Source organism: Sulfurimonas sp. (assembly GCF_028714975.1).
Lineage (GTDB): Bacteria > Campylobacterota > Campylobacteria > Campylobacterales > Sulfurimonadaceae > Sulfurimonas.
On the sequence record NZ_JAQTLH010000003.1, the window covers coordinates 114,719 to 230,061 of the forward strand.

The following is a 115,343-nucleotide window of genomic DNA, read 5'->3' on the forward strand; positions in this document are numbered from 1 at the left end:
GCGATTGATGATTTTGGAGTCGGTTACTCAGGCTATAAACTTCTCTATGAGTGCAAACCAAATGTCATAAAAATAGATAGATTTTTTCTAAGCGGCATACAAAACGATATCAAAAAAAAGATTATGACAAGAAGCATAACCCACTTAGCCATTCAACTCGGCATCAAAGTAATAGCCGAGGGTGTTGAGAGCAAAGAGGAACTTTTGGCTTGTAGAGATATCGGCTGTCATTTTATTCAGGGTTATCTGGTTCAAAAACCGACTACAAAAACGGCAGAAATTTTAACCGAATATCCGCATATCTTAGATATTTTAAACATTGAAAAAAGAGTTATAAACAGCAACTATCAAATAGAGACATATTTAGATAAAAAAGCTCCTATTTGTGTTGATACCGATATGAATCTGGTTCTTGAGTATTTCCGAAAAAATCCACAGACAGATTTAATTCCCGTAGTAAATTCAGACAACGAACCTCTTGGCATCTTGTATGAGAGCAAAATAAAAGAATTTGTATATTCACCTTACGGCAGATCTCTAATCATAAACAACGGTACAAAAAATTCAAAACTCAAAAATCTCATACTTCCTTGCGGCATTACGGAGATAAACTGCAATATATCAACCATAATAGAGCTTTTTTCAAACAACCCTGAATCTAGCGGAATCATAATGACTAACAACTCGAAATATTACGGTTTTTTATCCGTCAGAGCCATCATATCCATCATAAATGAGCAAAATCTACTATACGCAAGAGAGCAAAATCCGCTAACCAAACTCCCCGGAAACGCTATGATAGAGAGGTATCTCTCCGATGTTAGCCAAAACAAAAATTCCTATATTTTATGCTACTTTGATTTAGACAACTTTAAAGCGTTTAACGATGTATACGGATTTAGAAACGGGGATAGAGCCATTATACTTTTTGCGGATATTTTGAGAAAAAATTTGCCCCAAGAGTTTTTCAAAGCTCACATCGGCGGAGATGATTTTTTTGTCGGAGTAGAGTTAAATGAAGATAGCGAACTGGCATATATAAAAAATATATCCGATATCGTCTCAAAATTTAAAGATGACGCAAGAGAGCTATACTCCAAAGAGGACAAAGAAAACGGCTACATACTCTCAACGGATAGAGACGGCAACAAAAAAAAGTTCGCCCTCTTAACCACCAGCGCTTCGCTAGTCATCATCCTCAATACGACAAACAAAAGAAATATTGAAAATATCAATGAGATACTATCAATTCAAAAAAAAGTCGCAAAACAAGATAGCAATCATATCTCGATGAGTACGATACTATAAAATTTTTATAAAAAAGATTTTCAATACAAAAACCCAAACATCCAAAGGGGAATTTTATTTTTAAATCCCACCTCTATATCATCAGCTACTACAAAACTATTTGGCATATCTTTTATTTGCTCAAATGATTTATTTTTACCGCCTATTTCAAAAACATAAAAATCATCCACGACAAAATCACCTTTTTGAGCATATTTAACGGCATGATTTATTTTAAGTTGAGATACAAAAAAACTCTCTCTTAGGCTTCCGATATTTTGGCTTGAACACAAAATATTATAAAGATTTATATTTTCAAGATATATCTTATCGGGCTTGTTAAGAAGTTTTTTATGGGCAAAGTTTCCGCCTATAATTTCGATAAGATTTGCTTTTTTAAGATAGTAAAGATATGAATAAAGTGTATTTCTACTAACGCCTGCGCTTTGTGCTATATTTTGGATATTAAGCTCCATGGGAACACTGCTACAAAGTAAATGTAAAAGTTTTCTAATAGTACTTATCTTATCACTATCTACATTGTAAATAGTAGCTACTTCGCTATCAAGAATGATGTTGATTATCTCACTCAGTCTTAGTTTATACCCAATTTCACCTTCCGTAAAAAACGGATAAGTGCCAAACTCTTTATAAAGAGCAAAATACTCCAATGGCTTAAACTCTTTTGTAATTTTTGTAGCTATATCATAGTGGTTTTGCAAAATATCGGCAAGTGAGTATGTCGGCAGCTTCATATCAAACTTGATGGATAAAAACTCTCTAAAAGATAAAGAGTGCAACTCATAAAAAAGAACTCTTCTGCTCAAATCTACTTTGGAGTTTTCTATCTCTAGTGCGGATGAGCCTGAAAATATCACTTTTATATCCAAAAAATCATAGATAGTTTTAAGCTCATGGGCAAAATTATCAGCTTTGTGTATTTCATCAATGATAAGCAATTTTCCGCCATAAGCACTAAACTCTTTGGCTATATCGGTTAAACTATTTACTATGTTGTCAGCACTGATATAGAGCATCTTCGAAGAGGGCAAATCATAATTTTGGGCTAGTTGCCTTATGAGTGTAGTTTTTCCAACTCCTCTTTGTCCTAAAATTCCTATCATCTTTGATGCAAAATCTACTCTATTATAAAGATATCTTTTAAAAGCAGGTGTCGGTAGCGAGAAATAAAGATTTGAAAACTCATAAAGTTTTTCTAGTGATATAGTAGTTGACATACCATCCTCTTTTCAATCAATTGAAAATATTATAGCATAAAGTTTATAATGGGTTGATACTATTTGTTTTATTGAGAATATGCACCCAAAGAAATGCCATTTGGGTGCATACAACACTCATTTTTTTTATTTCATTATTCAAATCGACAAGTTTAAAATTTGTTATTAAAAAAGTAGCCCAAAGTGACGGCAGAGGGTGGTTTGCATATTATAAAGACATAAAAGGAGTAATGGGCGACGGTGAAACATCGGATGAAGCCTTAAACTCTGTTCAAGAAGCATTTAAAGCATATTTAACCGAGGCTATCGCAAATAAAGAGAATATTTTTGAACCGCATAGTCAAGAAAAATCACTTCGTATCAATATATCTATGCCTGAGCGAATTTTAAAAAAAATCGATGAATATATCGAACCGCTTCACATCTCAAGGTCTGCATTTATCCAAAAACTAGCCCTAAGAGAGATAAACGGCAATGCTATAAAGCAGTAGCTAGTCTACTGCATAAAGGGAATATTTTTACCTAGAGACAAAGTAAAATTTATAAAATAATTTCCTTTATGATGACCCGTATTTGAAAATCAGCTTGTCCCTATTATAAAGTTGCTTATGCAAAGTTTATTCAAAAAGTTGTGCGTGAGTGCCTATTCTTATGAGTTTTAGATAATTTTCCTCTATCGTATATATAACAAGCAAATCGCCGCTTATGTGAAATTTTCAACTTTAAATTATTATGATTATTTATACTACAAGAAATAATATTTAAAAACACTTAACTCGTAAAAAAATAATCATCAAATTTTAACCCTATAAATGCTAGAATTGCCGTAACTAAAAATGGAGAGTATGAGTGAGAGAGAGTTCAGAAGTTTTAGCACGAAAATATAGACCTAAAAGCTTTGACGAGCTTATCGGTCAAGAGAGTATCTCTCAAACTCTCTCGCTTGCACTTGACTCAAACAGGCTCTCTCATGCGTATCTATTTTCCGGACTTCGCGGAAGCGGTAAAACTTCTACAGCGCGCATCTTTGCAAAAGCTCTTATCTGTGAAAAGGGCTTAACGCACCAGCCGTGCCAAAGTTGCCAAAACTGTCTGCTCTCACTTGAAAATCGTCATATGGATATAGTGGAGATGGACGGTGCATCATCAAGAAAGATAGATGACATTAGAGATTTGATAGAGCAGACAAAGTATAGACCCACCACGGCTAGATTTAAGATTTTTATCATAGATGAAGTTCATATGCTTACAAAAGAGGCTTTTAATGCTCTTCTTAAAACTCTCGAAGAACCGCCCTCTTATGTGAAGTTTATACTCGCTACTACCGACCCTCTAAAACTTCCTGCTACTATTTTAAGCCGTACGCAGCACTTTAGATTTAAGTCAATCGCTACAAATAAAATAGTCGACCATTTGGCACACATCTTAAATCTTGAGGGAATCGGGTACGAATCCGAAGCACTAGACATCCTTGCAAGAAGCGGAGGCGGAAGCCTTAGAGACACGCTCACCCTGCTAGATCAAGCCATCATATACTCTAAAAACTATGTCGATGTTCGCACGGTTACAGATATGCTCGGACTTGTAGATCCAAAGTTTATAGGCGACTTGTTTAATGCCGTTTTTTCAAAAGATTATGCAACTCTCATCAAGCTTATAAAAGTACTAGAAGATTATGAAGCCGAGATGGTTGTAGATGAGCTTATAGCCTACTTAAAAGATAGAATGTACGCTGCAGATGCACTCTTTTCAACTTTAGTATTGGATAGATTTTTTAGAATTCTAAGCGATGCAAAATATCTATTTAGCATCAATGCCGAGGGCTCTTTTGTATTATCTCTTATATTTTTCAAAATGATAGAAGCTCTGCGCATAAAAGAGGTTGACCAGATGATAGAGTCTTTGCAAAAAGAGATTCATAGACCTGCTATCTCACATACCGCTCCTATCTCCAATGATAAAACAGAAACAAACTCCAATTTTACCCATTTGGAGTCTAGCATTTCTGAATTTTCAGATTACCCGAATGATGAGCAAAATATTCAAATGCAAGACGAAATAAATCCGCATACAAAAACATTTTTAGAGCTTGTTTCTAAAATCAAAGATAGAAATTTTGAACTGGGAAGCTGTTTTGAGAAGAGTATCTATTTCATCTCCTACGAGAACGCTACTCTAACTTGGGAGAGCTGTGCCGATGAAGAGTGTAAAAAAGTTCTTACACACGGTTACTCCGTCATAAAACAGTTTGTACGGGAGATATTCGGGTTTGAAACAAAAATCAAACATGAGCCATGCACAAAAGCAGTAGAAGAAAAAAAAAATGATATAAATCGGCATCAAAACCAAAACTTAGAAGAGCCGACGATGCCTTATACCGAGTCATCTTCTATGATAGAGGATGTTGAAGTAGGCTCAAGTGCCGGCTGTATAAATAGCTGTGATAACAACGACTCGGCAAAAGAGATAGACGGTGCAAAAATTTTAGACGAACCGATGGTGCAAAGGGCAACCGAGCTTTTTGAAGCAAAAAAAATGACTATTCAGTCAAAAATTTAACTCTTTAACATGCTCTTTATACTAAAGCTAAATGTCGAGCCTTTGCCAAACTCCGACTTTATCTCAAGCGAAGAGTCGAGCGCTTTTAAAATATACTTAACCATCGCCAAGCCAAGTCCCATAGAGTTATCCCAGCTATTTTTATCTACTCTGTAAAATTTGCTTGTAATTTTTTCTAAATGTTCATCTTTTATACCTATTCCGCTGTCTTTTACAGAAATTTTTTTCTCTTTAAACTCTATAATGACATTACCTCTTGAGTACTTAAGAGCATTGTCTACTAAGTTAATAAGTACCAATTCCAACATTGTTTTATCGCTAAAGAGCATCAGCTCATCCACTTGAACTACTATCTCTCTATCTTTATATTTTGATGCAAGATTTGATGCGACTTCACTGCATAGCTGTTTTAAATCAAACTTACTTTTATTGATTGTCAAATCGCCGTTTTCAAGCTTCACGGAAAGTGCGAGTCTATCTAGCATTTTTGATATTTTTTCACCGTTTGAACTGATTTTGCTTAAAAATTTGCTACGGATGCTTTGCGGCATATCACTATCTTCTTGAATAGTTTGTGCATACCCTATTATGGATGCTACGGGATTTTTAAACTCATGTGAAAGAGCAGATAAGATATCATTTCTCTGCTTGTTTACAAGCCTTAGTTTGGCCATATTTTTAATCTTTTTCTTCTCATTCTTACTCAATTTTTTTACCAGATTTTTTAAAAGCAGAGAGATTTGTAAAAACTCATAAAAATACTTTGTTTTTATAACGGCTTTATAATTTTTGTTTGACACCTCATCCAAATAGTTTGTGATTTGAGAGATATCATATACTATCCTCTGGCTCATGCTTCTGGATATAAAAGCGGCAATAATTAATATCACGAAAAACACAAAAAATAGTTTTGTCCATAATGAATAAAAATCATACATTATTTGTGCCAAGCTCATGGAGAGTCTTATATATATCTGCTCATTTTTATAAGTTACTCTTTTTGCTACATATAAAAAATCTGCTCCGACCGTATCGGAATACCTTGTTATATCCCCGTAATCTTGTACATTTGATTGCATAAGTTCAAATCTTGAAGAGTGGTTGTCCATCTCTTTTTTATCGGCACTCGACTCGGCTAAAACAGTTCCGTTTTCTGAGATAATAGTTACTCTAAGAGAGGTGCTTTTATGTACTTTTACTGCATAATCATCTAAATTTTCTATATTTTCTAAGTCTATCTTGATAAGCTCTATTGCATGCTTTAGATGATTTTTATTGTGTTCGATTATTATATTTTTTAAAGCTATATAACTAATAACGGATGTGATTAAAAGGGTAACACTAAAGAGCAGTACAAATTTGAGCATAAATATTTGATGTATTTTTAACACAGCTTATAACCTACACCGCGAACTGTTTGTATATACTCTTTTGTTTTGTCGGGATCTATCTTCTCTTTTAATCTATTTATCGCAACATTTACTGTTCTGTACTGGTACTCTTGTGAATCTTCCCAGACATTTTCTAGCAGGTAGTCACGGTCTAACACACTGTTTTTATTTAAAATAAACTCGCTTAAAAGATTAAACTCAAGTTTTGTAATATCTACATTTTCGCCCTCAACGCTAAGAGTTCTTGAATTTTTATCTAAAACTAAGTCTCTATGAATGAGAGTACCCTCTTCTATCTTTTTTGTGGTTCTGCGTAAAAGCGCTTTAACACGCAATATCAGCTCTTTCATATTAAAAGGTTTGGTTATATAGTCATCTCCGCCTCTTAAAAATCCCTCTTCAACCTCTGAATCAAGATTTTTTGCACTTAGATATATTACCGGTGTTGTAAACCCTTGCTTTCTCAGAGATTGAACAAACTCGCTTCCCTCAACACCGGGAAGATTTCTATCCATTATAAGCAGATCAACATCCTCTTCTATAAGCATCTGTTCTACTGTTTTAGTGTTTAAAAAACCCACAACCTCATAGCCCTCTTTTGAAAGGTTATACTCTAGTAATTCCAGTAAATCTTCTTCATCTTCTACTACCACGATTTTTATGTTCATAACGGTTCCAAGGCTCTTTTTTTATTATTGTATCTTAAAAATATTTCATTTTAATTACATTTAAAGTCTATTTTATTTATAATCAAAGCAAATAATTTTTAAAGAAGCGCCATGTTTGTATCATCTTTTAATACATATATAAGTACAAACAGCTCAAATAAGAGTGATAACTATAAAGATAGGGATTTTAAAAGTGATGCGGAATCTTTTAGTAGCGAACTCTCAAAATCTACTATTTTAAAGCCTTATATAAATAAAAATCTTCCGATTGATTATGTTTCAAACTATAAATCTTTTAACAATCAGCAAAAACTATATGAACAGCTGCAAAATCAAAATGGGGAAGAGCTTAAAAAATTAAACATTCTAAACAACGCAAAGGTCGCTTACGAAGAGAGCACAAAGATGTTTTCACTGCTAAAAAGACCAACCCTGACTTTGAGTCAAACACCTAAAATAGATGAGAAACTTCCTCGTGATGCTCAAGAAGCGAAAGAGAAAAGCCTGCGACACACAATGGTAAATACCTATCTGGCAAATGATAACTATTACCGTGTAACAGCTGCTTAATTCTCTATCCAAGCATCTGTTTTTAGCACAATTCCCTCATCAAATATCTTTAGCTTAAACGCACTCTCGCACTTTCCGTCCTTGAAATCCATAATCGCGATTTGAAGAATCTTTTTACACTTTTTAGGGATATCAAAATGCCCTTTTATGCCTGTTAAAAACTGTCTAAGCGGTGTAGCATTGTCCATCCCTATGACATTATCGCGACATCCTGTGAGTCCTATATCCGTTAGGTATGCAGTACCCTCGGCTATCTGAAAATCATCGGTTGAGACATGCGTATGAGTACCTATAATAGCACTTACGCTCCCTTGAAGCAGCATCATCATAGCTCGTTTTTCGCTTGTTGCTTCTGCATGAAAATCTATAAATATATTTTTTACGCCATCAGCGTGCAGAGCCTCAACCGTACTCTTTGCCGCTCTAAAAGCATTATCCGTGTATGGCATAGAGTAATGCCCCATAAGATTTAAAACTGCTAGTTTTTCTCCGGCTACTTCGTACACTTTGCAGCCTGTCCCTTTTACCCCATCCGGATAATTATGCGGTCTTAAAATCTCATGTGTATCAAAAAGCGCTTCAACATCTTTTTTATCCCATGTATGATTTCCGCCACTCATACAGTCCACGCCGTAGCCCACTATCTCGTTTGCATTTTTAGCCGTAAGCCCAAAACCGTGTGAAGCGTTTTCATAGTTTGCAACTACAAAGTCAATGGCGTGTTCTTGTCTAATTTTTTTGAGATGCACTTTTAGCATATCTCTGCCGTGACTTCCTACAATATCGCCTATAAATGCTATTCTCACTCTTATAATTCCTTTATGATTTTTTGCAAAAATAAAAACTAAGCGAACGATTCTGCAGCATAGCGAAGCCTTAGTGAGTGTGTTTTTATTTTTGCAAAAAGTCTAATACACTTCATCATGTGTTCCGATGTCGATAGGTATGATTTCATTCTCTTTGATAATAAATTCTATCACCATTCTATAACTTAAATCTATTGAGACGGAGTGATACTCACTTAGCTGCCCTTGAAGTTTGTGAAGCCTTAGAGATGGGTGGAAAGGATTATCTGCAAGCAACGACATGCTTTTTGTAAACTTAGAGTAGAGATTTGGATGTTTTTTTAAAAATTTAATAACTTTTTTATCAAAATTATCCGTAATGCTAATTTTGTATCGCATGTTCTAGCTCTTTAAAGTACGCTTCCAAATCCTCTCTTGTACTCAAAACCTCATACCTTCCCTCTTTTATATCATTCATAGCATCCTGATACGCTCTATCAAGCTCCAACGCTCTAAGCTCTCTGTACCTCTCTATATCTACAACTACAAACTTATTTTTCCCTCTGACATTGATAATAATCTCCTCTGCTTTTTCAAGAAGCGAAGCAAACAGAGAAACTCCTTTTGTCTTTACCTCATTTGCCATAATAACCATGATAGTACTCCAAATAGTATGATTGAGAGTATTATATAAAAACTTTTATTAATACTATGTAAAACTTCAAAGACACCATTCGATTGGCTTCAGTCCCCTCTCTCTTAAAAACTCATTTGTTTTTGAAAAAGGCTTTGAACCGAAAAACCCCCTATATGAGGAAAGGGGTGAGGGATGGGGCGACTTTAATATAAGATGTTTTTTTGCATCAATGAGCGAAGCTTTTGCACCTGCCGGACTTCCCCATAGTATAAAAACTAAATTCTCTTTTTGCTCACTAAGCAGTCTGATAACAGAATCCGTAAATATCTCCCAACCCCTGCTTTTATGTGAATTTGCCTCACTCGCTCTTACCGTTAAAACGGTATTTAGCAAAAACACCCCCTCTTTTGCCCAGCTTATCAAATTTCCGCTCTTTGGCATAGTACAACCAATATCATCACGAAGCTCTTTAAAAATATTTTGAAGCGACGGCGGAAATGGCACTCCGTCATTTACCGAAAATGCAAGTCCGTGTGCTTGATTTGCCCCATGATACGGGTCTTGTCCTAAAATCACAACCTTTACATTCCCAAAAGGAGTATTGTTAAATGCAGCAAAAATATTTGAACCATGAGGATATATGTTATGTTTTTGTTTCTCCTCAACCAAAAACTCTTTTAACTCGTTAAAATACGGTTTTTGGAACTCATCAAAAAGAACTTCTCTCCAACTGCTCTCTATCTTAGGGTCTATCATTTTTTCTCCATTATAACTTCAATGTTCATTTACGCCCTCAAATACAAAAGTACTGCTTTTATGATGTCGTCGTCATCTTTTGAGTCAGATTTTATGGTTGTTTTTTTATCGTCACTCTGCGTGATTGTTATGTTTTGCCCGTAGTTTGAGATGATTTTTATCTTCTTTTGCAGACATAAAAGCTTGATAACCATCAGTTCAAAGAACTGCTTGCTCGGGGTGTCAAGCTCGCCGAAACGGTCTATTACCTCTTCTTGTATCTCATATATCTCTACCACTTTTTCACAGGCAGATAAACGCCTGTAGATGTCGAGACGAAGTCTGTCCTCTTTTACTACCTCATCGGATATATAAGCGGAAATGGTGAGTTTTATGTCTACTTTGAACTTTTCTACTTGGACATGATTGCTTAGAAGTTTGATGGCATCTTCTAACATCCTCAAATAAAGTGAATAACCGATATTTTTTATATGTCCGCTTTGGGCATCTCCGACTAAGTTTCCGCCGCCTCTTATCTCTAAGTCATGGTACGCTAAAGCAGAACCGCTTCCAAGGTATGAGTTTGATTCTAACGCAAGAAGTCTTTTTTTTGCCTCGTCGGTTAAAACTTCTTTATCATTTACCACAAAGTAGGCAAATCCCTCAACGCTTCCTCTGCCGACTCTTCCGCGGAGTTGGTGTAAATCCGCCATTCCAAACCTGTCTGCACCGTCCACGATGATGGTATTTACACGAGGCATATGGATACCTGATTCGATGATGGAGGTTGCAAGCATTAGGTCATATTCGCCTGCTTCAAACTTTAAAAGCTCTTTTTCAGTATCGGTTGCAGATATTTTTGAGTGAAGCATAACGACTCTTAACTCCGGCAGTATCGCTTTTAATTCGCCGTACTTTATAGGCATATGGTCTATGGAGTTATGTACATAAAATATCTGTCCGCCACGGCGAATCTCGCGTAAAATCACCTCTTTTATGAGTTTTTCTTCATACTCTTTTACAAAAGTTCTAACCGGTTCTCTCTCGCTTGGCGGAGTAAGCAGCTGCGACATAGTTTTAATGGAGCTTAGAGCTTGATTGAGTGAACGGGGAATCGGGGTAGCACTCATGGAAAGAAGATGAACATTGTGATAAAGCTCTTTTATCTTCTCTTTTTGTTTTACCCCGAACTTATGCTCCTCATCTATGATGACGACTCCTAGATTTTTAAAGTCCAAATCAAAAAGTGCATGAGTTCCCACAACAGCATCTAAAATCCCATCTCTAAGTGCTTTTATGATGTTTGTTTTATCTTTTGCGCTTACAAATCTATCCAGCTTTGCAACTCTTATGCCAAGCGCATCAAACCTTTGCGATAAAGAGCGGTAGTGTTGTGCAGAGAGAAGAGTAGTCGGGACGATTAGAGCCGACTGAAAGCCTGATTTGTATGCTGCATAAATAGTATTCATCGCAACTTCAGTTTTACCAAATCCCACATCACCGCTTAGAAGCCTATCCATGATGTGACCTGAACTCATTTGAGCGATTATCTCATCTATGGCGGTTATCTGATCATCCGTATAAAGAAAGCCCGACAACTTTTGAAACGCTTTTAGTTCGTTCTCATCTACGCTGATTTTCGGCGCTTTTATAAGCTCTCTTGCGGCTGCAGTGTTTACAATCTGCCCTGCAATCTCCATAAGGCGTTTTCTCACACTCTCTTTGAGTTTGCCGAAACTCCCTTTGCCGAGTCTGTCTAACTCAGGAGTTGAGCCGCCTGAAGCTATGTAGCGGTCTATATAGTCGATATTTTCAACAGGGAGCAGTATCTTATCGTCACCTACATATTTTATAACGATAAAATCTTTCACACCGCCTAAAATCTCTGTCTTTTCAATCCCCTCAAAAATGCCCACACCGTAATCTTCATGCACGACATAATCACCGACTTTTAAATCATCTAAAAGTATGGAGCTTTTTCGTCTGCGTCTAAATTTATCCGGTTTGTTGAGAGAAATAACAAGCTCGTCTTTGTCTATGATGTTTAAAACATAGGGAGCATAGATAATTTTGATACCTTTTGTATCGTAAAGTCTAGCTTGTTTTACAACCGCTTCATTAGATGCGATAACGGTTATCTTTTTCTCTTTATGAACGGTTATCAGTGCCATGGCATCAGTAACCGCCAACTCTTTGCACTCATCGTTCTGCGGCAAAATATCTAAGTTAAAACATTCACGACTAAGCATCGGGTTATTAAGCGCATAGGCATCAACTAGAAGTGCATCTAAATTTCGTATGAGTTTTGCATTTTTGCCGACTAAAAAGTTCGATGCTTTTTCACCCAGATACCAAAGCCCAAGAGAAGCTATATCGTATGAGAGAGAGTTAAACTCGCTCTTTTGCACTCTCTCATTTAAAGAGTTAAAGTTATCTTCATCAAGTGAGAAAAATGCCGGATTTACCTCTACGCTCTCTAGCTCCTCACCCTGTGTTCTTTGTGACTCTAGCTCAAAATATTTTATCTGCTCTATCTCATCATCAAAAAGTGAGATGCGAAGCGGCATTTTACTTGCAGGTGGATAGATATCTATGATGTCTCCACGAAAGGAAATCTCACCCTCTACCTCTACCATATCTACAAAGCTGTATCCCCAAAAAAGCACCTGCTCTTTAAATTTTTTTAGCTCTATCTTTGAACCAAATTCTATCGTTGTACTCTTTAACAGCTCCTCGTTTGGAAGATGAAAAAGGAGTGTTTTTAACGGGGATATAATAAGTGGCTTCTTTTTTGAGGCATAGTAACGCTTAAGAGATGAAAAAAGTTCATGAAGCTCCTCTTTATAAACTCTTAAATCATCTCCAAACGATGCTCTAAAATCGGGAAAAACAACAACATCTCTGCCATAAAATTTGGCAACGCTCTGAAGCTCAACCGACTCTTTATGGTCTTGACAGATAAGAACATCAAGATTTTGACCTTTTTTAAAATAGTCAAATAGTATATTTTGCGACATCTATATGCTCCTTCAAAAACTTCTCTGCAACGCTAAAAGAGCCAAAAACCAGATAGTTTTGCTCATTCTTTATCTCTTTAAAAATCGTATGTTTTATGCTCAAATCATCAAGCGCTTTTTGGATTTTTTCTATATCTTCAACTCTTTGATTAACAACTTCTATAATTTCTACGCTTACAATAACGGGCTTTAAAATCAAGAGTATCTCATGATAGTTTTTATCTCTGTAACTGTTGTATATTAGCGTAAATTTTTGCCCCATTAACGCCTCTGCTATGCTTGAAGCGGCAAGTGCGTTATGTCCCACATCAACTATAACATTTTTGGAAACTCGGCTCAGTCGCCCAAAAAGCGTTGCATTTTTAAAGTCACTTACTTTGTAACTTACGCCTAAAAATTTCAAAGCCGAAATGCTAAGAGAAAGATTTTGCGCAAGATATGGAGCTAAAAACAGCTCTTTGCTTATCGCTAAAATATTTTTTTTGTCATCTTCTTCTAAAAGATTATCAACTCTATAAATATTTTTATCGACTAAACTTTTAGCTACTTCGTAAACCTCGCTAAATCGTTGATTTGCCATTATCGCACTGTTTTGGATAGCATTTAATTTTGTTGTTGCGATTTGCGATATGTCACTGCCTAAAAATGCCTCATGGTCATAGGCAATAGGTGTTACAAGAGTTAGTATTTTTGGGAAAACAGCCGTTGCATCATGCTCACCGCCAAGCCCTGCTTCCATAATAACAAACTCACACTCTTTAAAAATTATCATAGCAAGAAGTGTCGTGTACTCGAAATAACTAAGCTTCTTTGCATCATCTTTACTTAAAAGCTTTTGCAACTCCTCGTGAGCATTTTGCAACTCTTTATTGCTTGCATTTTCCCCGTTAATCCATATTCTCTCGTTAAACTCTAAAATATGCGGTGAAGTGTAATGTCCGACGCTGCAAGCATTTGCAAAAAGTGCGGTTGCCAAAAAGCGCCCCGTAGTACCTTTACCGTTTGTACCGATTATGTGGATGATTTTTGGAATTTTTAAAGAGTGTTTTATCTTCTCATATACTCGCGGCATTCGCGAGTAATCTATTTCATCGTAGTAGAGCGGTTTAGCGTTTAAATAATCTTGGAGGCTCACTTACTTACTACTCTATCTCTACCGTCTTTTTTAGCTTTATATAAAAACTCATCGGAGGTTTTTAGTAAATTTTGAAGTGAAAAATTTGATTTTCTATCGCTAACTCCGCAACTAACCGTAACTTCTATACGACTATCTTTGTACATAAAGCGAGCATTTTTAACTTTTTTTCTAACTTTCTCGGCAAATATTACCCCGCCGCCCACATCAGTTTCACCAAGAATCGCTATAAACTCTTCACCGCCGAATCTTCCTATTGTATCAACGCTTCTTGCTTCATTTTTCAATATGTTTGCAAAGGCAAGAAGTACGGCATCACCCGCATCATGCCCATAAGTATCATTAACTGCCTTAAAATAATCAAGATCAAAAAATACAACGACAAAATTGCGTCCATATCTCTGAAATTCTGCCTCTTTATTCTTTATAAATTCATCTATTGCCCGTTTGTTATACAACTTTGTTAAAAAATCTTCTTTAGACTCTTCTTTGGCGCGCTCAAGCTCTTGCTCTAAATATTCTATTTTTTTACTTAATGCACCGACTTCGCTATTATGTTTTTTCAAATCTCTAGTTAGTGCTTGAGTATTCTCCTCCAGTGCTACTGCTATGGTATATAATTTTTTATGTGCAATGCTAAAATTTATATCCGTACTTTCATTGTAGCTCTCAAGCTCTTTTTTTATCTTTTGTATCTCTACCGTTGAGCTATCCGAACTCTCTATCATCTCTATCAATCTAAGAGACAATTTATCTAAAACACCGTCAATTGACTCTATCATATCTTTAACACTCTGTTTATCAAGTGCTATTCTTAAAGAGATTGCCGATTTTATCTCAGACTCAATCGTCGCGCTCTCAAGAAGTGCAGGATTGTCTTTAATTTTTTGACTAATTTGCGCTATTTTATCGTTTACGCTTGAAGCGATAGAGGGAACAAACGATGAAACCAAAAGAGATGCGATGATAGAAAAATCCGCGGAGCCTGATGCTTTTTCATAACCGTCTAGCCTTAAATTTTGAATACTTTTTTTAAGATCCTTGCTATCTATATCACCGAAAGTTTTTAACTTTTGCAAAAATGTATCATCATATGTATTTGTAAAATTAATCCACAACTGTCTATATTGATCTATTTCGGCAACAGTAGCCTCTCGGCTTAAAAGCTCCGTGCTTCTTTTTGACAACTCCGCTGCTTCTTTATTATGAAGCATTTCAACAACTTGAAGCACTCTTTTTGTAAATTGAATTTGCGATTCTAAGAGGTTTGAGCAGTGTGACGGATTAGTTCTATTTAGTTTTGAAACTAAAAAGCGTGCTAACTCAGGCATACTTTTAATATGATATTTTTTTAACTCATTTTGAAACTCTTTGTTAAGAGTTGCGGTAAATTTTTCTAAATGCGTACAATCTTCCGTCGTAAAGCCCGCTTTAGAAGCCTCTTTACAAAAGGCTTCGGCATAAAAATCAGGCGTTAAAAGCTTGCCTTCTAACTCTAATCTTTTAACGGCATTTTTAATGATAGCTTGAATATTCATAGCCTCTCCTACTAATAAAATCTCATTATTTTTTAGCTCTTGCTCCCTCTGCAGAAACTTGTGCGACAAATGAATTAAGAGCTTTTTGTGCAGCAAATCCAATAGCTTCATATCTCTCTTGATCGGTCACGATTGCATTGGGTGCTACTGAGAAATCATAAAATCCTCTTGTATTATAGCTTTTTGACTCATCTTTAGTCTGTTTGGTAATATTCAAAATAACGCTCATTCTATAACCCGTTACAAAACCGTTTTTATCATAAACAATCGGCGAATAAGCCGGTGAAACAATTTTTATAACAAGATGGCTGTCTGAAACTGATTTATCTACCAATGATGCTTGAAAAACTTGTATAACAGCCCTATCAACCGCATCTTTTATAAAAACCGTATTTTCAGGATCTTGTAAAGAGATAATTACATTTGTACTTATCTTCTCCCCCATGGCATCTCGAGAAAATTTAGCACTCGGCTTGTATCCGCATCCGTTTATTGCACCTAGAATTAAAAAAAATAAAAGAAGCCTTTTGATATTTGAAACAGTTTTCAAATTAATCCTTGATTACCAAATTTACTAATTTTTTAGGAACTACTATCTCTTTAACTATGGTTTTTCCCTCTAGCCATTTTGCAGCACTCTCTTTTGCAATTTTCATGATATTTTCTTGCGACTCATCAGATGCAACTTCTATCTCTGTTCTTGCCTTTCCATTTATGGAAACTCCCAAGATTATAACATTTTCAACAAAGACCTCTTCTAAAACTCTCTGCGAAGTCAAATTTTTAAGCGAAAAATATTCACTGCTTATCTCAGAACACACATGCGGAATTACGGGTTCCATAATGGAAGTAAGTATCCAGTAGCCCTCGCTCCAAACATCACTATTGCTCTGAGCATTAAGAGCATTCATAGCTTCCATAACACCGGCTATCATTGTGTTAAAAGTATATTTTTCGCCGTAAACATCATTTGCACGAACAAGTGCTTCATAAACCTTTTTTCTCGCGAACTTTTCATCTTTGCTTAATGAGCCGTGATCTATTTGAGGAATACTATCTGTTTTTACGATATTTGAGCTTCTCTCATAAAATCTTTTTATAAACCTGTACGCTCCCTCGACGGCACTGTCATTCCACTCCAGCTCTTGCGTAGGAGGTGCTGCAAAGAGGATAAAAAGTCTAGCTGTATCCGCACCGTACTTCTCGATGATAGCATCAGGGTCAACCGTATTGCCTTTGGATTTGCTCATTTTTGCACCGTCTTTTAGCACCATCCCTTGAGTTAAAAGTTTGTTAAACGGTTCATCAAAACTGATATAGCCCAAATCGCGAAACACTTTTGTAAAAAATCTTGCGTACAAAAGATGTAAAATCGCATGTTCTATTCCGCCGATGTAATGATCTACCGACATCCAATACTCTATCTGCTCTTTTGAAAATGCCTCGTCTTGCCAATTTTTAGGCGATGCACAAAAGCGTAAAAAGTACCAGCTAGACTCGACAAATGTATCCATAGTATCTGTTTCGCGAACAGCGTCTTTGCCGCAGGAAGGACATTTGCAATGTTTCCAAGTCGGATGTTTATCAAGCGGATTTCCCTCACCCGTAATTACGATATCTTCAGGAAGTGCAATCGGGAGGTTTTCTTTCTTCTCCATAACCAAACCGCAACTATCACAATGAACAAACGGAATAGGCGCACCCCAATATCTCTGACGGGATACTCCCCAATCTTTTAGTCTGAAATTTGTCTTTTTTGTGCCGATGTTTTGAGCTTCAAAATAGTCTATGATTTTGCCCTGAGCATCTTTAGAGTTTAGTCCGTTAAACGACTCCGAGTTAAACAGCTCTCCGACTTCGGTAAATGCTTTATCATCGCTCAAGTCACCGTTAAAAGGTTTTATAACTGCATTTATCGGTAAGTTATATTTTTTTGCAAAATCAAAATCTCTATCATCATGAGCCGGAACCGCCATAACTGCACCGCTTCCATAATCCATCAAAACAAAGTTGGCAACCCAAATAGGAACCGATTTTTTAGTCAGCGGATGAGTAACATTTAGATTTAAAGAGACACCGCTCTTCTCTTTTTGTCTATCTATGGAAGATGTATTTTTCATCTCTTGGATTTTTATGATTGTATCATCATCTAAGAGTAAATTTTCAATCATGTAATTTACTATCTCATGTTCAGGTGCAAGAGCTGCGTAACTTACGCCATAAATGGTATCGGGACGAGTCGTAAATACTTCAAAACCGTCAAATTTATTGTTTAATCTCTCTCGCGAAGCTATATCAAAAGAAAATTTAAACTCCAAACCGTATGATTTGCCTATCCAGTTCTCCTGCATAGTTAAAACTTGTTTAGGCCAACCGCCCTCAAGTTTTGCCAAATCAGACAACAGTTCATCCCCATACTGTGTGATTTTAAAGTAGTACTGATTCATATCTTTTTTAACTACATTTGTGTCACATCTCCAGCAGCTTCCCTCTAAAACCTGTTCGTTTGCTAAAACGGTTTGACAACTTGGGCACCAGTTTAAAAACCCTTTTTTACGATAAAGAAGCCCTTTTTCATACATATCGATGATAAAGCCCTGCTCAAACTTCGTGTAAAGTTCATCGCTTGTTGCCAGTTCTCTCTCTTTTGAAAATGAGAAACCTAAAGATTTAAACTCGCCTTTCATGTAATCTATATTGCTATATGTCCATGTTTTAGGATGTGAGCCGTTTTTAATAGCCGCATTTTCAGCAGGCATACCAAAACTGTCAAAACCGATAGGATGAAGAACATTAAAACCTTGCTGACGGTAGTATCTCGCAAATGCATCGCTTATAGTATAGTTTCTAACATGCCCCATATGAAGTCGTCCGCTTGGAAACGGGAACATACTTAAAATATATTTTTTTGCTTTTGTAAAATCTTCGTTAGGTTCAAAACTGCCATTTTGAGCCCAGTACTCTTGCCACTTTTTCTCTAACTTTTTTGAACTATACTCCAAAATATCTCCTAATACTCAATCACGATTTTTTAACTCTTGTTCTGTAAATAAAATCTTACATAACTCCGGATTCAAACTGAGATCTCATTCTCTCTTTTTCTGCTTGAATTTTTACCTTATCAGCCATTTTTTGACGATATGCCGCTACACTAAACCCAGTCCATACGACAAGCTGAGCAGCAACAAAGATTGAACTGTATGTTCCTATGACGACACCTACTAACATCGGGAAACTAAATCCGAGCATTATGTCGCCGCCAAATAAAAAGAGAGTAAGAACAACAAAAAATACCGTCAAAGAGGTAAGAGTCGTACGAGATTGCGTTCTAGAAACCGCTTCATTAATGATATGAACAAAATCTGCCTCTTTAGACTCTTCTATATGTTCGCGGACACGGTCATAAACGATAATAGTGTCATGGATAGAGTAGCCCAAAATCATAAGCAGTGCCGCGACACTCTCTATATTAAAGTCAACTCCGAAATATGAAACAAATCCAAAAGTAATAACAATATCGTGAACAATAGCAATAATAGCAGCCAACGCAAAACGCCACTCATATCTAAATGTCACGGTTGCCATAATTGCCAATAGTGTTAATAAAAATGCGCTAAGACCTTTAACACGCAGTTCGTCTCCTACTTTTGGACCGACCATATCGACACGGCGAATCTCAAACTCACCCGTGCCTTTTAAAATCTCTTTAGTGGTATCGCCTATATCATGACTTAAACCGACTGTAGATGAGGGAGTTTTAATAACTACCTCTTGCGATGAACCAAACTCGCTTACGCTTGCATGTTCAAAAAGTTCGCTCTTTTTAAGACTTTCGCGAATCTTATCAATCGGAGCATCACCCGTATATTTTACCTGAACAACCGTTCCTCCGGTAAAATCGATACCAAACGAAAACCCTTTTATTGCAATAAGAGCAATTGAGATAAAAAATAGAACAAACGACGCAATAAAAAAGATTTTTCCTTTTCCTAAAAAATTATAAATCTTATCTTCTTTAAAAAGTTCCATAAGTTATGCTCCCTTTCTTTTTGACATACCAAACCACAGCGTGTAATTTTTATCTTTCTCTATGCGACTCATGAAAAACTGATAAATACCGTAAGTGCTGACAATTGCCGTTAATATGGATGCCAATATACCTAAACTAAGAGTAACCGCGAATCCTTTAATGGCACCCGTTCCGTATACATAAAGAATTGTACAAGCTAAAATTTGCGTTATATTTGAATCCAAAATCGCACGCATAGCTTTTTTGTATCCCTCCGAAATCGCTCTGCTTGTAGGGATTCCTGCACGAAGCCCTTCTCTAATACGCTCGTTAATAATAATATTTGCATCTACGGCGAGTCCTATATGCAACACAATCCCTGCCATACCGGGCAGAGTCAGCGTTGCGCCAAGAAGTGAAATAACACCCAAGATAATAAAAAGATTAACAACAACCGCTATATTGGCGATAACACCAGCAAGTCCATAATAAAACATCATAAAAACGATAACTAGCGCAAAACCGCTTACCAATGCAAGAAGTGACGCACGAATACTGTCAGCACCCAAACTAGGACCGACGGAGCGTTTTTCCATTACATAAATAGGTACTAAAAGCGAACCTGAGCGAAGAGCAATCGCCAAATCTTTAGCCTCTACCACAGTGTAATGACCGGAAATTTGACCGCTTCCGCCACCGATACGCTCATTGATAACAGGAGCAGAGTAAACTTTCCCGTCCAACACGACCGCCAAACGCTTTCCTACGCTTCTACCGGTAAAATCACCGAATATTCCGGCACCTTCGGCATTTAGCGTGAAGCTAATCAACGGACGATTATTTTGGTCAAAGCCGACATGAGCATCCGTTAACATAGAACCGTCTAAGATAGGAATTTCACGAACCAGATGTTTTATCTGTGGGTTGTTAGCATCTTCTAAAATTACATCTCCGTAAGACGAAGCATCGGATTCACTCATAGAGTTAACCCGCGCTGCCCTATCCTCATCTACCGCCATAAGTTCTAACTTTGCGGCACGAGAGATAAGCTCTCTAGCTCTTTGTTCTTCATCGGCAGTTTTAATCCCTGCCAACTCGACTAAAATCTGATTTTCACCTTGACGGGCAACCACCGGTTCAGCTAAACCAAACTGATCAAGCCTATTTCTAATCGTCTCGATTGCTTGAGATATCGCCTGTTCTTGAGATCTTAAAATCTCCTCTTTAGTTAAAGAGATAGAGATTTTTGCACCGTCGACGGCGACAACACTCCCCTTTATTTCAGAAATGAAATTTTTTACATTTTTTACTTCATCTTTGTCTAAAAATGTAATGGAGACGCTATCTTCATTAAAACTAAAAGAGTCGATTATAATATCTTTTTTTTCGCTAAAATTTTTAACGCTTGCAGCAATTGATTTTATACGAGCTTTTATCGCTTCGTCTGTTTTTACACCAAGAAGCATGTGGAGTCCGCCCTGCAAATCAAGCCCAAGCGTCACTTTTTTACCACTTTCTAATTGCAAAAGCGAAGGAGCTGAAAAAAACAGACCAAACGCTATTAAAAATGCAAAAATTACTAAACGAAAATTAAGCTTCATCTTCAAGCTTTCTAGCAACTGCTTCTTTTGTTATTTTTACAATGATGTCATCATTGATTTTAACACTCAAAAACTTCTCTTCAACCTTATAAATGACAGATATAATTCCACCTACTGTAACGATTTTATCGCCTTTTTTAAGAGCCTCTATCATCTCTTGATGATTTTTTGCCGCTTTTTGTTGTGGACGGATAATTACGAAATACATAATTGCGATCAAAATAACGAACGGTAATAGCTGACTTATTATTTCCATGAGTCTAGGTTTCCTTTGAATAAATTGCGGCGATTATACAAAAAGTATATTAATAAAAGACTGAAGAGTGCTATAATTCGCACCAAAAAACAGAGTAAAAAATATGATTGAAAAACTACAAAAGCTTAGAGAGAGATACAATCCTATCTTTTTTGACTTAATATGCGGAGTTATAACTTCGCTGTTATTTAGTGCATTTCTCTACTTAGAGCATTTTGGCATAACTATAAAATTTTTAAATACTATTTTCGGTCTTTTAGCTTTGGCGATGCTCTTATACATACCAAAAAGAGCTGTTTTAATAGCCGGCTTTTTTATCGGTCTATTATGGTTTTACTGGATTGGATATAGCTTTAAATATAACGGTGTAGGCTATATGGAGCCTGTTATCACCGTGCTTTTTGCGGTTGTATATATGCTCTTTTTCGGCGTTACGGCATTTACGAACAGCGTAGCGATTAGAGCTGTTTTGCTCTTTGGCTTAAGTTTTGTCGAACCTTTTGATTTTAACTGGATGCAGATCGAACTTCTCTTTGTCGATAGCTACTTAGGAGTATTTAAATACCAGCTTGCTCTTATACTTTTAGCTCTAACTTTACCGAACTATATAAAAAATCCGTATAAATTTGCTTCACTTTTACTTATATTGCTCTCTATAAATTTCAATCCTCCCGCACAAAAAGAGGCTCCTCTAAAAATAAAATTGATAGCTACCGATGTAAAACAGGATAAGAAATGGGAGAAGGAGAGCCTGCGTCCGACACTAGAACTTATCTACAAAGAGATAAGAGATGCAAAAGAGCAAGGGTACGACCTAGTCGTTTTTCCGGAGTCAGTTTTTCCTTTTTATATGAATAAAGCCAATCTTGTCATGGAACAGTTAAAAGAGCTCTCTTACGAAATAGCGATTGTTGCGGGCACGCTTCTGAGTGAAGAGGGCAAACACTACAATGTAACATATATGTTTGAGGGCGGAAATTTTGAAATAGCAAAAAAAATGGTGCTTGTCCCTTTTGGAGAGTATATTCCGCTGCCAGACTTTGCAAAAAAATATATAAACGAGTTCTTTTTTGCCGGAGCATCCGACTTTAAAACAGCCGACAAACCGACCGATTTTATCATCAAAGGCGTAAAATTCAGAAATGCCATCTGTTATGAAGCAACTTGTGAAGAGCTTTACGAAGGAGATGTAGATTTTATGATAGCCTCAAGCAATAATGCATGGTTTTATCCCTCTATAGAACCGACTCTGCAAAAACTTCTTATGCGCTTTTATGCACGCAAAAAGGGTGTTACGATATATCATTCTGCAAATTGGAAGGGTACGGCAATCGTAAGGTAACCTTTATTTGATATAATTCCCAACCATATTACTAAAAATTATTTTTATAAGGTTTTATAATGCTAAATCTAAAAAATCCGGATCTTTTCAACAACCGCGAACTCTCGTGGCTTCAATTTAACACCAGAGTTTTAAAGCAGGCTCAGGATGAATCTTTACCGCTGCTTGAGAGGCTTAAATTTTTAGCAATTTACGGTACAAACTTAGACGAATTTTATATGATTAGGGTTGCAGGACTTAAAAAACTCTTTACCGTAGGAATAATAGAATCAAGTGCCGATAAGCTCACACCGCTTGAACAATTAAGAGGGATTAGAGAGTACCTTCATCAAGAGCAGCAAGTTGTTGAATACTGCCTAAATTCTATACTAAAAAAGCTTGAAACTCAAGGTATAAGTATTAAATATTACAATGAGGTTACTCAACATCAAAAACACTATTTAAGCAAATATTTCAATGAACAGATATACCCTGTCGTTATTCCCATCGCCATTGATGCAACGCATCCGTTTCCGCATCTAAACAACCTTAGTTTCGGACTTATCGTAAAACTAAGAGACAACGACAATCCCGCTCTTGAGAGAAGCGGTATTGTTCGTATTCCAAGAGTTTTAGAGAGATTTGTAGAGTTGGATCTAAACACTTATGTTCCTATTGAGAGTATTGTTGCAAAACATGTAGAAGAGCTTTTTCCAGGATATACTCTTATCAAACAAGCCTCTTTTAGAGTAACAAGAAATGCCGATATCGAGATAGAAGAGGAAGAAGCAGACGACTTTATGGAAATTTTAGAAGAGGGTCTAAAACTTCGTAAAAAAGGCGCTATGGTTCGACTTGAAGTTGAGAGCGACGGAGATGAGGAGCTTATAAACTTTTTTAACCGTCATATAAATGTTTATCGAGACGATATTTTTAGATTTCATACATTTATAAATCTATCTAGCCTCTGGCAGATTGTTACAAACAAAAAATTTGCACATCTGCTTGTTGAGCCGTATCAGCCGAGAAATCTTCCTCCGCTTGATAATATAGAAAATATATTCTCAACGCTTGAGAAACAAGATATAGTGCTTATGCATCCGTATGAGAGTTTTGATCCGGTTGTTCAGCTCATCCAAGCGGCGGCAAAAGATCCCGATGTTGTCTCTATAAAAATGACGCTTTACCGTTCAGGAACGGATTCTCCTATCGTTAAAGCTCTTATGGGGGCAAGCGAATCGGGAAAACAGGTAACCGTTATGGTTGAGCTAAAAGCTAGATTCGACGAAGAGAACAACCTTATCTGGGCAAAAGCGCTTGAGAAAGCAGGAGCGCATGTTATTTACGGTATCAAAGGCTTCAAAGTTCATGCAAAAGCAACGCTTGTAACGAGAAAAAAAGGCGGCAAACTCAAACAGTACGCGCATATCGGAACAGGTAACTATAACCCATCAACTGCAAAAATCTATACGGATATGAGCTATTTGACATCTAAAGATGATATTACAAATGATTTGACAAGATTTTTCCACTTCCTAACGGGCTTTAGCAAAAAAGGCAAACTTAACGAGCTGTATATGTCACCGTCGCAAATTAAACCGAAAATCCTATCGCTTATTCAAAATGAGGCAAGAAAGGGAGTCAACGGTCGCATTATTGCAAAACTAAACTCTTTAGTCGACGACGATGTTATTCGCGCACTATATAAAGCAAGTCAAGCAGGTGTTAAAATAGACCTGATTGTCAGAGGCGTATGCTGTTTAAAACCTGGGATTGAAGGAGTGAGCGAAAATATCAGAGTAATATCAATTTTAGGAAAGTATTTAGAGCATGCAAGAGCATTTTACTTCAAAAATGATGAAACGGGTATCTATATATCTAGTGCAGACTGGATGCCGAGAAACCTGACAAGACGCATAGAGCTTTTAACTGCCATTAAAGACCCCAAAGCAAAAGCAAAAATTTTACAAATCTTAAAACTTCAATGTGTAGACAATTCTCTGGCGCATGAGCTTCAAAGTGACGGAAGTTACATAAAAGTAAAAAGTGATGATACAAAACAGATAAACAATCATAAACATCTCGAAGAGTATGTCAATAAAATAGTCAAAGCTACAAAAAAAGAGAGTGTTAGCGTGGTTGAACAACTGCAAACAAATTTATTTATAGAAGGAGAGGGACAATGACATATAATTTTAAAGAGTTTAGCCCAAAAATCGGTAAAAACACATGGATTGCGCCATCCGCCGATGTCATAGGTGATGTAACATGCGGAGAAGATTGCTCTATCTGGTTCGGAACTGTTGTAAGAGGCGATGTTCATTACATCACAATCGGCAATAGAGTAAGCATACAAGATTTGAGCATGGTTCATGTAACGCATCATAAAAAAGCAGACAGAAGCGACGGACACCCGACAATTATCGGCAATGATGTAACCATCGGTCACCGCGTTATGCTTCATGGATGTACGATTGAAGATGCATGTCTTATTGGGATGAGTGCGACCATACTTGACGGTGCTCTAATCGGGAAAGAGTCTATTGTCGGTGCAGGTGCGCTTGTTACAAAAAACAAAGTTTTTCCGCCTCGCTCACTTATCATGGGAAGCCCTGCAAAAGTTATCAGAGAACTTAGCGATGAAGAGGTAGCCGAGCTATACGCTTCGGCATCAAGATATGTAGAGTTCAAATCTCACTATCAAGAGTAGAAAAGATGTATGCCTGAATATTTTATATTTGCCGACATTATAGGCATCACGGCTTTTAGCATAAGCGGTTTTTTAATCGCCACAAAAAACAGACTTGATATTCTTGGCATACTTATAGCATCTACCCTTACCGCCCTTGGCGGCGGCATAATCAGAGATGCTATTCTTAGCTCTGCACCGTTTGCATTTACATCACTCTACCCTGCTTTAACTCTTATTGTTACAATATTTTTAGTCTATATTTTAAAAATTTATAAAAAAGACTCTATCGAGAGAGGCTGGATATTTGTAGTAAGCGACACCATAGGACTTGTCGCATTTAGCATAACCGGTGCGCTTATGGCTATCAATGCAGAATATAACTTTTTTGGCATTATCATACTTAGCTTTATAACCGCAGTAGGCGGAGGCGTTACAAGAGACATCATGATAAATCAAGTCCCATCAGTCCTCATAAGTGATTTTTACGGCTCAATAGCGGTCATCGTAGCTCTTCTTTTAGGAACATTTCACTTTTTTGGCGCTATAAATGAGTTTTCTATCTTAGCAACCGCACTCTTTGGCACGGCTCTAAGACTTGTGGCATACAAAAAAGAGTGGCATTTGCCGCGGCTTAGATAAATTTTTTTATTGTTTGAAGCATTATCAAGCCTTGTCGTAAATATTTATAGTCGTTTACAACTTAGGCGATTATTTTAATTTTAAGTTCTATAATCCGCATTTATCTTTACATACTCGTGACCCAAGTCGCATCCGTATGCTTTAAAACTGCCCTCGCCTATGCCTAAATCGCACGAGATTGTAAATTTTTGGTGTTGCATAATAACAGCACATTTTTTCTCCATCTCTGCGTCAAAATAGATAGTGCCGCTATCGTAAACGCAAAGATTGTCAAATGAGATTTTTAACTTCTCTTCATACGCTTCTACTCCGCTGGCACCTATTGTTGAGGCGATTCTTCCCCAGTTTGGATCTTCGCCAAAAAGTGCAGTTTTTACTAAAAGTGAATCAGACAACGCTTTTGCGGCAATTTCAGCTTCTCTATCATCTTTTGCACCAGTTACTTTGTAAGTTACTAACTTTGTAGCGCCCTCGCCGTCTCTTACCATCTCAAGTGCCAAAAAGTGCATCACTTTAAAAAGTGCTTCTTTAAATGCCTCTTTATCATAAGCGCCGCTTCTGCCGTTTGCCAAAACAAAAACGGTATCGTTTGTAGAGGTGTCACCGTCAACACTAATAGCGTTAAAAGTAGTCTTTACAACCTCATCAAGCGTCTCTTGCATCTCGCTTTTACTTACTTTTGCATCGGTTGTTATAAAGCAGAGCATCGTTGCCATTGCAGGGTTTATCATTCCTGCACCTTTTGCAATCGCTCCGATGTTAAAACTGCTTCCATCTTCAAGCATAACCTTAAAAGCTATCTCTTTAGGGAATGTATCAGTCGTCATTATAGCTTTTGATGCACTTGCCGAATCTCTTTTTGTTAAATCAAAAAGCTTCATTCCATCTATAATTTTAGCTTTTGGAAGTCTTACACCGATAACTCCGGTTGAACTCATAATGGGATTTTTTACTCTTGCATCACAAGTGGATAAAACTTCTTTTATATCGTCAATCCCAGCTTGACCCGTCATGGCGTTTGCGTTTTTAGAGTTTATGACTATAAAATTTGTCTTGACATCACCCATCGCTCTAAAATGTCTAATCGGTGCCGCACACATCTTGTTTGTCGTAAAAACCGAAACAACTTCACACTCATCTTCGCTATAGATAAATGCCATATCTAATGCACCCTCTTTTTTTAGCCCTGCATGTATGCCTGAAGCAAAAAAACCACTACTTAAACAAACACCGCCTTGCGAATAAACTATATTATACAAACTTCAGCTCCTTAAATTTATCTCTGTAACTATAGACATTTGAATTAAAACAAGAAAGTTCTAAACGGTAAAAATCGGGAAAATGACTCATGATTGATTGCTGTGAGGGGTTTGGGAGATAACTCCCAATATATAAAGTTTCGAATCCTCTCTAAGAGATTCAATTTTATAACCTTATTTTCTTAAGAGTTTTTCTTAAGTGTTCTTAGCTCTTTTGCAGAGATTTTAACTTTTTGAGTAGTACCGTCATCTAAAGTGATACGTACTGTTCTAAGATTTAATAAAAAACGACGCTTTGTTCTGTTTTTAGCGTGAGAAACATTGTTTCCGCTCATTGGGCCTTTGCCGCTTATAGCACATTTTCTTGCCATACTAGCTTCCTTATATTAGGTTTTAAAGTTGCGAATTATATCAAGCTCAAACAAAACTTCTGCTTAAGGGTAAATATAATTATTCTTATTTTCACTTTTATATTTCTTTTATAGTTATATAGATAGAATAAGCAAAATTTAAGTACATGTAGTGAATATGATAACAAAAAATGAAATAGATAGCTTCATAGAAAAGATACCCCCTGCTCCAAACGCTTTAAAAGAGACTATGAGACTCCTCAGCGCAGGAGAACTAATCAGAGCTGCCAAAATCGCAGAGGGTGATTTAGCTCTTAAATCTTATCTTAAACATATTGTAAATAAGCCAATCTATGGATTTAAAAATGAGGTAAGCGATATTTCTCAAATCTTCGGTATTCTTGGAGTATCTTTATCGCAGCAAAGCGTACATAATTATATGGTTACACTTTTAAGTCCTAAGAAATGGACTCTTTTTAAACTAAACTCCAAACTATTTTATGAACTTCAAGCAAATTTATCAAAAAAATGGGAAATCATACTAAACAATCTCGGTATCGATGATAAAAACATTTATGCTTCTATCAGCCTGTTGCCTGCAAGCATACTAGTTACGGAAGCTCTTTTTGCCCAAAAAAAAGATGATATAAATTTGTTAAGAACTACAAAAGCACTTGATTACAATACGGTTCTTTTTCGTCTTTGCGGAGTCACTCTTTTTGATATTTGCGAAATGATTGCAAAGAAATGGGAGATGGACGACTCAATTTCTCAAATTGTTCAAGCCGCTTCGGGAGTAAAACACTCAAGTGACGAAAATATAAATAATCTTGGAAAGTGGATGCATCTTCTGCTTTTTTACGAGCTTTCCAAGCCGCAATTCATCGAAGCGGGACTCAATGATTTCGTTGATTTTCAAGTTGAATATGTCGGTGATATATACGACGATTTTGCTTTGCTTATGGGGATTCAATGAGACCGGTAGTAAAAAACGGTATCGCCACTTTTTCGCCGCAAGGTTTTTTAGACGGTAATAACACCAACTCCTTTTTAGGCATTGAAGATGTTGAGGCTACAATACACTTAAATGTAGATATGATTTTAGTTTCACTTAAAAAAGTTGTCTTTTTCAATAAAAACGGCTTAGATACTTTTATAAAACTCTTTATTCAGATTCGTAAAAAAAATCATGCAACTGTCGGATTTTGTGATTATGACAATAAAAAATATGCGGCTATAAGAAAGTTTTATCAAGACGATATAAATTTTTCACTTTTTAAAACTCTCGAAATTGCTTATCTCTTCTCCTCAAGTTTTAAAAATCAAAGTAAAAATGTTCTCATTTATAGCAGCGACAGATCTCAGCGTTCCGCTATTGCCATTGAGCTGCATGACAACGGACATAATCCTATCGTCGTACAGTCCCAAGAGGAGTATGATGAAAAAAAAGAGAAGAAAGAGACTTTTGACTATGCAATTGATTCAACTTTTTTGGGACAAATGGGGCAAAAAATCGCAACAAGGGTAACAGGCAACGCTATCATATACACTATATCTATGTTTTTAGATATTGAGATAAGCGATAAATTTAACATAGAGTATCACAGCAACTCCCTAAATGTAGGATTTAGACTTTTTATTTTTGATGCATATAAAGTTATCAGTATGAATGTACATGCACTTAACTTTTTTTCTAAGTTGGCAAGTTCTGCTGCCGAGTATAACGCTACCATATGCTTTGTAGGGATGAAATTTGACAAAACTCCCGAATCATTCAGAAATACGCTAGAAGATTCAGGAATACTTTTCTATGCGCAAATGGATGATATCTTAGGGAACAAAGAACTTTTAAAAGAGCTTGGTGCAAGCAGTGCAGCAAATGTAAAAAACAGAAGAGTTATAAATAAAGAGACGGTCTTAGAGTTGCCGAAATTTATCAATGCCGCAGCCGTTACGATAGAGATGATGACAAATTCAAAAGCAGTAAAAGAGTCTGCAAGCGTTCAAAATCTAGTTATTGAAAACAGAGACGCAAAAGTGGCAAGTTCCATCGGGTACTACGGCGATATGGACGGTATGGTTATTTTAATCTTCCCGATAGGCATTGCTAAAAAAGCTTGTGAGCTTCTCATCGGTGAAAATACGGATGATATGGAACTGATTTTAGATTCATTAGCAGAACTTGTAAATATTGTAGGCGGAAAGATAAAAACTCTTCTTTTAGATGAAGGCATAAATGTAAATATAACGCTTCCAAGAACATACCACGATGTAAAAAGCTTGCTTGAAGTCATTGAAAACAGAAAAGGCGTTCAAGTAGATTTATCATTTAACGGCGATAAATTTCTTTTTTTCTTAACAAGATAAAAGATACAAAATTGTACAATTTCAAAAAATTTACGCCCTAATAAAGGAAAATCGATTGTTAGTAGCTCCTAGTGTTCTATCTGCCGATTTCGGTAATCTACAAAGAGATGTAGAGGCGATATGCAGTGCCGGCTGTGATTTGGTTCATGTAGATGTAATGGACGGTCATTTTGTACCGAATCTAACAATCGGACCCGTGGTAGTCTCCGCAATTGCCGCGTGTGCAACCAAGCCTCTCGATGTCCATCTAATGGTTGAAAATAACACTTTTTTTGTTGATCTCTTCGCTCCGCTAAAACCTGAGTATATCTCTTTTCACATCGAAGAGGAGAAGCATCCTCATAGACTAATTCAAAAAATCCGTTCTCTTGGCATTAAACCGGCAATCGTACTTAATCCTCATACGCCGCCCGAGGCAATAGAGTATCTGCTTCAAGATTTGGATATGGTTCTGCTGATGAGCGTAAATCCGGGATTTGGCGGACAAAGCTTTATAGAGAGCGTCATACCAAAAGCAAAGAAGCTCGATGAGATGAGAAAAAGATTAAACCCTAATTGCCTTATAGAAGTTGACGGCGGGGTGAGTGATAAAAACATTCATCTGCTAAAAGATGTCGGTGTAGATATCGTAGTTGCGGGCAGTTATGTATTTAACCATAAAGATAAAAAAGAGGCTATCGCTTCTTTAAAAATTTAACTATGCGCGTAAAGATTTGCGGAATAACATCCTATGAAGATGCAATGATAGCGATAGAAGCCGGTGCAGATGCATTGGGCTTTGTCTTTTATGAAGCCTCCCCCCGCTATATAACTCCAAAAGACGCAAGAGCTATCATAAAAAAACTTCCGCCATTTGTTGAAAAAGTTGCCCTCTTCGTTAACAGCGACGCCCAAGTAATCAACTCATACTGCCAAGAAGCGGGTGCTACACTTGCTCAAATCCACTTTGAAGCTCCTCATAAGCTCTATGAACAGTTGTTCGTTCCTTACATAAAGGTAATCCGCGCAAAAGAAGCTAAAGATATTGTGCAATATAGCGATGAGTATAGACTTGTAGATGCCTACTGCGAATCTTACGGCGGAAGCGGTAAAAGACTAAATTTAGAGTGGTTTGATGGGGTTGACTGCTCTAAAATCATCTTAGCAGGCGGACTTGATGCACAAAATGTAGCATCTCTTAAGCAATATGGCTTTTACGGTGTTGATGTCAGCAGCGGTGTTGAACTCTCACATGGAAAAAAAGATGCTTCTAAAGTTAAAGAGTTTATAAAAAATGCAAAGCAATAAGTTCTAATTGATGATAAATAATGATATTTGCCTAGATGCAAAAAGTATCCATAAGCTATCTTCCGGCGGACTCTCTTCAAAAACACTAAAAGAGCAGATTGATGACGATTTGGAGTTTTTGCTTCAACTTTGGCACTCTCAAGGTTTACAGATAACAAAACAGCAGGGAAATTTTTACTTTGCAACAAGATTTATCCCCGTAGAAGATGCTGAGTTTTGTATAGTAGACATTGAAACAAACGGCTCAAAAATAGAAAAACATCAGATAATTGAAATAGCAGCCGTAAAAGTAAAAAACGGCAAAATAGTCGATAGTTACGAATCACTTGTTAATTGTATCGAAATAAACCCGCATATTACCGAGATAACGGGTATAACGGCAGAAGATACCAAAGATGCCCCGAATCTAAAGAGAGTAATGTATGATTTTAAAACTTTTTTGGGAGATGCTGTTTTTATTGCGCATGATGTAAAATTTGACTATAAATTTATATCACAAAGTATGCAAAAAGTCGGTTTGGCACCGCTTTTAAACAGAAGCTTATGCTCTTTATCGTTAGCGGAGAGAACGATTGAATCATATAGATACGCTCTCTCTTATTTAAACGAAATATTTAGCCTAAATCCCAGCGCAACTCATCACAGAGCGATGAGCGATGTGCTTACGACTTATGAACTTTTTAAATTATCACTGGCTAGTTTAGATGAAACTGTAGAAACGGTAGAAGACCTCATAAAGTTTACAAAAGAGGCAAAAAGATTGAAAAGACCGAAATTTGACCCTCTGATTAAAGAGAGTCAAGAGTAATCTACTCGCTATAAGCTCCGACGCCTACAAGTTTTTTATATCTTGCATCCATTCTCTCTTCATCGGACATTTGACGAAGTTTTGAGAGCTCTGTTAAGAAATATTCGGCAATTGCTGCAGCAGCACCTTCTTTATCTCTATGCGCGCCTATTAGCGGTTCTGCGATTATATCGTCTATTAGATTTAACTCTTTTAAGTCACCGCTTGTAATTTTCATAGCATTTGTTGCCGCTTCTGCTTTTGCAGGGTCGTTCCATAAAATTGCAGAACACCCTTCAGGTGAGATAACGCTAAAAACAGAGTATCTCATCATAGCAAATTTATCGGCAACACCGATAGCAAGCGCACCGCCGCTTCCGCCCTCGCCGATAACCACAGAGATAGTTTGCGTGTTTAGCTGCGATAATTCCAAAAGATTTCTGGCAATTGCTTCACTTTGGTTTCTCTCTTCTGCTCCGATACCCGGATATGCACCCGGAGTGTCTACAAGCATAAGAATAGGGATATTAAATTTTTCAGCAAGTTTCGCCGCACGAAGAGCTTTTCTGTAACCCTCAGGATGAGGCATACCGAAATTTCTTTTTATCTTGTTTTTAGTTCCGCGACCTTTTTGCTCGCCGATAACCATAACTTTCTCTTCGCCGATATAGCCCATATAGCATAAAATAGCCGCGTCGTCACGGAAGTGTCTGTCTCCGTGAATCTCATACTTATCTCTCACGATCAAGTTAATATAATCAAGTGCGTACGGTCTATCTATATGGCGCGCCAATTGGAGTTGTTGAAAAGGAGACAGATTGTTAAATATTTTTGAAACTTCTCTATCTAAATTTTCTTGCAAAATTTTAACCGTACCCTCGTCATGACGAACTCGTGCAGATATAATGTCTTCTTGTATAAACTTTATCTTGCTCTCAAAATCTAAATATGTTGCCAAACTAAATCCTTATACTTAGATTTTTTTAAAAATTAAAACACCGTTTGTTCCGCCAAAACCAAAAGAGTTACTCATTACCGTAGTTAACTCTGATTTTCTAGCACAATTTGGAACTATATCAAGATCACAATTTTCATCAGGTGTTTCGTGGTTAATCGTAGGAGGTATTATTCCATCACGCATTGCCATTAAGCACACAACCGCTTCTATACCGCCCGCAGCACCTAAGCAGTGACCGATTTGTCCTTTTATAGAACTCATCGGAGGACAATTTTCTTTGCCGCCAAGTAGCTCTTTTACCGCAGCAGTCTCGTTTTTATCATTTATAGGAGTACTTGTTCCGTGTGCATTTACATAATCAAGTTTAGGTTCACCTGCCATTTTATATGCGGCTTTCATTGCACGAGCCGGACCGTCAAGACTTGGTGTAGTTATATGGTTAGCATCACCGCTTTCACCGAAGCCGATGATTTCACCGTAAATATTTGCCCCTCTTGCAACTGCGTCTTCATACACCTCTAAAATTAAAGCGGCAGCGCCCTCTCCCATAACAAATCCATCACGATCTGCATCAAACGGACGAGAAGCTTTCTTTGGATCTTCATTTCTAGTGGAGAGTGCTTTCATTGCAGCAAACCCGCCCACACCCGCACCTGTTATAGCACATTCTGCCGAGACTACCAACATTTTGTCTGCACCGCCGCACATAATCGTCTTAACAGCTTCGCTTATAGCATGAGTTCCGGCAGCACATGCCGTTACACTTGAGAGATTCGGACCTTTTGTCCCATGCTCAATCGAGACAAAACCGCCAAGCATATTTACAAGCGCTGAAGGAATAAAAAACGGGCTTATTCTTTTTGGACCTTTTGTCTCGATTATAATAGAATTTTTCTCAATCGCAGGAAGTCCGCCGATACCAGAACCCGCACTTATACCGAATCTATCCATATCGATATCTTCTTTAAAATTAGCGTCAGCCATTGCTTCTTGAGCAGCTTTTAAGCCAAGGTGGATAAATCTATCTGCTTTTTTAACCTCTTTTGCTTCCATAACCGTAGACGGATCAAAATTTTTAACTTCACCTGCAATCTGTACAGCGTAATTCTCCGGATCAAAAAGAGTTATTTTATCAATCCCGCACTCTCCATCACAAATAGCTTTAAAAGAACTCTCTTTATCATTTCCAACCGCATTTATCATGCCTAAACCGGTAACTACAACTCTTCTCATTAAAATCTCCGTAAAAATATAAAATACTTTTTAAAAGCCAGAAAAACCTGACTACTAAAAAATATTTGCTACTGAGGAGCCCTCAGTAGAATTATTTGGTAATTATTTGTTTTCGATGTAATTAACTACATCTTTAACAGTTCTAATTTTTTCAGCTTCATCATCAGGAATTTCGATATCAAATTTCTCTTCAAGCGCCATTACTAACTCAACTACATCAAGGCTATCAGCACCTAAATCCTCAACAAACTTCGCGTCTTCTTTCACTTCATCGGCATTTACGCCTAATTGTTCAACCACTACTTCTTTAATATCGTCTAAAAGTGCCATTCTAGCTCCTATGTTTTATGTGTAAAATCCTGTAATTGTAACATATTTAACTTAAATAAACTACCAACAAAAAATAAAACAAGAGACCGTTTATCGGGCTTAAATCGCTTTGTTTAGGCATAATCATACATTTTTTTAGAGAAAAACTTTAAAAAAACAACCCTCTACCATATTTGTGTTACAACGCTACACATCATAACAGAGCTTTTTTTGAAATAGCGACTTTAAAGTTATACTCATAGTTTGCAAAAAGGTCATCGAACGGTAGATTTTCGTGATTTGTAACGATATTTTCAAGCACTCCACAAAGCTTTTCATCTTTTGTTTGAAGTAAAAGCTTGTTTTTTAAATGAAAATCAACAAGAGATTTTATATTTGGACTACTCTCTTTTAACTTCTCTATGGAGTCATACGCAAAAAGATGCATCATAAAATTTTCTCTAAGCCGCTCATCTTGAAGTCTGCTCTCCTCTTCCATCGGCAAAAGAGGAAATTTCTCTTTGAAGATAGTGACAAAAACACCGTCGCTTTGTGTATCGACATTTCCGTTTTCTAAGTAGGTTTTTGCGCTGCCCATGCCGCAGCTTGGAGATTTTGACTTAAAAATAATACCGCTTAGATTTACTTCTGCTATTTTATGCATCTCTTCATACACTTTATCTAAAAGCTGCCGTGTTAAATCAGAATCATTTTCGTTTGAGAACACAAAAACAGCATCATCTCTGCTAGCAAGTCTAATGGAGGAACGCGGTGTTCCAAACGCAATAGCTTCGGGACAAAAAGGAACAAATGAGGCATAGCGGCTCAACTCATCGGTAATAAATTTATCTTGTTTATGTCCGCCGTCATATCTGACATTTTGACCTAAAAGACAAGCCGAGACTGCTATGTTCATTTTATGTTATGCCATATTCATTCCGCCGTTAACTTTTAGCGTCTCACCAGTTATGTAGCTTGAATGATCTGATAGTAAAAATGCCGTTGCTTCTGCTACTTCGGCAGGATTTCCAAAACGACCCATAGGGATTTTAGAAGTAAAACTATTTTTTACCTCATCGCTTAAAACATCCGTCATCTCAGTTGCTATAAAGCCCGGAGTAATAGTGTTGTAACGGATACCGCTAGAAGCTGATTCAAGTGCAAAACTCTTCGTCATAGCAATTACGCCGCCCTTACTTGCAGAATAGTTAGTTTGTCCCGCATTCCCCGTCTCACCTACAATTGAGGCAATATTTACGACTGAGCCAAACTTTTTCTTTCTCATCACTTTCATAGCTTCACGACATCCTACAAAACATGAGAGAAGATTTGCATTGATTACCGACATAAAATCTTCACTCTTCATTCTTAGAGCTAGTTTGTCATTCGTAATTCCTGCGTTATTTACAAGGTAACTTAACTCTCCATCGCAATCAACAATAGTCTTAATTGCATCTACAAACGCATCTTCATTACTTACATCAAAACCGATTACCGCTGCACTTCCGCCTAAAGCCTCAATAGCATCTTTTATAGCATCCGCTTCTGCCGCACCGCTTCTGTAGTTAATCCAAACTTTTAAACCGTATGACGCCAAAACTTTTGCAATCTCCGCACCGATACCGCGACTAGAACCCGTTACTAAAACATTTTTTCCGCTAAATTTCATTATTATTTCTCCTTGATTTTATTTTAACTTTAAACTAAACTATGATCCATCTCTGAAGGAATTTCAAGTCCCATAAGCTTTAAAACGGTCGGTGCTATATTGTTTAGTCCGCCGTTTTCAACCTTGCTTACACCCTCTGCTTCAACAAAACACCACACTTTTCCCACAGTATGATTTGTTAAAACATTTCCCTCATCATCTCTCATCTCTTCACAGTTTCCATGATCGGAGGTGATAACAAGAGCATAATCTTTCTCTTTGGCTTTTTGCATAATTTTGCCAAGCTCGTTATCTACCGCATTTACCGCAATTTTTGCCGCTTCAAAATTACCTGTATGTCCTACCATATCGCCGTTTGCAAAATTTACGACTATAAAATCATACTCATCATCCATAGCCTTTAAAACGACCTCTCCTACTTCTGCCGCACTCATCTGCGGTTTTTCATCGTAAGTTTTTACATTTGGAGAAGGTATTAAAATTCTTGTCTCATTCTCATAAGGCTCATCAATCCCGCCGTTAAAGAAAAATGTCACATGGGCGTATTTTTCGGTCTCAGCCGTATGAAGCTGTCTAAGACCTGCTTTTGATATAACTTCAGAGAGAGTGTTTTTAGGCGAATCTTTCTTAAAGAGCACAGGATAAGTAAAACTCTTGTCATACTCGGTGATAGTCGCAAGATTTACTTCAACATGCGACTTTGAAAATCCGCTGAAATTTTTATCCCCGATAGCAGTTACAATCTCTCGCATACGGTCACTTCTATAGTTAATCGTCAAAACGCTATCTCCCTCTTTCATACCCGCATATCCGTTAAATGCGACGGGTTCTATAAACTCATCCGTCTCATTCTTTGCATACGATGCGTCAATATAGCCCAAAGGCTGCATATCTGTTTTCGGAGTTGCATTTACAATCGCCTCATACCCTTTTTGAACTCTGTCCCAACGGTTGTCTCTATCCATCGTATAAAATCGTCCGGCAATAGTAGCTATTTTGATATTGTGATTTAAATTAATTTGAACTTGCTCTAAAAATCTCTTTGCAGAAGTGGGAGAGACATCTCTGCCGTCGGTAATAAGATGTAAAAACACCTCTTTGCACTCTTTTGACGCCAAATCTGCTATACCCATAAAATGGTCTATATGAGAGTGAACTCCGCCATCGCTCATAAGTCCGATAAGATGCAATCTGTTTGATTTATCTAAAAGGTTTTTAAACTCTTCGTTCTCTTTAAATCTGTTCTCACTCAGTGCTAAAGATATTTTTACCAAATCCTGATACAAAATTCTCCCGCTTCCTATGCTCATGTGTCCGACTTCAGAGTTGCCCATTTGACCCTCTGGAAGTCCGACGCTTAAACCGAAAGTGTCTATCAAAGAGTGCGGAGTTTTGCTAAAAAGTTCATCATAGGTCGGTTTGGTCGCGCTGTAAAAAGCGTTAAACTGAGTTTTTGAACTATAGCCGATACCGTCTGTTATGACTAAGATAGCTTTTTTTGTCAATATTTATCCTTGATAATAAAAGATTTATGCAATTATACTATAATGTCGTTTTTATTTTGTTACGCAATCCCCTAAAGCTTTTTGCATAAATGCGAAAGATTTACCCTGTAACAACAGTTATTTATAAGGACTATCAATTTTGCTGTACTGGCTCTCAGAACTACTTAATATAAATCTTCTCGGTTACATCACGGTAAGGGCAGGAATCTCGTTTTTTCTAGCACTCTCTTTTACGCTGTACTTAATGCCGCGATTCATAAAATGGGCGCAATCAACTTCTAGCGTTCAGCCTATCAACGAGTGGGCGCCACAGCGACATCAGGGCAAAGCAAAAACTCCGACAATGGGCGGAATTGTCTTTATTTTTTCAACTATTTTAGCCTCTTTGATTAGTATAAAATTCTCCAATATTTATGCCGTCGGTGCAGTTGCAACGCTTCTGCTCTTTGCTTTGATAGGCTTTCAAGACGACATTGCAAAAATCAAGAAAAATCAAAATCTTGCAGGACTAAAAGCGAGAACTAAACTGTTCTTGCAAACTGCTTTTGCTTTGACAATCTCAATCTTTTTATATAACCTTACCGACTTCAACACAAGTCTTTATGTTCCGTTTTTAAAAAATCCCGTTTTTAATATGGGTATTTTTGCTATCTTTTTTTGGACAATAGTCATAATAGCAACATCAAATGCGGTAAACTTGACCGACGGGCTTGACGGACTTGCAACCGTTCCGTCCATTACGGCTCTTGCTTCTTTTAGCATTATCATCTACATCACGGGAAATGTTACCTTAAGCTCTTATCTACTTATGCCTCATATAAATATTGGGGAAGTTGCAATCGTCTCAAGCGCGCTAATCGGAGCTTTGACGGGATTTTTATGGCATAACTGTCACCCTGCCGAAGTTTTTATGGGAGACAGCGGTTCACTTACAATCGGTGCATTTTTAGGCTATCTCGCAATCATCTCAAAAAGTGAAATCCTTCTTCTCTTAATCGGTTCAATATTTGTTATAGAGACGCTCTCGGTAATACTTCAAGTCGGAAGTTACAAACTTAGAAAAAAAAGAGTCTTTTTAATGGCTCCTATCCATCACCATTTTGAGATGAAAAATTGGGCGGAGAACAAGATTATCGTTAGATTTTGGATTATTGCTACTCTATCAAATGTTATTGCTCTAATCACGCTAAAGATTCGTTAATGCAAAGAGTCTCTCTTTTTGGATATGGCAAGACCACAAAAGCACTTACAAAGCTCTATCCTGATGCAATATTTTATGACGACAAGTGCAACGAAGCGTTTAGAGACGATAACGGCTTTGAAGTTAGACCTTCATCTGATTTTGATCCCGACTATTCAGATTTAGAAGTTCCCTCTCCGGGAATTCCCCCGTTTAATCCTCTGATTTTAAGAGCAAAAAACCTTATAAGTGAATATGACTGCTTTGCTAAAAACTCCCCGCTTAGCGTGTGGATTAGCGGAACAAACGGAAAAACTACTACAACACAGATGATGCAACACCTCTTAAAAGCCAGAGGCTCGCAAGAGGGCGGAAATATAGGAACACCGCTTGGCGAGCTAAACCAAAATGCCGATATATGGATACTTGAAACTAGCTCTTTTACAATTCACTACACAAACCAAGCAGTGCCTAATTTATATGTTTTACTGCCGATAACACCTGACCATCTAAGTTGGCACGGCGATATGGACGAGTACATAAAAGCAAAATTGAAGCCTGTTTTGAAAATGCGTGAGGGAGAAGTAGCAATCATCCCCGAAGCATACAAAGATGTAAAAACTTCCGCACATCTCATAACATACAAAGATGAGAGCGATTTGGCTTCGCGATTTGGCATAGATACGAGCAGAGTGAACTTCAAAGGCGCTTTTTTGATGGACGCGCTTTTGGCAATGGCGGTTGAGAGGATACTTTTCGATAAAATTGATTATGAAAAAATCAACTCATTTGTTATCGACCCTCACAGACAAGAGGAGCTTAGAGACAGCAAAGGTCGCCTATGGGTAAATGATACAAAGGCGACAAACTTAGATGCGACTATCGTAGCACTTAAACGCTATCAAGATTCGAGTGTGCATCTTATTTTAGGCGGGGATGACAAAGGAGTCGACTTGAACGAACTCTTTGTCTACCTGCAAAAATGTGATGTTAAAATCTACAACATCGGCTCAAACAAAGAAAAACTCTCAAATCTGGCACGCGAGTACAACATTGAGTTTGAACTTTGTAAAAACCTTGCAGACGCGATAGTAAGAATAGATAAAAATCTAAAAAATTACGAGGTTGCCCTACTCTCTCCCGCTGCAGCGAGTCTTGATGAATTTAAATCATATGCCGACAGAGGCGACCAGTTTAAAAACGCCGTAAAAGTGTTGTAGTGACGAAAATAGCCATTTTAGCGTCTTACAACGGAAGCGGTTTCAATGCGCTTTACGAAGCATCTCAAAAAAGAGAGCTAAATATTGAAATAGTCTTAGTTATATCAAACAACTCAGATGCGGTGGCATTACAAAATGCGTCCAAATACGGGATTGATAATTTAGCAATCAACTCAAAAACAGATGAAAATCCGGATGCAAAAATAGAACAGCTCTTACATGAGTACGGGTGTAAATATGTTTTTTTATCCGGCTATATGAAAAAAGTCGGCGAGAACATAACAAAAAATTTTAAAGTTATAAACTCTCATCCCGCACTTCTTCCAAACTACGGCGGAGCGGGAATGTACGGTCGCTTTGTGCATGAAGCCGTTATGAAAAACCAAGAAAAAGTAAGCGGCGTTACCGTTCACGAAGTTAATGAAAATTACGATGAAGGCAAAATCATCTTACAAAAAAAACTCATCTTGAGCGAAGATGAAAGCGTAGATTCGCTAGAAGCTAAAATCAAAAAACTTGAACAGAGCGCAATCGTAGAAGCATTTAAAAACATTTAAAAAATAGACTTATAAGCTAACTTTCAGTCCCCAAAAGATATAATTGCGCTCTTAAAAGATGGCCAATTAGCTCAGTCGGTAGAGCAAGTGACTGAAAATCACTGTGTCCTTGGTTCGATTCCGAGATTGGCCACCACTCTTTTAAACCACAACTTTTTTTATAATGGCCAATTAGCTCAGTCGGTAGAGCAAGTGACTGAAAATCACTGTGTCCTTGGTTCGATTCCGAGATTGGCCACCACCAACCCATTCAACAATTAATTAGAACCTTAATATAACCGTTGTCAAACCGTTTTCTACGGAACTTATCTTAATCTCTATCTTATATCTTTGGCAAACTCTCTTAACAATATCCAATCCAATTCCAAATCCGCCTTCGTATTCGTTGGCTCTGTAAAATCTGTCAAAAATCTTATCCTGCTGCTCTTTTTTTATCCCCGTACCGCTATTGCTGATGGTAAACTCGTTTGCACTTAGCGTTAGCTCTATCTTACCGCCGTGCTTGTTGTATTTAACGGCATTGGATAACAGGTTGCTAATGAGCCTCTCTGCGCTTAGCTGATCAATCATTAAAAAAGCATCTGAGAGGTTTTTATCTATGGTTAGTGATTTTTTGGATGCCAAATCCTCATAAAGAGCAAGTTCATTTTCTACAATTTCTCTTATATTAATCTGCTTTACGATTTGATTTTCGTTTTCAAGCAGCAGATAGGTTAAATCCGAGTATATTTTTTGAACGCGCTTTGAGCTAATCTCAACTCTTTTTAAAATATTTTCATTAATATTCTCTTTTTTAAGCCTCTCAATGCTCATCAAAATTGCGGTAATAGGGGTGTTTAGTTCATGCGTCGTATCTTTGATAAATTTGTCTAGTTTGATTCTCTCGTTTTGTATCGGTTTTAAAAACATCTTTGCTAAAAAGTAGCCCACAATTACGATAAGAACAACCGAAAACAGGGCGATAAGAAGTATGCTTTGAATCAATTTAAAAATTTGCTCGTTTGCTTTTTTATTTTTAACGACCAAATATTTTACATCGTGATGAAGCTGCGGACTAAGATCTACGAAGTAGTCAAATTTATCATCCTCGTAAAAGCCCTGCTTAAACTCTATCGCCTCTGACGCCAAACCGTAGATAACGGCTCTGTTTTCATCATAGAGCGTTATATCGTATCCGTCTGTTTTCTCAATGTTTAGCGGCTGCGAATTCATATAGGATGAGACGATTTTTGAAGAGAGTCCGAGTGCCAAATTCTTCATCTTCTCTTTTTTCACCAAGATAATATTTGAAGACTCATAACCGTAAAAGCTAACGGCAATAAAGAGAATTAAAAAGATTGATGAACTAAGATAAAGTCCTAAAAAGCCGTAGAGCGACTTTTTTTCACTAGATGTTAACTCTATAGCCGACTCCTTTAATCGTAGTTATAAAATCTTTGCCAAGGTGCGCTCTTATATTTTTTATATAGGTTCTAAGCGTAGCATCGCTCGGTACCTCGCCGTCTATCCAGATATTGGCTGCTAGTTCTGCATGTGAGATAATTTTATCTTTTTGCGATAAAAAATACTCAATTATTTCAAAATCTTTTTTGGATAATTTTATTTTTTCGCCCTCTTTAACAAGCGTATGAGTCAATTTATCAAGATAACTCGTAGCATCTATAACAATATGTGTAGAGTTTAGATTGTGCGTTTTTATAAGATAGTTTATTCTTGCGTCGAGTTCTATGAGGTCAAAGGGTTTTTTTAGATAATCATCGCATCCCAAATCAAACCCTTTTTTTAAATCAACGGCAGAATCAAGCGAAGTGATAAAGATAGTCGGAATGTTGATATACTGCTCTTTTAATAGTTTTAAGAGCTCAAAGCCGTTTAAAAGCGGTACATTTACATCAAAAAGCATAAAATCATACCGCTTCTTAATTATCTTCTCATAAGCCTCTTCACCGTCGTAAGCACACGAAACAGAGTAGCCTTTTTCGCTTAAATGCTCACTTAGTATCTCTGATAAAATAACATCATCTTCTAATAATAAAATATTCATTTGAGTATTCTACTAGAAATCATCTTAGAAAATCTGTGAGTAAATTAACTCGTCCACTTCAACTGCGGTTCAACATGACGCATCGCACAATCTGTGAGATACGAATTTATAAGTGTTTGATACGGTAAGCCCATTTTTACCGCTAGTTCCTTAAAATACTCAACCGTTTCCACTTCGATATTGAGTGAAATCTGCTTTTTGGCTCTTTTGGCATACGGATTCTGAATAGATTGTGAAAAGTCGTATTCTTTTTTCATGGTAAAAACTCCTTGTATTGGCGTTCTTCGTTTTTCGTTGATGCTCTGGCGGAAATAATCCGAATAATTCCATCCGCATCTCGGTAACAATGAACAACTGTTAAAATTTTCAGGGTGTAACTCATTCCCAGTAAGATAAACCGCTCTTCTTCATCTGAGTGTTCAGGGTCTTGAAGCAAGCGACCGTAATCATCATCAAAGACGGTTCGAGCCTCTTCAAATGAGACGCCATGCTTTTTGATGTTTGATAACGCTTTTGCTGGATCCCATTCAAATGTTAACGATTTCATAATGCTATTATAATGATTAAATCATGCTAAGTCAAGATTATGGCTTAGACTGCTCTTTTAGTTTTTCCTTAAAGAGTATAAAATAGGGATGATAAGCAGTGTTAAAATAGCCGAAGTGACGATGCCGCCTATCATAGGTGCCGCAATTCGCTGCATAACTTCACTTCCCACACCGCCGATGTACATAATTGGCAAAAGAGAGCCGAGAATGGCAAAAACCGTCATTAGTTTTGGTCTTAATCGCCCTGCCGAGCCGTGTATAATCGCCTCTTGATGAGAGAGAGTTTTATCTTTTATCGCCTCTTCAAGATAGATGACCATAACAATCGCCGTCTCTGCGGCAATACCGAGCAGAGCCAAAAAGCCTACAACAACGGCGATTGAGAGATTAAAACCTAGATAGTCGACATAAAGCAGTCCTCCGAGAACGGCAAAAGGCAGAGTCAAAAAGACTATAAGCGAATTTGTTGCATCTTTAAGCGCAAAATAGATAAGCACAAAGATACTGATAACGACTATGGGAACGATAAAACTAAGTCTTGCTTTGGCAGATTCGAGATATTCGCTCTGCCCCGCAAACTCATAGTAATACCCTTTTGGAAGTTTGATATCTTGCAAAAGAGCCGTAGCCGTCTTTTTATACTCATCCGCGCTGGCACCGCTTTTTGGCGTGATATAAACAAATGAAACTTTCATACCCTTTTCACTCGTTATAACACTCGCTCCCTCTGTGTATTTTACATCTGCAAACATACTAAGAGGCAAAAATCCAAAAGATGTTTTTACTTTTAACTCTTTGATTTTATCTATATCTTCTCTTTGGCTTGAATTTATCCTCATAGATATAGGATGGCGTTTAAGTCCGTCAATAAAAGTGCCCACGCTAAGCCCCCCTACTCCAAAGGAGATAGTATCAAGTATATCTTCTTTTGAAAGACCGTATCTTGAGAGTTTATCCTGCATAATGTTTACTTCTAAGAAATATCCGCTGTTTGATTTATCGGCAGATACGCTTAGTGTAAGCGGCATAGTTTTTAGTTTTTGCTCCATCTTAGAAGAAATCTCTTCTAAAATTTTGTTATCATCCCCGTAGAGTTTTATGCCAAGAGGGGTACGGATACCTGTTAGAAGCATATCTATCCTTCCTCGTATCGGATAAGTCCAAGAGTTGATTAGCCCTTTGATTTCAAGCGCTTTATGCATATCCCGCATCAATTTCTCATAAGTCATTCCCTCTCTCCAAAGAGATTCGTCTTTAAAAGTTATGATGGTCTCTATCATCGCAAGCGGAGCTGGGTCTGTCGCACTGTTGGCACGACCGGCTTTTCCAAAAACGGTATCGACTTCAGGAAAACTTTTGATGATTTTGTTTGTCTCGGCGGTAATCTCTTTAGCCAAATCAATGCTGACGCCATATGGAGTAACGGGCATATACATAAAATCCTGTTCATTCAACTGCGGCATAAACTCCCATTTTTGCGCATTGTAAAGCGGATAGATATAAGCTATCCCGACAACGGAGAGAACAATTATCAAGTACTTTAATTTTAAAAAGAGTTTCAGCACGGGAGTATATAAAAATGTAAAAAATCGGTTGATGTAGTTATGTTCCTCTTTTTTAATCTCACCCTTAATGAATAGCACCATTAAAACCGGTACCAGCGTAATGGATAGCAGCGCACCGATAAGCATTGCAAATGTTTTGGTGTAGGCAAGAGGCGAAAAGAGTTTTGCTTCTTGCCCCTCTAACGCAAAAATTGGCAAAAACGAGATAACTATCAGCATAAGAGCAAAGAAGATAGGACGACCGACCTGCTTTGAAGACTCTATGATAATTTCAACCCTGCTCTTTGAGCCGTCACTTTTACTGAGATGTTTATGAGCATTTTCAACCATTACAATAGAAGCGTCTACCATCGCGCCTATGGCTATGGCGATACCTCCTAAACTCATAATATTTGAACCTATATGAAAGAGCGTCATAAGCCAAAAGCTAAGCAAAACCGTCAAAGGGAGTATGATGACTACAACCAAAGCGCTTCTAAAATGAAACAAGAAAAGAGCCGTAATGATGATGACGATGATAGACTCTTCCATCAATGTATGTTTTAGCGTATTTATAGCCCTATCTATTAGTTTACTTCTGTCATAAACGGTAACTATCTCTACATCTTCATTTTTAAGCGACTCAATTTTGGCTTTGATTTTTTGAATCACCTCATAAGTATTCTCTTTATATCGCACCAAAACAATGCCGCCGATGGCTTCACCCTCTCCGTTAAATTCGGCAACTCCGCGTCTTGGCGTCGGCACTATAGCAACTTCACCTATATCACTCAGTTTTATAGGCGTTACACCGCTTACTTTGAGTGTTATATTTTCGATGTCTTCTATGCTTGAGGCATATCCACGCGCCTGAATGATATTTTCATAGCCGTTTTGTAAAAGTACGCCGCCGCCGATATCTTGGTTATTCTTCTTAAGCGCATCGGTTATTTCGTTTATGCCGATGTTGTACTTTACCATCTTATCTTGATCTACAAGAAGCTGATAATTTTTTACAAACCCGCCCACTGCCGCTACTTCACTGACACCGTCAACGCCTAGCAGTCCGTATTTTAAGTAGTAATCCTGATAATCCCTTAACTCTTGAGGGTTAAGCTTTTTTGATTTTAAAACATATTGATAAGCCCAACCCACACCAGTTGCATCGGGTCCCATACTTACTTTTGCATTTGATGGCAAAGTAGGCAAGATGGTAGAGAGCTGTTCTAAAATCCTGCTTCTGGCATCATAAATATCCGTATCGTCTTTAAAGATGATGTATATCATCCCCGTTTCAAAACTGCTCATCGCTCTAACAGTTTTGATATTTGAGAGCGACATTAAAGAGCTGATAAGCGGATAAGAGACCTGCTCTTCGATAATTTTTGGAGATTGCCCCGGATAGGATACTTCAAGTATCACTTGCGCAGGAGAGAGATCCGGCAGAGCGTCAAGCGAAATATTTTTAAGGCTCGATAGCCCTAAAATCGTTAAAATCACCGAGACAATAAGGACTAAAAATATATTTTTTGCGCTAAAGCCTATGATTCTCTCAATCATTTTATTACCACTTTTCACTCATATATGAGCCGTTTGTAACCGCATCGCTATCAAGCAGGAAAAGTGCGTTTTGCGCTACTTCGCTACTCTCGTCTATGCCGCTAGAAATCTGATAATACCCGCCACCGTACTTTGCGTCAACCTCTTGGGGCTCATATTCGCTTTTAGATATTTTCTTAAAGACATAAAATTTATCGCCTTTTTTTATAACTGCATCTTTTGGAAGTGTGAGCGAAGAGTTTTCATTTTTACTAAAACTTACTTTTGCAAACATATCAGGGAAAATTTTACCGTGCGGATTTTCAACATCAACTCTAACATCAAAAGTCAAATCCTCTTTGTTGATTTTTGGATATATCTTGCTGACTTTTGCGGCAATCGGCGTGCTTAAGCCCTCTATCTCCACGCTCACGCTCATCCCTTGTTTAATAAACTCAAGATCTTTTTGATACACTTTCGCCATAACCCACATTGAAGAATTATCTGCGATTTTTAAAAGAGCTGCACCCGACTCCGCATAAGAGCCTATAAAGATATTTTTTTCGATGATTTGACCGCTAAACTTGCTGTAAATCGGAATTGTAAAATCATTAGAAGTAAGTACTTTTTCGTCTATCTCACAATCTTTTAGTTTTTCTAAAATTATCGCTTTCCTTTCTTCATAATTTTTAGCAAGCTCAAACTCTTTTTTTAAAGCATGCATATGTTTTGGAGATATATCAAAAAGTTTATCTCCCCGCTTAACGCTCTTATAGAGTTCGTTAGCATCAAATTTTTCGATGTAGCCGTCAAATCTTATATTTACTTCATAGATTTTACGCTCATTATAGGCAGTCGTCGCATAGTATGTTTTAGATATTTTTTGCGCTTGCATCTTTGGTTTGATGCTTTGGATGTTAAAAGCCTGCTCAAAAGTTTTTGAGTTTGCCAGCGTAAGGGTTAATAAAATTAAAATTACTATTTTCATGCGTAAAATCCATCTTCAGCCCTTAATGGCCGTGCGCGGATGAAGCCTGTCCAAGATTAACACTTCCCTTGTATTTATAATCTTTGTTTTGCTCATCTTTGATAAAAATCTGATACTGCCATGTTCCGCCCATTGCAAAATTTGCATTACACTCAAAATATTTATCTACTTTTTTACAAATATCTTTTGACTCCATATAAGGCATTCCCGGCATTTCAGGCATAAAAAACTTTACTCGAACATCTTTAGCCGCAACAACCGCTCCGCCGTGCTCACCTCTGTTTAACTCTACTTTGATTTTATTCTGCCCCTCGCTCAAAACTTTATCGCTTGAAAGCATTATATGTAAATCACCGCTCGTACCCATATCCATAAAACCGCCCGCAAAAGAGAGGCTTGAAAGCAAAACCGCCGAGAGAAGAATTTTTTTCATTTTTGATACTCCACTTTTATATTTTTTAGCAGTATAATGCTTTTGATGTGTAGCGAGTGTGTAGTCAAATTTTTCCCACTTTATCTTTTACTTTTCATTTACAAAAATTATGTTACAATTCTACTCATGGGGCTGACCTGGTTTCGACGGGATCAAGTAGCTTCTAATTGCATGTCGGACTGAGCACTTCCGTTACGCGGCTCAACTTGCTTAAACGCAAACAATACAAATTATCGCCCAGCTTTAGCAGTAGCTTAAGTTTTACCCCCTCGCAAGAGGTCGGGCTGCTTCACCTATGGACTCTAGATAAGTAGGATTCGAAGTATAACCCCCTATGTAGATATACTTTATGTTTGTCTCGAACATAAAATGAACCCAAGAGGCTCGTCTTGCGTAACTTTGCAAATTGTGTGAAGCAAGATTAAACTCAAACAATTTCTCTAAACATGTAGACGTTAGGAGTAGCGTGGTTTCGGACTGGAGTTCGATCCTCCACAGCTCCACCATCATACCCTCTAAAGTAATTCAACAACACCTAAAAGACCATAACTTAAAGCGTTGATTTTGAACTTTTTGCTATTGCACTTAAAAATCTGCTTGATAACGCGCTAAAATACGCTAACGGCAAACCAATAATTATCGTTTCTACGCATTTCATAAAGATTTGCAGCCATGGAGAGCCTATTTTAGAAGAAAAGAGAGATTTTTCCAAATCGTTTAACCACTCTTATGAAAACTCTGCATCGGGACTCGGACTCGGACTTTATCTCACCAACTCGATAGTTTAAAAGCACGGATTTCATTTTGTACATAGTTACAAAGATGATATCAACTCTTTTAAGATAAAATTTTAAAAAGGATGCAAATGAAGAGATATGCTATATTTTACCTAAACATTTTTTTAATAACTACATATGCCGCAGAGACGGAGCTTTTTTCACCGCAGAAGCAAAATCTCTTACGCGAAGAACAAAACCGATACGAGTCCGAATATGAAAAACTAAAATACAACTGGATAGCGCCCATTAATCTAAACGCTTCTTACGGTTATGACAAAAGCACTATCGGCGAACATGCGAATAATAAAAAAATCTCTGCTTCCGTATCTCAAGATGTTTTTCGCTCAGGAGGCATCACTTACCAGATAGCCTATGCCGATGCAAAAAAAGCATCTAGCAAAATTGCGCTGGATATGGAGATTGCATCCATAAACGAAAAACTATTTAGTGCCATATTAAATTACAAAAAAGCACTCTGCCAAAAAGAGCAAAGTGAGCTAAATCTTAAAAACAGAGAGATTGAGATATTCATCAAACGGCAACTTTACGATGTCGGCAAAGCTGACATTACAGAGCTAAACAATGCGCTTATGGAGCAAAGCAGCGAGCTTAAAAATATAGCTACATATAACTACACCTTAGCACAGCAGCGATATGAAATCTCAAAAATAAGCGATATAAATCCCGATACTTTTTTGCTTAGAGAATTTGCTTTAACTAAAGAGAGTGACTATCTTCAAAATAACCTAGAGCTAAATTATGCCCGCTCCCAAAGTATGGGTAACGAGTATCTCTACGGTATAGCAAAGAGCAGCTATCTGCCCTCAGTCGCCCTAAATGCTAACATCGGGTATCAGGATTATGATGCCAAAAAACTCTCAAACGGTTACGAAGGTGGTTTTTACGGTGCCGGAGTCTCCGTAAATGTGCCGCTGGCATATAATTCATCCGCAACTATAGAAGAAGCAAAATCTGCACACTTAAAACAGTTGGCAGATGTGGTCGATAAAGAGCGAAGCACCAAAGCTTCTTATGCGCAGTCTTTGGAGCTGATACAAAATTACCGCAACCAGATAGAGATTACCTTAAAAAATCTAGCCCTTTACGATGAGCTAATAGCAACTATAAAAGCCGGAGTCGATGCAGGAGTGAAAACAGGATATGATTTGCAAACTTTAAAAAATTCAAAAGCAATAGAAGAACAGACTATAAAAATCAATGAAATAAATATACAACTTGAGTTGGCAAAGCTTCATTTTGCCCTCAAAAACAGCAAGGATATTTAATGAACAGCCCATCAAACAACTCGATAGAAAATACGCTAGGACTCACCAAAAATCCAAAAAAATCTTATAAGAAATATTTATGGACTGGTTTTGTCTTGCTCCTTGCCGCATCAGGCGGCGGATGGTATGCTTATATAGAAAAAGCAGACGAAAACCTAAACTATCAAACGGCACCGGCAGAGAGAAAAACCATTACGACTACGGTATCTGCAACCGGAAATATGGAACCGACAAATACCGTTGATGTCGGTATAGAGGTCTCGGGTACCATAAGTGAGGTTTTAGTCGATTACAATGAGCGAGTTAATACAGGGCAGCTTATGGCACGGCTAGACACCGTAAAACTCTCCTCTAAAGTAACTAGTTATCAAGCCGCCCTCTCAAAGTTTGAGGCAAATATTGCCGAAGCGATGTCTTCAAAAAACAAAGCGCAAAATGAGTGGGAAAGAGTTGAAAAAATGGTTAAGGCAACCAACGGAAACTATCCATCAAGACAGGATGCGGATTCTGCTTTTGCGGCGTTAGAGTCGACTAAAGCTTCCGTACAAGCGGCAAAAGCCGCGCGTGACCAAGCAAATGCCGAACTAAAAGCGATAAGAGACGATCTTCGAAAAGCAGTTGTTCTCTCTCCTATAAACGGAATTGTTTTAGAAAGAAAAGTTGAACCGGGACAAACCGTCGTTGCCGCTATGCAAACACCTATTTTATTTAAATTGGCACAAGATTTGACTAAAATGAAAGTAATAGTCAGCGTGGATGAAGCTGATATCGGAGAGGTAAAAGAGGGACAAAAGGTTAAATTTAGCGTCGATGCTTACCCTCAAAAGCTCTTTGACGGAACGCTTACGCAGTTGCGTTTAAACTCGCAAATAGTAAACGGAGTTGTTACATACAATGCCGTTGTAAGTGTAGAGAACCCTGAACTTTTACTCCGCCCCGGAATGACGGCTTCGGCACAAATAATAACCGGTGTTTTAAACAATGCGCTTACGGTACCAAATGCTGCACTCCGCTTTAATCCGACTTTTAAAAAAGATGAAATTCCAAAAAATGCCAAAAATCATTCCGGCAATTCAACGCCTCATGTGTGGATTGTTCGCAAAAACAAACCGTTTAAAGTAGAAGTTGAAACAGGAAAAAGCGACGGCAGTTCGACTATTATTACAAAGGGAGAAATCGAACAAACCGATTTGGTTTTAATAGGAACAAAAGAGCCGTGATGGAACAAAAATATGTAATCGAACTTCATAAAGCTACAAAATTTTACGGTGAGGGCGAGGCTAAGACATTTGCCTTGCAAGGAGTAGATCTGCAAGTCGCACACGGAGAGTTTTTAGCAGTTATGGGACCCAGCGGATCAGGAAAATCAACTACTATGAATATAATCGGCTGTCTTGACACCCCAAGCAGCGGCAACTATCTATTCGAGGGAGTTGATGTCGGCGCTCTTTCAAGAGATCAGCGCGCACTGCTTAGGAGAAACTACATCGGGTTCATATTTCAAGGATTTAACTTGCTTGGAAAAACGACTGCCGTTGAAAATGTCGAACTGCCTCTTCTCTACCGCGGATTTAACGCAGAGCAAAGATATGAGATGGCAATGGAAGCACTAAGAAGCGTGGGACTTGAGAGCGTCGCAAACCACACACCCGCCGAACTCTCAGGCGGTCAGCAGCAACGAGTTGCTATCGCCCGCGCAATTGCCACAAAACCGATTGTTTTACTTGCTGATGAGCCGACGGGAAACTTGGATACTGCAAAAAGTATTGAAATAATGGAACTGCTGCAATCCTTTAATCGTGAAAAAGGGATTACGATTATTATGGTAACCCATGAGATGGAGATGGCAAAATACGCCTCAAGAACAGTCCATTTTCGAGACGGCGGGATTGATGAGGGATATGAGAAAAAGGTGCCGTTATGATTTGGAATGCCTTTTTACTTGCACTTCGCGAGATTCGCAGAAGTGTCATGCGCTCGGTACTAACAACTTTAGGGATAGTCATAGGCATTGCTTCAGTTATTGCTATGGTAATGCTCGGAGATGCGACAACTGCTTATGTCTCACAAAGCATCTCTAAACTTGGGACAAATATACTGATTATTTTGCCGGGTCAGCAGCGACAAGGACCGCCAAGCACAGACTCAACGGCAAGAAGATTTACGCACAGCGATGTTGATGCTCTAAAAAGAGAGGTTGATAATATTCGCGGAGTTGCACCTGTAGGCTCAAACACTATGCAAGCGGTCTACGGCAATAAAAATCACTCAGCAACGGTCGAGGGAACAAATAACGACTATTTTGTAGTTAAAGATTGGGTGTTTGCATCGGGAAGAAACTTTTTAGGAGCCGAACTTCAAGGAGGAAAAGCAGTTTGCGTAATAGGCGAGACGGTAAGAAAGGAGCTGTTTGACAGCGGAGATCCCATAGGAGCGTCAATAAGACTTAAAAACTTCTCTTGTGAAGTAATTGGACTGCTTAAGCCTAAAGGGGCGACGATGTTTGGGATGGATCAGGACAATATCATCGTTGTTCCCATTAGAATGTTCCAACGCAGAGTCAGCGGAAATCAGGAAATATCAAGGATTATGATTTCGGCAAACTCGGCTGCAACCATAGAGAGCGTAAAAGCTTCCATAACTTCCCTTTTGCAGGAGAGACGCAGGATTCAAACCGGAGAAGAGAATGATTTTAATATTCGCGATATGCGCGAAATGGTTCAAACGCTCTCTTCTACCACACAGATGCTCACCATCTTGCTTGGAGCGGTCGCCGCCATTAGTCTTTTAGTCGGCGGAATCGGCATTATGAACATTATGCTCGTCTCAGTTACCGAAAGAACTCGCGAAATAGGCATACGGCTTGCCATTGGAGCGCTTGAAAGAGAAGTTTTGCTTCAGTTTTTGGTTGAAGCCGTAGTTCTCTCCTCTCTTGGCGGAATTATCGGCATAGTCTTTGGAATAAGTACGGGAATCGCAATTACGCTCTTTTTTGATTTACCGCTTATTTTTAACACTTTTATAGTTATTGTGGCTTTTTTGTTCTCAACTTTAGTCGGAGTCGTATTTGGATTTTTTCCGGCAAGAAAAGCGGCACGGCTAAACCCTATCGATGCGCTAAGGCATGAGTAGGATTATTTAGCACCGACTTTTAACAATACAACATTAATTGTTTTAAGAAAAATAACAAAATCCATCCACAACGACCAATTTTGTATATACCAAACATCCAAGTCGACTCTTTTTTTAAAAGTCAGCTCATTTCGCCCGCTAACTTGCCATAAACCAGTCAGTCCCGGTTTTACTTTGAGTATTATTTCTTCGTTGTTTTTACCTATGTCTCCCATTTCAATTAACATATAGGGTCTAGGTCCGATAAGATTCATATCGCCCTTTAGTATATTATAAAACTGCGGCAGCTCGTCAAGCGATGTTTTTCTTAAAAATCTACCGACTTTTGTAATCCGCGGGTCATTTTTATATTTATGAAACTTCTCATAGTACTCCACCTCATCAGGGTTTTGCAAAAGATATTTGTCCAAAATATTTTGGCTATTTTCATACATTGTGCGATACTTATAACACTCAAATACTTCAGAGTTTTTGCCGAGTCTTTGCTGCTTAAAAAAAGTGTCTCCGCTTGAATCCATTTTGATAAAGTAGCGAATAAAAAGATGCAAAATCAGAGCAAAAGGGAAAAGCATAATGATGATTGTTTTTTCAAAAAAATACTTTATAAATATATTTTTATAGTTTAAGAGCCTATTTTCTATATGCAGAGCCGAAAATCTTATATTTGAAAAATCGACTATCGTAGTATGCGAAAAATCTAAATTATCCAAATATGGAATGAGATATATATCTTTAGTGTTGTGCGAAAACTCTCTTATACTCTCTTGAAGCCTGTTTATCTCAAAACCTCTCGAAGAAACTATAACAATATCGTAGTTCTCATCATTAACCTTATATCCAAAATACCAATTTTTCGTTATTTCACTGCATATGATATCGTAGTTCTCTTCATCAGCCATAACTCTGACTTTGATTTTAAAAAAATCAAACGAAAAAAGAAATTTTTTAAATAATCTTTTAAAAAAAAGAGTGGCAAATATGGCTATAACAAAAAAATTTAGTAAAAAAGGCACTGAATATACATCAGATATTTTAGCAAGAGATATAACCGTAAAAACAACAAAAAAGGAGAAGAAAAACACTTTGAGTATTTTTTTGGCGTCACCCCAAAAATCATATCTGATTACATATATTTTTTGGGTAGCAAAAGAGGATAAAATAAAGATAGGTATCCAAATATAAGAAGCTATATCTACACCTTGGCTCTGCGTGAACCGTGCTGCTTCCAAAGAGAGATATAGCACTAAGAAGTCCGCACTTATAAGCAAAAACGCAAGCAAATAGAGCGAAGGTTTAAATTTAAAACTGTTCATAAAGCAGATTATACTTCAATACTATTTATAAACTCTTTTATCTCATCTTTAAATCTTTGCGTAGCATAACGCTCGGTGTTTTTAGATATATCTGCTAGATTAAACTTCAACTCTTCAAACTTATAAACTGCATTTACGATATCTTCTTTTGTCTGTTTTTCAAAATGCACTCCGTTTACTCCCTCTATGACGGTTTCAGCCGTAGCGCCGCCGTCAAGTGCTATAACCGGGGTTCCGCATGCCATAGCCTCAATCGGTACTATGCCGAAATCTTCAACGGCAGCATAAACAAACGCTTTTGCTCTTTGCATATAATCTATCAAAATTTTATCTTCGCAAAAACCCAAAACAGATATATTTTCTTTTGCAATCTTTTTTATAGCCTCATACTCTTCGCCGCTGCCGATAACAAAGAGTTTTTTATCGCTCATCTCATTAAATGCTTCGACTATGAGTTTTGTTTTTTTATAAGGAACAAGCCTTGAGGCGGTTAGATAAAAACCCTCTTTGTCCGTTTTAAAAGTAAAATTTTGCGTATCGACCGGCGGATATATAACAACCGAATCTCTGTTATATGTTCTTTTAATTCTCTCTTGCACGAAAATTGAATCGGCTATAAAATAATCCACTCTGTCTAATGTTTTTATATCCCATTTTCTTATATATTGCAGTGTTAATTTTAAAATAATTTTTTTTATGCCTTTTATCTCTTTTGTGTACTCGTCATAGAGGTCCCAAGCATAGCGTATCGGTGTATAACAGTATGAGATATGGAGCTGATTTTTATTTTTTTTAACGCCCTTTGCGACTGCCCATGATGAACTAATAATCAAATCATACGAACTGACATCCAAACTCTCTATCGCTTTTGGAAAAAGAGGAAAGTAGCTTCTAAAATGTTTTTTTGCAAAAGGAAGTTTTTGGATAAACGATGTTTTGGCAAACCTGCCGCCGATAACCGTTTCTCTATCATTATCGCTTAAAAAATCTACAAGAGAGAAAATATCAGCATTTGGGTAAATATCTACCAAAGCTCTTAAAACTTTTTCTGCTCCGGCATTTGTTACAAGCCAGTCGTGAACTATAGCTACTCTCAATTATAATGTCTTTTCATATCTAAACTTCAAGCATATCTCGCAGTGTATCTTTAAACTCTTTTTGTTTTACTTCGCCGATAAGCCCAAAGAGTTTCTCGCAAGAGCCGGTAAGAGTTTTTATCTCGCCTTTTCTTACAAAATCAGGATTGATTTTTACCTCTATCTTATAACCCGATATATCATTCATCATATCTATCACATCCAAAAGTTTTATACCTCTGTTAGACGATATATTTACAACTTCTGACGAGATAGAGGATTCTAGGAGTTTTTTATAAATTTCGCACACATAACCGACATCGTTGAACTCCCTGCTTACATCTATGTTGCCGAGTTCGATAGTTTGCTTTTTTTCTTTAAAATGTTTTATGATTTTTGGAATTAAAAAATTATCTTCTTGATTTATACCGGTATAGTTAAACGGTCGTGCTATTATGATGTTTAGTTTTTCAAAGTAGTTTCTCGAGAGTGACTCCATAGCATATTTACTGGCGCCATAATGGTTTGTAGGTTTTGGGCAGAGTGTTTCATCAAGAACTTCCAACCCTTGATTTCCGTATACGGTTGCACTGCTTGCCATAATTATTTTTTTTGGATTTTGGTTTAAATGTATCAGCACATCAAGTATATTTACGGCACCAATTGTGTTGATTGCGTAAAAATCTTCGTTATGTCCGTGAGCAGGAAAAGAGATGCCTGAGAGCACTATGATAAAATCAGGCACTACTTCTCTTAAAACACTGTCTATATCTGCTTTGTAAGTGATATCTACTTTAAATATTTTATAATTTGCCCTAGAGTATGAGGTTCCGTAAACCTCATAACCTGCATCTTGCAGATAGGCGGATAAGTGATTTCCCGTAAATCCGTCTATACCGAAAATAAGAACTCTCTTAGAAGCTGCGTCCAATCTCATTCCTTCTTAAATCTTCTTTTACCATCATCGCACAAAGCTCTTCAAGCGTGCATTTCGGCTCCCATCCAAGCTCATCTTTTGCTTTTTGAGGATTACCGATAAGAAGTTCGACTTCGGCAGGTCTATAAAACTTAGGATTTACCCTTACTACCACTTTGCCCGTTGCCTTGTCAATCGCAACTTCATTTTCATCACTGCCTTTAAACTCCAACTCTATGCTGACGGCTTTAAATGCCATAGTCACAAAATCTCTTACCGTTTCGGTTCTATTGGTTGCTAAAACATAGGTGTCAGGTTTTGGAGCTTGAAGCATCAAGTACATTCCCTCTACATAATCTTTTGCAAATCCCCAATCTCTTTTTGCATCCATATTTCCGAGTTCTAAAACATCAAGTTTGCCGAGTTTTATTTTTGCAACACTATCGGTGATTTTACGAGTTACAAACTCTCTTCCTCGTAGAGGCGATTCATGGTTAAATAGTATTCCGCTGCATCCAAAAATATTATAAGATTCTCTGTAATTTATCACCATCCAGTGAGCATAAAGTTTTGCAACGCCGTAAGGACTTCTAGGATAAAACGGCGTACTCTCTTTTTGCGGTATCTCTTGAACTAAACCAAACATCTCCGACGTGCTTGCTTGATAAAATTTTATTTTCGGATCTACTATGCGGATAGCTTCAAGCAAATGTACGCATCCAAGTCCTGTTATATGGGCAGTTGCAAGCGGCTGTTCAAAAGAGACGCCTACAAAACTCTGCGCTGCAAGATTGTATATCTCATCTGGTTTTATATCTGAGACCATTCTTATACTATTTGCCTGATCCGTCAAATCATACTCGATTAAATGAAGATTTGGATGCTTTTCTATGCCAAGCTCTTCGATACGCCAAAAATTGACAGAAGAAGTTCTTCTGTAAGTTCCATATACCTCGTAATCTTTTTCAAGAAGCAACTGTGCAAGATATGCACCGTCTTGTCCGGTAATACCCGTAACTATAGCTTTTTTCATTCCTACTCCTATTCTACTAATTTATCCAAGAGATTTAACTCTTTAAAGTTATTTGTAACCATTAAAAGTCCGATATATGAGTTAACCATCTCATACATATTTTCTACATATTTGTATTTTACTTCATTTAGCTTATTTTTAGCCTCATTTAAATCTATAATGCTTTTAAGTCCGTAATCATACCCTTGATTTATCGCTTGCAGGTAAAGTTCTGCCGATTCAAGAGCATTTTTATACATACTGACCGATTCTGTTGAAGCTTCAAAAATAGCCAAATATTCATTATGCTGTACATGAACCTCTTTTTTTGCATTTTCCAAATCTTCGCCGGCAGCTTTTCTCATAAGTCTAGACGAATCAACCCTTGATGATACATAACCGCCGCTGTAAATCGGCATGTTAAAGCTAAGCATTGCGTAACTGGTGGTATCGTAAGGTGCTTCAATAGTCGGCGTGTCCGTATCATACTTTGAGTATGCCGCATCAAAAGTTACTTTTGGCAAGTGTCCGGTTTTTGCATTTTCTAACTCTGAATTAGAGACTGCAACAGCTGCCTCGGCCTGTTTAACTTTTAAACTTTTTTCTAAATCACTCTTACCTAAAACTTGCGCTTTCATCTCTTTTATGGTTTCTAAAATCAGCTTATCAGACTCTATTTTCGGCAATTCATAAGCGATATCTCCGATATACTGTTTAAACTTCAAATCATAAACGTGAAACAGTTTATTCTCTTTGTCAAGCTCTATCTGTGCAGAATTATACTCAACCCTCATTTGAAGCAGATCCATCTTATTTGACATATCCATATCAAATTTTTTGCTTAACTGTTCAAGCTTAGATCTATTGTACTCAAGATAAGATTCCAACAATCTTATCTTGTTTTGAGATTTTAAAATATCGAGATATGTTTTAAAAAGCTTTTGAGCCAGATCCTCTTTTTCAAACTCAACTTTTATTCCTGAATATTTGCTTCTTGACTCCTGCATATCAATTCTTGAATAAATTTCGGGATTGTAAATATTTTGTCTAGCACTTAGCGAGTAAGTTATCAAACCTTGTCTTGTCATATGTCCTGTCGGATTCGCTTCTAACTCTGACTTTTTATATGATGCAGAGAAGTTGATTTGAGGATAGAGTTGCGATACTTCTTGGTTTATCTTCTCTTTTTCTGCCTCTGAGACATAAACGGATGAACGAATATTATTTGCATTTTCAAGAGCAAGCCCATACGCTCTTGAAAAATTTAAAACTTCGGCATTTACACCGCTGCAAAACAGTCCGCCCAAAAGCAGACAAAGCGCATATTTATTACTCTTCATTAAACGCCCTGCCTATCATATCGGTAAGAGGTTTTACAAGATAACTAAGCATAGTTCTCTCCGAAATTTTTATCATAACTTCCGCAGGCATACCCGATACTAGCTCAAAACCATACTCTGCTATTTGCTTCTCTCCGCTTTTTGTCACTTCGATTTTTGCTTCATAATACGGTGCGCCGGTTTTTTCATCCCTAAAGCTATCAGCTGAGACATGTACTACTTTACCCTCTATAACTTGAGTATGACGCGTGTTAAAAGCTGAAAATCTTATATCTGCCATAAGCCCGACTTTAACTTTGTCGATATCCGTTGTTTGAACTTGAGCTACAACTATAAGCTTTGATTTTTGCGGTATTATTTGCAATATATCTCTACCCGGAGGAACAACGCCTCCAATCGTATGCAAGCTTAAACCTACAACCGTCCCGTCAATTGGGGAAACTATATCTGTTCTTCCAAGAGTATCTTCCATAGAAACTATTTTTGATTGCAGGTCAAAAAGCATGGATTTTGCTTTTACCAAATCGTTTAGAGTCACTTTTGCAAACTCTTTTTCTCTTAATAGCTGCTGATTTTTAGTCTCGTTTATAGCTTCATAAAGCTTTGCTATCTCAGAAGCAGTTTGAGAAATATCTCCCTCAATCATATTTTTTTCTCTGCTTAAATCTCTTATCTTTAGCTTATCGACCAACTTCTCTTTATAAAGCTTTTCCCACTCTAAAATCTCTTCGCTTATCGAACTCATTCTGCTCTTTTTAGCTTCCATTAAAGATTTTAAACCGCTTATCTGATTTTCAAGCTGCACAACTCTGTTTTGAGAGATTATTTTTTCCTCTTCTATACTCTTTTTTGTTTCAAAAAATATACTGTTTTGCTCTTTTTTGATACTTTCATTCTTAAGTTCGTTAGGATAAATAACACTGTTTTGTTCATCTCTTTGAGCTACGAGTCTCGCATAAAGAGCCGATGCATCGTCATATTGGGTTTTAAAGATATCAAGCTGGCTTTTTATATTTATATCTTTTAGCTTTAAAAGAATATCGCCTTTTTTTACCTCATCACCGTCTTTTACATATATGCTCTCTATTACTCCGCCCTCTAAATGCTGAAGTGTTTTTTTATCCAAATCGGCCGAAATCTTACCGATTGCCACCGAAGATTCGGCAAGCGGAGCAAAAGCCATCCAACCGCCAAATACTCCAAAGAGTAAAAAAATCACTCCAAGCCCAAACCCGATAACCTTAGAATCATTTGTAGACGGCATTTTTATATCTCTATTTTCGCTCATAATTTTTCCTTAATTTTCAGGCTTGCTGAGTGATATTTTAGGCGCACTTTGCGGCTGTTGCTGACTTGCTTGTGTCTGAGCTTGCTGCTGCTGTGCCGCTTGAGCTTGTTGTGCATTTTTTGCCAAATGAGCTAAAACATCATTTGAATTTCCATACAATTCTAAAGCTCCCTGATTGATTAGGGCTATTTTATTTGTCACTTGAAGTATGCTCGGCCTATGCGTAATTATTATCACGGTAGAACCTATCTTTTTTAAGTAATTAATAGCATTTACAAGTCCGATTTCCCCTGCATCGTCTAAGTTTGAGTTAGGCTCATCCAAAACAACTAAAACAGGATTGTTATAGAGTGCTCTAGCAAGCCCTACCCTTTGTCTTTGACCGCCGGAGAGTGCTAAACCGCCTACACCGATTTTACTATCGTAACCCTCGGGAAGTCTGAGTATCATCTCATGAACGCCTGCTCTTTGTGCGGCTTCTACAACTTTTTGAGAGTCAATTTCACCGAATCTTGCTATATTTTGACTAATAGTTCCTTCAAAAAGTTCTATATCCTGCGGTAAATAGCCTATGTAATTTCCAAGTTCTTGTTTGTCCCATTGGTAAATATCCGCTTTGTCAAGTCTGACTTTTCCTGCTGCAAGCGGCCAAAGTCCTAAAATGACTCTGGCAAGAGATGATTTCCCTGCCGCACTCGGTCCGATTATACCGACTACATCACCCTTTTGAATCATCATAGAGATGCCGCGAAGAGATGGCTGAGATGCACCCGGAGGCGCTACAACGGCACCTTCAATTAAAATTTCGCCTTGCGGAGCAGGCAGTTTCATATACTCTTTATCTTTTGGAAACTCTTTTAAAAGTCCGTCAAGTTTTTGATATGAAGCTCTAGCATTGCTAAACCCTTTCCAACTGCCGATCATTAAATCAAGCGGAGCCAATGCCCTACCCATAATGATAGAACCTGCAATCATCATACCCGGAGACAACTCCGCTTTAATGGCAAGATATCCGCCGAGTCCAAGGATAAGGGATTGAAAAAGCATACGCAAACTCTTAGATGCGTTTGACCAGATTCCGGCGCTGTTGCTTGCATCATTTTGAGCATTTAAAAAACCGAAATATCGCTCTTCCCATATCTTTCTAATATTCTCTTTCATACCCATAGCATGAACGATTTCAGCATTTCTTAGATTTGCTTCTACAAACGCCGATGAAGATCTGCTAAGGTTATTCGCTTCACTGAGTTTCTGTTTTGTAGTATATTCGTTTGCTATAGTAATACCGACTAAAATAATCGCGGCGAATATGGCAAAGTAACCAAAAAGAGGGTGAAACATAAAAAGAACTGCTATATATATAACCATCCACGGTGCATCAAAAAAAGCAAAAAGACCGTTTCCTGTCATAAACTGTCTGACTTGCGTAAGATCGCTTAAGGGAATCGAAGATGCCTTTCCGGGATATTTTTGTGCTAGTTCAAATACGGAATCAAATACTCTTTGGCTTAGTAAACTATCCATCTTATTTCCAACTTTTACAAGCACTCTTGATCTTACAACTTCTAAAAGCGCCATTACTAAAAATAAGAATACCACTATACCCGTAAGCATTATTAGCGTATCCTGACTTCTGCTTGCCATAACTCTATCGTAAAGCTGTAACATGTACAATGACGGAACAAGCATAAGTATATTTATAACTAAACTAAAAAAGCCAACCATTATAAATGATTTTTTAGATTTTAATATAGCTTCTTTTAATTCAGAAAAATCCCCTTTTTGTCCATTAGGCGGTTTCTTTGCCATTTGATTCCTTTTATATATAAATTCTATCTATGTCATTGCGAGCGAAGCGCAACAATCTAAATTAACTCTGTCTTTTTTGCGCTATTTCAAAAAGAGTCCCGATATTGTTTAATGATTTTAGATGTGCATCTATCATAGTCATAATCCCTTTTCTAACCCAGTCTGCTAAGATATCATCGCTTAGTGCGTTAAGTTTTTCTCTATCTACGACTTTAAACCCGTTTACCAAAACTTTTTTCTCATCACCCTCACCTACTGAAATCTCTCTATCTTCAAGGATTCCGCTTTGTGAAATAATTTTAACTACATTTTGAGTAACGCTCATCTGAGTATCGTAAGAAGTTAAAAAAGTAATAGCATGTTCTAATGTTTCAGACTTTTCGCCGTCTTTTTTAAAAAGCTGTTTGCCTTTTGATTTTGAAAAGAGTGAAGAGTCTTCATCTATAAGAATCACTTTTTGTTGTGGATTTTCTTTCGTACTTGCCAAAGAAAACGGATACTTTCTTAAGTATGACGGAACATAAGAAGTTATCCATTTTCCGTCCGCAGTTATTGCCAAACTATCCGAACCCAAAGAGACAACTGCTATTAAAGATGCACTTTCATCTGCCGTAAAAACTATAGGAAATAGTTCACCTACTTGTGAAACTTCACTAGCTAATACAGGTATATGAGTTACAGACTTTGCAAAATTTAAATCTGTCAATGGATTTATCTTTAATTCTTTGTGTTTTTCTTTATCTAAGATTGCTAAATTTTTGTACATTTTTTTTCCTTTTTCAATATGATCTTTTTTGGGACGACCTCTCTCTTTTAGAGATAGACTCATTCCTACTATTATCTCAAGATTTCTTATAAACTCTAAACTGCCGGTTATGCTCTGTTTTTCTAAACATGTCGCTATAAACTCACTTTTATCTGTTTTAGAGTTAAAGAGTGCCGAGTATTTTTGTACTCTTTGCTCATCCGTAAATCCCAACTTTTTATACAAACCATGATAAGAGACGAGATCATCTTTTTTGTTATATAGATTTTTATAAATACTGCTAAAGAGGTGTTCTCTTGGAGCGAGCTTCTCTATATAAATCATAACATCAAAAAGAAATTTATCATTTTCTACAAGCGAAGATTTATATCTGCCTTCCCAAATAGTTCCTGTGCGATTATACTTTTTGTTAAAATAACCTACATATTTTCTACCCAAGCTTTGCATAAATTTTGACAAAGCATCTTCATTTGACGGAGTAGCCAAAAATTCAAAATAGTGCGGCATTAAAACATAAGCATGAACAGCCAAATCATTATTTGCACTAGACTCTTTTAAAATAGTCGTAAATGCTCTATAATCCGATTCATCTCTAAAAATAGCAAGCTTATCCAAACTCTTTAGTATCACATGCTGTGAAGAATCTTTAACAAAAATTCTAACTTTTCGTGCCAAATCAGTTCCTTAACTTACTTTCAAACTGAATTGTATGCAAATAGAACTTAAGAGTCAATTAAATGACTCCGACACTATTTTTATATTTTTAAATAGGTGCCATAGTCATAATCAAAAATGATAAGATATTCCCCATCTAATATAAGGTATAGCCGATTTTATCACTTGAAATATTTGCGACAGCATAAAACCGTCCAAATCAGCCTTTGCCGTTGTACTTTTAGAGCTGAGTGTTAAAATAGTATGCTTTGAGTTTATATCAAAAGAGAAATTAACCTCTAGCAAAAGATCATCGTTTGTTCTTAAGAGTTCTAAATTTACATTGTCTGTTTTTGACATAACTTTATCATTAGTTTCGATTTGAGGAGTTGCTTCAAAATCGACGATGCCGTAATGTCTAGCCATAAACTCTTCGGCAGTAGGAACTAGATTTAAGATAAAATTTCTCGTTATCATAAAATCGACTCTGTTATAAATATCTTGATAGTTTACGACAAGCCTCAATCTGTCTTCAAGCTCATCATAAATCGGTGTGAATGTTTTTGCCGTAATATTTTTCTTCATAGATAGAATTTTACATAAAATCAGTTTTATTAAAGGTTAATTAGATAGAATTGCACTCTATTTTTCGCCGACATAGCTCAGTTGGCTAGAGCAGCTGATTTGTAATCAGCAGGCCCGGGGTTCAAATCCTCGTGTCGGCACCACAACCTAGTAAACCACCTAAATTACGCTACTTCAACCAATTGTTCCAAAACTGCGCCAAAAATGTTCCAATTTTATGATTTGATAATTTGTTTATGCTAAAATAAATTCTGTATCTTTATCTAAAAAGTATAGAATAATGAACTTTGATATCAGGAATTTTTTGAAACAACCTATCAGCATGTCAAAATATATTATTTTTGTCACATTGATAGATATGATACTGTACCATTATCCACTCTATTCATTTGTATTTGCAAACCTAAATATTTCATCTCTTAGTGGCATATTGACTTTTTCTTCAGTATTGGTAGGTCTTTTTGTTGTTACGGCATTCATTTTGTATTTATTCGCGATTATTTCGTCTCGCTTCGTTAAATTTTTTATTCCTTTTATAATGGTAGGAAATTCAATTGCACTTTATTTTATTATTTCTTATCAGGTAATCTTAGATAAAACGATGATGGGGATTGTTTTCAACACAAATTCAACAGAAGCCATAAGCTATTATAATCCAAAAATGTTTCTTTACCTTTTTATTTTAGGGATACTCCCAGCCTATATAATTTCAAAAATCCATATTGAAAAGACTAAACGATTGCATCTTTTTTTCTACGCAACAGGTATATTAGTTAGTGGTGTTCTAATTATGTATCTTAATGCCGGTACATGGTTATGGATAGATAAATACGCAAAAAGGCTTGGTGGTTTGGCGCTACCTTGGTCTTATACGATTAATGCTATTCGATATGAAGCAGAAGAATTAAAACATTCAAAAGAACAAATACTCCTGCCAAATGCTAAATTTTTAGACGATAAAAAAATGATTGTAGTGCTTGTAATTGGTGAATCAGCTAGGGCTAATAACTTCTCACTCTATGGCTATGAACGGGATACAAATCCACTACTTAAAACATTAAATGTAACCACTTTAAAAAATGCTTTTTCATCGTCAACATATACAACTGCATCCGTTAACAGTATACTCTCTTATGAAGGCGGAACTTCTGATAATTATGAACCTCTACCAAACTATTTGCAACGTTTAGGAGCAGATGTAATATGGAGAACGAAAAATTGGGGAGAGCCTTCTCTTAAAATTCAAACATATGAAAGGGATGATAAGCTCACACCTCACTGCGATGGGGAAGGATGTCAATATGATGAAGTCTTATTAACGGAACTAACCAAATGTATTGAAGCATCAAAGAAAAAGAAAATATTTATAATTTTACATACATCAGGTAGTCATGGACCCACATATTATACAAAATATCCCAAACGTTTTGAAGTTTTCAAGCCGGTATGCAAAACTGTGGACTTAAAAGAATGTTCGAATCAGGAACTCATCAATGCTTATGATAATACAATTTTATATACAGATTATTTTTTAAGTAAAGTAATCGAAGTTTTGAAACAATCCTCAAATACGCCTAGTTTAATGCTGTATGTTTCAGATCATGGAGAATCTTTGGGTGAATATGGGCTGTATTTACATGGAACCCCTTATTCAATTGCTCCAGATGTACAAAAAAAAATTCCATTTATAATATGGGAGTCAGAAAGTTTTCTTGCAATGAAAAATCTTTCTAAGACTTATACAAAACCAATGGATAGCTATGGCCAAAATAATATATTTCATACCATTATAGGAGCTTTTGGGGTTAATAGTCCTGTTTACAATAAAAAGCTTGATATATTACAAAGAGAATAAATATGTAATTTTTTATGTTTTAAAACAATGTCAACATAAAGATTATGCTGAATTTAATCTCCATTTCTTAGGCCAATAGATGCATAATATGCTTACGGTTATTACCCCTACAAGTGCCCCCACTAATACGTCACTTAGATAATGCTTTGTTAAAAGTACTCGGCTCACACCCACTGCAATAGCTATAATCCAGCCTATTACTGCCCATCTTGGCCAATACAGTGAAATGTACATTGCCAATGCGAACGCCGTTGTTGTGTGGCCTGATGGAAATGAATTCATATCAGAATTGCGATGAAAAAAATCAAATCCATAAAGAACTTTTTCAAATAACATGCACGGACGAACCCGTCCCGCAATAACTTTAATAATACCAGTAATAATGCCGGAGATGGCTACAACCGCAAAAAGAAAAAGAGCATGATGCGATTTGTATAGATTTTTTTTAATATAATGAAAATAAAAGAACAGTAATGCTGATCCAATCAAATAAGGGGTAGAAATTCCAAGTTGTGTAACAGCAACAAAAAAGTCATTACAGCCTCCTACGCAATAATGAACGGACCATTCCGCTATAGTACGATCAAGAACAAAGTATGCGCAGATGGCAATAAAAAATGTGATTATGATGTACTGTTTCAATGGAGAACCCTTCATTTAACGCCCCCCCCTCTTTGTTACGTCACACATGAATTTTAGTTTAATGACTATGATATAAGATAGATTATCCATCATTATATATCTTTTTTTATAAAGCGAGCGCTTTTTTGACTCGATTGAATAAATATTTTTTCGTTTTTTATCACTTAAGAATATATAAAAACGACCATCACGAATACCGCCTTATCTTCGAAATACTTATTGTAATTAACCTGAACCTGTATTTATTGCTGCAATTTTTTCAATTCCGAACGATTTGGCTATGGTTCTTAATATTGTGAATATTAAGAAAAAGTGTTAAAATAATCCTTCAATTATTAAAAATGAGATGGAGTGAGGCTAAGATGGTAAAAAAAGTATTTGCATTAATATTTTCTCTATTCGTCTTAAATGGGCATTTGTTTTCTGATAATATTGAAAAAACTGGGAATACAATACAACTGTTAATACCATCAATTGCATACGGAACAACTTTTTATCTTGATGATGAGAGTGGTCGTAATGAGTTTTATAAATCATTTGTAACAAATATGGCTGTAACATACGGATTAAAATATACCATCAATGAGCGAAGACCTAATGGTAATGACCATTCTTTTCCATCAGCTCATACTTCGTTATCATTTCAAAGTGCAACATTCATTCATAAAAGATATGGGCTTGAATATGCTATTCCAGCTTATTTAGCTTCAACTTTTGTTGCTTACAGTAGAGTAGAAGCACATGAACATTACACAAAAGATGTTATAGCAGGAGCTTGTATTGGTATAGCAAGTAGTTATTATTTTACTACTGAATATAAAGGCTATAATATCTCGCCAATGATAAGTAATTCGTTGTATGGAATTAGTGTAGTAAAAAGTTTTTAAGTGCCTATTTATAGGTGTTTTGTGGTTTTTCATTTATCTATTTAGAAAATCCTCGTGTCGGCACCACTTCTTAGTTTCAGACCATCCATTTCAACAACCGTAACAAAAATTAAGTATAATTGTACCGATGATTGAAATAAAATACATTTTACCGTTTATATTATCATTTTTATTTATATATCTTCTTATAAGATATGCTTCAAAAATCGGGATATTGGATATACCAAACGATAGAAGCATACACGCAAGCACCGTACCTAGAAGCGGCGGCATCGGCTTCATCTCTGCACTTTTCATATCTTTTGCACTGCTTGAGACGGCTCTGTTTTTACAATATATCTATATGTTCTTGGCAATTGCAATAGTTTTTATCGCAGGTTTTTACGATGACTATAAAAATCTCTCACCTAGAATTAAATTTTTCGCCATAGGCTCATCTACACTTTTTTTGTACTTTAATAATATTTACATAGACTCTTTGGGAATTTATTTTGGATTTGATGCCGTGCTGTTTTATCTCTCTATCCCGTTTACTATCTTTGTCGTTAGCGGCTTTACAAATGCCCTAAATCTCATAGACGGACTTGATGGACTAGCCGGAGGAATCTCTATAGTAATCCTTACAACCTTTGCTTATGTCGGCTTTGTTTTTAACGATGAGTTGATATTTTTGCTATCTATATTTACAATAGCCGTTTTGGCTGCTTTTACAATGTTTAATTGGTCGCCGGCAAAAATATTTATGGGTGACAGCGGGAGTTTAAGCATAGGTTTTATCATATCTACAATAGCGATTTTAAGCATAAAACATATACATCCCGTAATAATTTTATACTTTGCAGCCATTCCCATCATAGACACCGTAGTTGTAATGCTTAGACGAATAAATATGAAACGCTCGCCGTTTTTGGCGGATAAAACACATATACATCACATACTTTATAGATTTTTCGGCGATGCGAAACAGACTGCAATATTTTTGATACTAGCTCAACTTATATTCTGTTTTTTGGGGTATGTAGTAGCTAGACACATTGAGCATTACCCAAACGGTCTATTCCCGATAGCTATGATTTTTACTTTTTTTATCTTAATTGCAATGGCGTATATGATTTTTACGACTATTTTAAAAAAGGGATGATTTTATTTTCTTACAAATCCCATCAATTTACTTGGATATTTTGAGAGTATCTTAAAAATATTCGTATCAATCTTGTTTTGTCTGCAAACTCTTAACTGCTCGATGTTGTTTATCCAGATACTGCTAAAAGATGTGCTGACTCCGCCAAGCCTCATCTTTACAAGCACCTCTTTCATATAGCTGTAGCTTATCTTATTCGTATATAAAAACCTTGCCAATATATCAAAATCCGCTCCGATTTTTAAGTCCGTTCTAAACACGCCGTACTTCTCATAAACCCATCTTTTTACAAAAAAAGTGGGATGAGCAGGCATCCAGCCGTAAGCAAATTTTTGCGGCGTAAAGTAACTGCTATCATAGTGTCTCACGATTTTGTCTAAATTTTCAGATTTTACATATACCAGATCCGCAAACACGCTATCTGTTTGCTTCTCTTCAAACTCTTTGACAATTCGCTCTATAACACCGTTGTCTATATAAAAATCATCGCTGTTTAGTATCCCCACCACATCGCCGCTAGCAAGAGCAATACCTTTATTCATAGCATCATAAAGCCCTTTGTCCGGTTCACTTACAAACTTGTTTATCTTATTGCCGTAGCTTTTCACAACTTCAACCGTACCATCCGTACTTGCACCGTCTATGATGATATACTCTATATCTTTATGCGTTTGCCCAAGAACCGACTCTATCGCATCTTTTATGGTTTTTTTGTTATTCCATACTACTGTTATAATTGAGATTTTCAAGCTTTATATCCTAAAATATTTTTATAGATCTCTATTTGATTAGCTATCACACAATCATTTTCATATAATTTTGCAGTTTTTATAGCATTTTTAGAGAGTTCTTCATATTTTGCAAAATCATATGATTTTTTAATCACTTCCTCCAAATCATCTACTGCGCACAAAAATCCATTTTCGCCCTCTTTTATAAAATCTCCTCTTGTTCCGATATCAAACCCTATGACAGGTACTCCAAAACTCATAGCTTCTATGATAGTTAGTCCGAATGTTTCATACAAAAATGAAGATTGAATAAGATACTTTGATTTTGAAATATATGAGAGTGTCATATCTCTGCTGCACTTACCTTTAAATATTATATTCTTTTGATTAAACTCTTTTTGCAAATCTTCTTCTATCTCACCGCCGCCGATAACAGTAAGAACAAATCTTTCATCTAAACTCTTCCAAACTTTTAAGAGTTCATATATCCCTTTTGATTCTTCAAGTCTGCCGACATAGATATACCCGTTTTTTTCCTTTTGCACATCAAATGCCATACTTAAACTATTGGATTTAAGTATTATTTTTTGCTCATTAATACCGAGTGACTTTACTTTTGCTTTTTGAAAATTCGTAAGTGCAAAAAAGTAGTCGATATTATCAAATACTTTAGTAAAGCGATAAAACCAAAATGAAACTTGAGCTACCAAACTTTGAAGCAAAGATTTTCTATAACACCTATTTAGTATCCCTGCAAACGAAAATTTTTTTTGAGTACATAATTCACAAATACCGTAATTATCCCTGTACAAAATACCTGATATGCACCAAAGACGATAATTATGAAGCGTGTGGATGACTTTCGCACCTTCATCTTTTGCAGCTTTAAAAACACTAGGCGTCAAAAGCGGAAAAAAATTATGAACATGCACCAAATCTATTCTGTTTTCTTTAACTATCGCTCTGACTTTTTTATAGTGCTTCTTTGAAAACCATATCTCAAAAAGAAGTTTAAACTTGTTTATATCATCGTTTGAAACTTCATAAGAGTATACATTTTCGCATCCCAGTTTTTTTTGTAAAAACAAAAGTTCATTTTCATAAACTATATCTTCGCCGCCGATGTTGTTTGATTGGTACTTGTTATGGATTATTAGAATTTTCATATATAAGAACTTATCTGATTTCGGTCTTTATCGTCAATAGAAAATTCTTCGACTCCTGCTAAAAGCTCATCATACCTTTTTGCATCAATATTTATAATAATATCTTTTAAATTTTTACTATCTTTTGGGTCAAATATATATCCGTTTACTCCATTTTTTATAAGCTCTACTGAGCCGCAATTTTGACTTACAATTACAGGCAAGCCGAAATAGAGTGCCTCTTCTATCACCAAGCCCCATGGCTCTATCACGCTCGGCAATATAAAAATATCGTTATTTAAAAACTCATCTTTTAGCTTTTTATTTTCAATCGGTTCTTTAAAGATTATATTTGATTTAGCCATTTTTGCAAGAACCTCCTTCTCTTCTCCATCACCTATGATAGTTAAAAAACACTCCTCTAAAGAGTTAAACAGCTCTATAAGAGTTTTTAAATTTTTCACTTTTGAGAGTCTTCCTATATATAGAAATCTTTTTTGATATCTTTTTTCTTTTCTTGCAAATTCCGTTTTATTGATTATTCCTACGCCTTTGGTTACTTTAATTTCACTTTTATAGCCAAGCGCGTTTAATAGTTCAACATGTAAAGCACCTGATGCGAAGACCGTAGATATGCGGGATAAAAAGAGTTTTTTTATAACTCTTTTTATCCCGACAGTACTGCTCTCCAGCACTGTTGATTCCAAGGCTAAGCAGTTTTTAGACTTTGGATAAAAAAAGACCAAATACCAAAATTCACCCAGCTCCCAACCGCTCACAAGCAACTTTTTATACTCTATATTTTTTATAATATCTTTTATCTTTCTTATATTTGCGAACTGATTTCTATTTTGAAAATCACCCTCGCTTAACACTTCATATCTAAACTCTGCATTTTCTAGGCTCACAAAATCATCCGCTCTTTTTTCATTCGTGTCGCCGGAGATAAAAATCACGAAAATATTTAATTTTTTTGAGAGTTCATTATAAAGATTGACTTTATAAAAAACCGGTATATGGGTAACTATAACATAATCATACATAGTTAAATACCCCTCTGCCGATAAATCTCTGTTTTATAAATATAATAATTTGAAGCAGCAAAAGTGAAATAAACAGTTTTATATACCAATCTCCAAAATTAATTTTTAGGGCCGCAATATGAGCGATATTATTTGTATATGGATGAGTGATAAAAAGCAGCATTGCATTCCCTCCCCATATGCTTAATATTTTAATCTCAAAATTTAGTTTTTTAAATATAAAGAAAAATATATAACTCATAGACACAGCCCAAAGTAAGTTTACTAAAATATTACCATAGCTCTTTGATGCTACATCTAAACTAGGAACTCCAAATAAAATATATAATCCGACTAACATAAAAGGCAGAAAGTATAATAATCTGTTATCTTGATAAAATCTAAAAAACAGACTTCCTGCAAACAAAAATAAAATGGCATTTAAGCCGTTGTCTACGCCAAACGGCAACTCCGTATAAAAACTAGATATAAATAATGAAAATATAACGGCAGCTTGGATAAATAAGTTTTTGATATATTTATTTATAACAAACAAAAAAACTCGTGCAAAAAACAGAGCAGGCAAAAACCATAAAACGAAAGCGTATGTATTTTGCAGAGATGTTATATCCATCCATATAAAGATACCTTTTAACTCTTGTATATAATCCAAAGGTTCTCTATGAAGCGCTATACGCTTTATAATTTCAACAACCAAACCCAATAAAGCAAATATAAAATAAGGAATCATCAGCTTTTTAAAATCTTTTAAAATAAAATCCTTTATCGGCAAATCAAATTTAATAAAAAAACCGGCTAATATAAAAAAAAGAGGTATATGCCAAGAGTATATAAAGGCACTAAAAGGTGATGCGATATGTCCTAATATAACGGATAAAATAGCAAAAGCTTTTAAATTTTCTACCCAATTAATTTTTGGCTGCAAAATAGTTGTTCTCGCTTATCTGTTTTATATTTTTATACCCATAACTTTTTAAAAGTTCAAAAACATCATCTTTTGCAAAACATTCAAATACGATGCCTTTTACATTGTAAAAAGTTAAAAACTCCTTTGCGCCCTCAAAAACTTCTTTTTCAAAACCCTCGACATCTACCTTTAAAATATAAGTTCTATCTTTAGAGTAGTTATAATCAACAACAAATTTATCCAAAGTGCTTACTTCAACTTCTATACCGCTGCCCTCCTCTACGATATGGTTGATAGTTGAACTTCCGCCGTAATCAGAAAAATGTGTCGAGCCTATTTTGTTTGATAGTGCTAACTGCTTAACATTTGTCTCGGAAATATTGTTTAATAAAAAATTCATTTTACATCTATTTGCAGTGTAAGGGTGAGGTTCAAAAGCTATAATTTCAGAGCAAATATCCATCAAAGAAATACTATATGACCCTATATTTGCACCTATATCAAAAAACAGGGTATCACTTCTCTCGTCACTTTTTATTAAATCTCTTAACATAAACATCTCTTTTTTATCCGGAATCTCAGTATATGCATACATTGTTGAAACATTACATTGCGGATACATAAAAATATTTTTACCGTTAAATATTTTTTTGGAAACTACGCTATTGGTTACTCTTTTAAATAGTTGAAATATAAAGCCGAATACCAAATATTTTAAAATATCAAATCCATCATTGTTTTTAAAAATATACTTTACTATTCCCAACATTTTCAATCCATTTTTATTATTTTTTTTACATAATACTTTAATAATGTCCAGTAGTTTATAAGTTCAAGCACCAAGCTGTTTGCAACTCTGTTTTTTCTTTTAATTTTGTCATACTCTTTAAAAATTTCCAGTATTCTGCCGTTTCCGATTCCATCTGCTCTCCATCTAGCTGCTATAACATCTTTTATAACCACTTTTGGAAACTCGTGATAACTTCTTAACAAATGTTCATAATCCATACAAAAAGTGTTTTCTACATCAAACAATCCATATTTCTCAAAATAGCTTCTATGCGTAAAAAGACCTTGATGAGGCATAGACATCCTAAATAAAAGTGATTTTTTATCAAAAGATTTAGCCTGCTTAGATACAAATATCTCTTTGCCTGCTTCATCTATACGCTGAATTTTTGCACTTACAAAAATATCTTCTTTTGGATTTATGCCAAAAAAAACCTTTTCTAAAGAATCAGATGCATAAAAACCGTCTCCGTCGCCTTGAAAATTAATGTAATCACCCTTTGCAACCTTTACGCCTTTGTTAAAAGCATCGCTTATCCCCTTATCTTTTTCGCTTACCCAATAATCAATCCTATCTTCATATTTTTTTATAATATCAACCGTACCGTCGGTTGAACCGCCGTCTATGATGATGTACTCTACATTGTCATAAGTTTGGTTTATGATGCTTTGGATAGTTTCTTCAAGATATTTTTCACCGTTGTAAACTACCGTTATGACTGAGATAAGAGGTTTATCTTTAATTGTTGATGACATCATTTACTATCTCTATATATTTTTGTGCAAAGTTTTTCGTTCTCTCTTTCAAATCATAGCTAGAAAAACCACAATTCTCACAACTATAACTCTTTAAGATGTTTTTTAATGATTGCACATCAAATCTATCAAAAAAAAGCGCTTCGGGATACTGTTCCTTATGTACATCCAAATCTGATAAAATCATATTTTTGCCTACGCTTTTACACTCTTCAACGGTTGAGCTCCATCCCTCAAATAAAGAGGGATTTATAACTGCTTTTGAAAATTTAATGAACTTAAAAACATCCTCATAATCTACTAAACCTAAAAGTCTAATATTGTTATGCAACTTATTCTCTTCTATAAAATTTGTTATAGTTGTTATGTAGCTGGCATTTCTATAATCATTCAAATATCCCGTACAAACTATGCAGATATCACTATCTTCGCTCACAAGTAATTTAACCGCCTCAAACACTAACATATGATTTTTATGCTTCCAGAACTGGTTTGGTATGTAAAAGAAAATATTTGGTAAATTATACTTATGCATCAAACTGATTTTATCATTCTCGTTTAAATCAAAATATTTACTATCAGGTTGTGAAACAAATTGTAATACACTCGCTTTATAAGTATATTTTGGAGCAAAAGTTTTAAAATCTTCTAAGGCATCATAGCTGCTTAAAACAATTTTATCGCTTTGTTTTATCAAATTTAAAAAATTTTTATTTCTTTGCTCTATCTCTTTTTTAGAAAACATTTCCGGCAAATGTAAATGTTGAAAATCAGGTATCCAATTAATAGTTTTACATATTTGTAAATCAATTATAGACGAATGGGAAAGAAGTTCAATATGGTGTTTGTTTAATAATCTCTCCAATAAAAAATTTCTATTTAAAATCTTTGTTTCTATTTTGTGTAAAAACCATTTGATACTTTTTCTGTCGAAGATATCATCTTCTATGACAATAGCATACTTTTTAAACATATTTTTTATATCGATATCAGTTTTTTTACCGACAAAAACAGTTATTTGCAAGTTATTATCTATAGATTTTATAGCGTAAAGCAAATTTTTAAAATAATTTAATCCGCCCATCCACTCTTTTGATACGGCACCTATAAATCCGACTCTTATCACTTTTGTTTCTTTACCCATTTTATATACTCTTTTACTCCTTGGTTAAAATTAACCACTGGTTCCCAGCCTAGTTTTTTTGTTTTACTTATATCTGAGTGGTAGTAAATTGGGTTGCCTAAATTTCTTTGATTATTAAAAACTATTTTTATATCAGAGTGTAAAATCTCTTTAATTAAATTTACAACATCATAAACGCTATGCTTTACACCGCTTCCACCGTTTAATATGATAAATTTATCTTCAATTGAAAGTAGCTTTAAAAATAGATCCATCACATCCTCTACATGAATAAAATCTCTTGTTTCGCTGCCTGTTCCCCAAAATTCAACTTCACTGTTTGATAAAATCATCTTATTATAAGCATCCCACAGCAACTGTTTTCTTAAACCGTTTCCATAAACTGAAAATAATCTAACTATTGATACTTTGATATCATATTTTTCAGAATAACTTTGACATAAATCTTCAGCTATTTTTTTGTGATAACCATAAGGCGAAACAGGTTTGCCTATATAATTTTCTGCAATCGGTTCATCATTGCACTCACCTAAAACAGCGGGGCTTGAGGGATATATAAGATGTGCATTTGGATTATAAAGCCTGATATATTCCAATACTTCCAAAGTTCCATCAACAGTTTTTTTAAAATCTTCATATGGATTTTCCATGGAAAAACCCACAGAACCGCTGCCTCCGCAATGTATCACTACATCAAATTTTTCATTTATCTCTTTAATGGCTTTTATGTTAACATCTGATTTAAACCAATAATCCAATCCGATCATACGACACTCTTCTACAAGCAAATCACCATGCCCTATACCGTATGTTTCAAACTTTAAATTTTTAAAATATTTTGAGATATGAGAACCTAAAAAGCCTTTTGCACCCGTGATTAATATTTTTTTCACTTTTTACCCATTTTTTTTATTATCAAATGCATATCACTGTCCGCTTTTGATTTTTGATTGAAAAAGCAGTCTAAATGCAATTTTCTGACTATTTTTTCTACAATAAAAATTTTATTTGTAATCTTCTTTTTAGAAAAAATATGTAAATTTTGATTGTTTGATATAAGAAAATATCCATATTTTTCAGCAATATATTCTAAGCTTTTTTTAGAAAACAAAGAGATATGCTGCCCATGTTCTAAACAAAAATACCACCACTCATTTGGATTTGGAGTTTGTTTTGGCACTAATTCAGTTGAAAATAACACCGTATCGGTCAAACTAAAAATATTTTCTATCTCTTGAAGCGGATTTTCAAAATGTTCAAAGTTTTCAAAAGATGTTACTGCAGCATATCGATTATTTTCAACTTTACCTTCAAAACCTCTTGCAACTAAGTTTGTTGCATATTTATCATACCAATAAAAGTCAAATCCCTTATCTCTCATAAGTCTCGTAAATATTCCGTAACCGCCTCCATAATCAAGAAAAGTTCCATTTTTATTGCATACTAACGACAAAATAGTAGCAGCTATTTTTGCAAAATTGTTGTTTCTTACCATAACTCCCGTATCTGAAATACTGATAGCATCACTGTATGACTCTTTTAGCCAGTACGGCTTTTGAGTCTGTAAAAAACCACAATTAGGACATTTAAAATATTGAGCGGTGTATTTATTTAATATTTGGGCGTCAAAAACATAACTACTCTCTTCATTACATATTTTACAGTTCAAAACAAATCTCCAAATCGTGATGTCGCTGCCATAACTGGCATATTTATATATGGCTTATTTGTTTTTAAAATAGCAAGATACTCATCTTCACTCGGCATCAGAGTTTCTAGCTTTTGGTCAAAATCAGATACTTTTTCCCACTTATTTAACTTGAAATTGTATCTTTTGATTACTGTAGAGGGGTTCCCGACTGCGATGCTAAAAGGGGGAATATCTTTTGTTACCACACTTCCTGCTCCTATTATAGCACCGTGTCCAACCGTAACTGCACCTAAAACTATCACGCCCGCACCTATCCATACATTGACGCCTATCTTTAATACATCCTCATCGGTAGTACCTGTTGTGATATATGGACTTAACGGGTCGTTATATCTGTGATTGCTTCCCAAAAATTTACATTCATTGTTCGTCATTACATAATCACCTATAATCAGCTCTTTGCTTGAGCTAAGAAGATTTCTGCGCCCTATATAGCAATAATTACCTATTTTAATATGTTCAAAATTCTCCACTCTTTTATTTACATTAAGCCAGCTCTGCTCACCTACGAGAGTATTTGAGCCTATACTTATATACCCCCAACCAAAAACATTGACTGTTTTATCAATATATGTATTTTTTCCAATCTTTTTTTTATAAAAAAGGAGTTTTAACTTTGAAAGCAATATTGACAAAAATTGTTTTTGTTCATTAGTTAATACTTTTTTAGCAAATTTGTTAACTCTGTTTTTTACTTTTAAGAATAAAGAGATTTTACTTTCTTTTTTAAATATATTTTTTACCATATTTGCCACACTCTCTTTTTCAAAAATCTCATTAGTCAAAATAGGTCTGTATAATGTTAAAGTTTTTTCTATATTAGAGCTGCTGCAATGTACGCCGCTTCCGTCAAACCCTATATTTTGTACTAAACTTTTAGCAGGGTAAAGTGTCAACCCGCCTCTTTGCAACACGGAAAAATACCAATAAATTGCCCAAGAATCTATCTTGCCATTAAGTTGAGATTTTGACATAGAGATGTAATCATAAGATCCGTAAAAGTTAAACTTGTAGTGATTGCTTTTATCTTTAATATATTTTTCTAATTTTTCACTATCTCTTTTAAAATGCTTCCACTTATCTGCCCATGTTGCCCAACTCCACGAACTGGTAACAGATAAAAAATAGGTGCTATCTATTAAATCTACTTCATCAGTAAAAGAGTATCCCGTAATGCTATAGACTTGTTGTTTATTTTTATAAAATTCCAAAGCCTCATTCATAAATTTCAAAAAATAGGGGCTTGTCACAAGATCATCTTCAAGTACGATTATTTTTCCATACTCATTTACTATTTTAGTTACTCCGTCTATGATGGAATTTGCAAGTCCAAAGTTTTTTTCTCTCTCAACAATGGTGACTTTTTTAAAACCGTCTATCGTTTTAATATAATTTCTAACCTCATCTACACTCTCTTTTGCATTTAAATTTTTAGCTTCATCGGAGTAGATGAAAAGCTCACTCTCATTTGCAAATTCGTTTTTTTGTAGTGCTTCAACCGTTTGTTTTGTATGCTGCGGTCTATTATAAACAAATAAAACTATAGGTGCTAAATTATGCAAAGTCATACTTTCTCTTTATGATTGATTTTTCCCATAAATATTGACTTATAGAACTCCATGCTTTTTCTCCGTCTGAAAATAAGTTACTTTTTCTATCAATGATATTTAAAACCAATTGCTGTGTCTCTTTTGCATTATCAACTAACGAAGAGTCTAAAAAATCTTTTGAGTGTACAACATCGGCAAACCACTCTTTTAAATCATTTTGCATCCAATCTACAATAGGAGAGTTAAATCCGATTTTTGACTTTCTCCAAGTTACCTCTTTTGGCATATACGGATCCATTGCATCTCTAAGTAGTTTTTTAGTATATCCGCCTCCAAATTTACTGTTATACGGAAGTGAATTTACAAAAGTAACTATTCTATGATCCATAAACGGCATTCTAATCTCAACACCGTTCATCATGGAGTATCTGTCATAATTTCTCAAAAGCGTAGGCAAAATTGTTTCATGAAATATTACATAAAGATGTTGTGAAAAATTATCTAACTTCTTAAAATTATTATGATCAGAATCTTTGGAAATAATATCTCTTTTCATTAGTTTATTTATACATTTTCTAACCATATATTTTAAATAAATTTCAGAATTTGAAGTTGATTTTCTATGAGCTCCGACATCACCGAGTGTACCCTGATATGTATTTAAGACATCCATTGTACTTTTTAAACTAAATTTACTATCCCAAAGAGCCTCTAGCATATGTCCATAACCGCTAAAAAGCTCATCTGCTCCGTGACCGTCGAGAGTAACGGTAATTCCATGTTTTTTAACAGCTTCATAGGTCATAAGCATCGGTATAGGGGATGTAATATATAGCTCTTCAAATATATAAAAATACTCATCTAGCTTATCCCATTGTTTAAGTGGATCAATTTTTACAAATGTTGCTTCTATGCCTATATGATCTGTTACCATCTTGGCATAATGTGATTCATCTAAAAAAGTATTTGGAAATGAGGCCACAAAGGCATGTTGCCAATCTTTTTTGCCATAATCGATATGCCCTTTAGATAGATGTGCCATAGCTGACATAGTTGCACTGCTGTCAAGACCCCCACTAAGTGCCGTACCTATCGAAACATCTGATCGCATCCGTATTTTACAGGCATCTAAAAACAGCTCTCTAAATTTTTCTACTTGATCATCATAACTACTTGGTATCTTTTCTAAGTGGTCTAATGTGTTCCAATATCTGGATATTTTTAGTTTTCCATCCTTAAATACTCCGTTATGTCCGTATGGGAATCTTTTAATACCCTCTATTAAACATTTATCCGTACTTTCATATAAGAAGATATTATTTTTCATCCAATGAAAATCTTTTGAAGGTTTTACCTCTTTCAAAAATGGATATATTGCTTTCATTTCGGAAGCAAAAATTAATTTCTCGTCTACAAAAGCATAAAACAACGGTTTTTTGCCAAATCTATCTCTTGATAAAAATAACTCTTTTTTCAAACTATCCCATATAGCAAATGCCCACATCCCGTTAAACTTTAAAACTGATTTTTCACCCCACTCTATATAGGCATTTAAAAGAACTTCGGTGTCGGAATTTGAAAAAAATTTATATCCTTTTTTTAAAAGCTCGTTTTTTATCTCTAAAAAGTTATATATCTCTCCGTTAAAAACTATACTATATCTTTTTGATTCATTAAACATAGGCTGATGTCCATTATGCGATAAATCCACAATTGACAATCTTCTGTGTCCTAGTGTAATTTCCCCGTTAATAGTATTGATCCCATAATCATCGGGACCTCTGTGAGAGAGAGTATCAAGTGCTTTTTTAAAAAAAGTTTCATCTGTTTTTGGAATTGTTCCTAAGATTGCACACATTTTTATTTACCCTGTATTTTATATTTAACAATCAAACTTGACTTCCGTACTTATTAAAATTACTTCTGATAAATAAAACGGTATTTATAGTTTTTGCAGATATACAATATCCTTGATTTTTTAAGAAAACCGTTATTTCACTATTTTGTATCTCATATAAGTTGCTGCCTAGTATCTCCACAAGTATTACTTTTGGTTGATATTTTTCGAAATTATTAGACTTTAACACCATAAAATCCAATCCTTCAACATCAATAGATAAAAAATCTATTTCTTGATTTATCGGTAAATATTTATTCAATATATCTTCTAAAGTCACTGTTTCAATCTCTTTTGTAAATATTAAATGAAACTCGTTGTTAAGGTTTATATACTCTTGAGATAACTCTTTTGAAAACCCATTTAGTGCCGGTTCATTAAAAGCATAGTATGTCAAAACTTGTTTTTTATCTGAAACGGGTTTTTCTATATTTATATCTCTTGGACGGATTTTATTAAACAGTTTCATGCTATTTGGCATTGCATCAATATTAATACCCTTCCACCCTTTTTTATAAAAAAAGTAAGTATTTGAAAATCTTTTTGGATGATGAGCTCCGACATCTACATAAAAGCCCATTTGTTGTTTTTCAAACAATCTTCGCAAAATCATATCTTCACCCTCTTGTGAATATGATTTTAAAGCATAACCGTCAAAATAGTCATTTTTAATATCGGCTATTTTTTCTTTTAAATTTTTTGGCAATAGCAACTTAATTAGTTTTTTTAACATTTTCATTCACCGTTTTGTTTGTCGGCAGCAATTGAAAAGTTAGGCTGTTCATTATCAATCGGTTTAAAATTAAAATTTCTCGATAAAAACATAGAGGTAGTCCAAGTGTAATCATTTATCGGACCGAATCCATGGAAATCAACCTCAATTAAACCCAAGTTTTCTCTGAAATATTTTGAAGTTTCTTTATACCAGTCAGAATTATCTAATATTATCATATATCCTTCATCCGATTCTTTATTTAAATAATGTTCGACAATTTTTGAACATTCAACTCTTCTAATACCGTCAATAACGATTACATCAAATTTTTTATCAAATGTTGTTATGGAATTTTCATATTCATTATTATTTGCTTTACAAAGCAGTATTTGATTGTTTTTTAAATTTTTGCTTACTTTTTCATACCATACTTTGTCATGTTCTATTGAAACAATACTTTTTGCTTTATTACTCCAAAATATTGAAGAGTTACCGCTTCCGTATTCAAAAATAGACTTTTGCGAAAAATCTATATTATTTAAATACTCTATTGCAGGATATGTATACCAAGGAATTTTATTATTATTTTTATCTATACAATCCCAATTTTTAATTGTTCCGTACTGTCCATATTCTAAAGCCAATATCTTAAAATTTATTAATTGCTTTTTGATTTTCAACGGAATCATTCTACTGATAATTTTCTCAATCATAGCAATCTCCTTAAATTGATTGTATCTAATTTCATAAAAAAAACTTTTCTTGTTTTAGCATTAAAATAATCAAATAAAAATCCGGCTACACTATAACTAATCAATGTTGCAACTGCCGCACCGTTTACACCATATTTTGGAATCAAAATAAAATTTAAAATTACATTTATTACCATTCCGCTAAAAGTTCTCCAAAAAGCCAATGTTTGTAAATTTTCAGAGATAAACCACTTTCCGCTTGCAACTCCCAAAAACACAAATACTCCGGCCCAAATATGTATCATCAACACACTTCCCGCTTCGTCATACTGCCCGCCGTAAAGAAAATTCACAATCCAACCACTTAAGAATGTCATGGGAAGGGCTATTGCGATAGCCATCCATACCATAAGATTATAAAGCTTTTGAAGTCTGGCATAATAAAGATCTTCGCTTATCTTTTTAGCATTTATGATGGCAGGAAAAAGCGAGCTAACGACAACCATAGGGATAAAATACCATGCTTCACTTATGCGAACTGCTGCCGCGTACTGTCCGACTGCATTAGCATCCAACATCTCCATTATCATAACTTGGTCTATTTTCATATAGACAGAGACAACTATACCGCTAAGTATGAGCGGCCATGAGTCACGCAGTAAATCAACGGCTATTACTTTGTTAAACTTCCAATTAAATGCAAATAGATTGCTTCGCTTTGCTCGCAATGACGGTGATTCGTTGGGTTGCTTCGCTTTGCTTGTAATGACGGTGATTCGTTGGATTGCTTCGCTTTGCTTGCAATGACGATTACGAATATAAAAATAGATATACCCCAAAGCCAAAACAAAACTATCAAAAAGCACTGTCCATGCAAAAGCCTCAAGCGATGCTTCATTGATGATAAGTGTGATTTTAACGATGGAAGAAAACAAAAGACTTAGTACATTTGCATAAACGATATATTTACCCATCACTTTTGATTGAAAGTACATGTCTACGACATTGAAACTCTGAAATATTGTCGCACTTGCGATTATAAAAATAAGCATATTTGTTTGCGTATCGTTTGAAGTAAAATTGACGGCGATTGCTAAAACGATGAGCACGCCAAACGCCCCGATAAACTTTAGCCAAAAAGCAGTTCCTATGAGTTCATCTCGCCTGCTTTCATCTTTTACAAGTTCACGGATTACAATACCGTCAAGCCCAAGCGTAGCAATTGCAGTAAAAAGCCCCACAAAACTCTGCGCATAGCTAAAAAGTCCAAACTGCTGGGGTCCGAGATAACGAGCCACCCAAATACCTACAAAAAGCCCTACAACCATACGGAGTATTTTTTCACCAAGCAGCCATGAAGTATTTTTAAAGTACTTCATAAAGCCTTGATGATTTTGCAGGGATTTTAGTTTTGTCAGCATCGGTTATCTAAATACCACTCATAAGCTTTTTTTATTCCCTCTTCAAGCTCTACTTTGTGTTTCCATCCGAAATTGTGGAGCTTAGAGGGATCTGTTAACTTCAAAATTGTTCCATCAGGCTTACTTGTATCAAAAGCTAGTTCACCGCTAAAACCGACTACTTTTTTCATAAGATATGCCAACTCTTTTATGCTTATATCTTCTCCCGAACCTATATTTATATGAGTGTTTCTAATCTCTTTTTCATTGTTGTCGTAAGTATCTTTAAAGTCTACATTTTCCATTAAAAATACACATGCGTCTGCCATATCTTCGGAGTATAAAAACTCTCTTCGCGCCTTTCCGCTTCCCCAAATCTCAACAGTTTTTGAGTTATTGATTTTTGCTTCATGCATTTTTCTCAAAAGTGCCGGCAATACATGCGAAGTGTGAAGATCAAAATTATCGTTTGGACCGTAAAGGTTTGTCGGCATTACACTTATAAAGTTTGTGCCGTACTGGATGTTATAACTCTCGCACATCTTTATACCTGCGATTTTTGCTACGGCATACGGTTCGTTTGTATACTCAAGCGGACTTGTAAGGAGACTCTCTTCTTTCATCGGTTGCGGAGCGTTTTTTGGGTAGATGCATGTTGAGCCTAAAAAGAGAAGTTTTTTTACTCCGTGAACATAACTTTGATGGATAACATTATTTTGGACTTGCAGGTTTTCATAGATAAAATCTGCTCTATAATCATTATTTGCCGCTATACCGCCGACTTTAGCGGCTGCAAGTATTACATATTCCGGTTTTTGGGACTCAAAAAATTCTATAACTGCTTTTTGATCCATTAGTTCTAACTCTTCATGCGTTTTATATACTAAATTTGTATAACCTTTTTTAGTTAAATTTTTTACTATAGCACTTCCGACAAGTCCAAGATGTCCTGCCACATATATTTTGCTATCTTTGTTCATTTTTTCCCTTTGCACTTTACAACTGCTTCTTGTATTTGTTCAAGTACCACTCTATAGTTTTAACAATTCCGCTCTCAAAGTTCTCATCCGCTCTCCAGAGAAGCTCATTTTCCAGCTTTGTTGCATCTATAGCATAGCGTCTGTCGTGACCTGCACGGTCTGGCACGAAAGTTATCAACTCTTTGTAAGATGATATAGATATTGCCGTGTCGCTTTGCTCCTCGCAATGACGAGATGTGTCGCTCTGTTCCTCGCAACGACGAGATAAGTCGCTTTGTTTCTTGCTATGACTCTTATTTGTCACTGCGAACGAAGTGCGGCAGTCTAACGGTACTTTCTCATCCAATATCGCACATATTCTATCGACTATCTGAAGATTTGTTCTCTCGTTTCTTCCGCCTATGTTATAGACCTCTCCAGTTTTTCCAGTATGATAAACCAAGTCTATCCCTTTGCAGTGGTCTAACACATAGAGCCAGTCACGGATATTTTTACCGTCTCCGTAGATTGGGATAGGGTTACCTACAAGAGCATTTCTTATGATGGTTGGTATAAGTTTTTCATCATGCTGTTTCGGGCCATAATTGTTTGAACAGTTTGTAATCACTGTATTCATTCCATAAGTTTCATGATACGCTCGAACTATCATATCCGAACCTGCTTTGCTTGCAGAGTATGGAGAGTTTGGCGCATAAGGAGTTAACTCCGTAAAGAGTCCGTTCTCTCCAAGTGTCCCGTACACTTCATCGGTGCTTATATGATGAAAACGCGGTATCAAGATTGCCGCATCGCTGTGCTCCTCGCAATGACTAGATGTGTCTTGCTCCTCACTATAACTTTGCTCTTTGCAATGACTTCCACCGTCACTGCTAAGCTTCATAGAAGCTGTGGCAGTCTCTAAAAATCTCTTCTTGTATTTAAACGGCGCATCCATCCAGTACTTATATGCTACATCTATAAGGGTAAAAGTTCCGTTAACATTTGTCTGAACAAACACTCCCGGATTTTTTATAGAGTTGTCTACATGACTCTCCGCGGCAAAATGAACCACCCCTTGTATGTCATACTCGTTAAATATAAACTCTACAAGTTCACGATTGCAGATATCCCCTTTTATAAACTTGTATCTCGGATTTCCATCAACTTCTTTGAGGTTTTCTAAGTTTCCTGCGTAAGTTAGCAAATCTAAGTTTATAAGATTATACTCAGGATATTTTTCCAAAAAGTACGGCACAAAGTTTGAACCTATAAAACCCGCACAACCTGTGAGTAAAATATTTTTCATCTCTCTATCCTTTTACCAAATCCGACAAATACTGACCGTATCCGCTTTTACTAAGCACTCTAGCTACCTCAAGCAGTTTTTCTTTACTTATCCAACCGTTATTGTAAGCTATCTCCTCTAAACACGCTATTTTATACCCTTGTCTATGTTCTATTGTTTGAACGAATTGCCCTGCTTCTATAAGGCTATCGTGCGTGCCGGTATCCAGCCAAGCAAAACCTCTTCCTAAAAGCTCTACTTTGAGTTGTTTTCTTCTTAGATACTCTTGATTTACGGATGTAATCTCTAGTTCACCGCGATCTGATGGTTTTACACTTTTAGCAATCTCTACTACGGCATTGTCGTAAAAATAAAGCCCCGTCACTGCAAAGTTTGATTTTGGCTCTTTTGGTTTTTCTTCTATGCTTATGGCATTTTGTTCTTCGTCAAACTCAACCACGCCAAATCTATGCGGATCTTTTACCTGATAGCCAAATACTACCGCGCCCTCTTGAAGCATTGAGGCGTTTTGCACCATAGCGCTAAGTCCGTTGCCGTAAAATATATTATCCCCGAGTATCAAACATACACTATCATTCCCGATAAACTCTTCCCCGAGTATAAAAGCCTGTGCAAGACCATCCGGTGAGGGCTGAACAATATAGGAAAAACTTACACCCAAATCACTCCCATCCCCTAGCAACTCTTTAAATCTAGGCAAATCACTCGGTGTAGAGATAATCAAAATCTCTCTGATTCCTGCTAACATCAAAACCGACAACGGATAGTAAATCATCGGTTTGTCGTAAATGGGCAATAACTGTTTGCTTATACTCTTTGTAAGCGGATAAAGCCTTGTTCCGCTTCCGCCTGCTAAAATTATCCCTTTCATCTATTTTTCTCCTTTTTTATTAGACTTCTTGCAAAACTGCAAGAAGTTTTCTGCCTCAAAAGAGGCTAGCTTTAGTGCCATAGCGGCTAGCGTAGCTAAATGGGCTTTGCTCATTTAGCGTGCCTATTGTAGAACTTTTTATACCACTTCACAAATTTCTCCACCCCGACTTCAAGCGAAGTATCGGGTTTGTAACCAAAATCATCAATCAGAGCGCTTATATCCGCATATGTTGAAACTACATCCCCGTCTTGCATATCCATAAAATTTTTCTTTGCCTCTTTTTGCAAAGAGATTTCGAGTGTTTTTATAAAGTCTAAAAGCTGCACGGGCGAGTTGTTGCCTATGTTGTATATACGGTACGGTGCAGTAGAACGGTCGGACGGGAGGTTCTCTTCTTTGGTTAAGGACACATCTTGCTCTGGGTGTTCTAGATTGCCGCGTTGCTTCGCTTCTCGCAATGACGGTAAGTCTGTTAACGGTTTAGCCGGATTGTCTATAACTTTTATAACACCGCCAACTATATCGTCTATGTAGGTAAAATCCCTGCTCATATTGCCGTGATTAAATACTTTTATGGCTCTGTCGTTTAAAATCGCATCTGCAAAAAGCATAGGTGCCATATCCGGTCTGCCCCATTCGCCGTATACCGTAAAAAACCTAAGCCCTGTTGTAGCGATACCGTAAAGATGGGAGTAGGTATGCGCCATCATCTCGTTTGATTTTTTTGTAGCCGCATAGAGGCTAATCGGATGGTCGGTATGATCACTTGTTCTAAACGGCTGGGATCTGTTTAGCCCGTAAACGCTCGAACTGCTTGCATACGCCAAATTTTTCACTCCAAAATGTCTGCAAGCTTCAAGTATATTCATAAACCCTACAACATTGCTTTGTATGTAAGCATGAGGATTTTCGATGGAGTATCGCACCCCCGCTTGTGCGGCAAGGTTGCATACCGCATCAAATTTCTCCGTTTCAAAAAGTTTATTGATTGCTTGGGTGTCTGCTAAGTCCATTTTTACAAACTTATGGCTAGGGTATTTTGATGATAAGATTACCGCGCTACGCTCGCAATGACTATCACGATGAGGAGGTGTCTCAGAAATTGCTTGACTCTGTTCACAATGACGAATCTGTATGCCAAGCTCATTTAATCTCGCGTATTTTAAGTTTACATCATAGTAGTCGTTTATATTGTCAAGCCCTACAACCTCATCGCCACGCTCTAGCAATTTTTTTGCCAAATGAAAACCGATAAAGCCTGCCGTTCCCGTTACTAGTATCTTCACATCTATCCCTTAACTATCTGAATTAAAAATATCTCTGGTATAGACTTTGGCTTTTACATCCGTAATTGCTTCACTTAGCCTATTTGCTACTATAACATCGCTTATCTTTTTAAACTCGTCCAAATCTTTTATTACTCTTGAGTTAAAAAAGTTATCCTCACTAAGTACGGGCTCATAGATAACAACCTCTATTCCTTTTGCTTTTATGCGCTTCATAATCCCTTGAATGGCCGAACTTCTAAAATTATCACTTCCGCTTTTCATCACAAGCCTATATACACCGACTATCTTTGGTTTTTTCGCCAAAATACTATCTGCTATAAAATCTTTTCTCGTTGAGTTTGATTTTACAATCGCCTCTATCATATTTGAGGGCACATCTGCATAGTTTGCAAGAAGCTGTTTTGTATCTTTTGGCAAACAGTATCCGCCGTATCCAAAAGATGGGTTGTTATAATGCGTGCCTATACGCGGGTCAAGTCCGACACCCTCTATGATTTGCTTGGTATCAAGTCCATGGCTTTGCGCATAGCTATCCAGTTCGTTAAAGTAAGCTACTCTCATAGCAAGATATGTATTTGCAAAAAGTTTTATCGCCTCTGCTTCAGTTGAGTCCGTAAAAAGAATCGGGATATCTTTTTTAATCGCCCCTTGTGCCAACAAGTTTGCAAACACGCTCGCTCGCTCACTCTGCTCTCCTACGACAATTCTGCTTGGATAAAGGTTATCATGAAGTGCAAGCCCCTCTCTTAAAAACTCCGGTGAGAAAATTATGTTATCCGTAGCGAATTTTTCTCTTAGAGTTTTTGTATACCCCACGGGAATAGTCGATTTTATAACCATTACCGCATCAGGATTTATACTCAAAACATCGGCAACAACAAACTCTATGCTTTTTGTGTTAAAGTAGTTTGTTTGCGGATCATAATCAGTAGGAGTCGCTATGATGACATACTCAGCCCCGCCGTAAGCTTCAACTTTATCAAGCGTTGCTTTGAAGCTTGAGCTTAATGTTGAATTTTGAATATTTAATTTTGAATTGTTTTTTAGATTTGTTAAGTATTCTTGAATCTCATTATCTTCTATGGGCGAAATACCTTTATTTATCATCTCCACTTTTTGCGGGATGATATCTAGGGCTACGACTTCATTGTGCCCGGATAAAAGTATCCCGTTGCTAAGTCCCACATATCCTGTCCCTGCTATAGCTATTTTCATACTTGTTTTTTAACTCCGTTTGTATAATGATTTGGCTTTTTACAAAAAAATTTATTAGTTTTACAATTAATGATTTATTTTATCTAAATTATTCTATTTTGGGTAGCAGAGTTTTTTAAGTAAAATCTATTTTTTTATCTACTTTATCGGTTTTGTATCTCTTTTTGATTTGTCAGCTGTTGAAGATAATTTGAGATATTTATCAATGAAAATGTAACTAAAAATATCATAAGTCCGGGGAAGAAGCTAACCCACCACGCAATCTCTACGACATCCTTGCCGCTGCTTAGTATCGTACCCCAGCTCATCTGAGGCGCTACGATTCCAAGACCCAAAAAGCTAAGTCCGGATTCCGCAAGTATAGCTCCGCCTACTCCAAAAGTAAAACTGACAAAGTATATAGGAGCCAAAAGAGGAGCGTAATACTTGAAAAGTATCTTTAGCTTACCAACTTTTGCAATATTTAGTATCTTTATGTACGGCTGTGATGTTATCCCAAAACTCTCTGAACGGATAAGCCTTGCCGTCGTCATCCAACCCGTTACGGATATGATAACAATCAAAACCAAAGCCGAAGCGTTTACATAACTAACGAGTGCAAGAAGTAGAAAAAATGTCGGAAATGTTAAAAAGAGATCCACTAAAACGACAAAACCTTTATCTATATTTCCTCGAAAATATCCAGCCATTGAACCCAAAATCAGTCCGATAACCGAAGCTATAAAAGCGCTTCCCACACCGATAATAAGAGAAACTTTTCCGCCTTCGATAAGCCGTGCCAAGATATCTCTGCCGAGTCTGTCCGTACCCAGCAAATGTTCCATTGACGGTGAAACTAAAATAGAACCGCTATCTAGCGCATATGCATCTACCGAATAAAAAACAGAGCCGAAAAAAGAAAAAAGAGAGACAAAAACAAGTATAAAAAGACTGGATTTCGGCATTTACGATTACTGCTTAAGCCCAAGAAGCGTCTGCATCATCTGATCCACGGTTGTAATGATTTTTGAAGCAGCCCCGTAAGATGTCTGATATTTAATCAAGTTTGTAAGCTCCTCGTCAATACTTACTTTTGAGACGGAAGAGTACTCTAACTTGGTTGCATTAAACTGGGCAGTCACTGTCTGATTACTTAAAACTGCATCATTTGTAATTACACCGACTTCCGTTGCAACGACATCAAACATACCGTACATTGTAGAGTTATAAACTGCATTGCCGACACTAAAATCATATGTCTCAAATTGCTGCTGAATCATATCTAACGCTAAAGTGTTATCCCCTGTTGCCGGAATTTTCCCTGCTGTTATATTTGTAGGGTTGTCTCTTAGTTTATAATTTAAATTTATATTTTTTGCACTATCTCCGTCAAAAAAATTATTCATCCCCAATGCACCCGCAAAATTTGAACCGGAATTAAAGTCATTGCTTGTAAGTTTATCTTCTATAGAAAAAGAGTAACCTTTTGCTGCAGATGAAGCATCCATAACAAACTCTACCGCATTTTTTCCGTCTGGGTATGTTGCCCAATTATACTCAATATAATTATCTATATCATTATTTGCATTGCCGTCGCTATTATCATCACTCTGCGCTTCAATTTGACCTTGAATTGAGTTAGAACCGGCAACTCCCGACATGGATGTCTTAGAATCAATATTAATAGTTCTTCTTGCGGCTACATTCCCGTCTATATCATAGATAAGAATATCAAACGACCCAGCTTTTAAATTTAAGGAGGTGTTTAAAAGAGGTGCTGCCTCTTCAAAATCTACTGTTTTTGATTCCATTCTAGTTGTATGGCTAGAAGCATAAATATTATTAGTCGACTCTATAAGTGTTGCCGCAAAAGCATCCATCTGATCTATAACTTTTTGTAAAGTGCCGTTACTGGGAACACCTGCCGAATTATCACTAATCTCATTACCTCTAAGAGCTAAAATGGCACCTATTTTACCACTAGTTATACTCTTATCCATAGGTATTAAAACAGCGTCTTGTCTCTCATAAGAGAGCTCGTAAAATCCGTTTGAATTGTTAGCGCTTGAGATATGAATAGGATGAAAAGTCCCACCGTCAACTATGTTAAATCCGTTTACACTTAATGTATAACTTCCCGAATTTTCATTTGATGAACTGTCTACACTCATATTTGATTCTATTTGACCGTTTATAGCATTTGAACCGATAAGTTTTGAAAGATTTAATTCAATAGAGTTTCTTTTATCTCTTAAATCGTTTGCCGTAAATGCCCCGCCGGCTTCTGCAGTTGAAATCGAAATATTTATTTGTGAAAGCTCTTTAGCAAGTACATTTACTTCGCTTACGCTTGTTTGGAGCTGTTCATTTAAGCTCGATTGAAGCGTCATAATTTTATTTTGAGTAGTGCTTATACTTCCTGTGAGAGTCTCTGCTTGTTTTGCAAGGGCAAGCTTAATAGCATCATTATCCGGGTTATCCGAAAACGACTGCCACATTTTGTAATACTCTTTTAAATTCGACTTTATCCCGACTTCATCTATTTCAGGAAAGTAAGTTGAAATCTCTTCTAAAGTAGATTGTGTAAAATCTGAATACTCTTTATCGGCGGACAAATCCGTATATCTATCATATATAAAATTATCAAAAATTCTAGCGATATCCATTACGGAAGTACCGTTTCCTATATTTCCGGTAGCCGAGTAAACCGGTGTAGAAGCTGCCGTCACAACTCTTTGTCTGGTATACCCTTCGCTCTCTGCATTTGTTATATTATGACTGGTAGTACTCACACCCAACTGTGCGGCAGACAGCCCGCTATAACCGATATTTAATGTATTGAAAATAGATCCCATCTTACACTCTCACTTTTAAGATTGCAGACTCTTTTGAAGCAACTTTATTATAACCCTGCATCTCCGTCGGGATTAACCTTTCTAAAAATGTATTGTATAAATTGCTCACGGCTAACACCATTCTCGCATAACGTCTATTTACTTCACGAAGATTTGACAACTCGACTTTGAGCTCACTCAGATAAGCATGCTGCTCTTCATTTAACAGTTTGGGTAAATCCACATTTGGATTTAAGCTAACAAGAGACGAGATCTCATGATCTATCATAGCTTTTTTAGATTCGAAGCTTTTTAACTTCTCCTCTTTGAGTTTTAATCTTTCAAATTGAGGATTATGGTTCGCTACTTTTATATCTTCTACATCCGACTCTGTAATTTTAATTAAATCTCTTAGGTCGTTTAATGCACCTTGTAAATGGTAAGACAGCATAATTTAATCCTCATTGTTTGTTTTAAAACTACAATAACTCTTCGGCTATCTTCTGTGAAAGAGCTTGTAGATTTATTTTATATTCGCCGGATTCAAGAGCACTTTTTATCTCTTCAATCTTACTCGTATCACCCTGCTTGGAGACAGTCGCTCCGCCTTTTTGTGAAACTTCCTTGCTTTCGCCAAAATTACTAGCGTATGCACTGCGAATGCCTGCACTACTTAATTGTGAAATCATAACTTATCCTTTTTTCTATCTCTAATGAGAATAATTCTATTTAACTATATCGTCATAAAGAAGAAAAATATTAGCTTTTTTGACTCAAAAAATCATAAAGCATTTGAGAAAATCCAAACCCGCCGGCACTTGCTTTTGCAAGCTCTTCTCTATACATAGATTTATATACTTTGTCACCCGGATCTTTAGCCTGTGAAAAAATATTTTTCTCATCCTGCATCGCATTATCCATCAACATTTTAAGGATAATTGATTCAAAAGCGTCAGTTTGCTTTCTTAACTCTGCATTATCGGCTTTAGCATCAATTTTGGGAATTTGATGTTGCTGCGACATAAATGTAGCTTGTAAATTTACAGAATTTGCGCCGTACATTATATTAACTTCAGCTCTGCAGAGATGCTTCCCGCACTCTTCATCGCTTCTAAAATTGAGATAATATCTTTTGGCGTTGCTCCAAGTTTTTGCAAAGAACGAACTAAATTTGCAACGGTCGTAGTGCCTGTTTTTGTATAAAGCTCATTTTCATTTACCCCGATTACCATATTGTCATCCACAACCCTTGAACCTGCAGGTTTACTCAGCTCATCTTGTTCCGTAATCTTGATTGTTATTCCTCCGTGCGTCATAACAATCGGTTTTATCGTTATTCCTACACCCGAAATTATAGTTCCTGTTCTCTCGTTTATAACAATCTTATCATCTACGCTATAGTCCATATTCATATCTTGAACTTCTGCTAAAAACTCTACCATACTTTTGTTTTGCGGCTTTTTTAGTTTTACTGTTCTAGAATCCATAGCTACCGCAACTTGCGTACTATAAAACTCATTCAACACTTTTTGAATACTTACGCTGTTTTTAAAATTTGCGTCTTTTAAAGATAATGTAACAAACTCTTGATTATAAAGATCAATATTTATTTCTCTCTCCACTACTCCGCCGTCATAAATAAGTCCTGCCGTCTGATGAGATTCACCTCCTGCACCTTTTCCTTTTTTACCGCCTACGGTTATGGCACCTTGAGCCAAAGCATAAATCTTTCCGTCCACCCCTTTAAGCGGTGTCATAAGAAGCGTCCCGCCCTCTAAAGATTTAGCATCGCCTATGGATGAGACCGTAATATTCATCTTGTCACCCTGCCTTGCAAACGGAGCGAGCTCTGCTGTAACAACGACTGCAGCGACATTTTTTGATTTTATATCTACGGATTTCATATCTATATTCATAGCTTTTAACATATTTGCTATTGATTGAAGGGTGAATTTTGAAGTCGTACCATCGCCTGTTTTTTCAAGACCGACAACTAGAGAATAACCGATAAGATGGTTATCTCTCACTCCGACGATATTAGCGACATCGCTTATTTTAGCGGCGTGAACAGTTGCAATAGTAAGTAAAAATAGAATAAATTTTTTCATCGCCAATCCTTAAACTAGCGATATTAAGCAAACTCTATTCCACTTTATTCATTCTCAAGATATGTAAGAGTCGTATTTCCAAATTTTTTAGATTTTTTTATACTAAATACGCCTATCTCGTTTGGTATTACAAGAGTACTCATATGTTCTATGATAATAAGTTTTACGCACTCTTTAGGCAGGGAAGCTATCATATCAATCATTTTATCGTATATATCTTCCATCCCCTCTCTTATGCTAAAAGGCGGGTCAATATAAAAGTATGCCGCTTCGCCGCTTCTTTGCAGCGATTTTACGACACTTTTAATATTTACAAATGTATCGCCGCTGTAAACTTCGCATAAACTCGGATCGGTTTGAGCAATATTTTCTCTTAAAATCTTAAGTGCGTCATGGTCACGTTCCATAAAAATAATTCGTTTTGCACCGCGGCTAAGCGCTTCAAGACCGATGGAACCGCTTCCTGAAAAAAGTTCCACAAAAGTTGCGTCTATTATCTCAAATTGAATCGTATTGAAAAAAGACTCTAGCACTATGGCTTTTGATGTTCTTGTCGTACTCTTTGAGGGAAGTTTTAAAATTTTATTTTTATATTTTCCGGATACTATTTTTTTGGTTATAGTTTTATTTTTCATAAAATGCCCGCACCGCCCTTAAAATATTTGCTTGATACTCTTTTGTCAATGACTCTATGCGTTTTTCCAAAATCTCAAAATCAAGTTTTTCATCATCGGCAAATTCGCTCTTTATATCTGTTTCATTTATACTTCCATATCTCTTCTCAAGAGCCAAAATAAGCTGAGATTTTGAAAACGGTTTAACCAAATCGGAATCTTTAGAGCTTGAGATATAAAAACATCTCTTATCGTTCATGCATTTGACATCTCGTAAGAGAATATCGCAATTTTTTACGGAACTAAGATGCTTACCCAAAAAAAGTTCCAATGATTTTTGCATAAGCGGCGACTTGCACTCAACAGCTACTCTCAAAAACACTCCTTATACATTTTATTTATGCGAAAGTATAGCACATCAACTTTATAGATATCTCTCTATGCTATATCTCAAATCTTCATCCAAATCTGCAATATTTAAAAGCACCCACTCCAAATATCCTCTGTCGTATATACTTATCTCTTCTATATAGCGACCGCTGTATTTGCCAAAATCAAACTTCTCTATCAGCACATTTTTAAGAGTAAGTTCGATTAACTCTTCATACGCTTTTATATCTAAAAGATACTCATACAAAAGTTTTACATGCACGGTGTCGCTAAATGCATTATGAGGTATAAATTCGCTCTCATTCATAACCTCGTTATATTTTAAAGCCTCTTTTTTCTCATTTTTGTAGAGCCTTAGTTCGTATCTTAAAAATTGAAGCGAAAAGTATTCACACTCGGGGATGAGATGTTTTGTAACCCTGAGCGTATCGATGATTTTACCGTGCCAAACAAACCCGCATGCAAGAAGCATTTTGAGGTCAAAGTTTACATTATGGGCTATAATAGTTGAGCTTTCACGGTTATGTTCTTGCAAAAATTTCCACGCCTCGCTCTCTTTTAGTGCAGGCTTGCCTTTTATCATCTCGTTTGTGATGTGGTTAATGCTTGAAGCTTTTGAAGAGATTTTTTTGCCCTCATTTACAAGCTCATACTTTGAAAAAATCTCATTTTCGCCAATGCCGATTATACCGATGGAGCATATTTTATCGCTGCTCTCTAAACCCGTTGTCTCCACATCCAAAAATATTAACATTTTATGGGCATCACTCATCTGTTTTAAAAGATTCTAACATTCCGTGATAATGTTCAAGCGTCATAAAACTTTTTTCAAACCTAAAGCGGATTATAAACTCTACTATTTTATTTTTTAACTCTTCATCCACATTTTCGGCTTTTCCAAAATAGCCCAGAGAGATGTTTTTACTCTTCACAACAGCATCTTTATCGTAGCCGATTGCCAATATCTGTAAATATTTGCCCTTTTTTATCTCGCCCAAACTATCATTTAGAAGTGATGCACCTGAGAGATTTACGGCTTTGAAGTTAAAAATCTCGCCAAACTCTTCAACTTTTTGATTTATACCGAGTTCACCGTAAAGGTTTTGTAGTATTGCTAAATTATCTTTTCTTGCACGCTCATAACTAGAGATTTTATTTGTTAAATTTTTTAATCTATCTAAGGCTGAACTCATCGTTTTTCCTATGTTTACTTAAGTCATTATACCAAAAACACGAACTATTTTAGATATAATTTCAAACTTTAAATTTTTTGTAAAACTACAAGAATTTTCTGCCTTGCAAGAGGCAAGCTTTAGTGCCACAGCGGCAAGCGTAGTAAAATGGGCTTCGTGTACCCTCACTTTTGGGTATTGCTCATTTTGCGTGTAAATAGAGTTCTGTAAGAACTCTTCTATAAAAATAAAAAGATAAATATGGACTACTTACAAATTAAAAAAGCCGCTCCTCTGCACGGAGAGATAAAGATTTCAGGTGCAAAAAATGCAGCTCTTCCGCTGATTGCTATGACTATACTTGCTAAAAACAGCGTTACTATAAAAAATCTACCCAATGTTGCAGATATCAAAACTCTTTTAAAACTTCTGTCAAATTTAGGTGCAAAATGCTCGTCTACATGGGAAGAAAATAACAATATAACAACCGTAGACACATCTTGTTTAACCCAAACAAAAGCCACATACGACATTGTAAGAACAATGCGTGCTTCTATACTTGTGCTCGGACCTATATTAGCAAGATTCGGTCACTGCGAAGTATCTTTGCCAGGCGGATGTGCCATAGGTCAGCGACCTGTTGATTTGCACTTAAAAGCGCTTGAGCAGATGGGAGCGGTTATAAACATAGAAGCGGGTTATATACACGCTACCGCTCCGGATGGTTTAAAGGGCTGTAATATTATTTTTGACAAAATCACCGTTACCGGCACGGCAAATATCGTTATGGCAGCAGCTTTGGCAGATGGAATTACCACCATTACAAATGCTGCAAGAGAGCCGGAAGTTGTTCAACTTTGCGAAATTTTAAATGTAAGCGGCGCGAAAATCGAAGGTATCGGAACTGCATTTTTAACCATACACGGAACAGGCGGAGAACTTTTAAATATAAATGAGTTTAGCGTCATCCCAGACCGCATTGAGGCGGGAACCTATCTCTGTGCAGCTGCAATAACAAGATCGGAACTTACATTAACAGATGTTAATGCCACACACTTAGGCGCCGTTTTATCAAAACTTCAAGAGATGGGAAGTAAATTTACGATTACGGATGATACCATTACCATACATCCTTCGGAGGTTATTAAACCCGTCAAAATAGTTACTCAAGAGTATCCTGCATTTCCTACGGATATGCAAGCTCAGTTTTTAGCACTTGCAACTCAAGCAAACGGTACTTCAATCATCGAAGAGAGACTTTTTGAAAATAGATTTATGCATGTGAGTGAACTTCAAAGAATGGGTGCAAATATCTCATTAAACGGGCATGTTGCAACTATAAACGGCGGAACAAAACTCAGCGGAACCGATGTTATGGCTACGGATTTGCGCGCATCAAGCGCTTTGGTTTTAGCCGGACTTGTGGCAGATGGGATAACAGATGTTCACCGCATCTACCACCTTGATCGCGGTTACGACTCTTTAGAGAAAAAACTGCAAAATGTCGGCGCGGATATAAAAAGATTAAAAGAGTAATCGCTATTTCTCAAATATTATCATCTCATAAATGCTTTTTTTAGTAACTAAAGCTTTATCGTGTGATACGGTTTGAGAGTTTTTTGCTTTTAAAACTTCTTGCCTGAGTTCTAAGATATCCTGTTCCATACTGTCAACATTCTCTTTTAGTCTCAAAATAATATCTACTCCTGCAAGATTTACGCCAAGCTCGCGAGTCAGTCTTAAAATGAGTTTTATTCTATCTATATCTCTTTGAGAATAGAGCCTTATCTTGCCGTTTGATCTTGATGGAGTAAGAAGATTTTCTCTCTCATACTGTCTAAGAGTCTGCGGATGAATATCCAAAATTTTCGCAACAATACTGATTAAGTAAACAGGTTCGTCATATTGATGTATCACGGCTTTACTCCTTAGGCAATTTTTCTTTCATTAACTCTACTAACTTCTCATCCAAATCTTCAATTTTAGGCAAGACAATGTTTGCTTCTAGGTATAAATTTCCGCGCTCTTTTGTTTTGCGATTCATGGCACCCATCTCTTTTACACGAAATCTCTGTCCGTTTTTAGTATTTTGCGGGATTTTTAACTTAATCTCTTTTTCTAGCGTTTGTATGGTTACCTTCTCGCCAAAAAGTGCCGCATAAAGAGGAACATCAAATTTTTTAATCAAATCATCTTCTTCTCTGATATATTCAGGATTAGAAGCTACATTTATCTTTAAAAAAAGGTCTCCCGCTCTTCCGCCTTGAGCATGTCCTTTACCCTTGACACGCATCTTCTCACCGCTGTTTACACCGGCTGGGATTTTGATATCAAACCTCTCTCCATTAACCGCAACAGAGTGTGAACCGCCTAAAATAGAGACGCTAAAAGGAATAGTAACGCTTGTTTCTATATCAAGATTCGGTTGTTGTTTTCCGCCAAATCCTCCGCCTCCAAAGCCGCCGCCAAAAGAAGAACCTCCAAATCCGCCAAAACCGCCGCCGGAGAACATATTTCTTAAAATTTCATCCAAATCACCACTTCCGCCATGTGAACGAGAAAAATCATGGAAATTTTGTCCGCCGAACATACTATCGCCGTGTGCGTCATACTGTGCTTTTTTCTTTTTATCACTTAAAATTTCATATGCGGAGTTTATCTCTTTAAACTTATCTTCCGCACCTTTTTCTTTATTTATATCGGGATGATATTTTCTTGCTAACTTTCTATACGCTTTTTTTATTTCCGCTTCGCTTGCGTTTTCCGGAACTTCAAGCGTTTCATATAAAGATTTACTCATTTTTTTTCCTACAATATATATTATTTGATTATTAAGTAAGATTATATCACAAGGGTTGAGTGGATGTCAATCAACTTTATGATATGTATAAGTTCAGAAATCTTTTTTTGTAGTATGCCTGACGCCATCCACTATTTATATTAAAAAAGGCACCATATTACAAATTTACCCAAACACACTAAAAAAAATTATTTTATAACAATATATTACTACAAATTATACAAAAAATAGATATTATAAGAAATCGTTCTTATTTGTTTGTAAATAGTACTTGATATAAAGCTATAAAAAATAAAAATTTACTAAAAAAGTGGTGCAGATGGTTGGAATAATAGCTTTATATCAAGAATACAGATTACCACTTAGTACCCCCCCCCTCTCCCTCAATACAATATTTATAACTTAAATCTCTTCAAAAAGTTTGGAGATTTTTAATGGGTCATTCCATCCTAATAAATAAAACATATTATATTTATCGACGATATAATATTCAAGCCACATTTGCTTTGCTCTATCACAATGAGCCTCTAAGTATTGTTGACTTATCCAAGTTTGTTAGACTCTCTGATCAGTTTATCCAGATTGACAAGAATCACTACTTTATTATTTTTGAATTTACTTCCCAAAAAAATGCATATAAAGCATCACAAAATATTATTTATAATTTGGATAAACATTTTAATACTCATAAAGGGTGTTATATTGCAATTGACTCTTTTGATATTACAAAATCTCCCCAAAATGTCTTAAATAGACTTAAGCAAATTCTTATTGAGGTTCGTAAAAATCCATGTGTCCGAGTTGAAGTTGAAGATATACTGGATAGGTGACAAGAAATAGTGTCTGACACCAAAAGATACTATTTGAGGGGGTTAAAGTGTAGTTATGCAAACTGAATTATTTACAGCATGGTATAAAATGGTTATAAAAATTAGAGTGTTTATATTAATCTTTGAAGAAATGATGGTGCCATTTGTCAAACGAACTATAAAATTGGGCAGTTAAATTTAAAAAATAGCTTCCAAGCCAAGCTTGGAATGACGAATTGCCCGTCACCCTGAACTTGATTCAGGATCTAGATTATGCAAAAAGGTCTAATGCAAAAAGTGTCTAACTTCTGAGAAGTAAAGGCTCATTCCAAACTCATTTGCGGCATCTATGATTTCATCATCTCTTATGCTTCCGCCCGGTTCTATTACACTCTTAACACCGGCTGCAGCGGCAGCGTCAATGCTATCGCGGAATGGGAAAAATGCCTCGCTTGCAAGTGCTGCTCCAGTTACATCAAGACCCATCTCTTTTGCTTTTTTAAGCGCACATTGGCTTGCATCAACTCGGCTTGTCATTCCCATGCCCACAGCTACCATAGCAGAGTTTTTCACATAAACTACACAGTTTGATTTTGTAAGGGATGCTACTTTGTAAGCTATCTCCATATCTTTTTTCTCTTGTTCCGTAGCAGCTTTTTTCGTCATAAGTTTTGCGTTTTTAACTTCATCGTCGTTTACTTTGTCGGCATCTTGATATACAAAACCGCCGTCAATATGTTTAAAATCTTTCTCGTCATTCGCAAGAACTAACTTGTCATGACCCATTTCAAACAGCTTAATTCGCTTTTTAGAAGCAAATACCTCTTGCGCTTCCTCTGTTATGCGACCGGCAATAATAACCTCTAAAAATATCTCGTTCATCTTAAGTGCCAGCTCTTTTGTAACAACGCCGTTAACCGCAACAACACCGCCAAATGCAGAAACAGGGTCACACTTTAGAGCCTCTTCATACGCTTCTAAAAGGGTGTCTTTTATAGCAAAACCGCACGGATTGCCATGCTTAGTTATACAAACCGCATTTTCGCTTCCAAATGCAGAGGCGATTTTAACCGCACCGCTTAAATCGTTTAGGTTGTTAAAACTTGCTTCGCCTTTTAGGGTTTTAAAATTATTTGAGTAGTGTTTGTCAAATTCATACAATGCGCCGTTTTGATGAGGATTTTCACCATAACGAGTATCCATCACTTTGCTTCCTACTATAAACTGTTTCGCTCCAAAACCGCCGTTAAATCGCTTGTTCATGTAGTTTGCTATCATTGAGTCGTACGCTGCAGTGTGTTCGAACGCTTTTATCATAAGATTACGGCGAAATTCAAGCGTGTTTTTCTCATTCTCTAACGCATCTATAACTTTTGCATAATCATTTACATCGGTTACAATCATAACACTGTCAAAGTTTTTAGAAGCCGAACGCACCATTGCGGGTCCGCCGATATCGATGTTTTCTATGATCTCTTCAAAATCATCCGTTTTCTCGATTGTCGCTTTAAACGGATAAAGGTTTACACAAACAAGGTCTATCGCCTCAACGCCAAGCTCTTTTGCCTGATCTAAGTGCGACTGCTTGTCACGACGATGCAAAATCCCGCCGTGTACAAAAGGATTTAGAGTTTTTACACGACCCTCAAAGCACTCGGGAAATTTTGTAACCTCATCTATCTCTATAGCCTTTATACCGTTTTCTACCAATATCTTATAAGTACCGCCCGTCGAGATAATTTCAAAACCGTTTTTTACTAAAGATTTACAAAAATCAACCACACCGCTCTTATCGCTTACGCTTACCAACGCTCTTTTCATCAAAATTTCCTAAAAAAATAAATTGGCGAATTTTATCTCATTTGAGATTAGAAGATGGTAAACTTAAAAAAATCATAACTATTCTTAGGTAAAACTTAAAACAATTAAATAATTAAAAAGCGATAAGAAAGATAAAAGTTAAATCGGATAAAATTTCTCCGATTTAAAAAACTAGAGCGTAATGCGTTCTTACCAAAGGAAACAAAATGAAAACAATCATTTTATTAATCACATTAACATTAGGTGCTCTTCAAGCAGACGACATTGTACAATACGATGTAAAAGAGTCACAAACTCCAATTAGTAAACCGAACCACCCTTCTACGGAAATTTACTAATTAGATACGCGTAATTTTATTTCTCCTTCTAAAATAGGCTTAAAAGCCTATTTTAGCGATATATATCTAAAACCCCTAAGCTTTCTTTCTTACAAAATTAATCAATCCGATAGTTATAATAAGCACGCACAACATGAGTATTACAACATTTGTCGTTCCGGATGTTCCGTCTGCAAACGGCAATCCGCTAGTGTTTATTCCGAAAAAACCTACAAGCAGATTTAATGGCAAAAACACGGCAGAAATGGTTGTAAGAGTATAAATTGAATGGTTCATTTTTTCGTTTGTTTGCGCACTGTAAAAATTATAAAGATAATCAAGTTTAGAGAGTTGCAATGTGGCAGATCTTAAAGTTCTCTCAATATGCTCATGTAAATCCGTATAATGGTTTATAGGAAAATCACTGCTATTTTCATAATATTCAATTGCTCTATTCATTGTTAAAGATGCATGCATCAATACTCTCTCAACACGTACAATATTATGTTTAAGCCTTAACCATTGATTCATAAAAGAAGTTTTTTTCTTATTAAGATATAAAACTTCTTCCATCTCAGCAATTAAATCATGATAATACTCAAATGATTTTAACAGCTCATCTACCATCTTATCTAAGATTCTATACGGGGACTCAAAACGACTGCCTAACTCCTCAAATCTATCTTCGCTCCTGTCGTAGAAATAACTGTTATCATTCGTAATTATAAATCCGATAGAGTTTACTTCAAGCTCTTTATCAATAATCGGCAACCTAATAATCAACATATCATACTGTTCATTTTCGTCAAACACTGACGGGTGTTCTTTATTTCGTAAATCTTCTAAATGTAAGTTATCAACTAATTTATGAAGGTTAATCATTGTGTCCCTTTACTTGGATTGCACGCAAAATTCAACTCCCTCTTCTTGAAGTGTTTTAACAATTCTTTGACTTAATTGAGATTTTAACTCCATAATCTGATGATACGGAGCGACATACCAAACATAAAGCGTGAAACATGGATCTTTTGAATCCGGTATAAAATGGATACGTGGTCTAAATTCACGAGAACTCATTTCATAACGCTCCCTAAGGCTTAAAAATTGCTTTGTAGTGACCTCTATATATTTTTCCGTTTCTTCAAAAGTGATTTCCTTAACCAATTTTTCAATTTTTTGCGTGTCAGCCGTAAAAGGAATACGAAATTCTACGAGATCATATATGGTTTTCATCTTATCGTGTGTATAGTTGTATACATAATTTGTTACGAAAAAATTATTTGGTATAAAAACGGTGCGTCCTGCGCGTTTTAGCTGTAGAGATGTCGTGTTGTTGATGCTCTCATACAGAGTGACTTGAAAGAGTGAAATATCGATTATTTCACCTATAATCGGGTTGTTATTTACCTGTATTAAAATTCTGTCCCCGACTTTTATAAAATTTCCAAATGAGAGATGAAACCAAGTTGCAATGCTTTGAAGATACTCTTTCATACTAATCGTCATAGCCGCTGCAATAACACCGATAAGCGTTGCCGCATAGATTAAGTTGTTGATGTTAAATATAATGATAATAAGCAGTATAGTTAAAAAAGAGGTTATATTCAACACTCTTCTTACCTTAAAAAGACGCTCTTCTTCTTTTATTCGTTTTACAATAAAGTATTTTGCTAAATGAAAAAGAGCAAATATAAAAATTAAAACAGTTATTTTTATGATGTGAATCGGTAATTGTGTCTGTTCATAAGCTTCAATATCATTGAGATAACTCTCTTTTATGCGTTTAAGCACATCTTCTTTGTTTTCCAACAAACCTTTTGCGTTTTCAAAAAAATCTAACGCTTTATTGAGTTGATACTCTTTTGTAAAATCTTTTGTCTCTAATGCACCAGTGGCGTTTAACTCTTTTTTTAAAAAGTCAACGGCTTCATCATACTCATGCCGTAAAATATTTAGTTTTTGAGTTTGAATACTAAATTTACTCTTTTGATTTGTAAAAAGGTACTCTATGATATTTATCTCTTTATCCGTGTCGCCGAGTGTTATTTTGCTTAACATATTGTCAAATGATTGCGGCAGTTCATCGAGGATTTTCTTTTTGCTGGTTTGAAGTTTTAGCAGCTGTTGAAGTTCAGCTCTTTTTTGTCCGTTTGTATTTTTAATTGACTTCTCAAGCGTTTTAATCTCATCATCAAGTGCTTGTGCTTTAAGAGAATTGCTATAAACCTGCAGCCAACTGTTTTTCTCTTTTTCAAAATATGAAAAATCTTCCGCAAAACAGAGTGCAGAGAATAAAAATAGGCTGATAATAAAACTAAATATATTTTTCACTTTATATATACTTTTGTTAAAACTCGAATCATGCTCTCAACGGAATTTTTAGTTGTTGTTTCATGCACGGTATGATACCCGATTGTCGGTATCTGCAAAGTTGTTCCTTGAATTTCACCTTTGGTAGCGTGGATTAATCTCCCTAGTTCTGTCGTACCCAGAGAGCCGACCGTACCATTTTTAGCCATTTTAGCCTTTAAATAACTATCTTTAAAGTCGTATCTTATGTTCTCTTGCGTGGCTATTTTTTTTATTTTATTTTTCAAAGGTGACTTAAATACGGCGTTTGAATCCCTGTTTCTCATCACTATATCTATATTTCTAATCTCTTCTAAAGTCGGGTATGGACTTGTGTCAAGAACAAGGAGCTCGTTTGTTTTGATATCAAATCGTCTAAACCACTCAAGTAAAAATCTCCAACTCCTGCCGGCTTCTTCAGAAGCGGTAAAAAAAGCCGTCCCCTGATACCCTATGCTGTACATATAGATAATAATCGCTATACTGATAACATTATCTAATTGCGCGGATATCAAATCACCGTTAATCTCAAGTTTGTCCATAAATGCGATGGGCGTTCCGGGAAAGAGATAGTCAAAACCCTCTATTTTAAAAATTATGTTATTTCTTCTTTGACAGAGAAAAGCATCTTTGATTGAACTAATCCCCAAATAAGTTCCCGATGATTGTTGATATGCCTGAACTCTCTCATCGACAAATCTAGCCGTAAAGTTATGAAGAAGCTGTTCTGCGTTTGAATCTCCCGTTAAGTCGGCTTTGTTTTTTGCGATAAACGCCGCGTATTGAAACTCGTTATGACCGGTACAAATAAGTCCGTGTCTATCGGTGTGCGCGGAAATATAACCGTTCTTTGGTTTTTTTCCTTTGGCTACTAGTACGCCGTCGTAATATTCAACATTTACGCCTATCTCTTCTAACTCTCTTTTTATAAACATAAAAAAAGGGTGTTCCGCTCCGACAACACTCGGTATACGGATAAGCTGCTTTAATATATCATAAAATATTTCCATAGCTCTATTCTTTAGGCTCCAATGCTATCTTTTTTCGGTTTTCTTTTTTTTGGATTTATCTCACATTTTGGAGTTGCATTTTGTGCGATATAGTCCATTATTTTTCCGGCAATGTCGATTTTTGTCGATTTTTCAATACCCTCAAGCCCCGGTGAAGAGTTTACTTCCATTACCAGCGGTCCTCTTGAAGATGGAATCATATCAACTCCGCAAATTCCGAGTCCTAAAGCTTTTGCGGCAGCAAGTGCCGTTGCTTTTTCTTTTTTTGTAAGTTTATGTGCAGTTGCTACTCCGCCTTGATGCAGATTTGATCTAAAATCACCCTCTGCACCCTGTCTTTTCATGGCACCTATAATTTTTCCGCCGACTATAAACACTCTTATATCGGCTCCGCCTGCTTCTTCAATGTACTCTTGAACAAGAAGATTTACATCCATTCCGTAAAATGCGTCTAGTACCGATTTTGCCGCTTTTTCGCTATCGACTAAAACAACTCCTACCCCTTGGGTACCTTCGAGTATCTTTAGTATCAACGGAGCGCCGCCGCTAAGTTCAATAACATCTTTTGCATTTGACTTGTTTGAAGCAAAAACGGTTTTTGGCATATCTATACCGTTTTTAGAGAGAATTTGAAGACTTCTAAGTTTATCTCTGCTTCTTTTTATAGCTAAACTTCCTGTTGCGGTAAAAACACCCATCATCTCAAAGTGTCTTACCATAGCAGTTCCGTAAAATGTTCTGCTGGCTCCGATTCTTGGAATGATAGCATCGGGAGTCGGAAGCTCTTTTCCTAAGTAGTTGATTTTAAGTTCATCTTTCATAATCTCAATACTGCATTTTAAGTAATCAATCACTCTAACTTCCCAGCCTCTTTTTTCAGCGGCTTGAACCAATCTTTTTGTCGAATACAACTCTTTATTTCTCGATAGTATGTATACTCTCATTTTTTTTCCTGTTTGGATTTTTTTTTGTAAGACGCTCTTTTGTAAGATACTCTTTTGAGACATCGACTAAAAATTTATTTGCTAAGAACTTTCTTCCTATTAACATCGGGTATTTCATATCGGAACGGTCTGTCAAAGAGATAACGGTCATATACTTTTTTCCGAAAAAATCAACTTTTACCCTGATTGAGGGTCTTTTTTGAAATTTTCCGTTTGAACTTCTGACTTTTTTCATTCGGTAAAGCGGTATAGCCATCTTTTTTCCGTGATATGCGGGATGGATTTTGTCTAGTAATTTAAAATGTACGATATTTTCGTCATCAATAAATATATCGTCACAATGCAGGGCATTAGAATCCGCACCGGTATCAACCTTTGCATCTAAATCATAGAGATCTAAATCAATAATCGAGATAACCTCTTTGTTACCGATGATTTTTTTTTCTGGCATTCGATTAAGCTTCCGTTTTTTGGGTAGATTATAACATATAAAATTAGCAAAAAAATCATTAATTACTGATTGAAACATAAGTCTACATTAAGATAATTTTTAGCAAAAAAAAAATCATTTGAGAGTATAATTTTGCTCAAAATAAAATTTTAGAGTACGGTAATAGTGGCATTTGTGCTAATGATAGTTATGTGAAAACATTGTTAATCCGCAACAGCGGAATGTATTTGTTAAGAGGGCAAATATGACATTAAAAGATTTGGAATTTCTGTTAGAGTTAAACGGTGTAATGCAAAAAGATATTGATTGCATCTTAGATTTTGCTAAAAAAAACGGCATCGATAAAGAAGAGATTGACGACGAACTCAATAAATTAGGTTATGAGAGGCTTCTTGAGAACGAAGGAGAAGAGTCTTGGGATGAAGATGACGACGACTACGGTTATGTGCAAAAATTTCCTAATAGACATAAGTTCTCAGAGGATTATGACTAACACGGGTTTTTTTCAAAACCTCAAAGAGGACGGTGCTTGTCATTGCGAACAAAGTGAAGCAATCTAAAAGAAAGCTATGCAAGTCTAATCAATAAGGTTTAATAATTAAATTATGATAGAATTATATTTACATTATAAAAATAGGACAATTTTATGCAAAATCAAACAACTTTATCAAAATTAGGCGACAAAGTTTCAACCATTGTTGAGCGATATAATTTTTTAAAAGAGGAAAATGAGATGCTTCGAATCGAAGTTATCAAGTTAAAAGCAGAAAGCGAAGCTAAAACCAGAGAGATAGAAAAACTAGTAGAAGAGAATGCTCTAAAAGATTTGGAAATTGAAGAGATAGTTCAAAAAATAGAAAGCATAATGGTTTAAACGAAGTAAATGAGTAAAAGACTTGGTTTAAATATAGGCGGTCGTCGTTTTGATGTTGATGTGGAAGATAGCTTTGCTCCTTTTTTAGAACAACAAATGAAAAATGATTTTAATATGGAAGGCAATAATGATTTAAAAGTATTGCTTCAAGCATATGTGCGTAAAAACCATAATCTGTTTCTACAAGAACAAAAAATAGAAGAAATTACAAAAAAATTAGAAATTTAAAGGCTAGATTTATTATTATATAAGTTAAGCGTGATATAATTTCACTCTCTTAAATAGAGTAAATGTGCGTTCGTAGCTCAGCTGGATAGAGCACTGGTTTGCGGTACCAGCGGTCAGGGATTCGAATTCCTTCGGGCGCACCATATAAAACTTCAAGAATATATAATCCACACAAAAATTCTTACAAAAATTTTCTTAGCATCCATAAATTGTTAATTTATAGTGCCCATTTTGATTTATCTAAAGTAATTTATTTCATAAAGTTTAAGAAATTACACTAAAACAGCATCTACGATCGTGATGCTGTTTTGCTTTTGCACTCCTTATCGCTTAACTGGATAAAGCAGTCCCCTCCTAAGGGATAGCTCTAGGTTCGATTCCTAGTAGGGAGACCATCCATCAAGTTATAGCAATTGCTGAACCCTTATAAGCGTAGATAAAAGTATAGCGCTCTTATCCACATGTGAACTTTTCATCTTCAACTCGCTCTCAAGTAGCAGTTCATGTAGTTTATAGTATCTGTTTGGTTTAAATTTTATTGATAATTCTGATTTTTCTTTTACTATTTGAGGCGGTGCCGGATAACCTAAAATTGCCATTGCGTTTGGCGTTCCGTTTACACGAATGTAGATATTAAACATATAGAGTTGCGTTAGATATGTTGTAATAGCAGTGAGTATTCGTATCTCATCTTCTCCGTGCTCAAGCATATTTTGCAGTTCAACTTTAAAATCTTTTTTATTTAAAATCTTTTTTATAAAATCATCTATATTTATCTCTGAGAGTCCGAAAATCAGCTGCTCTATATCCTTGGTAGTTACTGCTCTGTTTAAAATTTTTAATTTTTCAAGCTCATTGCATGCAAGAGCGATATCTCCGTTATGAACAGCCAGAAGATGATTTATGGTATAGTTGTCTATATCTACATACTTTTCTTTAGCTGCCTGAGAAACGCTAAAAACTGCCTCTGTATGACTTGGATGAAAAAATCTAACACACATTGTGTTTGTTTTTGCCGCTGCCTTTGCATAAGCTTTATAATCATCTCCGTAGTAAGCATAAATAAAGATATTGCTTGAGTTTTTTTCACACTGCTCAATAAGTATATCCAGCTCTTTTTTAGGAATTTTCTTTTCACTTTTAATGATTAAAACATTTTGATCGCCAAAGAGTGAAGCTTGTGAAAGATGTGCTTTTGCAGAGCCAAAATCATACTCGTCATGGTAAAATTTTGCTACCGAAGCATCAGAGATATTTGTAAGGATTTGTATATATTTGTCTATTAAAAAACTGCTCTCACCAAAAAGTATAAAACTGTTTGAGAGGGAGTTGTTTTGTATATGTTTGTCTAGCTCGCTTTTGTACACAATTAGTTGTCTCTCTCTATTCTCTCAACAACACTTGCGTAAATTTTTGCTTTAGCAATATCTACTTTGTCGATTCTAACTTTTACATCTTCAAACAAAAGAGCATCCAAGCTGCGGGTAATAAAAAATCTTGCCCCCTGAAGCTCATCGTGAAGTTCGGCTTTTAATACAGGCTCGGTAGATACTATTCTAGCCTTAAACACATTTTCTAAATTTTCCTCTGCCCAACGAGCAAATTTTCTTGCCATAAACTCAACTTCTATCGTTGCCGCTTCTCTCTCTTTTTCACTAACACTAACACAGAGTGATTCTATATTTCTCAAAACATAAGAGCCTTCCATCGTGTCGTTATTATTAATAGCTTTTAACAGTCTATGGACAATTAAATCGGAATATCTCCTAATAGGCGATGTAAAATGCGTGTACTCTTCAAACCCTAACCCAAAGTGTCCGGCATTAATCGGCGCATATCTGGCTTGCATTTGAGATTGGATAATCAGGGTGTCTACTTCAGATGATAGCCCCATCTCTTTTGCCTGTTTTTGTATCTCGGTTATGGTCTCTTTAATGGATTTTTTTATATCTACAAACATTCCGATACCCGCCAACTCTTGGTAGAGGTTTTGAAGTTTAAGCTGATTTGGAGGTTCATGTATACGAAATATACCTCTTGAGAATCTTTTTGCAGCCTCTTTGTTCGCCAAAAGCATACAATCTTCTATTAAAGCATGTGACGGTGTCTCCTGTGCATAAGTAGTATGCGTTATATTGGAGTTTTCATCGATAAACATCTCAAGTTCGTGTGAGCGAAAATCATAACCGATTTTTAATCTTTTCGCCTTTAAAGCATCTGTAATTACCCTTAACTTAGATATATAATCAAAAATTTTCTCTTCATCACCGTTTTTGGCTGCTAAATTACCGTTAAAAAAATCATCTATCTCTTCATAGTTGAATCTTCTTTGCGAGTGTATGATTGCTTCATAAACTTTTGAGTCGCTTACTTCCAAAGAGTTAAGGTCTAGTTTCATCTCAAAAACATAAGAGAGTCTATCTACATGCGGCTGCAGCGAGCAGAGCGTCTCACTCAGCTGTCTTGGAAGCATCGGAATAGAGCGGTGAGGAAGATAGATAGAAAAACTTCTATATATTGCTTCATTGTCAATCGCCCCAAAAGGAGTAACATACTCGCTTACATCCGCAATTGCTACATAAAGAGTAGTCGTCTCCTCAACATAACAGATAGCATCGTCAAAATCTTTTGCAGTAACGGGGTCAATCGTGCAAAAAGGCAATTTTCTTAAATCAACTCTGGATGGGTAAAGTGAAGCATCGACTTCTTTAAATGATGAAGCAAGTTCCAAAACTTCTTGAGTAAATTCATCATGTTTATTAAACTGTGCAAGAACTATCTTTTCGTCAACGAGAGGATCTTTTATATTGCCAAGCCGCTCCATTATAGTGAAGTCTTGATTGTTGATTTTAAAAACATCGCCATCTTCGTACGAGTTTAGTTCGCTTTGGCTTATCTCGACTCCGGCAGGAAACTCCGTTTTTAAATCAATTAAAGATTTTTGACCCTCTTTTGAAACTATATAAGCTATGCTATAAGTTTGCGCTCTCCCTACAATCTCAACTATTTTGGCACTTGGGGTTCCTCTTTTGCCAAGAAGTCTTTGTGCAATAACAAGATCACCCTCTTTTGCTTTGATGGTTTCGACATCATCAATAAAAAGATCACGAACATACTCACCGATGACATTTAGATATGCAGTGCCGTTTTGAACAAGTCCCAATGTACCGGCACGATATTTTGAGTTAAATTTATATACATTCTCTTTTTTAGTAATGTACTCTTTTGCTAAAAAATCATTTACGGATTTTAGCTCATCGGGGGCAATATCTTGTTCACTCAGTCCATGAGTGAGTCTTATTAAGAGAAATTTCATTCTAAGCGTTAAGCGTTTTCTAACGCTTTATCAAAACTTTCCATATCAAGACCGTATTTAATAATTAACTCTTTTGCCGCAGCCGTGCTTGCATCGGTTATCACGCCGCTAATCGGTACTGCCGTGCGGACAACATGTAAAATTTGTGCAGATTTTCTAAACTCCTCTTTAGCCTTGTCCGGATTTTGACAGTTGCGTATAGTCTCAACAAGTCCTAACTCAAATCTCCAATGTTCAAAAATAGTAGCACTTACCTCCGGAGTATCTACTCCGACGACTTCTCTCTCGGCTGCTTCAATATCACCAAGAGCAGCTAGAGCGTCTTTAAATTTTTGCTCACTCTTATCGCTTATGATTTGTTGAGCAATTAAAACTTTACCGATTTCTACCAAAAATGCCGCCGGAGATAAAATACCCAGAAGTTTAGCCTCTTTTCTTAAGCACCATGCCGTTATTAAAGAGTGTTGTCTTTTTGAGAGCAGAGAGAATGCATCGCTGTTAATACCGTACGGAGACAAATCAAGAGAAAAACTCTTCTTTACGATGCTAGCAAGAGCAAAACCTCTTACCGTTCCCATGCCAAAGAGACCGACTGCCTGACTAATCGCATTTATTTCACGGCTAAAGCCATACAGAGGCGAATTTGCCGCTTTTAGAATATCCGCAGTTAAAAGAGGATCTCTCTCTAAAATCTTAATCATATCGTTAAAAGTGCTATTTGGGTCTTGATAAACAGACTCTATCTGCATTGCCGATTCCGGAAGCGGCGGAAGTTGTTTGATTTTTTTAAGTATCTCTTCAGTCATCTAATTCTCTCTTTTATCGACATATAATTTAGGTATATGATACATAGATGTTCATAAAAAAGTACTGAATATTTACAAATTATTGATACTATTTTCTTGATATTTAAAAAAAAGGAAAAACATGCAAACAGAAGCGATGCTGATACAACTAGGTTATGTGCCAAACGATGCTTTGATTAAACAACTTCAAAAAATTCAAGCCAACACTGAGGGCTACGAGAAGATACAAAAACATATTATGGATTTACATGATCATTTAAAAGTTGACGATTCTTATGTTGCTCTGTCAAATTCAAATGACTATTTTAAAATAAAAATAGATTCTTCAAGCCCAGAAATTGTGGAGGAAGCACACGAAAAAATTAAGCATTTCAGCGATAAATTTAAAGTAAAAGTAAATAAATTAGAAAATAAAAACACCTACTATATTTTAGGTTTCAACGCTTAGGTACTTTGAAATTGCAAGAGCCTATGAGTATAGAGGGTTATGACCTTCTCATTGAAGAGTTTAAGTTTTTACTAGAGGTTGAAAAACCTAAAGTTGCGCAGGAAAAATTAGTTGCCGCAGCTTTGGGAGACAGAAGCGAAAATGCTGATTATCAAGCGGCAAAAGAGAAACTTCGCCATATTGACAAAAGGCTTTTTTATCTAAACTCTATGATACAAAAATCTCAGATTATAGATCCATCGCAACTCTCACACAAAAGAGTAAGTTTTGGAAGCAGCGTAAAGATTGTAAATCTCCAAACGGATGAAGAAGAGAGTTACACGATTTGCGGTGTTTTGGAATCGGAACCCGAATATGGACTTATATCCGTGCACTCTCCTCTTGCTCGTGCGCTACTTGGCAAAGAGGTAGATGAACAGTTAAAAGTCCAACTTCCAAATGCGAAAAAAGAGTATGAAATATTAGAAATCTGCTATAAAAACATCTTTTCACTCAAAAAAAATATTCGTAAAAAGTCTGACTTTTCCTTTCATTAGATTTTTTTACCAACTATTTTTAGATATAATCCACCTTTAAAAACCAAATTTTTAGGATTCCCCGTGAGCCAACAACTAGAAAACATTGAAAAAGTACTCGCTTCACACAAGCTTTCAAGCGATGATTATGCGCATATTAAGCAGATTTTAGGGCGTGAGCCGAATTTAGTAGAGATAGGCATTTTTTCTGCAATGTGGAGCGAACACTGTAGTTATAAATCTTCAAAAATTCACTTAAGCGGATTTCCGACAAAAGCTCCATGGGTTATTCAAGGTCCGGGTGAAAATGCAGGTGTTATCGATATCGGGGACGGTTATGCTGCCGTGTTTAAGATGGAATCACACAATCACCCAAGTTTTATAGAGCCTTATCAAGGTGCAGCAACGGGTGTCGGCGGAATTATGCGCGATGTTTTTACCATGGGGGCGCGTCCTATTGCAAACTTGAATGCTCTTAGATTTGGAAATGTTTTAAGCGATGATAAGATTTCAGCTCATCAAAGATATCTTGTTCGCGGCGTAGTAGCGGGAATCGGCGGTTACGGAAACTGTATGGGAGTTCCTACTATCGGCGGAGAGACAAGTTTTGACGAATGTTATAACGGAAATATTTTAGTAAATGCTTTTACTCTAGGTCTTGCAAAATCAGATGAAATTTTTTACGGCAGAGCTGACGGTATAGGAAATCCTGTTATCTATGTCGGTGCGAAAACGGGACGGGATGGTTTAGGCGGAGCGGTTATGAGTTCGGACAGCTTTACGGAGGAGAGTAAATCTCTTCGTCCGACTGTTCAAGTGGGTGACCCGTTTACTGAAAAACTTCTGCTTGAAGCTTGTTTAGAGCTTTTTAAAACTGACCATGTCGTTGGTATTCAAGATATGGGTGCTGCAGGGCTTACATCTTCATCTTTTGAAATGGCAGGAAGAAGCGGCAGCGGTATGATTATGCACCTTGACCGTGTTCCTGCCCGCGAAGAGGGTATGACTCCGTATGATTTTATGCTCTCAGAATCTCAAGAGAGAATGCTTCTTTGTGCAAAAAAAGGCAGTGAAGCCGAAATTATTAAAATATTCCAAAAGTGGGATCTTGATGCTGCTGTTATCGGTGAAGTAACTGCAACCGGCAATATGGAACTTTTCTGGCACGGAGACAAAGTAGCGGATGTTCCCGTAAATCCTGTTAGCGAAGAAGCGCCTGTGTTAAAACGCCCGATGGTTCGTCCTGCGTACTTAGATAAAATTGCAGATGTGACCATCAATGATTTTCCTCGCGTCTCCAATCAAGAGGCATTTGAAAGATTGACAAAATCTATGGAAGTAGTCGATAAAGCGTGGATATATACTCAATATGACTCAATGGTACAGACAAATACTATCAAAAAAGGCGGTATGTTAGACGCTTCCGTTATCCGTGTAAAAGAGAACGGCAAAGCGCTTGCAATGTCGGCTGATTGTAATGTTCGCTACTGCTACATAGACCCAAAAGGCGGAGCGGCAGCAGCGGTAATCGAGAGCGGACGCAATGTTGCAATGAGTGGTGCTAGACCGCTTGCGATTACGGATTGTTTAAATTTCGGAAATCCTGAAAATCCTGAGGTTATGTGGCAGTTCGGCGAGAGTTGTTTGGGGATTAAAGAGGCTTGTGCGGCACTTACGACTCCGGTAATCGGCGGAAATGTTTCACTTTATAACGAAACAAACGGTGTCTCTGTTTTTCCTACTCCATCAATCGCAACGGTCGGCGTAAACGACGACGCACACAAAGTTTTGATGTCAAGTTTTCAAGAAGAGGGAAATGCTCTTTATCTCATAGGCGAAAGTAAGAGCGAATTTGGCGGATCACTTTACATGAAAGAGATTTGTGGAACCGTTGCCGGAAAACTTCCTGAGATTGACTATGAAAAAGAACTTTTCCTTTGGGATTTTGTAATAGAAGCAAACAAAAGAGGATTGTTAAAGTGTGCAAAAGATGCAAGCAGCGGCGGTGTTGCGATTGCTTTAGCTAAAATGTCGGCCGTGAGCGGTCTTGGATGCAGCGTTAGAATGTTGGTTGATGATGAAAGAGATATCTTTTCTGAGACTATGAGTCGTGCTATCGTAGAAGTTAGACAAGAAAATTGTGCAGCTTTTGAAACAATGAGCGGCGGCGGTATGATGTGTCAAAAAATCGGAACCGTAGGCGGAGATAAGATCAAAATCAACAATGTTGAGATGAGCATGAGTGAACTTCAAGATAACTACTTTAACACATTTAAAAGAGTGATTGAGAGAGATATCTAATCAACTGATGTTACGCACTAAAACGAACGCGTCCGTTTTAGTGGCAGGGACAAAATGTCCCTTGCGACCCCATAAAGCTACAAAAAACAAGTTTTTCGAGATTTACAGTATATTTTACGAATTTTTTTGCAAAAGTGCGTAAGGTCAGTAATCCACTTTCATATACTCAAGTGAAAAATCTCCTGAGATTCTCTTCTCAATGCTTGTTTTATAAGACGGTGCGATTGATGAAATATTTGCTATTTTTTCTAAAAGTTCTCTATATTTACTTGGATTTGCAAAAGCCCTGTTTGCGTCCAAGATAGACACTTTTGCTTCATCGTGCAAAAGAACTTCTACTTTATCACCCGCTTCTATAAAACCCTCTTCAAGAACTCGGTAGTACCATCCTGTTAAACCGCTTGTGTAAATTTCATTTGTAAACTTTTTATTGTTCCATCTTTTTGAGATTTTCCAGCAAGGTTTTCTAGGCTGAGAAACTTGTAAGACGGCAGAGCCTATCTTATGGATATCGCCTAAGCAGACACTACTCTCATGCGATCCCGAGATAGTAAGATTTTCCGCCAGTGCGCCAAAAGGAATGGTTTTTAAACCTAAAAATTTTGCCCAACTCTCATAATTTTCATAACTGTTTGCAAAAATCGCTTTTTCTTCTCCGCCGTGATGAACTCTATCGGCTACTTCATCACCGATAAAACCAACTTTGCCAGCCCAAACTTGCGTATCGACAATCTCTTTAAACGAGCCGCTTTCCCACTGCTTATCCAAAAAATCTTTTGAATCTTTATCGCCGTAAGA

Annotated in this window: 116 protein-coding genes, 5 tRNA genes and 1 other RNA gene (2 of these 122 running past the window's edge); 39 read left to right on the top strand and 83 right to left on the bottom strand. The window is 36.3% G+C overall.

Features of this window, described 5'->3' with window-relative positions; all coding sequences use genetic code 11:
- A protein-coding gene (locus PHQ93_RS03945) for a GGDEF domain-containing protein (RefSeq protein ID WP_299941105.1) crosses the window boundary here: on the top strand, positions 1–1,308 show its 3' portion. The gene continues 453 nt to the left of window position 1, outside the view; only the last 1,308 of its 1,761 coding nucleotides appear in the window; its start codon lies off the left edge, out of view; it ends in the stop codon at positions 1,306–1,308.
- Positions 1,309–1,328: 20 nt separating this feature from the next.
- On the opposite strand, the gene PHQ93_RS03950 is transcribed toward PHQ93_RS03945, so the two are convergent.
- Positions 1,329–2,525: an AAA family ATPase gene (locus tag PHQ93_RS03950; protein WP_299941107.1), complete on the bottom strand. Its 1,197-nt coding sequence runs from the start codon at positions 2,523–2,525 to the stop codon at positions 1,329–1,331.
- A gap of 230 nt (positions 2,526–2,755) precedes the next feature.
- Here PHQ93_RS03950 and PHQ93_RS03955 point away from each other — a divergent pair, with 230 nt between their 5' ends.
- Positions 2,756–3,016, top strand: coding sequence for a type II toxin-antitoxin system HicB family antitoxin (locus PHQ93_RS03955; protein WP_299941109.1), 261 nt, complete (start codon positions 2,756–2,758; stop codon positions 3,014–3,016).
- 126 nt (positions 3,017–3,142) lie between these two features.
- Here the strand turns inward: PHQ93_RS03955 and PHQ93_RS03960 are convergent, their stop codons facing one another.
- Positions 3,143–3,232 carry a type II toxin-antitoxin system YafQ family toxin gene (locus tag PHQ93_RS03960; protein WP_299941455.1) on the bottom strand — a complete coding sequence of 30 codons (90 nt, stop codon included), beginning with the start codon at positions 3,230–3,232 and terminating at the stop codon, positions 3,143–3,145.
- Positions 3,233–3,374: 142 nt separating this feature from the next.
- Here PHQ93_RS03960 and PHQ93_RS03965 point away from each other — a divergent pair, with 142 nt between their 5' ends.
- Positions 3,375–5,084 carry a DNA polymerase III subunit gamma/tau gene (locus PHQ93_RS03965; protein ID WP_299941112.1) on the top strand — a complete coding sequence of 570 codons (1,710 nt, stop codon included), beginning with the start codon at positions 3,375–3,377 and terminating at the stop codon, positions 5,082–5,084.
- Here PHQ93_RS03965 and PHQ93_RS03970 read toward each other — a convergent pair.
- Together PHQ93_RS03970 and PHQ93_RS03975 are read right to left on the bottom strand one after the other, a co-directional pair.
- Positions 5,081–6,475 (bottom strand): ATP-binding protein, encoded by a 1,395-nt coding sequence (locus PHQ93_RS03970; protein WP_299941114.1) that lies wholly within the window; start codon positions 6,473–6,475, stop codon positions 5,081–5,083. The two genes, PHQ93_RS03965 and PHQ93_RS03970, sit on opposite strands and share 4 nt — an antisense overlap.
- On the bottom strand, positions 6,469–7,143 hold the full coding sequence (locus PHQ93_RS03975; protein WP_299941117.1) for a response regulator transcription factor: 675 nt from the start codon (positions 7,141–7,143) through the stop codon (positions 6,469–6,471). The genes PHQ93_RS03970 and PHQ93_RS03975 overlap by 7 nt, the downstream gene beginning before the upstream one ends.
- Positions 7,144–7,254: 111 nt before the next feature.
- Between PHQ93_RS03975 and PHQ93_RS03980 the strand changes: the two genes are divergently transcribed.
- The gene (locus PHQ93_RS03980) at positions 7,255–7,713 is read left to right on the top strand and encodes a hypothetical protein (RefSeq protein ID WP_299941120.1); all 459 of its coding nucleotides are present in this window, start codon (positions 7,255–7,257) and stop codon (positions 7,711–7,713) included.
- Here the strand turns inward: PHQ93_RS03980 and PHQ93_RS03985 are convergent.
- The 12 genes from PHQ93_RS03985 to yajC all read right to left on the bottom strand — a co-directional run bounded on the left by PHQ93_RS03985 (position 7,710) and on the right by yajC (position 21,426).
- Positions 7,710–8,519 carry a TIGR00282 family metallophosphoesterase gene (locus tag PHQ93_RS03985; protein WP_299941123.1) on the bottom strand — a complete coding sequence of 270 codons (810 nt, stop codon included), beginning with the start codon at positions 8,517–8,519 and terminating at the stop codon, positions 7,710–7,712. The genes PHQ93_RS03980 and PHQ93_RS03985 overlap by 4 nt on opposite strands.
- 102 nt (positions 8,520–8,621) lie before the next feature.
- The gene (locus PHQ93_RS03990; RefSeq protein WP_299941126.1) at positions 8,622–8,897 is read right to left on the bottom strand and encodes a type II toxin-antitoxin system YafQ family toxin; all 276 of its coding nucleotides are present in this window, start codon (positions 8,895–8,897) and stop codon (positions 8,622–8,624) included.
- On the bottom strand, positions 8,881–9,144 hold the full coding sequence (locus PHQ93_RS03995) for a type II toxin-antitoxin system prevent-host-death family antitoxin (protein ID WP_299941131.1): 264 nt from the start codon (positions 9,142–9,144) through the stop codon (positions 8,881–8,883). The genes PHQ93_RS03990 and PHQ93_RS03995 overlap by 17 nt, the downstream gene beginning before the upstream one ends.
- A 75-nt stretch (positions 9,145–9,219) precedes the next feature.
- A complete protein-coding gene (locus PHQ93_RS04000) occupies positions 9,220–9,891 on the bottom strand; it encodes a uracil-DNA glycosylase (protein WP_299941134.1) in 672 nt (223 codons plus the stop codon).
- Positions 9,892–9,920: 29 nt separating this feature from the next.
- On the bottom strand, positions 9,921–12,887 hold the full coding sequence (locus tag PHQ93_RS04005; RefSeq protein WP_299941137.1) for a DEAD/DEAH box helicase: 2,967 nt from the start codon (positions 12,885–12,887) through the stop codon (positions 9,921–9,923).
- On the bottom strand, positions 12,865–14,022 hold the full coding sequence (locus PHQ93_RS04010; protein WP_299941140.1) for a bifunctional folylpolyglutamate synthase/dihydrofolate synthase: 1,158 nt from the start codon (positions 14,020–14,022) through the stop codon (positions 12,865–12,867). The genes PHQ93_RS04005 and PHQ93_RS04010 overlap by 23 nt, the downstream gene beginning before the upstream one ends.
- Positions 14,019–15,560 carry a GGDEF domain-containing protein gene (locus PHQ93_RS04015; protein WP_299941143.1) on the bottom strand — a complete coding sequence of 514 codons (1,542 nt, stop codon included), beginning with the start codon at positions 15,558–15,560 and terminating at the stop codon, positions 14,019–14,021. The genes PHQ93_RS04010 and PHQ93_RS04015 overlap by 4 nt, the downstream gene beginning before the upstream one ends.
- Before the next feature lie 25 nt (positions 15,561–15,585).
- Positions 15,586–16,110 (bottom strand): LPS assembly lipoprotein LptE, encoded by a 525-nt coding sequence (lptE, locus tag PHQ93_RS04020; protein ID WP_299941146.1) that lies wholly within the window; start codon positions 16,108–16,110, stop codon positions 15,586–15,588.
- Between the two features lies 1 nt (position 16,111).
- On the bottom strand, positions 16,112–18,562 hold the full coding sequence (leuS, locus tag PHQ93_RS04025) for a leucine--tRNA ligase (protein ID WP_299941148.1): 2,451 nt from the start codon (positions 18,560–18,562) through the stop codon (positions 16,112–16,114).
- Positions 18,563–18,617: 55 nt separating this feature from the next.
- On the bottom strand, positions 18,618–19,589 hold the full coding sequence (gene secF / locus PHQ93_RS04030; RefSeq protein WP_299941151.1) for a protein translocase subunit SecF: 972 nt from the start codon (positions 19,587–19,589) through the stop codon (positions 18,618–18,620).
- Between the two features lie 3 nt (positions 19,590–19,592).
- The gene (gene secD, locus PHQ93_RS04035) at positions 19,593–21,170 is read right to left on the bottom strand and encodes a protein translocase subunit SecD (RefSeq protein WP_299941154.1); all 1,578 of its coding nucleotides are present in this window, start codon (positions 21,168–21,170) and stop codon (positions 19,593–19,595) included.
- On the bottom strand, positions 21,160–21,426 hold the full coding sequence (yajC, locus tag PHQ93_RS04040) for a preprotein translocase subunit YajC (RefSeq protein ID WP_299912556.1): 267 nt from the start codon (positions 21,424–21,426) through the stop codon (positions 21,160–21,162). The genes secD and yajC overlap by 11 nt, the downstream gene beginning before the upstream one ends.
- A 103-nt stretch (positions 21,427–21,529) precedes the next feature.
- Here yajC and PHQ93_RS04045 point away from each other — a divergent pair, with 103 nt between their 5' ends.
- From PHQ93_RS04045 to PHQ93_RS04060, 4 genes are read left to right on the top strand one after another with little or no spacing between them, the layout of a single operon-like run.
- The gene (locus tag PHQ93_RS04045) at positions 21,530–22,768 is read left to right on the top strand and encodes an apolipoprotein N-acyltransferase (protein WP_299941157.1); all 1,239 of its coding nucleotides are present in this window, start codon (positions 21,530–21,532) and stop codon (positions 22,766–22,768) included.
- Between the two features lie 59 nt (positions 22,769–22,827).
- Positions 22,828–24,933 carry an RNA degradosome polyphosphate kinase gene (locus PHQ93_RS04050; protein WP_299941160.1) on the top strand — a complete coding sequence of 702 codons (2,106 nt, stop codon included), beginning with the start codon at positions 22,828–22,830 and terminating at the stop codon, positions 24,931–24,933.
- A complete protein-coding gene (locus PHQ93_RS04055) occupies positions 24,930–25,457 on the top strand; it encodes a gamma carbonic anhydrase family protein (protein WP_299941163.1) in 528 nt (175 codons plus the stop codon). Before PHQ93_RS04050 ends, PHQ93_RS04055 begins: the two co-directional genes overlap by 4 nt.
- Positions 25,458–25,466: 9 nt before the next feature.
- Entirely contained in the window at positions 25,467–26,078 is a 612-nt protein-coding gene (locus PHQ93_RS04060; RefSeq protein WP_299941166.1) for a TRIC cation channel family protein, read from the top strand.
- 80 nt (positions 26,079–26,158) lie between these two features.
- Here the strand turns inward: PHQ93_RS04060 and argJ are convergent, their stop codons facing one another.
- The gene (gene argJ, locus PHQ93_RS04065; RefSeq protein ID WP_299941169.1) at positions 26,159–27,337 is read right to left on the bottom strand and encodes a bifunctional glutamate N-acetyltransferase/amino-acid acetyltransferase ArgJ; all 1,179 of its coding nucleotides are present in this window, start codon (positions 27,335–27,337) and stop codon (positions 26,159–26,161) included.
- A gap of 182 nt (positions 27,338–27,519) precedes the next feature.
- The gene (rpmB, locus tag PHQ93_RS04070; protein ID WP_299941173.1) at positions 27,520–27,708 is read right to left on the bottom strand and encodes a 50S ribosomal protein L28; all 189 of its coding nucleotides are present in this window, start codon (positions 27,706–27,708) and stop codon (positions 27,520–27,522) included.
- A 157-nt stretch (positions 27,709–27,865) separates the two neighbouring features.
- Here rpmB and PHQ93_RS04075 point away from each other — a divergent pair, with 157 nt between their 5' ends.
- Genes PHQ93_RS04075 through PHQ93_RS04095 form a run of 5 tightly spaced genes read left to right on the top strand, consistent with a single transcriptional unit; the run spans position 27,866 to position 32,149 of the window.
- Entirely contained in the window at positions 27,866–28,663 is a 798-nt protein-coding gene (locus tag PHQ93_RS04075; protein ID WP_299941457.1) for an HDOD domain-containing protein, read from the top strand.
- Complete coding sequence (locus PHQ93_RS04080; protein ID WP_299941176.1) at positions 28,660–30,054, top strand: chemotaxis protein CheX; 1,395 nt, start codon at positions 28,660–28,662, stop codon at positions 30,052–30,054. Before PHQ93_RS04075 ends, PHQ93_RS04080 begins: the two co-directional genes overlap by 4 nt.
- A gap of 55 nt (positions 30,055–30,109) precedes the next feature.
- Complete coding sequence (gene rpe / locus PHQ93_RS04085) at positions 30,110–30,751, top strand: ribulose-phosphate 3-epimerase (protein WP_299941178.1); 642 nt, start codon at positions 30,110–30,112, stop codon at positions 30,749–30,751.
- Between the two features lie 2 nt (positions 30,752–30,753).
- Positions 30,754–31,341, top strand: coding sequence for a phosphoribosylanthranilate isomerase (locus tag PHQ93_RS04090; RefSeq protein ID WP_299941181.1), 588 nt, complete (start codon positions 30,754–30,756; stop codon positions 31,339–31,341).
- 10 nt (positions 31,342–31,351) lie between these two features.
- Positions 31,352–32,149 carry a 3'-5' exonuclease gene (locus PHQ93_RS04095; protein ID WP_299941459.1) on the top strand — a complete coding sequence of 266 codons (798 nt, stop codon included), beginning with the start codon at positions 31,352–31,354 and terminating at the stop codon, positions 32,147–32,149.
- A gap of 1 nt (position 32,150) precedes the next feature.
- Here the strand turns inward: PHQ93_RS04095 and accA are convergent, their stop codons facing one another.
- From accA to gpmI, 6 genes are all read right to left on the bottom strand, one after another.
- The gene (gene accA / locus PHQ93_RS04100; RefSeq protein WP_299941184.1) at positions 32,151–33,086 is read right to left on the bottom strand and encodes an acetyl-CoA carboxylase carboxyl transferase subunit alpha; all 936 of its coding nucleotides are present in this window, start codon (positions 33,084–33,086) and stop codon (positions 32,151–32,153) included.
- Between the two features lie 15 nt (positions 33,087–33,101).
- Complete coding sequence (locus PHQ93_RS04105; RefSeq protein WP_299941187.1) at positions 33,102–34,319, bottom strand: beta-ketoacyl-ACP synthase II; 1,218 nt, start codon at positions 34,317–34,319, stop codon at positions 33,102–33,104.
- A 102-nt stretch (positions 34,320–34,421) separates the two neighbouring features.
- Entirely contained in the window at positions 34,422–34,649 is a 228-nt protein-coding gene (gene acpP, locus PHQ93_RS04110; protein ID WP_299912514.1) for an acyl carrier protein, read from the bottom strand.
- Between the two features lie 193 nt (positions 34,650–34,842).
- Entirely contained in the window at positions 34,843–35,544 is a 702-nt protein-coding gene (locus PHQ93_RS04115) for a DUF523 and DUF1722 domain-containing protein (RefSeq protein WP_299941191.1), read from the bottom strand.
- Between the two features lie 6 nt (positions 35,545–35,550).
- Positions 35,551–36,297 (bottom strand): 3-oxoacyl-ACP reductase FabG, encoded by a 747-nt coding sequence (gene fabG, locus PHQ93_RS04120; RefSeq protein ID WP_299941194.1) that lies wholly within the window; start codon positions 36,295–36,297, stop codon positions 35,551–35,553.
- Between the two features lie 29 nt (positions 36,298–36,326).
- On the bottom strand, positions 36,327–37,802 hold the full coding sequence (gpmI, locus tag PHQ93_RS04125; protein WP_299941197.1) for a 2,3-bisphosphoglycerate-independent phosphoglycerate mutase: 1,476 nt from the start codon (positions 37,800–37,802) through the stop codon (positions 36,327–36,329).
- A gap of 139 nt (positions 37,803–37,941) precedes the next feature.
- Between gpmI and mraY the strand changes: the two genes are divergently transcribed.
- From mraY to PHQ93_RS04150, 5 genes are all read left to right on the top strand, one after another.
- Positions 37,942–39,003, top strand: coding sequence for a phospho-N-acetylmuramoyl-pentapeptide-transferase (gene mraY / locus PHQ93_RS04130; RefSeq protein ID WP_299941199.1), 1,062 nt, complete (start codon positions 37,942–37,944; stop codon positions 39,001–39,003).
- A complete protein-coding gene (gene murD, locus PHQ93_RS04135) occupies positions 39,003–40,202 on the top strand; it encodes a UDP-N-acetylmuramoyl-L-alanine--D-glutamate ligase (protein WP_299941201.1) in 1,200 nt (399 codons plus the stop codon). Before mraY ends, murD begins: the two co-directional genes overlap by 1 nt.
- A complete protein-coding gene (locus PHQ93_RS04140) occupies positions 40,202–40,759 on the top strand; it encodes a formyltransferase family protein (RefSeq protein ID WP_299941204.1) in 558 nt (185 codons plus the stop codon). Before murD ends, PHQ93_RS04140 begins: the two co-directional genes overlap by 1 nt.
- 60 nt (positions 40,760–40,819) lie before the next feature.
- A tRNA-Phe gene (locus tag PHQ93_RS04145) sits at positions 40,820–40,895 on the top strand.
- Between the two features lie 29 nt (positions 40,896–40,924).
- Positions 40,925–41,000, top strand: a tRNA-Phe gene (locus PHQ93_RS04150).
- Positions 41,001–41,020: 20 nt separating this feature from the next.
- Here PHQ93_RS04150 and PHQ93_RS04155 read toward each other — a convergent pair.
- From PHQ93_RS04155 to PHQ93_RS04185, 7 genes are all read right to left on the bottom strand, one after another.
- Positions 41,021–42,019: a HAMP domain-containing sensor histidine kinase gene (locus PHQ93_RS04155; RefSeq protein WP_299941207.1), complete on the bottom strand. Its 999-nt coding sequence runs from the start codon at positions 42,017–42,019 to the stop codon at positions 41,021–41,023.
- 127 nt (positions 42,020–42,146) lie between these two features.
- Entirely contained in the window at positions 42,147–42,803 is a 657-nt protein-coding gene (locus tag PHQ93_RS04160; RefSeq protein ID WP_299941214.1) for a response regulator transcription factor, read from the bottom strand.
- A gap of 44 nt (positions 42,804–42,847) precedes the next feature.
- Positions 42,848–43,060: a BrnA antitoxin family protein gene (locus PHQ93_RS04165; protein WP_299941217.1), complete on the bottom strand. Its 213-nt coding sequence runs from the start codon at positions 43,058–43,060 to the stop codon at positions 42,848–42,850.
- A complete protein-coding gene (locus PHQ93_RS04170; protein WP_299941220.1) occupies positions 43,057–43,350 on the bottom strand; it encodes a BrnT family toxin in 294 nt (97 codons plus the stop codon). Before PHQ93_RS04170 ends, PHQ93_RS04165 begins: the two co-directional genes overlap by 4 nt.
- Before the next feature lie 57 nt (positions 43,351–43,407).
- A complete protein-coding gene (locus PHQ93_RS04175; RefSeq protein WP_299941223.1) occupies positions 43,408–46,455 on the bottom strand; it encodes a CusA/CzcA family heavy metal efflux RND transporter in 3,048 nt (1,015 codons plus the stop codon).
- Between the two features lie 4 nt (positions 46,456–46,459).
- Positions 46,460–47,422 carry an HlyD family efflux transporter periplasmic adaptor subunit gene (locus PHQ93_RS04180; RefSeq protein WP_299941226.1) on the bottom strand — a complete coding sequence of 321 codons (963 nt, stop codon included), beginning with the start codon at positions 47,420–47,422 and terminating at the stop codon, positions 46,460–46,462.
- Between the two features lie 22 nt (positions 47,423–47,444).
- Positions 47,445–47,855, bottom strand: coding sequence for a FixH family protein (locus tag PHQ93_RS04185; RefSeq protein WP_299941228.1), 411 nt, complete (start codon positions 47,853–47,855; stop codon positions 47,445–47,447).
- Positions 47,856–47,983: 128 nt separating this feature from the next.
- On the opposite strand from PHQ93_RS04185, the gene ssrA reads away from it, so the two are divergent.
- The 6 genes from ssrA (at position 47,984) to PHQ93_RS04210 (ending at position 53,052) form a co-directional block, all read left to right on the top strand.
- Positions 47,984–48,361, top strand: a transfer-messenger RNA (tmRNA) gene (gene ssrA / locus PHQ93_RS04190).
- Between the two features lie 132 nt (positions 48,362–48,493).
- The gene (locus PHQ93_RS10720) at positions 48,494–48,643 is read left to right on the top strand and encodes a hypothetical protein (RefSeq protein WP_367278370.1); all 150 of its coding nucleotides are present in this window, start codon (positions 48,494–48,496) and stop codon (positions 48,641–48,643) included.
- 77 nt (positions 48,644–48,720) lie between these two features.
- Complete coding sequence (locus tag PHQ93_RS04195; RefSeq protein ID WP_299941232.1) at positions 48,721–49,920, top strand: TolC family protein; 1,200 nt, start codon at positions 48,721–48,723, stop codon at positions 49,918–49,920.
- Positions 49,920–51,140, top strand: a complete 1,221-nt coding sequence (locus tag PHQ93_RS04200; protein WP_299941235.1) for an efflux RND transporter periplasmic adaptor subunit — start codon at positions 49,920–49,922, stop codon at positions 51,138–51,140. The genes PHQ93_RS04195 and PHQ93_RS04200 overlap by 1 nt, the downstream gene beginning before the upstream one ends.
- Entirely contained in the window at positions 51,140–51,844 is a 705-nt protein-coding gene (locus PHQ93_RS04205) for an ABC transporter ATP-binding protein (protein ID WP_299941238.1), read from the top strand. The genes PHQ93_RS04200 and PHQ93_RS04205 overlap by 1 nt, the downstream gene beginning before the upstream one ends.
- Positions 51,841–53,052 (top strand): ABC transporter permease, encoded by a 1,212-nt coding sequence (locus PHQ93_RS04210; RefSeq protein ID WP_299941241.1) that lies wholly within the window; start codon positions 51,841–51,843, stop codon positions 53,050–53,052. Before PHQ93_RS04205 ends, PHQ93_RS04210 begins: the two co-directional genes overlap by 4 nt.
- A gap of 2 nt (positions 53,053–53,054) precedes the next feature.
- Here PHQ93_RS04210 and PHQ93_RS04215 read toward each other — a convergent pair whose 3' ends face one another.
- The 9 genes from PHQ93_RS04215 to PHQ93_RS04255 form a co-directional block, all read right to left on the bottom strand.
- Positions 53,055–54,365 carry a sugar transferase gene (locus PHQ93_RS04215; RefSeq protein WP_299941244.1) on the bottom strand — a complete coding sequence of 437 codons (1,311 nt, stop codon included), beginning with the start codon at positions 54,363–54,365 and terminating at the stop codon, positions 53,055–53,057.
- A gap of 8 nt (positions 54,366–54,373) precedes the next feature.
- Positions 54,374–55,462, bottom strand: coding sequence for a glycosyltransferase (locus PHQ93_RS04220; protein WP_299941247.1), 1,089 nt, complete (start codon positions 55,460–55,462; stop codon positions 54,374–54,376).
- A 19-nt stretch (positions 55,463–55,481) separates the two neighbouring features.
- Positions 55,482–56,378: a GDP-mannose 4,6-dehydratase gene (locus PHQ93_RS04225; protein WP_299941250.1), complete on the bottom strand. Its 897-nt coding sequence runs from the start codon at positions 56,376–56,378 to the stop codon at positions 55,482–55,484.
- Positions 56,356–57,390, bottom strand: a complete 1,035-nt coding sequence (gmd, locus tag PHQ93_RS04230) for a GDP-mannose 4,6-dehydratase (RefSeq protein ID WP_299941253.1) — start codon at positions 57,388–57,390, stop codon at positions 56,356–56,358. Before gmd ends, PHQ93_RS04225 begins: the two co-directional genes overlap by 23 nt.
- Positions 57,391–57,398: 8 nt before the next feature.
- Positions 57,399–58,709 (bottom strand): TolC family protein, encoded by a 1,311-nt coding sequence (locus tag PHQ93_RS04235; protein ID WP_299941255.1) that lies wholly within the window; start codon positions 58,707–58,709, stop codon positions 57,399–57,401.
- On the bottom strand, positions 58,699–59,997 hold the full coding sequence (locus tag PHQ93_RS04240; protein ID WP_299941257.1) for an HlyD family type I secretion periplasmic adaptor subunit: 1,299 nt from the start codon (positions 59,995–59,997) through the stop codon (positions 58,699–58,701). The genes PHQ93_RS04235 and PHQ93_RS04240 overlap by 11 nt, the downstream gene beginning before the upstream one ends.
- A 9-nt stretch (positions 59,998–60,006) precedes the next feature.
- Positions 60,007–61,806, bottom strand: coding sequence for a type I secretion system permease/ATPase (locus tag PHQ93_RS04245; RefSeq protein WP_299941259.1), 1,800 nt, complete (start codon positions 61,804–61,806; stop codon positions 60,007–60,009).
- 61 nt (positions 61,807–61,867) lie between these two features.
- The gene (locus PHQ93_RS04250) at positions 61,868–63,247 is read right to left on the bottom strand and encodes a SapC family protein (protein ID WP_299941262.1); all 1,380 of its coding nucleotides are present in this window, start codon (positions 63,245–63,247) and stop codon (positions 61,868–61,870) included.
- A 111-nt stretch (positions 63,248–63,358) separates the two neighbouring features.
- Positions 63,359–63,811 (bottom strand): hypothetical protein, encoded by a 453-nt coding sequence (locus PHQ93_RS04255; RefSeq protein ID WP_299941265.1) that lies wholly within the window; start codon positions 63,809–63,811, stop codon positions 63,359–63,361.
- A gap of 66 nt (positions 63,812–63,877) precedes the next feature.
- Here PHQ93_RS04255 and PHQ93_RS04260 point away from each other — a divergent pair.
- Together PHQ93_RS04260 and eptA are read left to right on the top strand one after the other, a co-directional pair.
- Positions 63,878–63,954, top strand: a tRNA-Thr gene (locus PHQ93_RS04260).
- A 137-nt stretch (positions 63,955–64,091) separates the two neighbouring features.
- Complete coding sequence (gene eptA / locus PHQ93_RS04265) at positions 64,092–65,666, top strand: phosphoethanolamine--lipid A transferase EptA (RefSeq protein ID WP_299941268.1); 1,575 nt, start codon at positions 64,092–64,094, stop codon at positions 65,664–65,666.
- A gap of 42 nt (positions 65,667–65,708) precedes the next feature.
- On the opposite strand, the gene PHQ93_RS04270 is transcribed toward eptA, so the two are convergent.
- Positions 65,709–66,308 (bottom strand): phosphatase PAP2 family protein, encoded by a 600-nt coding sequence (locus tag PHQ93_RS04270; RefSeq protein WP_299941271.1) that lies wholly within the window; start codon positions 66,306–66,308, stop codon positions 65,709–65,711.
- Positions 66,309–66,323: 15 nt separating this feature from the next.
- On the bottom strand, positions 66,324–66,503 hold the full coding sequence (locus tag PHQ93_RS10725) for a DUF535 family protein (RefSeq protein ID WP_367278371.1): 180 nt from the start codon (positions 66,501–66,503) through the stop codon (positions 66,324–66,326).
- Positions 66,504–66,670: 167 nt separating this feature from the next.
- Between PHQ93_RS10725 and PHQ93_RS04275 the strand changes: the two genes are divergently transcribed.
- Positions 66,671–67,195: a phosphatase PAP2 family protein gene (locus tag PHQ93_RS04275; protein WP_299941274.1), complete on the top strand. Its 525-nt coding sequence runs from the start codon at positions 66,671–66,673 to the stop codon at positions 67,193–67,195.
- A 127-nt stretch (positions 67,196–67,322) separates the two neighbouring features.
- On the top strand, positions 67,323–68,336 hold the full coding sequence (locus PHQ93_RS04280; RefSeq protein WP_299941277.1) for a glycosyltransferase family 4 protein: 1,014 nt from the start codon (positions 67,323–67,325) through the stop codon (positions 68,334–68,336).
- A 2-nt stretch (positions 68,337–68,338) separates the two neighbouring features.
- Here PHQ93_RS04280 and PHQ93_RS04285 read toward each other — a convergent pair whose 3' ends face one another.
- The 29 genes from PHQ93_RS04285 to PHQ93_RS04425 all read right to left on the bottom strand — a co-directional run bounded on the left by PHQ93_RS04285 (position 68,339) and on the right by PHQ93_RS04425 (position 95,577).
- Positions 68,339–69,085 carry a glycosyltransferase family 2 protein gene (locus PHQ93_RS04285; protein ID WP_299941280.1) on the bottom strand — a complete coding sequence of 249 codons (747 nt, stop codon included), beginning with the start codon at positions 69,083–69,085 and terminating at the stop codon, positions 68,339–68,341.
- The gene (locus tag PHQ93_RS04290) at positions 69,082–70,233 is read right to left on the bottom strand and encodes a glycosyltransferase (protein WP_299941283.1); all 1,152 of its coding nucleotides are present in this window, start codon (positions 70,231–70,233) and stop codon (positions 69,082–69,084) included. Before PHQ93_RS04290 ends, PHQ93_RS04285 begins: the two co-directional genes overlap by 4 nt.
- Positions 70,230–71,255, bottom strand: a complete 1,026-nt coding sequence (locus PHQ93_RS04295) for a glycosyltransferase (protein ID WP_299941286.1) — start codon at positions 71,253–71,255, stop codon at positions 70,230–70,232. Before PHQ93_RS04295 ends, PHQ93_RS04290 begins: the two co-directional genes overlap by 4 nt.
- Positions 71,248–72,180 carry an acyltransferase family protein gene (locus PHQ93_RS04300; protein ID WP_299941288.1) on the bottom strand — a complete coding sequence of 311 codons (933 nt, stop codon included), beginning with the start codon at positions 72,178–72,180 and terminating at the stop codon, positions 71,248–71,250. Before PHQ93_RS04300 ends, PHQ93_RS04295 begins: the two co-directional genes overlap by 8 nt.
- On the bottom strand, positions 72,164–72,931 hold the full coding sequence (locus PHQ93_RS04305; protein ID WP_299941291.1) for an FkbM family methyltransferase: 768 nt from the start codon (positions 72,929–72,931) through the stop codon (positions 72,164–72,166). The genes PHQ93_RS04300 and PHQ93_RS04305 overlap by 17 nt, the downstream gene beginning before the upstream one ends.
- 2 nt (positions 72,932–72,933) lie before the next feature.
- Positions 72,934–73,710, bottom strand: a complete 777-nt coding sequence (locus tag PHQ93_RS04310; protein ID WP_299941294.1) for a glycosyltransferase family 2 protein — start codon at positions 73,708–73,710, stop codon at positions 72,934–72,936.
- Positions 73,691–74,851, bottom strand: coding sequence for a glycosyltransferase (locus tag PHQ93_RS04315; RefSeq protein ID WP_299941297.1), 1,161 nt, complete (start codon positions 74,849–74,851; stop codon positions 73,691–73,693). The genes PHQ93_RS04310 and PHQ93_RS04315 overlap by 20 nt, the downstream gene beginning before the upstream one ends.
- Positions 74,830–75,744 (bottom strand): NAD(P)-dependent oxidoreductase, encoded by a 915-nt coding sequence (locus tag PHQ93_RS04320; protein WP_299941300.1) that lies wholly within the window; start codon positions 75,742–75,744, stop codon positions 74,830–74,832. The genes PHQ93_RS04315 and PHQ93_RS04320 overlap by 22 nt, the downstream gene beginning before the upstream one ends.
- Complete coding sequence (locus PHQ93_RS04325) at positions 75,741–76,520, bottom strand: class I SAM-dependent methyltransferase (protein ID WP_299941303.1); 780 nt, start codon at positions 76,518–76,520, stop codon at positions 75,741–75,743. The genes PHQ93_RS04320 and PHQ93_RS04325 overlap by 4 nt, the downstream gene beginning before the upstream one ends.
- A complete protein-coding gene (locus PHQ93_RS04330) occupies positions 76,517–78,130 on the bottom strand; it encodes a glycosyltransferase (protein ID WP_299941306.1) in 1,614 nt (537 codons plus the stop codon). Before PHQ93_RS04330 ends, PHQ93_RS04325 begins: the two co-directional genes overlap by 4 nt.
- The gene (gene asnB / locus PHQ93_RS04335; protein ID WP_299941309.1) at positions 78,117–79,970 is read right to left on the bottom strand and encodes an asparagine synthase (glutamine-hydrolyzing); all 1,854 of its coding nucleotides are present in this window, start codon (positions 79,968–79,970) and stop codon (positions 78,117–78,119) included. The genes PHQ93_RS04330 and asnB overlap by 14 nt, the downstream gene beginning before the upstream one ends.
- A 31-nt stretch (positions 79,971–80,001) precedes the next feature.
- Positions 80,002–80,742, bottom strand: a complete 741-nt coding sequence (locus PHQ93_RS04340) for an FkbM family methyltransferase (RefSeq protein ID WP_299941312.1) — start codon at positions 80,740–80,742, stop codon at positions 80,002–80,004.
- Positions 80,743–80,744: 2 nt separating this feature from the next.
- Positions 80,745–81,437, bottom strand: coding sequence for a hypothetical protein (locus PHQ93_RS04345; protein ID WP_299941314.1), 693 nt, complete (start codon positions 81,435–81,437; stop codon positions 80,745–80,747).
- Positions 81,434–82,837: a flippase gene (locus tag PHQ93_RS04350; RefSeq protein ID WP_299941316.1), complete on the bottom strand. Its 1,404-nt coding sequence runs from the start codon at positions 82,835–82,837 to the stop codon at positions 81,434–81,436. Before PHQ93_RS04350 ends, PHQ93_RS04345 begins: the two co-directional genes overlap by 4 nt.
- Positions 82,831–83,796, bottom strand: a complete 966-nt coding sequence (locus tag PHQ93_RS04355) for a GDP-L-fucose synthase (RefSeq protein ID WP_299941319.1) — start codon at positions 83,794–83,796, stop codon at positions 82,831–82,833. Before PHQ93_RS04355 ends, PHQ93_RS04350 begins: the two co-directional genes overlap by 7 nt.
- A 16-nt stretch (positions 83,797–83,812) precedes the next feature.
- Complete coding sequence (gene rfbB, locus PHQ93_RS04360) at positions 83,813–85,081, bottom strand: dTDP-glucose 4,6-dehydratase (RefSeq protein ID WP_299941321.1); 1,269 nt, start codon at positions 85,079–85,081, stop codon at positions 83,813–83,815.
- Positions 85,082–85,085: 4 nt separating this feature from the next.
- Entirely contained in the window at positions 85,086–85,952 is an 867-nt protein-coding gene (gene rfbA / locus PHQ93_RS04365; RefSeq protein WP_299941323.1) for a glucose-1-phosphate thymidylyltransferase RfbA, read from the bottom strand.
- 110 nt (positions 85,953–86,062) lie between these two features.
- Positions 86,063–87,241 (bottom strand): NAD-dependent epimerase, encoded by a 1,179-nt coding sequence (locus PHQ93_RS04370; protein ID WP_299941325.1) that lies wholly within the window; start codon positions 87,239–87,241, stop codon positions 86,063–86,065.
- 9 nt (positions 87,242–87,250) lie between these two features.
- Positions 87,251–88,459: a nucleotide sugar dehydrogenase gene (locus PHQ93_RS04375; protein ID WP_299941328.1), complete on the bottom strand. Its 1,209-nt coding sequence runs from the start codon at positions 88,457–88,459 to the stop codon at positions 87,251–87,253.
- 143 nt (positions 88,460–88,602) lie between these two features.
- Positions 88,603–89,403, bottom strand: coding sequence for an ABC transporter permease (locus PHQ93_RS04380; RefSeq protein ID WP_299941331.1), 801 nt, complete (start codon positions 89,401–89,403; stop codon positions 88,603–88,605).
- A 6-nt stretch (positions 89,404–89,409) separates the two neighbouring features.
- Positions 89,410–91,293: a flagellar hook-associated protein FlgK gene (flgK, locus tag PHQ93_RS04385; RefSeq protein WP_299941334.1), complete on the bottom strand. Its 1,884-nt coding sequence runs from the start codon at positions 91,291–91,293 to the stop codon at positions 89,410–89,412.
- Between the two features lies 1 nt (position 91,294).
- Positions 91,295–91,723: a hypothetical protein gene (locus PHQ93_RS04390; RefSeq protein WP_299941337.1), complete on the bottom strand. Its 429-nt coding sequence runs from the start codon at positions 91,721–91,723 to the stop codon at positions 91,295–91,297.
- A 28-nt stretch (positions 91,724–91,751) separates the two neighbouring features.
- Entirely contained in the window at positions 91,752–91,961 is a 210-nt protein-coding gene (locus PHQ93_RS04395) for a flagellar biosynthesis anti-sigma factor FlgM (RefSeq protein WP_299941339.1), read from the bottom strand.
- Positions 91,962–92,031: 70 nt separating this feature from the next.
- Complete coding sequence (locus PHQ93_RS04400) at positions 92,032–92,334, bottom strand: rod-binding protein (protein ID WP_299941342.1); 303 nt, start codon at positions 92,332–92,334, stop codon at positions 92,032–92,034.
- Entirely contained in the window at positions 92,334–93,380 is a 1,047-nt protein-coding gene (locus tag PHQ93_RS04405; protein WP_299941345.1) for a flagellar basal body P-ring protein FlgI, read from the bottom strand. The genes PHQ93_RS04400 and PHQ93_RS04405 overlap by 1 nt, the downstream gene beginning before the upstream one ends.
- A 44-nt stretch (positions 93,381–93,424) precedes the next feature.
- Positions 93,425–94,015: a 16S rRNA (guanine(966)-N(2))-methyltransferase RsmD gene (gene rsmD / locus PHQ93_RS04410; RefSeq protein ID WP_299941348.1), complete on the bottom strand. Its 591-nt coding sequence runs from the start codon at positions 94,013–94,015 to the stop codon at positions 93,425–93,427.
- Entirely contained in the window at positions 94,005–94,370 is a 366-nt protein-coding gene (locus tag PHQ93_RS04415) for a hypothetical protein (RefSeq protein ID WP_299941351.1), read from the bottom strand. Before PHQ93_RS04415 ends, rsmD begins: the two co-directional genes overlap by 11 nt.
- A gap of 48 nt (positions 94,371–94,418) precedes the next feature.
- Positions 94,419–95,156, bottom strand: coding sequence for an exonuclease domain-containing protein (locus tag PHQ93_RS04420; RefSeq protein ID WP_299941353.1), 738 nt, complete (start codon positions 95,154–95,156; stop codon positions 94,419–94,421).
- A complete protein-coding gene (locus PHQ93_RS04425) occupies positions 95,149–95,577 on the bottom strand; it encodes a hypothetical protein (protein ID WP_299941356.1) in 429 nt (142 codons plus the stop codon). The genes PHQ93_RS04420 and PHQ93_RS04425 overlap by 8 nt, the downstream gene beginning before the upstream one ends.
- Positions 95,578–95,817: 240 nt before the next feature.
- Here PHQ93_RS04425 and murA point away from each other — a divergent pair, with 240 nt between their 5' ends.
- Positions 95,818–97,092, top strand: a complete 1,275-nt coding sequence (murA, locus tag PHQ93_RS04430) for a UDP-N-acetylglucosamine 1-carboxyvinyltransferase (RefSeq protein ID WP_299941359.1) — start codon at positions 95,818–95,820, stop codon at positions 97,090–97,092.
- Positions 97,093–97,095: 3 nt separating this feature from the next.
- On the opposite strand, the gene PHQ93_RS04435 is transcribed toward murA, so the two are convergent.
- Positions 97,096–97,473 (bottom strand): helix-turn-helix transcriptional regulator, encoded by a 378-nt coding sequence (locus PHQ93_RS04435; RefSeq protein ID WP_299912336.1) that lies wholly within the window; start codon positions 97,471–97,473, stop codon positions 97,096–97,098.
- Between the two features lie 4 nt (positions 97,474–97,477).
- A complete protein-coding gene (locus PHQ93_RS04440) occupies positions 97,478–98,356 on the bottom strand; it encodes a DnaJ C-terminal domain-containing protein (RefSeq protein WP_299941361.1) in 879 nt (292 codons plus the stop codon).
- A 434-nt stretch (positions 98,357–98,790) separates the two neighbouring features.
- On the opposite strand from PHQ93_RS04440, the gene PHQ93_RS04445 reads away from it, so the two are divergent.
- Positions 98,791–99,186: a hypothetical protein gene (locus PHQ93_RS04445; RefSeq protein WP_299941364.1), complete on the top strand. Its 396-nt coding sequence runs from the start codon at positions 98,791–98,793 to the stop codon at positions 99,184–99,186.
- A 264-nt stretch (positions 99,187–99,450) separates the two neighbouring features.
- On the opposite strand, the gene purH is transcribed toward PHQ93_RS04445, so the two are convergent.
- Positions 99,451–100,986, bottom strand: coding sequence for a bifunctional phosphoribosylaminoimidazolecarboxamide formyltransferase/IMP cyclohydrolase (purH, locus tag PHQ93_RS04450; protein ID WP_299941367.1), 1,536 nt, complete (start codon positions 100,984–100,986; stop codon positions 99,451–99,453).
- Positions 100,987–101,192: 206 nt separating this feature from the next.
- Between purH and PHQ93_RS04455 the strand changes: the two genes are divergently transcribed.
- Positions 101,193–101,324, top strand: coding sequence for a hypothetical protein (locus tag PHQ93_RS04455; protein WP_299941370.1), 132 nt, complete (start codon positions 101,193–101,195; stop codon positions 101,322–101,324).
- 75 nt (positions 101,325–101,399) lie between these two features.
- On the opposite strand, the gene PHQ93_RS04460 is transcribed toward PHQ93_RS04455, so the two are convergent.
- The 5 genes from PHQ93_RS04460 to PHQ93_RS04480 are packed head-to-tail and all read right to left on the bottom strand — an operon-like array spanning position 101,400 to position 106,057.
- Positions 101,400–102,185, bottom strand: coding sequence for a CorA family divalent cation transporter (locus tag PHQ93_RS04460; RefSeq protein ID WP_299941373.1), 786 nt, complete (start codon positions 102,183–102,185; stop codon positions 101,400–101,402).
- A gap of 9 nt (positions 102,186–102,194) precedes the next feature.
- Positions 102,195–103,634 (bottom strand): mechanosensitive ion channel domain-containing protein, encoded by a 1,440-nt coding sequence (locus PHQ93_RS04465; RefSeq protein ID WP_299941376.1) that lies wholly within the window; start codon positions 103,632–103,634, stop codon positions 102,195–102,197.
- Positions 103,631–104,662, bottom strand: coding sequence for a peptidase M42 (locus PHQ93_RS04470; RefSeq protein WP_299941379.1), 1,032 nt, complete (start codon positions 104,660–104,662; stop codon positions 103,631–103,633). The genes PHQ93_RS04465 and PHQ93_RS04470 overlap by 4 nt, the downstream gene beginning before the upstream one ends.
- An 11-nt stretch (positions 104,663–104,673) precedes the next feature.
- Entirely contained in the window at positions 104,674–105,606 is a 933-nt protein-coding gene (gene rimK / locus PHQ93_RS04475; RefSeq protein ID WP_299941381.1) for a 30S ribosomal protein S6--L-glutamate ligase, read from the bottom strand.
- Complete coding sequence (locus PHQ93_RS04480; protein ID WP_299941383.1) at positions 105,578–106,057, bottom strand: RimK/LysX family protein; 480 nt, start codon at positions 106,055–106,057, stop codon at positions 105,578–105,580. Before PHQ93_RS04480 ends, rimK begins: the two co-directional genes overlap by 29 nt.
- Before the next feature lie 244 nt (positions 106,058–106,301).
- Between PHQ93_RS04480 and PHQ93_RS04485 the strand changes: the two genes are divergently transcribed.
- From PHQ93_RS04485 to PHQ93_RS04505, 5 genes are all read left to right on the top strand, one after another.
- Positions 106,302–106,550, top strand: a complete 249-nt coding sequence (locus PHQ93_RS04485) for a hypothetical protein (RefSeq protein WP_299941385.1) — start codon at positions 106,302–106,304, stop codon at positions 106,548–106,550.
- Positions 106,551–106,703: 153 nt separating this feature from the next.
- On the top strand, positions 106,704–106,931 hold the full coding sequence (locus tag PHQ93_RS04490; protein ID WP_299941388.1) for a hypothetical protein: 228 nt from the start codon (positions 106,704–106,706) through the stop codon (positions 106,929–106,931).
- 9 nt (positions 106,932–106,940) lie between these two features.
- Positions 106,941–107,159, top strand: a complete 219-nt coding sequence (locus tag PHQ93_RS04495; protein WP_299941391.1) for a hypothetical protein — start codon at positions 106,941–106,943, stop codon at positions 107,157–107,159.
- 66 nt (positions 107,160–107,225) lie between these two features.
- A tRNA-Arg gene (locus tag PHQ93_RS04500) sits at positions 107,226–107,302 on the top strand.
- A 176-nt stretch (positions 107,303–107,478) separates the two neighbouring features.
- Positions 107,479–107,554 (top strand) — tRNA-Arg (locus PHQ93_RS04505).
- A 9-nt stretch (positions 107,555–107,563) separates the two neighbouring features.
- On the opposite strand, the gene holA is transcribed toward PHQ93_RS04505, so the two are convergent.
- The 3 genes from holA to PHQ93_RS04520 are packed head-to-tail and all read right to left on the bottom strand — an operon-like array spanning position 107,564 to position 111,281.
- On the bottom strand, positions 107,564–108,526 hold the full coding sequence (gene holA, locus PHQ93_RS04510) for a DNA polymerase III subunit delta (protein ID WP_299941393.1): 963 nt from the start codon (positions 108,524–108,526) through the stop codon (positions 107,564–107,566).
- Between the two features lie 2 nt (positions 108,527–108,528).
- On the bottom strand, positions 108,529–110,475 hold the full coding sequence (locus PHQ93_RS04515) for a ribonuclease R family protein (RefSeq protein WP_299941396.1): 1,947 nt from the start codon (positions 110,473–110,475) through the stop codon (positions 108,529–108,531).
- 8 nt (positions 110,476–110,483) lie between these two features.
- Entirely contained in the window at positions 110,484–111,281 is a 798-nt protein-coding gene (locus tag PHQ93_RS04520; RefSeq protein WP_299941399.1) for an HDOD domain-containing protein, read from the bottom strand.
- Between the two features lie 121 nt (positions 111,282–111,402).
- On the opposite strand from PHQ93_RS04520, the gene PHQ93_RS04525 reads away from it, so the two are divergent.
- The 3 genes from PHQ93_RS04525 to purL all read left to right on the top strand — a co-directional run bounded on the left by PHQ93_RS04525 (position 111,403) and on the right by purL (position 114,545).
- Complete coding sequence (locus PHQ93_RS04525; RefSeq protein WP_299941402.1) at positions 111,403–111,729, top strand: hypothetical protein; 327 nt, start codon at positions 111,403–111,405, stop codon at positions 111,727–111,729.
- 11 nt (positions 111,730–111,740) lie between these two features.
- Positions 111,741–112,265 carry a transcription elongation factor GreA gene (gene greA / locus PHQ93_RS04530; protein WP_299941405.1) on the top strand — a complete coding sequence of 175 codons (525 nt, stop codon included), beginning with the start codon at positions 111,741–111,743 and terminating at the stop codon, positions 112,263–112,265.
- A 63-nt stretch (positions 112,266–112,328) separates the two neighbouring features.
- The gene (purL, locus tag PHQ93_RS04535) at positions 112,329–114,545 is read left to right on the top strand and encodes a phosphoribosylformylglycinamidine synthase subunit PurL (protein WP_299941408.1); all 2,217 of its coding nucleotides are present in this window, start codon (positions 112,329–112,331) and stop codon (positions 114,543–114,545) included.
- 144 nt (positions 114,546–114,689) lie between these two features.
- Here purL and PHQ93_RS04540 read toward each other — a convergent pair whose 3' ends face one another.
- Positions 114,690–115,343, bottom strand: partial view of an MOSC domain-containing protein gene (locus PHQ93_RS04540; protein ID WP_299941411.1) — the 3' portion only. 42 nt of this gene lie beyond the right edge of the window; 654 of the gene's 696 nt are visible here — the last part of the coding sequence; its start codon lies beyond the right edge, outside the window — the gene reads right to left on this strand; its stop codon occupies positions 114,690–114,692.

Excerpts from the sequence above, each read along its gene's own strand:
- PHQ93_RS04330 (WP_299941306.1), bottom strand. The coding sequence starts at position 78,130 with ATGACTTTGCATAATTTAGCACCTATAGTTTTATTTGTTTATAATAGA.
- PHQ93_RS04200 (WP_299941235.1), top strand. The coding sequence starts at position 49,920 with ATGAACAGCCCATCAAACAACTCGATAGAAAATACGCTAGGACTCACC.
- PHQ93_RS04375 (WP_299941328.1), bottom strand. The coding sequence starts at position 88,459 with ATGAAAATAGCTATAGCAGGGACAGGATATGTGGGACTTAGCAACGGG.
- PHQ93_RS04105 (WP_299941187.1), bottom strand. The coding sequence starts at position 34,319 with ATGAGAAGAGTTGTAGTTACCGGTTTAGGCATGATAAATGCGGTTGGA.
- rimK (WP_299941381.1), bottom strand. The coding sequence starts at position 105,606 with ATGAGAGTATACATACTATCGAGAAATAAAGAGTTGTATTCGACAAAA.
- secF (WP_299941151.1), bottom strand. The coding sequence starts at position 19,589 with ATGGAACTTTTTAAAGAAGATAAGATTTATAATTTTTTAGGAAAAGGA.
- PHQ93_RS04455 (WP_299941370.1), top strand. The coding sequence starts at position 101,193 with ATGAAAACAATCATTTTATTAATCACATTAACATTAGGTGCTCTTCAA.
- PHQ93_RS04215 (WP_299941244.1), bottom strand. The coding sequence starts at position 54,365 with ATGAACAGTTTTAAATTTAAACCTTCGCTCTATTTGCTTGCGTTTTTG.
- PHQ93_RS04490 (WP_299941388.1), top strand. The coding sequence starts at position 106,704 with ATGCAAAATCAAACAACTTTATCAAAATTAGGCGACAAAGTTTCAACC.
- PHQ93_RS04440 (WP_299941361.1), bottom strand. The coding sequence starts at position 98,356 with ATGAGTAAATCTTTATATGAAACGCTTGAAGTTCCGGAAAACGCAAGC.
- PHQ93_RS04420 (WP_299941353.1), bottom strand. The coding sequence starts at position 95,156 with ATGAGTGATGCCCATAAAATGTTAATATTTTTGGATGTGGAGACAACG.
- PHQ93_RS04180 (WP_299941226.1), bottom strand. The coding sequence starts at position 47,422 with ATGAAAATAGTAATTTTAATTTTATTAACCCTTACGCTGGCAAACTCA.
- PHQ93_RS04355 (WP_299941319.1), bottom strand. The coding sequence starts at position 83,796 with ATGAACAAAGATAGCAAAATATATGTGGCAGGACATCTTGGACTTGTC.
- fabG (WP_299941194.1), bottom strand. The coding sequence starts at position 36,297 with ATGAAATTTAGCGGAAAAAATGTTTTAGTAACGGGTTCTAGTCGCGGT.
- PHQ93_RS04280 (WP_299941277.1), top strand. The coding sequence starts at position 67,323 with ATGATTGAAATAAAATACATTTTACCGTTTATATTATCATTTTTATTT.
- PHQ93_RS03980 (WP_299941120.1), top strand. The coding sequence starts at position 7,255 with ATGTTTGTATCATCTTTTAATACATATATAAGTACAAACAGCTCAAAT.
- PHQ93_RS04175 (WP_299941223.1), bottom strand. The coding sequence starts at position 46,455 with ATGATTGAGAGAATCATAGGCTTTAGCGCAAAAAATATATTTTTAGTC.
- gmd (WP_299941253.1), bottom strand. The coding sequence starts at position 57,390 with ATGAAAAAAGCTATAGTTACGGGTATTACCGGACAAGACGGTGCATAT.
- PHQ93_RS04470 (WP_299941379.1), bottom strand. The coding sequence starts at position 104,662 with ATGGAAATATTTTATGATATATTAAAGCAGCTTATCCGTATACCGAGT.
- PHQ93_RS04090 (WP_299941181.1), top strand. The coding sequence starts at position 30,754 with ATGCGCGTAAAGATTTGCGGAATAACATCCTATGAAGATGCAATGATA.
- PHQ93_RS04495 (WP_299941391.1), top strand. The coding sequence starts at position 106,941 with ATGAGTAAAAGACTTGGTTTAAATATAGGCGGTCGTCGTTTTGATGTT.
- secD (WP_299941154.1), bottom strand. The coding sequence starts at position 21,170 with ATGAAGCTTAATTTTCGTTTAGTAATTTTTGCATTTTTAATAGCGTTT.
- PHQ93_RS04050 (WP_299941160.1), top strand. The coding sequence starts at position 22,828 with ATGCTAAATCTAAAAAATCCGGATCTTTTCAACAACCGCGAACTCTCG.
- PHQ93_RS04080 (WP_299941176.1), top strand. The coding sequence starts at position 28,660 with ATGAGACCGGTAGTAAAAAACGGTATCGCCACTTTTTCGCCGCAAGGT.
- PHQ93_RS04075 (WP_299941457.1), top strand. The coding sequence starts at position 27,866 with ATGATAACAAAAAATGAAATAGATAGCTTCATAGAAAAGATACCCCCT.
- PHQ93_RS04340 (WP_299941312.1), bottom strand. The coding sequence starts at position 80,742 with ATGTTAAAAAAACTAATTAAGTTGCTATTGCCAAAAAATTTAAAAGAA.
- PHQ93_RS04295 (WP_299941286.1), bottom strand. The coding sequence starts at position 71,255 with ATGTATGATTATGTTATAGTTACCCATATACCGGTTTTTTATAAAGTC.
- PHQ93_RS04485 (WP_299941385.1), top strand. The coding sequence starts at position 106,302 with ATGACATTAAAAGATTTGGAATTTCTGTTAGAGTTAAACGGTGTAATG.
- PHQ93_RS04005 (WP_299941137.1), bottom strand. The coding sequence starts at position 12,887 with ATGTCGCAAAATATACTATTTGACTATTTTAAAAAAGGTCAAAATCTT.
- PHQ93_RS04245 (WP_299941259.1), bottom strand. The coding sequence starts at position 61,806 with ATGGCAAAGAAACCGCCTAATGGACAAAAAGGGGATTTTTCTGAATTA.
- PHQ93_RS03995 (WP_299941131.1), bottom strand. The coding sequence starts at position 9,144 with ATGGCAAATGAGGTAAAGACAAAAGGAGTTTCTCTGTTTGCTTCGCTT.
- PHQ93_RS04350 (WP_299941316.1), bottom strand. The coding sequence starts at position 82,837 with ATGCTGACAAAACTAAAATCCCTGCAAAATCATCAAGGCTTTATGAAG.
- PHQ93_RS04395 (WP_299941339.1), bottom strand. The coding sequence starts at position 91,961 with ATGATTTCACAATTAAGTAGTGCAGGCATTCGCAGTGCATACGCTAGT.
- PHQ93_RS04390 (WP_299941337.1), bottom strand. The coding sequence starts at position 91,723 with ATGCTGTCTTACCATTTACAAGGTGCATTAAACGACCTAAGAGATTTA.
- rpmB (WP_299941173.1), bottom strand. The coding sequence starts at position 27,708 with ATGGCAAGAAAATGTGCTATAAGCGGCAAAGGCCCAATGAGCGGAAAC.
- PHQ93_RS04460 (WP_299941373.1), bottom strand. The coding sequence starts at position 102,185 with ATGATTAACCTTCATAAATTAGTTGATAACTTACATTTAGAAGATTTA.
- yajC (WP_299912556.1), bottom strand. The coding sequence starts at position 21,426 with ATGGAAATAATAAGTCAGCTATTACCGTTCGTTATTTTGATCGCAATT.
- PHQ93_RS04345 (WP_299941314.1), bottom strand. The coding sequence starts at position 81,437 with ATGATTGAGAAAATTATCAGTAGAATGATTCCGTTGAAAATCAAAAAG.
- PHQ93_RS04000 (WP_299941134.1), bottom strand. The coding sequence starts at position 9,891 with ATGATAGACCCTAAGATAGAGAGCAGTTGGAGAGAAGTTCTTTTTGAT.
- purH (WP_299941367.1), bottom strand. The coding sequence starts at position 100,986 with ATGAAAAGAGCGTTGGTAAGCGTAAGCGATAAGAGCGGTGTGGTTGAT.
- PHQ93_RS04165 (WP_299941217.1), bottom strand. The coding sequence starts at position 43,060 with ATGAAAAAAGAATACGACTTTTCACAATCTATTCAGAATCCGTATGCC.
- PHQ93_RS04480 (WP_299941383.1), bottom strand. The coding sequence starts at position 106,057 with ATGCCAGAAAAAAAAATCATCGGTAACAAAGAGGTTATCTCGATTATT.
- PHQ93_RS04235 (WP_299941255.1), bottom strand. The coding sequence starts at position 58,709 with ATGAAGAGTAATAAATATGCGCTTTGTCTGCTTTTGGGCGGACTGTTT.
- PHQ93_RS04310 (WP_299941294.1), bottom strand. The coding sequence starts at position 73,710 with ATGATGTCATCAACAATTAAAGATAAACCTCTTATCTCAGTCATAACG.
- PHQ93_RS04225 (WP_299941250.1), bottom strand. The coding sequence starts at position 56,378 with ATGAGATTGGACGCAGCTTCTAAGAGAGTTCTTATTTTCGGTATAGAC.
- PHQ93_RS04315 (WP_299941297.1), bottom strand. The coding sequence starts at position 74,851 with ATGGGTAAAGAAACAAAAGTGATAAGAGTCGGATTTATAGGTGCCGTA.
- PHQ93_RS04195 (WP_299941232.1), top strand. The coding sequence starts at position 48,721 with ATGAAGAGATATGCTATATTTTACCTAAACATTTTTTTAATAACTACA.
- PHQ93_RS04060 (WP_299941166.1), top strand. The coding sequence starts at position 25,467 with ATGCCTGAATATTTTATATTTGCCGACATTATAGGCATCACGGCTTTT.
- acpP (WP_299912514.1), bottom strand. The coding sequence starts at position 34,649 with ATGGCACTTTTAGACGATATTAAAGAAGTAGTGGTTGAACAATTAGGC.
- murD (WP_299941201.1), top strand. The coding sequence starts at position 39,003 with ATGCAAAGAGTCTCTCTTTTTGGATATGGCAAGACCACAAAAGCACTT.
- rfbB (WP_299941321.1), bottom strand. The coding sequence starts at position 85,081 with ATGAAAAATATTTTACTCACAGGTTGTGCGGGTTTTATAGGTTCAAAC.
- PHQ93_RS04425 (WP_299941356.1), bottom strand. The coding sequence starts at position 95,577 with ATGAGTTCAGCCTTAGATAGATTAAAAAATTTAACAAATAAAATCTCT.
- asnB (WP_299941309.1), bottom strand. The coding sequence starts at position 79,970 with ATGTGTGCAATCTTAGGAACAATTCCAAAAACAGATGAAACTTTTTTT.
- PHQ93_RS04380 (WP_299941331.1), bottom strand. The coding sequence starts at position 89,403 with ATGCCGAAATCCAGTCTTTTTATACTTGTTTTTGTCTCTCTTTTTTCT.
- PHQ93_RS04255 (WP_299941265.1), bottom strand. The coding sequence starts at position 63,811 with ATGAAGAAAAATATTACGGCAAAAACATTCACACCGATTTATGATGAG.
- PHQ93_RS04170 (WP_299941220.1), bottom strand. The coding sequence starts at position 43,350 with ATGAAATCGTTAACATTTGAATGGGATCCAGCAAAAGCGTTATCAAAC.
- eptA (WP_299941268.1), top strand. The coding sequence starts at position 64,092 with ATGAACTTTGATATCAGGAATTTTTTGAAACAACCTATCAGCATGTCA.
- PHQ93_RS04160 (WP_299941214.1), bottom strand. The coding sequence starts at position 42,803 with ATGAATATTTTATTATTAGAAGATGATGTTATTTTATCAGAGATACTA.
- PHQ93_RS04155 (WP_299941207.1), bottom strand. The coding sequence starts at position 42,019 with ATGAAGAATTTGGCACTCGGACTCTCTTCAAAAATCGTCTCATCCTAT.
- PHQ93_RS03975 (WP_299941117.1), bottom strand. The coding sequence starts at position 7,143 with ATGAACATAAAAATCGTGGTAGTAGAAGATGAAGAAGATTTACTGGAA.
- PHQ93_RS04445 (WP_299941364.1), top strand. The coding sequence starts at position 98,791 with ATGGGTCATTCCATCCTAATAAATAAAACATATTATATTTATCGACGA.
- PHQ93_RS04045 (WP_299941157.1), top strand. The coding sequence starts at position 21,530 with ATGATTGAAAAACTACAAAAGCTTAGAGAGAGATACAATCCTATCTTT.
- rfbA (WP_299941323.1), bottom strand. The coding sequence starts at position 85,952 with ATGAAAGGGATAATTTTAGCAGGCGGAAGCGGAACAAGGCTTTATCCG.
- PHQ93_RS04520 (WP_299941399.1), bottom strand. The coding sequence starts at position 111,281 with ATGACTGAAGAGATACTTAAAAAAATCAAACAACTTCCGCCGCTTCCG.
- PHQ93_RS04515 (WP_299941396.1), bottom strand. The coding sequence starts at position 110,475 with ATGAAATTTCTCTTAATAAGACTCACTCATGGACTGAGTGAACAAGAT.
- PHQ93_RS04240 (WP_299941257.1), bottom strand. The coding sequence starts at position 59,997 with ATGAGCGAAAATAGAGATATAAAAATGCCGTCTACAAATGATTCTAAG.
- PHQ93_RS04400 (WP_299941342.1), bottom strand. The coding sequence starts at position 92,334 with ATGTACGGCGCAAATTCTGTAAATTTACAAGCTACATTTATGTCGCAG.
- rsmD (WP_299941348.1), bottom strand. The coding sequence starts at position 94,015 with ATGAAAAATAAAACTATAACCAAAAAAATAGTATCCGGAAAATATAAA.
- PHQ93_RS04405 (WP_299941345.1), bottom strand. The coding sequence starts at position 93,380 with ATGAAAAAATTTATTCTATTTTTACTTACTATTGCAACTGTTCACGCC.
- PHQ93_RS04525 (WP_299941402.1), top strand. The coding sequence starts at position 111,403 with ATGCAAACAGAAGCGATGCTGATACAACTAGGTTATGTGCCAAACGAT.
- PHQ93_RS04055 (WP_299941163.1), top strand. The coding sequence starts at position 24,930 with ATGACATATAATTTTAAAGAGTTTAGCCCAAAAATCGGTAAAAACACA.
- PHQ93_RS04095 (WP_299941459.1), top strand. The coding sequence starts at position 31,352 with ATGATAAATAATGATATTTGCCTAGATGCAAAAAGTATCCATAAGCTA.
- PHQ93_RS04275 (WP_299941274.1), top strand. The coding sequence starts at position 66,671 with ATGGTAAAAAAAGTATTTGCATTAATATTTTCTCTATTCGTCTTAAAT.
- murA (WP_299941359.1), top strand. The coding sequence starts at position 95,818 with ATGGACTACTTACAAATTAAAAAAGCCGCTCCTCTGCACGGAGAGATA.
- PHQ93_RS04185 (WP_299941228.1), bottom strand. The coding sequence starts at position 47,855 with ATGAAAAAAATTCTTCTCTCGGCGGTTTTGCTTTCAAGCCTCTCTTTT.
- PHQ93_RS04290 (WP_299941283.1), bottom strand. The coding sequence starts at position 70,233 with ATGAAAATTCTAATAATCCATAACAAGTACCAATCAAACAACATCGGC.
- PHQ93_RS03950 (WP_299941107.1), bottom strand. The coding sequence starts at position 2,525 with ATGTCAACTACTATATCACTAGAAAAACTTTATGAGTTTTCAAATCTT.
- PHQ93_RS03955 (WP_299941109.1), top strand. The coding sequence starts at position 2,756 with ATGGGCGACGGTGAAACATCGGATGAAGCCTTAAACTCTGTTCAAGAA.
- flgK (WP_299941334.1), bottom strand. The coding sequence starts at position 91,293 with ATGGGATCTATTTTCAATACATTAAATATCGGTTATAGCGGGCTGTCT.
- PHQ93_RS04015 (WP_299941143.1), bottom strand. The coding sequence starts at position 15,560 with ATGAATATTCAAGCTATCATTAAAAATGCCGTTAAAAGATTAGAGTTA.
- PHQ93_RS04205 (WP_299941238.1), top strand. The coding sequence starts at position 51,140 with ATGGAACAAAAATATGTAATCGAACTTCATAAAGCTACAAAATTTTAC.
- PHQ93_RS04115 (WP_299941191.1), bottom strand. The coding sequence starts at position 35,544 with ATGAACATAGCAGTCTCGGCTTGTCTTTTAGGTCAAAATGTCAGATAT.
- PHQ93_RS04210 (WP_299941241.1), top strand. The coding sequence starts at position 51,841 with ATGATTTGGAATGCCTTTTTACTTGCACTTCGCGAGATTCGCAGAAGT.
- PHQ93_RS03990 (WP_299941126.1), bottom strand. The coding sequence starts at position 8,897 with ATGCGATACAAAATTAGCATTACGGATAATTTTGATAAAAAAGTTATT.
- PHQ93_RS04305 (WP_299941291.1), bottom strand. The coding sequence starts at position 72,931 with ATGTTGGGAATAGTAAAGTATATTTTTAAAAACAATGATGGATTTGAT.